Below are 115,343 nucleotides of genomic sequence, written 5' to 3' on the forward strand. Positions count from 1 at the left end.
CTTCTTTTGGGTTAGTATAACCTCTTAAGCGTGGTCCGATTTAATTATGCCACTACATTTTGTTGTGTGTTCGCATTTAACTGTTCCATGAATATCTCCTTTGTAAGTTAATGAGAATCTTTCTTCTCATACAGTTACGGAGTCCCATATTTTTTTACGGCATCCCATGTAGTCCAATGATTGGCCAGATATGCAACATAAAAAGGAGCTGAATAATCAACTCTTTTCTTATGCCGTCTATCCTTACCACTGTTTTAACTTATAGCTGTCACACTCTCCCTTAGACTTCTTTCAATATTACCGACATTGTAGGGAGCAACACTATTTTTCGACCCACCTTGAGGACTGCTATTGGCCTCATCTGTCTCTACTGGATAAAACTCTTCAGCTACATCCATCAGACCATCGCTATCAATCTCAAAGCAGGAATTGACATAACCTTGTTTAGCAGCTTCCTCTAATGCCGCTTGATCAAAGCCGTGTTCGCTAAGCTCTTTATCAATTGCCTGTGCATCTTGTACGGCTTGTTTAAGCGTCACATCATCACGCAGCGTTAAATCCACAAAGTAAATCGGCGTGCGATAGCTTTGCGTCGTGCTCTTACCTCTAAGCGTGAGTTGCAGTGGCAAACATGACAGCTTGTTGCCGGATACCGCCGCAAAGTAGCTAAGCCTTGCTGCAAGCGTTCGAATACTATTAAAGCCAGTCGTCCGAAAGATAAATGTACCGAGCTCATCGTCTTCAGACAGATTCACGTACAGTCTGCCATACGGCTTACAAGCCCCGCCTTGTGCCAATGGACAGCGATCAGGTGATGGGCAAGGAAGCTGCTCGACACCATTATTGGTTCTGCGCTGACATTGCTCACCGTCACCCACACATAATGGACGACCTGTCTGTCTATCGAACAGCGTGTACTCAGCACGAAGGTTTAGCTCAGGATCGTTAAACAACATACGTACGGGAATCTGTCTGAGCTTACCGTCGTTATTTGCACGCAGCTTTGCATCGAGTGGATGATTGATCCAGCCATCCTTGTTTTGAACTTGACTGGTAATGGTGAATTGATCGTCTTTGGCAGGCAGACGTTTGCCATCTTTTTCAATGACACGACCAATGCTGATACGACCGAGTACGGGCGGGGTTATCGTGAGACCTTTAATCATGGTGATATTCCTTATGTGTTTTGATGAGCCATAAAAAAGCCCACCTATCTCAGGTGGGCTTTATGCGCTTGCTTGATTCGCTTTAACTGGTTGATTGCTGCGTTGATGATTAAGTGACTGATGGCTTAGTCATTAAGAATGACAAAGCGTCTACTACCTTGCTTGGTTTTACTAAACTGTATGAGCAATTCAGGATGCGCTTTGATAACCGCTTTGCTATCAAGACCGACACTGTCTTTCGAGCGCTTCCATGAAATAGCCCCTTTATCAAACACAGCGACCTCATTGTCTTTGATAAGCGTTTGCAGCTGATGCTTAACCTGATCATGACGCTGTTCGATGTCTTCCATGGATGCGCGGTAGTTTAAGAGTTGCTCAAACAACCTGTTGGCCCCGTCATCGCCTCGTAGATCAACCTTGCTTGATGGTTTAGGCGTTGGATACAGCTGTTTTAATGCTCTTGCTGCTGACTCGCTATGATCAGGGGTTGGCGGAGTGTCTGTTTCTACGTATTGCCAGAACAGACGCTCATGCTCCATGATAGACTCGATTAAACGCTCATCACGCTCAACCTTATAAATCTTAGCCTCGTGTCCGCACAGCAGTACGCAGATATGAGCAGCTTGTTTGCCAGTCACCGCCAGCTGATGTTGTACTTGGCAGGTCACATACAAAGGCACGCCGTCACGCCACAGCTTGGTACCATGTTCACCAGCGGTTTTACACTCTAAAATCTGAACCTCATCATTAGTAGTGATGGCATAGTCTAAATTCGCCAGCATAAAGGCGTTATCAGGATCAGGATGCTGCAAGACAGCATTGACACGCCTAACCTTATTGCCTGTATGCTCTTGGTAGTATTTCGCTACCATGGGTTCAAGCGTATTGCCCCAGTACAGGGGCGAGTAACCCTCGATGCCGTTATTACCACTAGCATCAATGTTTGAGCTCATGCGTCCTGTCTTGATCATCCATAGCTCAAGCATGGACAAGTATGGGTGGATACCACAAGCGGCAGCAGCATCGGAGCTGCCAATTCCTTGTCTGCGTACTTGTAGCCAATCTTCACGGCTTAAGTCTTTGGTATTGACCAAACGCTTAGGCGTGGTTGATGTCTTTGGTTGAGCAGTTTTATTTTGCTTTAGCGTGATTTCTACTGGTTTGACCTTGGTTTTAGATTTAGCGGTTCGGGACGCTTTGCCTGTCATGACTGAACGTTTAGGTTTTAGCTGAGTCGTGTTTATATGATTTAATGCGATCAGGTTCATGGTGAACTCCTTTATTAAGTTTATTCTTGGTGATCTGTAAATGTGCCTTGCTTAATTGACGGCATAAAAAAACCACGCTCAAAGGCGTGGTTAATTCGTTAGACAGAGTAGCTAGGCAATCAAGCGTAGCGCTTCATCGAGGCTTTTGTCCTTGAGCTTAGCACCAGCCCCAAACCAGGCGGAATCCAATCGATGATCTTGCGACATCGCACGGCGTTCATGATCAACAAACTCTGTCATCGCATTCAATAGTCCATAAGCCGTGTCTTTAGCTGACGCCAAATCTGCACCGCGACCTTGACCGTTAAACATGTTCATCACTTGATTCATGGCTTTCGCATTAGGAACCGCATCTTTTTCTTTCTTAGCGGTATTAAACAGAATCAGGCCATCGTCTTTGACATCGTTAAACACACGGTTTAAGTAGTTGGCCGCTTCTGCTTGCGTGACGCGTCTATTGGTTAATTGCTTCATCTCATAGTTAAACGCATCCCACTGGCTGACGGAGACGCCCAATTGCTGCTTGACCTTGTCGGCATCAAAGGTCGTGCTATGCGGTACTTTCACCACGCCGCCATTACCGTTCGCAAGGCTGATCGCTAAGGTGTTATTACATACCACGCGAATATTGGTGAACTGTGCCGTGGTGGCAAGCGTACCATCACACGCGGTTGCTAGTAGCAAATAGCCATGACTAACATCACCGCCACGTAGTGTTGCGGATTGTCCCGTACGAGCGAGTGCCCAGAACTTGCGACCTCCTTTTAACACCCCTGCGGTCTCTAATTCAAAGTCAGCTTGTTCAGTCAGATCACGATAAAACTCCAAAATCTCACTTGGTTGTACTTCTTGGTAGCGCTGACTCACCACTGATAACGGCTCAAGCGTGTCTGAGCGATACAGTACCTTATTGTTGTCATAAGGCATGATCAGGTTTTGCCCTTTATCGTTGGTTGCCATGTAGCTGACATCTGAGGATTCGATACGCCAATCCATCCCAGCCTCGCGTGCCCAGACCTCAATCGGCTGTTTGGGGGATAGCTCGTTGCCAAGACCATGCCAAGGGGTTTCGCCAACGTATGCCATGCTTTCAATTAAATGTGCCATGTTGATACTCCTTTTAAGATTGATTATTTAAACGCTTTGATAATTGATTGAGTAAATAAATGAGGACGTCAGATACTAAAGGTATGCTGACAGGTACTGCATAGATAGCGCGGCATGATAGTCGCTCTTAGTAATGGCGGCTGCATCAGCCGTTGCTGTGCCAGATTAATTACGGTGGCAATAGCGCCACCTGCAACCATCCCGATCATCGGATTAATCTTGTAATACTTACAGACGCTCACCCCAAGACTGACTAAGAGCTTGGGTGAGCACAGATGCTCTGACATGCTTTGCATACTGGTATCCGTATTCTCTAAAACGTGTGCTGAATGACAATGGGGACAGATAGGTTTCATAGAATCTCCTTGATAATGGCGCATAAAAAAGGCCTGCTAAAAGCAGACCTTAATTAGGCGTTGAGGGATAGACGGATAAGATCGCGATGGCTCCTTATCTCATCTCGTGGGGATACTGTATATCTGAAATTATTTTGATATTAAGGGATATCTATGCTGTGGCTTTATTAAACACCCCTCTTACCGAGCTAGTGAGTCATGCTTTGCCCAAAGGTATTCATATTCGGTAAAGACACTTTAAGACGTTGATAGCTACCATCAGGCTTATCAGGACGGGTTAAATACAAAGCAGCATTAACCGCATTCTCGACTTCTTGTAAGTTATTACGATGAATCATTCCAATACCAAGTATGCCGCGGCGTGCAAGACCTTCTTTATGCTTTTTAGTATTTAAGATAAAGCAATAGCCAACGCCTTCAGTAATATCTCGCCATTTTTGTCCCACTTGATCAGCCAAATAGTTGTCCTTGTAATGTTTTGCGCCATCAAAGATCAGCAGCAGATGACAATGAAAGCCACCATTTTTTCCACCATGTTCTAATGACCAAGCATAGCTAAGTAAATGCGTAAAACAAGTATCGCCATTATGAATGGCGTCTCTTAATTTTTTCATATGAAAGTCAAAATCACGAATGGTAATGTGATGACTGATCTCTTGTATGTATTTTAAATCCACTCGAACAAACAACAATCTTGAATGGTCTGATATGAGGGTTCTGATATTAAGCTCTAAGTTTTTGCCATTTTGATTACTCTGATAACGCCACGCACTGTAGTCTTTTTTAATCGCCTTCTCATAACCTGACAGTAACTGAATAAACTGCACCGTCTTTTCATCGTTCCAAAATACGTTATAAGCGTAAGCGTCACCAATAATCATATTGGTGCTTTCTATAAATGCCTGGATAGGTTTTGAGTATCTGAATTCAGAATCAAGGCTAATCATGAACGAGTAATAGAACTCGTTCAATTGACTTTTGATTTGTTGGAAATTGATGGTACCAAATAATACATCTCTAACCAGTCTGTCGACGTTAGAGATAAGCTGTGAGTGATTAACAGGTGAGTAGATCATGGCTTGCTTTCCTATGAATATAAAGTTGAATGGGTGCTACATATATTCATAGGGTTGTGTATTTTTTTACTGTTCAGTGCGGATAGCATCCGCCTTAGTTAAATAGTACCTAATATAACTTATATTATCGTACCGTCTCTTCATGAGTATCCAAAGGCAGGATTTGTGTAAGCCAGCGTTGGGTTTATGAAAATCACAACACAGTAATTCGCTGTGTTTTAGGGAAGAAGGTGAAGATAGAGTTAGCTGATCGTCATTGATGTTACTTTATAATAATCTACTAGCTAAAGCATATATAATTCCTACAACGTGCTAAAGTTATACCGACGTTTTAATGACGTTTTAACGATGTTTTTCTGACGTAAATAATGGTATTTTAATAATAGAGAATTAATAAAAAATAATTTACTTTTAATTATTATATTGAGATAAATAATGAGAAATGTGCGTAGAAATAGTAGCGAGATTTTGATAAAGGAAGAAGAGTATATTGAAAAAAAGGTAAATGCTCTTAGCGTCTACAATGTGTATTGGTGCCTTTCTGAGTTGAGAAAGCGTGGTCAACTATCAACAGGAACTGTATTGAAAAATGACTCCTTTTGTAAATTACAGTTAATAAGGATTTTAAAAGAGCGACGCTACAGCGCTAGAAGTTTAAATACATTTTTAGAAGTCAGTGCTGAAAACAGTATTCCTTTGTCATACGTCAATTGGTTTTACGACGATACAAGAGCTGCACTGTGGTTAAAGATGGTGTTAAGAAATACTATCAACTCAAGTGAATCCATCATCACAGAATCTGATATATCAATTTTTATTCATGATGTTATTTTTAATAGAAAGCTGCTAATTTCGAATAAAAAAATTGTTGAGAGAAGTAGCGACTCACAAGTTGCATTGAAAAAGATAACTTTAGAATTACTAAAAGACACTTACCTTCTCAGCCAAGTAAATTCGAAAGATATTAGATGGCTTACTAATAATGGCGGTAGGGTTAAGATAAACCATATGTATCAATACATGAATAAAATGCATGATCTTAACAACTTGAAAATAAATAAAGAGAATAAAAAAAAGAACGGAGGACGAAAAATACACATGAATAAGGCTGGGTGCCAACAGGCTTTAATTTGTTCTGGCACTATTAAATTTAAAGAAACAGATACAGCTATGCGGCTTTGTCACATACTGGCATCACTTGATTATTGGATGTTCGATACCTATTGGCTTTACAAAGATGGCGACGTTGTAGACAGAGAAACGGCTGATAATAGAGGCCTCTTTATTAGTAATATGGAAGACGTTTGGAATTCGAAGCAAAGGCGTGATCGCAATAAAATCAAGAAAAATCAGGGTATAGATCTCACAAGCGACAATAAGAAAAACCTAAAGTATCTTGCTAAGGCTTGTGGTAAGACACAGCGTGAAGTGTTAAATGACTTAGTTGAATCTGCTTACAGTCAAATGAGAGGTCAGGACATTCAGCTAGACCCATCTTTTCCTAATCAATATAAGGCTTTCGATAAGATAACTCTAGAGAAGCCCTCCAGCTTGCCAAGCGAACATACTGAGAGAGAGGTCATTTCTGAAGACACTTTTCTAACTAAAGATAAGCAAGAGTTAAGTAGCGATTATGATGCAGATCCAGTTGATCAATCGAGATACGATAATGAAGAGGTGCCAGCTGAGACTATTACACCCAAACAAGAAGTTCAACCATTTTACCCTAAAGTAAGTAATAGAAAACCAGCTGAAGATAAAGCCGATACTAATACAGAAAATTATAATCAGTTATGACTTAATATAGGGATAGGTTTTTCTAGCTTGCTGAGTCTAAGCCAACAAGTGCTATAAAGTTTTATCCCTGTCCTACTGTATGGTTTTATATTAAGTTGGCCCTATACGTAGCTCAATTGATTATGATACAGAATTTATTACGTTTAAGAAAATTAGTGCTAATAGACGGCTGTAATAATTTTTCTTAACAGTTAAATACATCAGTTATTCTCAATGTAGACTTGCAGCTCATCAGCTGTGATACCTTGCTCTAATAGCGCTTTGATCAGATCTTGCTTATCAGCATTTTGTAATGAGTCAGGACGTTTGCTTTCTAATGAATGCTCAATCTGCTGACGAGCAGTTTGGAAGTCCACAACTTCGCCTTTGTCTCTTAGTAAGTCTAAAAAATCAGCCCAAACCTGCATGATTTTACGGCGTTCTTCTAAGTGTTGCGCATGGTTATACACTGCGCGAATGCTACTTTTCTTATCATGGGCCATTTGCTTTTCGATCGCATCGCCCATGTAGCCAAGCTCGTTCAGATTGGTTGAAGCGATGTGGCGAAAGCCATGTCCTGTCTGTTTACCAGCATACCCTAGTATATCTAGCGCGTTATTGATGAATTCTTCGCTGTACGGCTGATGCATGCCCGTGTGATAGAAAACATATTCATATTCCCCTGTGATGGCTTTCATTTCTTCTAGCACTGCGAGCATTTGGTCTGATAGTGGTACGACATGCTTACGCGCAATTTTGAGATTGTCGATATCAACACGCCATAAACGGTTAGCAAAATCAATGTGTGACCATTTCATCATACGCAGCTCAATGGTGCGACAAAATGAATAGGCTAAGAATTTCATACCTAATCTAGTTTGGTCGTGACCATGATAACCCTCGATAGCTTGTAGTAGGCCAGGCAGCTCACTGATATCGACATGCTTCATGTGCTGACTTTTGGCTTTAGGATAGAGTTCCTTTAGATCATCGATTGGGTTTTGCTCAATGATACGCTCGCGTTTGGCACGCTTCAAAACATTAGCAACCAAATCAATAGTGCGTCTGGTAACCTCACGTGGTGGTTCACCGTTTTTGTTCACACGCTTTTCGATCTCGTCTGCCATTGATCGGCAGTCTTCAAAGCTTACATCCTTTAAAGCAATGCCTTCAAAATGAGATAACACGTCTTTATGCATACGGTTATAGTCTTGCTGATAGGTACGTGGCTTGACGTTACGTTGTCGTTCAGCAAGCCAGTCTAGCGCATAGTCATTAAATTTTTGGGCATGAATATTGGCAAGCTTATCTTGCCGTTTTTTATTTTTTGGATCAACACCGTTAGCCAATAATGCTTTGATCTCAGTATTGGCTTGTCTGGCCTGAGATAGCGACATGAGTGGATAGGTACCAAGAGTCATACTTTTTTGCTTACCATCAAAGCGATAAACGCTTATCCATGATTTTGTACCCGTGCTACGCACAAAAAGCTGTAATCCATACTTGTCAGTATACTTGTCAGGCCGCAAAGGTATGCACTTCTCACTTGGTTTAAGCTTACGAATTTTGGTATCACTTAGCATGTTGGTCTATTCCTCATACCTACGAGCTATACATTCAAAGCGTTAAGACAATTATGTTGGTCTAAGGCGTATAAATCTAGATCGAATGTTGGTCTAATTACGGTCTATATGAATAATAGACCAACGAATAGACCAACACAAGCGACGTGATAGGTGGGTCGCGTTGGGTGGGGTTGGGAAAACAGCAGACATAAAAAAAACGCTAGACGCGTTATTTATAAAGGGTTTAATTGGTATATGAGTAGAATTGGGTCAAGGTGGGAAAACTAAGATTTTATAAGATTGGCGGTGAAGGAGGGATTCGAACCCTCGATACGCTATGAACGTATACACACTTTCCAGGCGTGCGGTTTCAGCCACTCACCCACTTCACCGTTTTTTGAACGCCTAAGTATAGCGGATACCATTTAAAATGTCACGACTTGCGCGCTATCTTTCTTTATTGGCAAGCGCCTGCTAGGATAGCAAGTATGTAACGGCAAGTATAAATGGTTGAAAGTTGAATGATAAGTTTTAGTAGGCTTAAGTACGGATGTAAGAATAGTGCGCTGATGGCAGTATTACTTGTCGCGACAGGTATTACCCAAGCACACGCTGATGATCTGACCCAGTGTAGCCAGTCTTTTTATGGGGGTGTTTATCCTGAATTTACCAATACCAAGCTAAAAAAAGACACACAAGCGCTATGCATGGATGGCTTTGCGGTCATGTACTCGGGGGTATCGCGTACACCGCTTTGGTCAGCAGAGCATCTCGATCGCACACGTCTACAACAAGCTAAGCAGATCGATCGTGAAGATAGCTTTCACGAAGAGAGTAAACTGCCAAAGTCAGCACGAGCCTCATTATCCGATTATTCAGGCTCTGGCTATGATCGAGGTCATTTGGCACCCAATGCCAATATGGCCAATCGCAGCCAGCAGTATGATAGCTTTAGTTTAGCCAATATTGCTCCGCAGTCACCACGTAACAATCGCTACATTTGGCGTAATATTGAATCTGCCACTCGGTATTTAACGCAGCAATACGGTGAGGTGTATACCATCACGGGTGTGGCATTTACTGATAAAAAAACCAAGCAGCTCGCTAACCGTGTCCTTGTGCCTAGCCACTTCTTCAAAGCGGTATATATCCCAGCAACCAATCAAGCAGGCGTGTATTACGCACCAAATGATGAGTCAGAACGCATCGATGTGATCAGTATCGATGAGCTGACCACTGAGATTGGCATCGATGTATTACCTATGCTAGATAGTCAGTCCAAATCTCAAGCGTTTGATTTACCATTGAAGGCAGGTGAGAGCTCAGATACCCCTGAGGCACCTGTGGAGGAGCCTGAGTGGATGCTATTTGTCTGGGCTATTTTAGAATGGTTAATTGCACAGTTGCAAGCTTAAGCTGAAAGTAAGACCCAAAAATATCCACATTTCGAAAAATATAAAATGTTACTGATAATAAGGATAATCAAATGATTGAGCCATTCGCCAACGACCATCAAAGCATGCAGATTGGTGATCTTGTCATTGAAAATCAAAAAGACAAGATTATTATATATGGTGATATTGATCTCACTTTTGACGAGTTAGGATACGAGCAAGCCCAACAGTTACATGAGCTGTCGGAGAAAATCGTACAAGCATTTTCAGATAAAAATCTATATAGCAAGAACGATACTAAGTCAAAGGAAAATGATGACCAATTAGATAAAGATATCGACAATCCTTTCCTATAAGTCTTTGATATGGTTTTATTTTTACAGAAATAAGAAACTGTAAAAAAATTACTAGGCAAAACCTAAAAATTGCTTATAATGAGTTAAGACATCGCTTGTATCGCTCGAATCTTTAACCAAAAGCTTATAAGTTGTAATGGTAACTATCATTTAAAAAGGTCGAAACCGTAAAGCTCGTAATGAAAGGTTCTAGCAAAGGATAAGCATAGGACAACAGAAACATAACGTTTCGAGTAATCATTGTATGAAGGGAGTCAATCTATGAAATTATTTACAAAGACCACTTTAGCAGTTGCTGGTATTGGTATTGCTAGCATGGCATTCGCCGCTGACCCATTAGCCAACACTACTTGGCAGACATATGATGAAGGCAAGCCAAAAGGTACGGTAAAGATCACTGAGTCAAATGGTGTGTTGACCGGTACTCTTATTGCTACTAACTCAGCTAAAGGCAAAAAGCACGTTGGTACGACTATTATTAAAGGTCTAAAAGCTGATGGTGGTGGTAAATATAGTGGTGGTACGATTACTGACCCTGAAAAAGGCAAAGACTATCGTATGACTGCAAGCTTAAGCGGCAACACGTTGAAGCTAAAAGGCTATATCGGGCCATTCTCTCGTAGCCAAGAGTGGAAAAAGAAATAAACTAAAAAATTAGTTTCAGCTTAATACATAAAAATCCCGCGTTACCGAAAGGTCTCGCGGGATTTTTTACGTTTTAGATTTAAGCTTATGGCTTCAACAGGGGAGAACTTTAAACACTAAAATTATAAACACCGATACTACAGTGGGTAGTATCAGCGCATTTGACAGCAATCTTTAGCTTACTGGAAAGGAGCTTATCTTATAAATTCTGGGTAAGCTTCCATACCACATTCTGCAATATCAGCACCTTCGTACTCGTCTTCTTCAGAGATACGTAGACCGATAACTAGCTTGATGATAGACCAAACCACTAGGCTGGCAATGAATACCCAAGCAAAGATGGTTGCAGCACCCACAATCTGACCGATGAAGGTAGATGCTGGGTTAGTGATAGGTACAATTAGTAAACCGAATAGACCGACCACACCGTGAACTGAGATTGCACCAACTGGATCATCAATCTTGATTTTGTCTAAGGCTAAGATTGATAACACTACAATGATACCGGCGATAACACCAAAGATAGTGGCTTGTAGTGCAGAAGGGGTTGAAGGCTCAGCAGTAATGGCTACTAGACCAGCTAGTGCACCGTTTAGGAGCATGGTTAGATCCGCTTTACCAAAGATGATGCGAGCTAAGATCAAGGCACCGACAGCACCACCAGCAGCAGCAGCATTAGTGTTCAAAAATACTATTGCAACAGAGTTAGCACTAGCGATGTCGCCTAATTTAAGCACTGAACCACCGTTGAAACCGAACCAACCCATCCACAAGATTAGTGTACCGAGTGCCGCCAATGGTAGGTTGGCACCAGGAATAGCACGTATCTCACCGTTAGGACCATATTTACCTTTACGTGAGCCTAAGAGTAGTACACCTGCTAGAGCTGCTGCAGCACCAGCCATATGTACAATACCAGAGCCTGCAAAGTCAGAGAAGCCCATGTCGCCTAGGTTGAATAAACCAAAGACATCGTTGCCGCCCCATGTCCAGCTACCTTCTAATGGGTAGATAACACCAGTCATGACTACAGCAAACAACAAGAATGACCACAGTTTCATACGCTCAGCAACAGCACCTGATACGATTGACATACAGGTCGCTACAAAGACCACTTGGAAGAAAAAGTCTGATGCGGCAGAGTAGACAGAGTCGCCACCGAAGCCGTTTTCAGCAGAGGCTGCTAGAGCGTCTTCTACTAACGTATCACCGCCTGCAATTCCGCTTAAGAATAAATCGCCACCATACATAATCGCATAGCCGCATACCATATACATGATACTAGCCGTTGCAAATAGTGCGACGTTTTTAGTTAAGATTTCGACTGTATTTTTTGATCGGACCAGTCCGGCCTCTAACATAGTGAAGCCTGCTGCCATCCACATGACCAACGCACCACATATCAAAAAGTAAAACGTATCGAGCGCATATTGGAGCTCAAAGATTTGACTTTCCATTTAAATTCCCCCTTGAATTTATAATATAGATATCGGCATTACCGATAGATAAAAATGCTGTAAGAGTCTGTACCTATAAGTTTATGCCCGTAGGTAGGTCTTCAAATTTAGATAGCGTCAGGTCCCGTTTCACCCGTACGGATGCGGATAACTTGCTCAAGTGCAGTGACGAAAATCTTGCCATCACCAATCTTACCAGTGCTAGCGATACGAGTGATTGCCTCGATAGCAGGCTCAACCATCTCGTCGATCACAGCGACTTCGACTTTTACTTTAGGTAAAAAGTCCACCACGTATTCTGCGCCGCGATAGAGCTCTGTATGACCTTTTTGACGACCGAAACCTTTGACTTCAGTGACAGTGACACCTTTAACACCGATGTCGGAAAGCGCTTCACGCACGTCGTCGAGCTTAAACGGTTTTAAGATCGCAGTGATTAGCTTCATAAAAAATTCCTTATTTGTGTGATGCCGCAGATTGATAGAGGTACTATGGTGCATCATCATATCTCTGCCTTGCTTACTGTAAGTTATTCAAGAACTGTGCCAACCTACTCAAGGGGGGAGGTAGAACTGGCGTGTTCATTAAAAAGTAATGACAGTAGTAACATAGAGTATGGGCTACGATGCAACGATTAGAGCCATCGCTACAAGCATAATAAAGGTGAATCAATCTTTAGCGTTTGGTTAACGAAAACTTTATTATAACCAACTTTTTGAGTGCTTGGGGAGGCTATCCCTTTATTTCATGTGACGATTTGCTAACTTGAGTTTGGTCGTTCGCTTGGCCTTTTCATGCAAGCGTATCAAAGATGAATGGCGGGAAGGTAGAGAGAGAATAGAGGTAAGCGGCAGAGCCTAACATAGTAGTCAGACCCCTGGGCTTAGATAGATAAAGGGTTTGGGCGTGTTTATATATACGTCGTTAGGCTTTAGGAAATAGTAGATAAGGGGTTTTTGTACTGACCAATAGCTTTTTAGTGTCGCTACCTTGTAGTAATTCGCGTAGACGAGATTGGCCAAAAGCCCCAGTCATAAGTAAACCGATATCATGCTGATTTTGATAGTAGTTCAAAGCCGCAGCTACATCACGGCAGTCAAGCAATGTCTTTTTGGATTTGATACCCGCCTGTTTGAGTTTGGCGTAGGCTTCACGCAACGCATCACAGTTATCAGAAGTTTCCTTGCCAACCATCACAATATGAACCGTTAGTGCACGCACCAGTGGCGTTTTACACAGCCAATTTAGTAGTTTATGGCACGTTGGACTGTTATCAAACGCAAATAAAGCGGTAGTAGGGGGCAAAAATGGTGCATGTGTCACCAAAATGGGGCAGTGACTGACTCGAATGAGTTGACTTAGTGTTGATTTGCAGGTGACATGATGACCTATAACGATCAATTGTGCTTGGTCATCGACGTAATCAATGCTTTGATTTAGGTTCTCATGACGATGCAGTGTATATGTCTTTAGCTTATGGCGTTGCTGCTCACAATACGAGGTCGCTTGAGATAATAGCAGTCGGCCTTGCGCTTTTAGTTCACAGTTGCTCAGATGCTCTTTGGATGTGAACTGTTCGAGCAAAGCGTTTTCGTCATCAATATTGAGGCAACCAGAATAATTGATAGCGGCTTTTTGCTGCAAGCTTGGCATCGAGTGCAATAAGCCAACAGGCGCGCGCAGGCGAATAGAAGCCCACATACTAGCTTCTAGTACCGCTTGAACATGATCAGGACAGTCCAAGCAAGCAATCACACTATCTGGTTTTAAATTACTCATAAAACGACCACATCATTTTAATAATAAAAATCGGCTATCTCAGTTTATGGTTGGCGTATGCAAAATACATCCAACCCTTTTACTAATATAACTGTCTATTAATATCCGATACATCAGCCATGGACTAATAATACAGCCATATGGCAACCGCGTAGATTCGCTTAACAGTTTCGCTTAGTCTAACAAGCCAATGTCTCGGCGGTCATGAACAGAGAAGCGATCAATCAGTGTTCGACTCGCATTGTTGAGTCCTACCACTTTGACATCAATACCTTCACGTTGCAAGCGCATCACTAGTTTGTCCAAGGTATCAACAGCGCTAACATCCCAAAAATGTGCTTGGCTTACATCAATCTGAATACTATCTACAGCCTCTTTGGTATCAAAACTATGTAAGAACTGGGTAGTAGAGGCAAAGAATACCTGTCCTTGAACATAATAGTAGCGAGTGTTGCTGCTGTCATCATATTCACTAAAGATGGTTAGGAACTGACCAATTTTATTGGCAAATGCCAAAGCAGATAGTAAGACACCTACGCCGACACCGTAAGCTAAGTTGTGAGTAAAGACGGTAGTCAATACAGTCGCTAGCATGACGATATTGAACGACATTGGGTGTGTCTTAAATTCGCGAATAGATTGCCAGTTAAACGTACCAATCGATACCATAATCATGACTGCAACCAAGGCTGCCATTGGAATTTGACTGACCCACTCGCTCAAAAACACGACCATAATCAGAAGGACTACACCGGCTATCAAAGTAGATAGACGCGTACGACCACCTGATTTGACGTTGATCATTGACTGACCAATCATTGCACAGCCTGCCATACCACCAAAGAAACCTGATACGACGTTAGCCATACCTTGACCACGACACTCTTTGTTTTTATCACTTGGTGTATCGGTCAATTCATCGACGATCGTTGCTGTCATCATAGACTCTAAAAGACCAACAATGGCAAGTGCGATAGAATAGGGTGCAATAATCAGCAAGGTATTTAGGTTTAACGGAATGTCAGGTAACAAGAATACTGGCAATGAATCTGGCAAATCACCCATGCTACCAACGTTGCGAATATCGAGATTCATATACATTGCAACAGCGGTCAAACCAACAATACAAATAAGCGGTGAAGGAACGATGCGACCGATTTTAGGAATAAGTGGAAACAGATAAATAATCGCCAAACCAGCTGCCGTCATGATATAAACAGTCATGCCAACACGCTCAGTCATTGGGTTCAGTTCTGGTAATTGCGCAGCAAAAATCAGTATTGCTAAAGCATTGACGAAACCGATAACCACTGAGCGAGAAACAAAGCGCATCAGATTACCAAGCTTTAGAATGCCCATCACGACCTGAATGGCACCACAAAGCAAAGTTGCGGCAAGCAAATATTGCAAACCGTGGTCAGCAACCAAATCGACCATGACCAGTGCCATAGCGCCAGTCGCCGCCGAAATCATACCTGGACGACCACCGACAAAACTGATCACTACCGCGATACAAAATGAGGCATATAAGCCAACCTTTGGATCAACACCAGCGATAATGGAAAAGGCAATGGCTTCTGGAATAAGGGCTAGGGCTACAACCAAACCCGATAAAACGTCACCGCGAACATTGGAAAACCACTCGTCACGCAAGTTATCAATAAAAGATGTCATAAGTAAACTACATAGGGTTAGAGGCAAAAAAAGTAATCATTACTCATTTATAAAATGATCGCGTCGCTAATAATAGCTATTCATTTTTCTTTTACTTCAACATGCACTAGGTCATGTTGCTGTGTTGGATTGTGAGAAATTAATAACCAAAATATCTAACTAATAACCAAAGTATCTAACTAATAACCAAAGTATCTAACTAATAACCAAGATATCTACTGATTTTTTTGGTATCAAAAATACGCTCATCAATAATCAATACGATGATAAGGGCAGTAAATTACCTAAAAATATTTTTTAAAAGATTGCTTAAAGTAGGCGACTAGATAGATGTACCTACAATAATATATAGAGTCAGCAATCACTTGCTGTAGTAGAAGGTGATATATCACTCGTCAAATTATCAAAATTGTCTGATACACCCTTATCACAACGAGAATCGTTAATGAAGAGGCGTGACAATAGCGCGATAAATGTGACAACATGCTAAACTAAAATGCTTGAGCAATGTGCTCAGCACAATACTGATAAATATTAATCAAGCTGACTATTATAGCATTAGCCACTTAATATAAAAACAGGCGAATAATAGCATAAACTCATAAAAAATCAGTACCGAAATCTGAACGATGGCGTTAAGATGCTGCACATCTTAGCGGCGTCGATTAGAGTCGCTATACAGCATACTTATTTGATGCAATTTTTCTCGTTTAATAGAAGGAATAGATATGACCACTAATACAGCAACAGAAGCCTTACTTCATAAGGGTAGTGGTCTACAAGTCGTGGTCGGTTTGGGGCAGTCTGGATTGTCAGTCGCGCATTATCTGGCCAAGCAAGGCTATCAAGTCGCAGTCACTGATGCTCAAGTTACCCCTAAATTGGCCGATAAGTTGCCAGCCGAGATTGAGATTCGTCAATTCGGTGAGATAGATGCCGATTTATTGCAGCAAGCGGCACGTATTATTATTAGCCCAGGTATTTCTCTTGAGACTGCCGCTGTGGCTGCTGCTCGCCAAGCCAATATTCCTGTAGTTAGTGATATTCAACTGTTCTGTGAAGCGTGTACCGCACCCATCGTAGCGATTACAGGTTCTAACGCCAAAAGTACGGTCACTACGTTAGTTGGTCAAATGGCAGCTGATGCTGGCGTTAACGTGGGTGTTGGTGGCAATATCGGTGTACCCGCTTTAACATTGCTAGATAATTCTGATATGGAGCTTGCGGTACTTGAGTTGTCTAGCTTCCAATTAGAAACCGTTACCAACTTGGGCGCAAAGGTAGCAACTGTGCTCAATATGTCGCCTGATCATTTAGATCGTCATGGAGATATGCTTGGCTACCATCAAGCCAAACATCGTATCTTCCAAGGTGCCAAGTCGGTGATGATTAACCGTGAAGATGCGCTCACTCGTCCATTGGTCGCAGACAACCTACCGAGAATTAGTACGGGTATTCATGCCCCTGATAAAGGTCAGTATGGTCTGATTACCGACACAGAGGGCCAAACTTATCTTGCTCGTGGTACAGAACGATTACTGTCGGCAGACAAACTGTTGATTAAAGGTCGTCATAATCTACTGAATGCGCAAGCGGCTCTGGCACTTGGCGAGCTTGCAGGATTGCCGCTAGAGAGTATGCTGACCACTTTGCAGCAGTTCACAGGTCTTGAACATCGCTGCCAATATGTGGCCAATGCTGCTGGTATTGATTATTTCAATGATTCTAAAGGCACCAATATTGGTTCGACCATGGCCGCTATCGAAGGCTTAGGTGCAGTCTATGCGCCAAAAGACGGTAAGCTATTATTGATCTTAGGCGGGCAAGGTAAAGGGCAACAGTTTGGTGAATTGACGCCTTTTATCAATCAATATGTGAGCCAAGTCTTGTTTATTGGTGAAGATGGTCAGCAGATTGAACAACATCTCAGAGCTGCGAAAGTGAGTGATGATGTCGCACTGCATCAGTGTCAGACATTAGAGAATGCCTTTGCGACTATTCAACAAGTCACTACCAGTAGCTTATCGCAGGTGCAGGCTGTATTGTTGTCGCCTGCCTGCGCCAGCTTTGACCAGTATAGTGGTTATGCGGCTCGCGGTGAACACTTTAGCCAACTGGTCAATCAATTAGACACCGCACAATCAGAAGCTTGATAGGTAGTCGAATATATTAAGCAGCTATATAGATTGGCATAGCAGATGTCTCTTCTCTAGCAACAGCCAGTATTTTCTGGATAAATGATTGTTTTGCTTATAGATTACTGCTACTGTCAATCATATAACTTTGACTACTGAAATAGGTGCTAACTCAGGCGTTTGTCGATGGTTAAAGGTTTTTTATCACCATCTATTTAGTACGATTTATTTTATGATTTTTTAAACGGTGGCGTTTCATAGACGCCGTGTTTTTTCGTTTGTTAGTGTATATAAAATTATGGCGCTCTCTTCTTTTTTTCGTTCCTCGCCCCAAACCAAGCAAACCTCTGGCTCAGATGGTGTTCTGTCTATGCCATCAGCGCGCGCAATTTTATTGTCTAGCGTCGGCTGTATGATGGTGCTTAGTCTGCTGATGGTTGCTTCTGCTTCTATTCCTTTTGCGCTCAGCCGCGGTATGACAGAGCTATATTTTTTCAAAAACCAGCTGTTGTATATGACGATTGGTTTAATCGTTGCGGTCATTCCTTATTATGGCGTGTCTTTACGCACCCTTTATAAAACTGAGACCCAGTTTGCTTTGTTAGGCATCACGGGGCTATTGCTTGTTGCCACGTTGTTTAGCACACCAATTAATGGCTCTAAACGCTGGCTCACAGTAGGCGGCTTTAATTTTCAGGTAGCTGAGTTAGCCAAACTGGTCATGATTGTGTTTGTATCTGACTTTGTGGTGCGGCGATCTTTTGAAGTTCGTAATGGCCTAGATGGTTTCTTACGAATTATGTTGGTAGTGGCGCTGATCACGATACTGCTATTGTCGCAGCCAGACTTTGGTTCTTTTGTCGTCATCATTGGTACGCTGTTCGCGATTTTTTATATCGCTGGGGCGCCTTATAAGCATTTCTTAGCATTGGGTGCTGCTGCTATCGGTGGGGCGGTATTGATGGTGACTACGGCAGAGTACCGACTGGTGCGTGTGATGTCGTTTATGGATCCATTTGATGATGTGCAAGATACTGATTATCAGCTGGCACGTAGTTTGATCGCCTTTGGTCGTGGCCAGTTCACGGGTGTCGGCTATGGTGAAAGTGTACAGAAACTGTCGCATTTGCCTGAGGCGCATACGGATTTCTTATTAGCCATTACGGGTGAAGAGTTAGGGTTCGTCGGTGTTAGCATGGTACTCATACTTGAAGCATTGATCATCGGTAGTGCGATGCGTATCAGTTACAACGCGCTGAAACGTCGTCAAATGCGTATGAGCTATACCGCTTTCGGAATCGGTGTGGTGTTTATTGCCCAGACGATTATTAACGCTGCGATGAATATGGGTGCCATTCCAACCAAAGGTCTCACTATGCCGTTCTTTAGTTATGGTGGATCGTCTATGTTGATTAGCTTGGTTATGGTTGCGCTATTATTAAAGATATATAAAGAAAGCCCTGAAATCGAGAAAAGCCAATGCCGTTATTACTAATAGGCTCTATATATAATAGTCTCTGCATAGCTTCAGATTTTCGGTAAATAGTGTTTAGCATTATTGCAATAAAAGCGTCACTCTTAGTGGCGCTTTTTATTGTCTATTTTACGGCTGTTGATGTATTAACTATTTGTTAATAAGATAAATTTAACTGCTGCTTGCCTTGTAGCGGGGTGTTATCCCATTGCGCAATGGCTTGTTCAAGCATATTTTCTGGGGTATCGATATCGACCTTTGCTTGCTGCAGTAGCGATAGTGCTTCAGCAATAAGTTGACTCGGGTTTGATGTGTCGATTGGTTGAGCAAGGTTTTGCTTAGAGAGTTTTTGGCCGTCAGCATTATTAATCAATGGCAGATGATACCATTGGTCAATAGTAGGTAGGCGGGCGGCTTGCATGATACCGATTTGCGCAGTCGTCATAGGTAGAATATCAAGGCCACGCATGATATGACTAACCTGCTGTAGACCATCATCGAGGCTAGCTGCCAGTATGTAATTAATCATACCATCCTGACGACGAGCGACCATATCGCCTAACGTCTGCTGCGGATTATCCCATTGTAGTCCCTGAATACCGTCATTGAAGCCAATCCGATAGTCTGGTAGCTGAATACGTAGCTTATGCTGCTGTCTATCAAGGTCAGCTGCCACACAGCGACGTGGATACCGCTGCCGATTTGGCTGTACTTGGTCAATTAACGAAATCTGTTCGTCTAATAATGTCTGATCGGTCGCCGCGGTTAAGCCGGCACGACTATGGTTTCTACTTATCTCTTCTTGCGCCCAGTACTGTTCTAAGTCCTTACGGGAGCATTGGCAGCCATAGGTCAACGGTCTCAGGTATGATGATAGATAGTCGTTGTAGATATCAATGCGCTCAGACTGATAAATAACATCACCATCCCAATGTAATCCAAGTGCCTCAAGATCCATCAAAATTTGCTCAGTGAACTGTCTATCGCAGCGTTCAGTATCGGTATCTTCCATACGCAACAGCCACTTACCACCAATTGATTTGATATGGCAAAAGCTGGCAAGCGCAGTCGTTAAAGAGCCGAGATGTAATTCACCCGTTGGTGAAGGCGCAAAGCGGCCAATAGGCTGTGATGGTAGCGTTTGAGTCGGCATGGCGGTAAGCATTGTTTTCAAAATAAATGGCTGTCTATAAGAGGTAATAAAGATAGAATAATAAATATGAGTAACAAAAGATATTCATTAAGTGAGATTGTTTTGTTAGTACTGTCATTATTCAGGCGATTGTATTTATCAGAGCAAAGTCAGTAACGCAACAAAATAGTGACAGTCTAAAATACAAAAAGCGACCTATTATAAGGTCGCTTCTGTTTACATTCATATCTGTAATATCTGATCTAAGCGCCTTGGTTTTGACGTTCTTTGATTTCAGATAAGGTTTTGCAGTCGATACATTGGGTAGCGGTTGGACGTGCCTCAAGGCGACGTAATCCAATCTCTACACCACAAGTCTCACAAAATCCATAGTCATCATTTTCGATTTCTAACATAGATTTGTCGATTTTGCGGATAAGTTTGCGCTCACGGTCACGAGTACGTAATGCCAATGCAAACTCTTCTTCTTGAGTGGCACGGTCATTGATGTCTGGCATGGCGCTTGACTCATCTTGGATGTAGTTTTTGGTACGATCCGCTTCGCCAATCAGTTGGTTTTTCCAATCCAATAAAATAGCCTTAAAGTGCTCCAACTGCGCATCAGACATATACTCTTCGTCTTTGGCCGGCACATAAGGAGTAAATTTAACTTCACTCGGATTCGTGGTCAGGGTGCTCATATGGGTATCCTACTTTTTCAAATTAATTCAATAAAACGACGTATCAAAAGACAAGACGTTATTAATGCTACAAACGCTACAATTTGTCCTTTTATCAAACGTTTCACCACTTGGTAATACAAGTAACACAGCTGATCAAATAATATCGTAGACTTTATATACTGACAGTTATATACCGATTGTTAGATAGATTGTTATATAAACTTCGGTTTTAATAATACTGTCTAAAGCATGCCGTAGGTCATTGATTGTGAAAACTGAGCTTGTGGTTAATGGGCCATCCTAGCTATCGTGCAGTGGCTTCATATTAGATATTGGGCCACCCTAGCTTTATTTCATAAGTTGTATCATTGTTTGTAATAATAATGAAGTGATTTTTTATACTGAATGCATATTTTATTTGTTTATTACTGTATTTTTTATCAAAAAATATTGGCGTAAGCTATAATTATAAAGGGCTATAGCTTTTACTAGTACCAATAATTCTGGGCATCAAGTATCCAGTCTTTCAACCCAGCTTGCAACTGTTCCATTGTTGGCTAATTGCAACCAGCGATATCCTGGTAATGCATGCTCATCATAAGAAAAATCATCTTCATAGGGTTTGAACTGATAGCAGGTAGATGGCGTGCTATACACCGTGACGCCTTGGCGCAGTCGAACTTGCTCTTGGTGAGTATGCCCACTGATCACCACTTGTAGCTGTTCAAATGGTGCCATATGCTCCCAAAAGCTCTCAGTGTTTTCTGCCATATGGGTATCAATCCAGTCAGAGTCAACTGGAACAATATGATGGTGTAGGGCGATTAATGCAGGCTTATTACAGGTACTGAGTCTCTCACATAACCAATTAATATCAGTAGGCGTAATCTCGCCTGCGACCTTACCAGAAATGGATGAGTCTAATAACAACAGCTGCCAGAAGTCAGTCTCAATGACATGACGACTTAACAAACGTGAGTCAGCAGGCTGAGCGACAAGCTCTCGCTGAAAAAATGGCAAGTCTTTACCATTCTCGTCCGTCACATCATGATTACCAGCAATACAAGCAAAAGGAATCTGAGTCGCTTGTAATACAGTAAAGATATGATCGTAAATTGAAGACTTTACTCGATTGACCAAGTCACCGGTCACAATAATCAAATCACAGCGAATATCTTCACTAAGCGCCTGCTGAAGCACGGCTTCAAAACTACGCTGACAAGTTACGTCATCACTATAGGTGTTACTTTCATCAACAAAGACAGGCGTCGATAAATGCAAATCAGTAATCTGTAAAATATTTATCGTTTGGTCAGAGGTGCTTAACTTATTGGCAGGATAGTTTGGCATTGGTTCAGTCCCTTATCGAATCACAACAATAAGTATTGTTAGCGCGAGTATGGATAAATGAGCTACTATTTTTCACTGGGTATTTATAATTATCATGAATCTACTATAAAAGAGCACAGCGTTTGCCTTGAGCTTACTTTGACTCTAATCAACGATATTTATACTATCGACTAGTAATATCAAAGTTAAAATCTAGAGCCACCTTATAGTATTATCTAGCTAAAGCATTCATTATATTAATAAAATAAAGTCGAACAAAAAGATAGCGAAAAACAGTCATATTTTATTTATTATAACGTATTTACAGCGACGCTAACTAAAGTTTTATCTTTATTAACTTCGAAAAAATGAGTGCAGTAAAAAATAAAGCAGCTAATATCAAGACGATAGAAAGACCTGTTTGAATATCTAGCCAAATACTGCCCCACACACCAAGTGTCACACCCAGTTGAGCGACTATCAACGCTATAATCACCATTTGTTTTGGCGATGCCGACCATAGACGTGCGGTCAGTGCAGGTAGCACCAATAATCCGCTGATTAATAGACTACCAACCGCCTGTAGAGCAATCGCACAAAACCCTGCCAGTACACCCATAAAAAACAGCCGTTGCCGTGTTGGGTTGATACCTTGAATACGTGCCAATGCTTCATGCGTTGCAAGCTTGATTTGCGCAGGCCAAATATAGATAAGCAGTCCCAAGCCAGCTAATACGCTACCAGCAAGCAAAGGCAAATCTGCCCAATCAAGATCTAATAAGTTGCCGAATAAAAACCCGAGCACATTGGCCTGTTGGTCAGTCAATTGGGTCAAAGCCAGCAATCCTAGGCACAAGAGCGACACTGACACGACTGCCAATACAGCATCCACTGGCAGACGCTCATCATCAATCAAGACCAATCCCAGTACGACCATGACACTGACTAATGCAATGCCGATACCCATTGGTAATTGCCACCACACCGCTAAAGCCACACCTAACAACGTGCCATGGGCTAAGGCATCGGCGAAAAACGCCATACGCCGCCATAATACTAAGCAACCTAACGGCGCTGATAATAACGCTAATATACTGCCAGCGATCCAAGCAGGCGCAATGATGGCTAACCAAGCAGTCATAATGAATGTCCGTAAAATTTTTTATAAAAGAGTAAAGCCGTATTATTTATATGTTTAATAGTTTTGGCTTTAATGAGCTGGATTTTGGCGATTTTGAGCCTTGATTACTGACGCTATAGCTTGCTTGGTGCATGGTGTTCACAGGCATGGGGCTGATGCACGTATGGCTGCTCATAATGATGACCAAATAGCTTTTGAAACTCAGTACTAATAGCTAGCTCGCTTGGTTGTCCTTCACAGCAAATATGCTTATTCAAACAAATGACGCGGCGGCTGCCTTTCATGACCCAGTGCAAATCATGAGAAACCACAAGCATGGCGCAACGTAAGAAATCAGGCAGCTCATCAATAAACTGATAGAGCCAAACTTCGGTATCGGGATCGAGACCCTGCATCGGCTCATCTAAAATAAGCAAATTGGGTTTGTCTAGTAGCGCTCTGGCCAATAGTACGCGCTGCGTCTCACCACCTGATAAATGCAACATCTGCCGTGATAGTAGATGGGTTAATGATAAGTTATCAAAGATAAACTGCCGCTGCTCAGAGGTTAGGCGTTTTTTATCTGCTTGCGCCAACAAATCGCAAACGCGCAATGGCAATATCGGTGGCACAGCAAATCGCTGCGGTACGTAGCCAAGCTGTAGCGGCTGATGTGCTGTCATAGAGCCATCAGTTGATTCAATCAAACCTAAGATAAGTTTGACTAGCGTTGACTTACCAGCGCCATTGGGACCGATAAGGCTGACCGTTTCGTTAACAGCAATGTCAATATCTATGTGAGAGAGCAGGCGTTGAGGCCCAATATGGTAACTGATATTTTTTAAGCTCAATAATTTGTCAGCATTACTCACAGTACTGTCATTTGTAACAGCAGTATTTGACTGATTAGAAGGTAGGGTAGAGGTATTCATAATATGACAACGCATAGGTAAATAGACAATCGACGAATCATGCTTAAAACTTTTACACGAACCACAGTAGTTTTAATTTTACTGGCAAGCTTGGCAACGACCGCTAAGCTCAATGACACTACGCTCAACCACAAACCCCACATCTTGCTCGGCAAAGCTCATCATTTCCTGAACGGGCAGGCTGCTGCATTCTTGAACGCGTTGACACTGATCGCAGATCAAGAAGGCGGCTGTATGCTGGGCGCGCGGGTGACAGCAAGGAACATAAGCATTGATAGAGGTCAACTGATGAATCAACCCTTCACTTAGCAAAAATTCTAAACTGCGATAAACCGTTGGCGGCGCGACATTTTTCGGCGCACGTTTTTTAGTTGTCTTAGTGTCTATTGATAGTGTGGGTGAGCTCGTTGCTTTTTGAATATCGTTGCCATCAGGTATAGATAATCGCATTTGCTGCAACTGAGTGATTAGGTCATAAGCGCCAACGGGCTGATCCGCCTCTAATACCAATTGGTATATCTGCTGACGCAAAGGCGTAAAGCGCGCGCCATTTAGACGGCAATGCTCTTTAGCTGCTGCTAAGCGTTCATGAACATCATGCGGAGTCAGATCTTGCACATCATGCAAATGTTCGCAGATCGATGAAGTAATAGACATGGTACAAGCTCCTAAAAATAGCATGGTAATCGCATGACGTTTTTTATGATAGCGTTTTTTATTGTTATAGCATAACATACTAAAATAAGAACTGAGTTAATTGTCTTATAGTAGTCTTGTATATCTACCCTTTTTACAGGAGTGGGGCAGGACACTATGACTTATACTTTCGTTATCCAACAATGCTATCTAACAATAAAAGAGCTTACTATGAACGCTGTTTTTACTTACTCCGTACGTTCGCTTATCACATTACAGCGCTTGCTAATGACAGGACTGATAGTTCTAGGGTCTTTCACACTGAATGCACAAGCTGCAACGGTCAGTGTTAGCAATTATCCGCTATTCTTGTTAAGTGAAGCGGTAACAGAAGGCGCACCATCAGCCAATCGACTATTGCAAGCGGGGGAGGTGGGACATCATGGTAGTATCAGCCCAGGTGATATCAAAGCAATCAAAGACAGTAAGTTCGTGGTATGGTTTGGTGAGCCGCTAGAAAACAATCTAGCAGCGAGCCTGAAAACAGCCCCAAATGCCATTGCTTTATTTGAGTTTGATGCATTCAATCGACATCCATTACGTGATGTAAAGGGCGACGCTATCACGGGTACACTAGATCCACATATTTGGTTAGACCCTGAAAATGCCAAAGCCATTACTCGCGCATTGGCTGTGATTCATAGCCATGCCAATCCGCAATATAAAGATCTATACCAAGCCAACGCGAAAAAATTTGCACAGCAACTAGACAAAGAAGTTACTGCATTTGAGAAAAGCTCTATTCAAAGTGCCTCAAAAACACGACCTTATTGGGCTTATCATGATGCTTATCAATATATCGAAAATAGCTTACACTTAACGCTCGTTGGCAGCCTGAGCGTAGATCATCACCTATCACCCAAAGCAAGCCAACTACGTTGGTTGAATGAGCAGCGCCCAGCCAAGCAAATGTGTTTGATTAGTCCAAGTGAGCCGGCAAAGGGCTTACTTGCGAAATTGCAACCAGTGAAGAGTACGGTACAACCTGAAGATATGAGTAGTAGCGATGACTTTATCAGCGGTTGGCAGAATATGGCCAAACAGATATATCAATGTATCTCGTAATGTAGCCAAAAACAGCACTTTGCTAGGATTATTTGAGTTGGTTGTACAGCTTCGCTTCGAGCATTTATTACAGACTAAATAATATAATAATCTTAGCAAAATGCGTTAGGTGACTGATAAAAGTCATATTTTACTTGCTTAATAGTTACGCTCTACCTATAATAAGTAGCGTTTTATTTTGGCCGAAAGGTAATGCCTGTAGAGTAAGTCATTCACGGATAAAATTATCATAAGTATGATATATTGTCCCAATGCTGTAAGGGCTATAGGAATACCGATGACCAAGCCTGCCAAACGCACGCAAAAAGACAAGATTGGCATCTATATTAAACGACAATCATGGATACTATTTATCCTTACTATCATTGCTTGGATAGTAGATACTATTTGGCTACATAGTGAGCTTACGATAGCAAAAAGCGCTGCAATTGGTGCGCTACTAAGTTTTATTACTCAAGCAGTATTTGCGTTTTTTATTTTTTGGTACACCGGATATCGCGCGCGCCAACACATCGTTAGCCAGCTATATCGGGGTCAGATGTCAAAATGGTTATTGACCGTGTTTGGTTTTGCACTAATTTTTATTACCGTACAACCCCTATCTGCGCCAGCGCTGTTTATCGGTTTTATGGTAATGCAAATTAGTCACAGTTGGATGTTGTGGCATATACGCTAGCGCTAATAAATGATCGCTAAACAGATGGTTTATTAATAGTACTGGCAAGTCACCCTGCCGTCCAGCTTCTCTATGACTAGTTCGAAAAGTCGAAGCACAACGCTGTCTTAGGATAGCACCAGTGATTATAAAGACCGCACTATGAGTCTCAATGTTAGACGTAGTATGCAGTGAGAGGGTAGGGGTTATTCAACTATCTGTATTGCTGATAATTAGAGTATTGTTATCTGATTATGGTTAGTGGCTATATTAGCAAGTAAAACTGGTGGCTAACTTATTCATACAGTGGATAAAAAAATCACAATTGACTTTACACGAATACAACGCTGCATTAATATAGGCGGCTAAATATTTTGCTTATAAGCGCTACACTAGGCGCCGATCGTAAAAAACGGTCAGTGGGCAAGCACATATATAATAATTTTGCGTATAAAAATGCAAGGGCTATTACTGAGTTATCATAAGCCCTTTTTTGATAGCTAAAATTTATCTCACGCTATCAAATATTGCATATTAGTAATAGAACTATGGGTTGGATGTTGTTGGTTACATGAGTGATTTAGTACGGTCTATTTGTCTGCTTAATAGTAAGATAGATATAAATACTACACCTCATCAGATGACAACCATATTTTTGGTAGTTGATTAAATCGTTGATTAATAAGAAGCTTACATTATGGCATCCGAGCAAACATCATCAGAATATATCTCTCACCACTTAACGAATTGGACGTATGGCTATCTGCCGGGCGAAGGTTGGAAAGTTGCTCATACTGCTGAAGAAGCAGGGCAAATGGGCTTTAACGCTATCCATCTTGATTCTATGCTATGGTCGATTGGTCTAGGTATCTTATTTTGCGCCGTCTTTTGGATGGTTGCCAAAAAAGTCACTTCAGGCGTGCCTGGAAAAACTCAGGCAGCAGTTGAGATGATCGTTGAGTTTGTTGATAACAACGTTCGCGATTCATACAGTGGTACATCAAAACTGATTGCGCCATTGGCGTTGACCATTTTTGTCTGGATCTTTTTGATGAACTTGATGGATTTGATACCTGTTGATTTCATTCCAGGTATTGCTGGGCAAATCGGTGCCGCTATGGGCCATGATCCACATCATGTTTTCTTTAAGATTGTTCCAACGACTGATCCTAACATCACGCTTGGCATGTCGTTCTCTGTCTTTGCACTGATTATCTTTTATAGCATTAAAGAAAAAGGTTTGGGCGGCTTTATCGGTGAGTTAACACTACATCCGTTTGGCGCCAAAAACCCAATCGTACAAGCGATTTTGATTCCCATCAACTTCATCCTAGAAGCAGTTACTCTAATAGCCAAACCTGTATCACTTGGTTTGCGTCTATTCGGCAACATGTATGCTGGGGAATTGATTTTCATACTGATTGCTCTAATGCCGTTTTGGATTCAATGGGCGTTATCGGTACCGTGGGCTATCTTCCACATCTTAGTTATTACACTTCAAGCGTTCGTATTCATGATGCTGACGATAGTTTACATGTCGCTTGCATCATCAACTGAACATTAATTAGACATTCAATAGGTAAATGAGGATACATCAATGGATCCAGTATTAGGTGGTTACACAGTTATCGCAGTAGCACTACTTATCGGTCTTGGCGCACTTGGCACAGGTATTGGTTTTGCTATTCTAGGTGGAAAATTCTTAGAAGGCGTTGCGCGTCAACCAGAGCTTGGCTCACAATTGCAAACTCGTATGTTCATCGTAGCAGGTCTTCTTGATGCTATTCCGATGATCGGTGTTGGTATTGCTATGCTATTGTTGTTCGCTAACCCTCTAGCAGGTTAATCCGAAAGCTCAGTTGTACATGTTTGGTATTCGGAGACTTTCTATCAAATATAGTCAAGATTTGACTACCAAACATGATCAATGAAACTGATTTTTCATTAACAAAGAGGTGATCACGTGAATATCAATTTTACCCTCGTCGGTCAAGCCATTGCTTTTGCAATATTTGTGATTTTTTGCATGAAATTCGTGTGGCCACCACTTATCGGTGCCATCAATGAGCGTCAGCGTAAAATTGCTGAAGGTCTGAATGCCGCAGAAAAAGCAAAAGCAGATTTGGCGACCGCGGAGCAAAATGTCCAGCAGGAACTTGATCTTGCAAAGACCAAGGCTGCCGCTCTAATCGAGCAAGCGAACAAGAGTGCCAATCAGCTCGTCGAAGATGCAAAATCGCAAGCCCAAGCGGAAGGCGAGCGCATTCGTCAACAAGCGCAAGCATCTATCGATCAAGAAATCAATCAAGCGCGTGAATCATTACGTGCCCAAGTTGCTGAACTGGCTGTACTTGGTGCAGAGAAGATTTTGCAAGACAAAGTCGATGTGCAAAAACATGCCAGTATGTTAGACCAACTGGCGGCGAAGCTGTAATTGTGAGGATATAATGGCTGACTTATCAACCTTAGCACGACCGTACGCTAAAGCCGCGTTTGACTATGCCAACGAAAACGGCGCAGTCAACGAGTGGGAAAACTTCTTACTTGTTGCTAGCACTGTTGTCAATGACAAGTCGTTCAGTACTTGGCTAGACAATCCAGCTGTTTCTGCTGAGCATAAGTCAGCTGCTTTGGTCGATCTTTATGATACGCAAGTAGCTAGCGCTAATGATTCTGCTTTTAAGCAGTTATTAAGCGAAGCTCAAGGGACTAGCCTTGACAGTAACGTAAGCTATCCAAAAGTATCAGTAGCACTTAGTAACTTCGTTAAACAGTTATCAGAACAAGAGCGTCTGGCGCTGCTTCCTGAAGTTTATGAGCATTATCGCCGTCACAAGGCAATAAGCTTAAAGCAGCTTGACGCATATGTGACCTCTGCCTACCCATTGACTGATGAACAGCGTCAAACGCTACAAACGCGTCTTGCTGCCTCGCTAAATGCTAGTGTAGTGATTCACGAATCAGTTGATCCAAGTCTATTGGCAGGCGCTACAATCAAAGTCGGTGACAAAGTCATTGATGATTCGATGCGCGGCAAGTTACAACAGTTAAAAACACAGCTAACTGCCTAATGCCAATCATCAATACAGTCAAATATTGGCTGTATGATTATAAGAGCAATTAAGTCAGTGGGCGGGTTATCATAAATTAAAGGAAACAAGGCAATGCAACAATTGAATCCAGCGGAAATCAGTAACCTGATTAAGCAGCGTATTCAAGACCTTGATGCGGGTGCAACTGCAAAGAATGAAGGCACGATTGTCAAAGTATCTGACGGTATCGTGCAGATTCATGGTCTTGAAGATGCCATGTACGGCGAAATGATTGAGTTTGAAGGCGAAATCTACGGAATGGCTCTAAACTTAGAGCGTGATTCTGTTGGCGCGGTAGTACTTGGTGATTACCTAAAGCTGCAAGAAGGTCAAAAAGCCTATTGTACTGGTCGTATTCTTGAAGTGCCAGTAGGTCCTGAGCTGTTAGGCCGTGTTGTTGATGCTTTGGGTAATCCTATTGATGGCAAAGGTCCTATCGATGCCAAGATGACTGATAAAGTCGAAAAGATCGCTCCAGGCGTTATCGACCGTCAATCAGTAGATCAACCAGTAATGACTGGTTATAAAGCTGTTGATACCATGATTCCAATCGGTCGTGGTCAGCGTGAGCTTATCATTGGTGACCGTCAGACTGGTAAAACAGCGATGGCTATTGATGCGATCATCGCACAGAAAGCTTCAGGCATTAAATGTGTATACGTGGCTATCGGACAGAAACGTTCGACTATCGCTAACGTAGTACGTAAGCTTGAGCAAACTGGCGCACTAGAATATACCACTGTTGTGGTTGCTTCAGCATCAGAGCCTGCAGCACTTCAGTATATCGCACCGTACTCAGGTTGTACGATGGGCGAATACTTCCGTGACCGCGGCGAAGATGCACTGATTGTATTTGATGACTTATCAAAGCAAGCAGTTGCTTATCGTCAGATTTCACTACTATTACGTCGTCCGCCAGGTCGTGAAGCTTATCCTGGTGACGTATTCTATTTACACTCACGCCTACTTGAGCGTGCATCACGTGTAAATGCTGATTATGTAGAAAAGTTCACTAACGGTGAAGTGAAAGGTAAAACTGGTTCTTTAACCGCACTACCAATCATTGAAACACAAGCTGGTGATGTATCTGCATTCGTACCAACCAACGTGATTTCGATCACTGATGGTCAGATCTTCCTAGAGTCTAGTTTATTCGCCTCAGGTATCCGTCCAGCAGTAAACGCTGGTATCTCGGTATCTCGTGTTGGTGGTGCCGCTCAGACTAAGATCATCAAAAAGCTATCTGGTGGTATTCGTACCGCTCTAGCTCAATATCGTGAACTAGCAGCATTTGCTCAGTTCGCATCAGATCTTGATGACGCAACTCGCGAACAGCTTGATCATGGTGAGCGTGTGACTGAATTGATGAAGCAGAAGCAGTATCAGCCGATGTCAATCTCTGAGCAAGCAGCCGTTATCTATGCTTCAAACGAAGGCTTCTTAGCTGACGTACCTGTCGAAAAGATTGGTTCTTTCGAAGAAGCGTACCTACGTTATATGCATGATGAGCAAAGTGAATTGATGCGTGAGATTGATGACACTGCGAACTACAATGATGATATCGCAGGTCGTTTAAAGTCATCTCTAGAGACCTTTAAACAAAATCACAGTTATTAATTTAACGGGTTAAGCCGAATTGGTTATAACTGTAGCTTAGAGCTGATAAAGTGGCGCGTTGTCTGACCAGATATTTGCGCCACTGTTTTAACCATTACCGGTATTAGATCGCGTAATGCCACAAGATATAAAATGTTATTCTGTAGGATTGATGTTGTATATCAAACGATTGTCGCATGCGCCAATGCTTTTTAACCCTCTTATATTGGAATCATTATGGCAAGCTTAAAAGAGATACGTGCCAAAGTCACCAGTATTAAAAGCACCCAGAAAATTACTCGTGCTATGCAAATGGTAGCGGCAAGTAAAATGCGCCGTGCGCAAGAGCGCATGGACGTGGGTCGCCCGTATGCTGATAGTATGCGCCGGGTTATTTCACATTTGGTGCATGCCTCATCAGACTACAAACATCCGTATATGGTATCGCGTCCAGTCAATAAGGTTGGCTATATTGTCATTACCTCTGACCGTGGCCTAGCGGGTGGTTTGAATATTAACTTATTCAAAGCCCTAACTAAAAGTATCCAAGATTATCAAGATCAGTCTGTACAAGCTGAGTTTGCAGTCATCGGTGCCAAAGGTGTGAGTTTCTTCAAAAACTTTGGTGGTAAAGTTACGTCGGCTGTGACCGATTATGGCGATAAACCAACGTTTGAACAATTGAATGCACCGGTTCAAGCGATGCTTGAAGACTATAGTAACGGCAATATTGACCGTATCTATGTGGTCTATAACCGATTCGTCAATGCAATGACTCAGAAACCAACGGTCAATCAGTTGGTTCCTCTACCAGAGCAGTCATTTGATGATGAAGACAGTGGTCTACAGACAGAACTTAGCTGGGATTATATCTACGAGCCTGACATCAAGACGTTAATTGATGAATTGCTTGGTCGCTATATTGAGTCGATTGTTTATCAAGCGGTAATGGAAAATATTGCCTCTGAGCAGTCTTCACGTATGGTTGCGATGAAAGCGGCAACAGATAATGCTGGTGACCTTATTAACGATTTACAGTTGGTTTATAACAAGCTGCGTCAAGCGGCGATTACCCGAGAAATCTCGGAAATCGTTGGCGGTGCTGCTGCTGTTTCATAATTGACTACACCTATATATAGAAGTTCAAGGAGAACGCAATGAGTAGCGGTCGTATTGTACAGATTATTGGCGCGGTTCTTGACGTTGAGTTCAACCGTAATGAAGTTCCTCAAATTTTTGATGCCTTGCAAGTAGATGGTACCGAAACTACCCTAGAAGTACAGCAACAGCTGGGTGACGGTATTGTACGTACTATTGCAATGGGTTCAACCGAAGGTTTAAAGCGTAACCTACCTGTTACTAATACTGGCGCACCTATCTCTGTGCCTGTAGGTACTGGTACGCTAGGTCGCATCATGGATGTTCTTGGTCGTCCTATCGATGAAGAAGGTCCTGTTGTTGCTGACGAAAAATGGTCTATCCACCGTGAAGCGCCAAGCTACGCGGATCAGTCGAACAGTACTGAGCTACTAGAGACTGGTATTAAAGTTATCGATCTACTTTGCCCGTTTGCTAAAGGTGGTAAAGTTGGTCTGTTCGGTGGTGCTGGTGTTGGTAAAACCGTTAACATGATGGAGCTGATTAACAACATCGCTCTAAAACATGAAGGTTTGTCAGTATTTGCTGGTGTTGGTGAGCGTACTCGTGAAGGTAACGATTTCTATCACGAAATGCAGGAAGCTGGCGTTGTAAACACTGAAGACTTCAGTAAGTCTAAAGTAGCAATGGTGTATGGCCAGATGAATGAGCCACCGGGTAACCGTTTACGTGTTGCACTGTCTGGTTTGACTATGGCTGAGTACTTCCGTGATACCAAAGATCCTGTTACTGGCAAAGGTCGTGACGTCCTATTGTTTGTTGATAACATCTACCGTTATACACTAGCGGGTACAGAAGTATCAGCACTACTTGGTCGTATGCCATCAGCGGTTGGTTATCAGCCAACACTAGCTGAAGAGATGGGTTTACTACAAGAACGTATTACGTCAACTCAGTCAGGCTCTATCACTTCAGTTCAGGCAGTATACGTACCTGCGGATGATTTGACCGATCCATCACCTGCTACAACGTTTGCTCACTTGGATGCAACCGTTGTACTAAGCCGTGATATCGCATCACAAGGTATCTATCCTGCGGTTGATCCATTGGATTCAACATCACGTCAGCTAGATCCACAAGTAATCGGCGAAGATCATTACAATGTGGCTCGTGGTGTTCAGGAAGTTCTACAGCGTTATAAAGAGCTTAAAGACATCATCGCTATCTTGGGTATGGATGAGTTATCAGAAGAAGACAAACTGGTTGTTTATCGTGCTCGTAAGATTCAGCGCTTCTTGTCTCAGCCATTCCACGTAGCTGAAGTCTTCACTGGTGCACCTGGTAAATACGTACCACTACGCGATACCATTGCTAGCTTTAAAGCAATCATCGCTGGTGAATACGATGACCTACCAGAGCAAGCGTTCTACATGGCTGGTAGCATCGATGAAGTAGTCGCTAAAGCTGAAAAAATGAAGTCTAAGTCAGCGTAAGTTGTATAAGCATAAGCTAACGAGTAGATACAATATAAACCTTATATCTACTCTTCAGTAACGCATCGCAGTTTTACTGTTTTTTGATCGCGCTTTGATGGTAAGGAATTAAGTATGGCAACGTTACAATGTCGCGTCGTAAGTGCTCGTGAAGAGTTGTATTCAGGCGAAATTAGCATGTTAATAGCTACTGGTACCGAAGGCGAGATTGGTGTATTGCCAGGTCACACACCGCTTATTACTTTGCTAAAGCCAGGTGCAATGCGAGTGCAAACACCAAACGGTGAAGAAGAAGTAATCTACGTCTCAGGTGGTGTACTAGAAGTACAGCCTAAGATGGTTACGGTATTGGCTGATACAGCTATGCGTGCACACAATCTTGACGAAAGCAAAATCGTCGAAGCACGTAAAAAGGCTGAGCAAATGCTAGTTAACCAGTCTGATACGCTACAAACCAATGCGGCTTTGGCCTCACTTGCAGAGTCAGTAGGACAATTACAGACTATTCGTAAGTACAAAAACCGCGCGTAATTTATTACTGATAGCTCTAGCTAATCATTTAGAGTTATCCCTAAAAGTAATAATAAAAAGACAGTCCATTATATGGGCTGTTTTTTTATGTCTATTCATTATGAAATTAACTGTTCTGGGGTAAATACACACGGTTATTACTTGGATAGTGTTTGTGGTAGCTCAATCTATTCTCAGGAAAAATCTTTTATTATCAATGAATCATCGCCTATTGGAATTTTCTTAAAAAGACACTGGCGACAACGTTAATATATGGTTATATTAGACATAACGTATTATAAGCAACGAGCAGTAACTGTACGCGATAATATTGGCTCGATGGTTTGGATAATTAGCAAACGATAGATAATACAAATTGCGATGTACTAACGAAGTAATTGACGTAATTTCTGGACGCAAACTAAAGTTTTGATAGGGGTAGTTTATAGGTTTTGTTACCGACTATAAGCTATAGTATAGGAAGCTGATAATTTAATAGTATACTGTGCTACCAAGTTTGTAACAGCTATACGAACATCAATTGTGCCACTATATGGTGCTATTAATTTTACCGCTCTTACTTTTACTGCTTTTAAATTAGATGTATTAGAGGATATAACAATGACAACGAATGAAGAAGACAACACCCCCCGAATCTTGATTGTTGAAGATGATGAGCGTCTGGCCATGTTGACTCAAGATTACTTGGTCAAAAATGGTTTAGAAGTGGCAATTGAAACTGATGGTAATCGTGCTATTCGCCGTATCGTCAATGAGCAGCCAGATATGGTTGTACTGGATGTTATGCTACCTGGTAGCGATGGTTTGACCGTATGCCGTGAAGTACGCCCGCATTATCAAAATCCAATTTTGATGTTGACTGCCCGTACTGAAGACATGGATCAGGTATTGGGTCTTGAGATGGGTGCTGACGACTATGTTGCCAAGCCTGCTCAGCCACGTGTATTGCTTGCTCGTATTCGTGCGCTACTGCGCCGCTCAGAAAATGCACCATCAGAAGATGTGCCACAACGTTTAGAGTTTGGCGAGTTAGTCATTGATAACGGTGGTCGCTCAGTTAATCTAGGTGATGAGCTCGTCGATTTCACCAGTGCTGAATATGATTTACTATGGTTGCTTGCTTCTAATGCAGGTCGTATTCTATCTCGCGAAGATATCTTTGAGCGTCTACGCGGTATTGAGTATGATGGTCAAGATCGTTCAATTGACGTACGTATCTCACGTATTCGTCCAAAAATCGGTGATGATCCAGAAAATCCAAAGCGTATTAAGACCGTACGTAGTAAAGGCTATCTATTCGTAAAAGAAGGCAACTAATATTGTTGCTTCTATAGGTTGATTAATTATTAATCACTATTCGAAAAAACCAGCAACGATGCTGGTTTTTTTGTGGCTAAATTCTAATTTTTAAACTTAAATGCAGTGTTATGTGGTTTAATTAACTCATTATTATAGACGCTGACTAAATATATGTCATACATATAAGTCTTTGGATGATTGCTGCATATGAACTAAAATGCGGTAATTAAAAGTCTATCTCTATTCGATCATGCTCGATATCATCAAACACATAGCACTATCTATATGTTTGATGATATTAGCAATCTCTATTTATTAAGTTGGTCACGGCACGTATGTCATTAGTCTCTTCTTTAAAACACAGTATTTTTGTTCGTATCTATGCTGGGCTACTTATAGTCTGCTTATGTGTGGCACTGTTTGCGCAGTTATTGATGGATACCATTAATAAGGAGCGTGTGCAGTCTTATCGTGAAAATATGGCAATGGGCGCGTTTCATTTGGTGAGTGAAGGAATCTCTCACCAAAATAGCGAAGAAGAGCGTGAATATTGGTTATCAGATGCGAGTAGTTTGTTTGGTACTACTTTTAAAGTCTTGCCTATTGACGAAGTAGATTTTAGCGCCAGTGAGTTACGCCGTTTTAAAAATGATAATACCGTTGTACGTTATTTCAACCAGCCTGTATATGCAGATGTTTATTATCGTTTGCCGGACAACAAGAGTGTTTTAACAGCGAGAATCTCACAGGTTACTGAGCAGCAAGTACGGGCAATCGCGGTCTTTTTGTTAGACGATTTGTCTTATCACATGACACTGTCGGACAAACGCGCACGTTTGGCTGAATTGGAGAAAAAGTTTTCTTTTCCTTTAGCGTTTAAAGCAGTTAATACGCTTGAGTTAGATTCAGATCAGCTGTCTCGTTTGCGTCGTGACGAAGTCGTCATATCGCTGCAAGATACTAACAGTAGTACGAGTAACTCTGCGATTAGGGTAGTGGTACCCTCTGAAATCAATGATATGGCAATTTTGATTGGGCCTATACCGTTATTTAACTGGTTCCCGCTTAACTTAATTATTAGTATGATTCTTATCAGTATGTTCCTAATTAGCTTAGGTGTATATGCGCTCATCTTCCCGCTTGAACGTAAGCTACAATTGATTCAGGTAGGTGTGAATGAGGTCAGTCAAGGTAACCTTGATATTCAAGTACAGGTTATTGGTCAAGATGAAATAGCGCGTTTGTCAGCGACTTTTAATGCCATGACCTCGCATATTAAGCGTTTGATTGAATCACAGCGAGAGCTTACCCGAGCGGTCTCACATGAGCTGCGTACGCCAGTGGCTCGTATTCGATTTGCAGTAGATATGCTCGCTGATACTGATGACGAAGACTCACGTTTTATGCAGCGTGATTATATTGATGAAGATATTGAATCGCTTAATGGTTTGATTGATGAGATTTTGACCTATGCTAAGCTTGAGGAAGGGTCACCAAAGTTAGATTTAGAACCAGTAAACTTAAGAGAGCTGTTAGAGCAGATCGAGCGCGAAACCAATGCGCTAGGTAAACCTATCAAAATAGTAACCAGTTTACCAAATGCAAAAGTAACAGCAGTGGCAGATAGACGCTACTTACACCGTGTGATTCAAAATCTTGCAGGTAATGCATTACGCTATGCAGAAACAACCATTATCATTAGTGCTGGTGTCAAAAAAGGTAATGCCTTCGTTAGTGTCGAAGATGATGGACATGGTATTCCTGAAGCAGATCGCGAAAAAGTATTCATTCCATTCTCACGCTTAGATGACAGCCGTACACGCGCGTCAGGTGGCTATGGCCTAGGCTTGTCTATTGTATCGCGTATTGCCTTTTGGTTTAATGGTAGTATGAAGGTAGATGAGAGTCGTGAGTTAGGCGGCGCAAGGTTCGTGATGACGTGGCCTATTAAACCATTGACGCAAATTCTTGCTGCTGATGAATTGACGCAGGAGAAAAGCGAGCGCGACTTCGATACTAAGTTGTCAGATTAGACCAAGTTATAGGGCTAAGCTATAAGAGCAAGCTATCAGACTAAATCATCAGACTACGCCATAATTATTAGTCATGATACTAAAGATAATCAGCGTCATCTTAACGGTATAACACGATAGCGCTTTATAGCCAGGTGACGCACTTGTCGCTATTTTTAAGACAGTTGGACAATGTCATAGGAGAGCATAGGATGCCGTATTTATTTGGTGGCTTGGTAGTGTTGAATGCGATTACGCTAGGCTATTATTTATTTTTAAAACAGCCATCAACGACCCAAACACTACGAACAGCTCAGGCTGAAATTACCCAGCCATTAGCTTTTACTAACAGTGCTGAGTATATTCCGCCGGCTATTGGTAGCAAAGACTAGCTTTGATATCTTTGCTTATTCAGATTGAAGTCTTATCACTATTTTAAATTTGGCGCTGTACTGTCTACCTCAGATACTTCGTCTACGTCAGCCGCTAATGTCGTATCTCCAGCGACTTTAGAGAGTAGGGGAATGCGTACGCATACTTGTAGCCCACCTTCAGGGTGGTTAATGGCTTCAACAGTACCGTGATGTAATCGTGCAATACGATCAACAATTGCAAGACCTAGTCCGCTACCTTGAGTAGTCCGTGCCGTCTCTCCACGTTCAAACGGTTGCATAATCCGCTCTAATTGATCATCAGCGACGCCATCACCGCAATCTCGTACACAAATCACTAACTGTTCTTGAGCTTCTTTGTTCACTACATTTTCACTGACCACATCCGTATCTTCGTCTTCGACAGTTTCTATAAATGTCGGTACAACCGTTGCCGATAAATAAATAGGTGGCTTTCCATAACGATTGGCATTATTAACCAAGTTGATAATCAGGCGCTTGATGGACAATGGACGTACGGGAACGACCTTGTCGCATTCTGACTCATATACAAACTTCATTGGCGCAAACTGCACCATGATTTCGTTAAATATGGTATCTAGATTGGTCAAGCTGACTGGCTCATCAGAACCGTCTTTCATAAAAGAGATGAACTGCTCCAAAATGGCATCCATATCCTCAATATCGTAAATCAGCCCTTCACGGAAAAAATCATCTGGTAGCATCTCTGCAGTTAAGCGCATACGTGTCAACGGCGTCCGCAAATCATGTGAGATGCCGGCAAGCATGATTGTTCGCTCTTTTTGCGCTTGGTTTAAAGTCGTAAACAGTCGGTTAAAGGCCATATTAACTTGACGTATTTCTGTGGGGCCTTTCTGAGTTGGCAGTGTGGTTGCATGACCAAGACGAATATAGTTAGTAGCCGCCCGTTGTAAGTAGCGTAGCGGGCGATTCAACTGACGCGCTAATAGAATAATTGTGAGTAGCGATAGAATAGGCAGTCCAATCAAAAATAGCACCAATAACGTTGGGCTATATTGTGAATAGTAAACCACAGGCTCGCGCACCCAAAAACTGTCATCACGGCTATCTTGTACCCATAGCTGCGGCGTTGGCTTAAATTTAAAATAGACCTCTACAGGACGACCAAGCTGCGCACCGATTTCACGCTGTAGTACGTCAGTGAAAAAGCTCACGAATGGCTTGTCAGCGACTTCTGGAAAGTCGCTCGGATTATTTACCACGACGACATGAGAGTGCTGGTAAATCCATTGGCGTACTTCGGGACGACCTTGCCAGTCTTTATTAACACTATTGATCAGCTGCAACTCACTCGTCAAATAACGCGCATGGTTTTTTAACTCTGGCAGATACAGACTACGCCAAAAGAACAAAATTGATAAGCTCACACTAATAAGCACGATAAAGGCAACCATCAAGGTCGTTAGCCAAGTGTTGGAATAAGAGCGTGGCAGCCAACCTTTACGACGCGGCTTTGGGTTTGGAGAGATCATATGTGTCCAACAGAGTAAAAGAAAAGTTATTGTGATATAGCGTGTAGCTCTTTAAATACGATTGCCTTAAGGCTAGTCCATACATCGATCTATAACGGTATATCATAGAATAGCATAACCAATAAATAGTACTGATACAGTATGCAATCGACGAGCAAGCCAAATATTTATTGGAACAGATATAAAGTTAAGCTTAAGGATAAATGTATTTAGTAATCATCTATTTTTCAGAGAGAGCAATAGTAATCTATAGAATCTAAAGAAAAACTTTAAAAATAAGTCATTATCATCAGTTATATTTTACTTAGGTCGACATTTAAGCTATTGTTAATAAATAATTAAATATGCACAGTTTATGTTTTCAACAAATAAAGACTGTGATATAATTATGCCCTTTTTGGTATACCTGCGAAAGAGAGAATTCACATGGTTGTTATTCGTTTAGCACGGGGCGGTGCCAAGAAACGCCCATTTTATCAAGTAGTTGTTGCTGATCAACGCCGCGCGCGTGACGGTCGCTATATTGAAAACATCGGCTTTTTTAACCCACTCGCTAAAGAGTCTGAAGAAGCAGTACGCCTAAACATGGAAGCGTACAATGCGTGGATCGCAAAAGGTGCACAACCTTCAGATCGCGTTGCTTCATTAGCAAAAGCTTACAACAAGTCTGCAGCTCAAACTGAAGCAACTGCTTAAGTTTTGGTTGTTGCTGAGACGTTCGTAGAAAACTATGACATGACTCAGTAGACTTTAGAATACATAGCGTAACTGGTCTGACCAGGGTGCGCCATTAACTGTTTATCGCTTTTGACGCAATTGTTTTTGCAATTGCTGTTTTAATCATTGTTAGGTTAGCTGCTATGTCATCTGTTCCAAACGCTAGTGCCCTTATGAAAATTGGTCAGCTTAAGAAGCCTTACGGCATTAAAGGCTGGCTTTGGGTATTCAGTGATACGGATGACCGTACAGCAATATTCGACATGAAGCCGTGGTGGATGAAAACTGCCACTGGCATGAAACCTTTGACTGTGAAAGCTTGGCGTGAGCAAGGAACAGGAATTGTGGCTCAATTTGAGCAGATTCCTGATCGTAATGTTGCTGAGACTATGAACGGTGTTACCGTTTGGGTCGAACAAAACGTCCTGCCTGAAACAGCTGAAGACGAATATTATTGGTCGGATTTGGTCAGTCTGCGCGTGATGAACGAGCAGGATGAGTATCTAGGTAATATCACTGAAATGTTTGAAACCGGTGCCCATGACATCATGCGTGTAACGGCAAATTCAGACAGTTTGGACAATGAAGAACGCCTGATTCCATGGCATAAGCAGACTGTGATAGAAGTCAATATGACTGAAAAAACAGTGCTTGTGGCATGGCCGAGTGATTACTGATAGCGTTTCTGGCTTTTTAGTCAGACGTTGTTATTACTTACACCGATTGTTTTAGCCTTAACGCAAGTAGACATCAGATGTATTTTTCCGTAATTAGTATTTTTCCTGAGATGTTTGCCACGATTCGTGAATTTGGAATCACGGGCCGAGCAGTGACTCAAGAGCAAGTTACGATTGAATGCATTAATCCACGTGATTATACCACCGATAACTATCGCCGTATTGATGAGCGCCCTTATGGGGGTGGTCCTGGGATGGTGATGATGGCTGAGCCATTATCGAAAGCCATTGAGGATGCACGATTGCGTGCCAGTCAGCACGGTTGCCGTGTCGATAGTGAGCACTGTCCGGTGATTTATATGTCACCGCAAGGACAGACGCTTAGTGAGAGTAGCGTAGTCAATATGACTGATTACGATGGCATGATTTTATTATGCGGTCGTTATGAAGGTATTGACGAGCGTTTACTATCACAATATGTCGATATGGAAGTATCGTTAGGTGATTACGTGTTGACTGGTGGCGAGTTGCCAGCAATGGTGCTGATGGATAGTGTGATACGTCGTCTGCCCGATATCATGGGTGATGACAAGTCAGCGGAGCAAGACTCTTTTGTCGATGGCTTGCTTGACTGTCCACACTATACTAAGCCGCATGAGTTTGCGGGTATGGCGGTTCCTGAGGTATTACTTTCAGGTCACCATGCCAATATCGCTAAGTGGCGTTTTAGTCAGCAAGTCAGTCGTACGCAAACGCGTCGTCCAGACTTATGGCAAGCGTTTACTCCAACGGTAGAGCAAGCGAAGTGGTTGAAAGCATTGGCCAAAGCAGATAAAAAGTAGATTTTTAAAATCTGACTTTATTGTTACTAGGTTTGATAAACAGTTAAGAAACAGAATTTTGAGCAATAATAAAACGAGTCATCACATAGTGGCCGTTGGTTATAACCCATTTACGTTGTGTCTCACTATAAAGAGATGCGATTAATTATTACAAACAGGTGATATGCGTTAAGCCTCTATTATCTAATGTGAGGAGATAACTCTCATGAGCAACAAGCATCCATTGGTTCAGGTCATCGAAAACGCTCAATTGCTTGAGCGCCCAAACTTTGCACCCGGCGATACCGTTGTGGTACAAGTAAAAGTACGTGAAGGTGAGCGTGAGCGTTTACAGGCTTTTGAAGGCGTTGTAATTGCTAAGCGTAACCGCGGTCTAAACTCAGCGTTTACCGTACGTAAAATCTCAAGCGGCGTTGGTGTTGAGCGTGCATTCCAATTGCATTCACCAATCATCGATAGCATTGAAGTGAAACGCCGCGGTGCTGTTCGCCGTGCGAAACTGTACTACTTACGTGAGCGTTCTGGTAAATCAGCACGTATCCGCGAAAAACTTGCGCCACGTCCAGCTCAGAAAAAAACTGACGCTGGTGTACCTGATGCAGTTGATACTGCACCTGGTATCTAAGCACAAGTTTGCCGTTTTGAATTAGTCCTATAATTTTAGGATTGGCTCAAGACAAGGTAATAGTAGATACAAGCCCTTATTCATAGGTTTATTTATAAATAAGCGGGCCATACCAAAAAAGACGAAACCCCAATCTATGCGAAAGCTAGATTGGGGTTTTTGTATGTATAGCATTAATAATTTGAGTTTTATCAGCTCTGATAGTGCCAGTTATAAGCTAAAACTTATTGAGCATCAAATGTATCGATGCGGTTGACTTGCTCTTTGGACTTACTGTATTTGCGCAGTCTAATGTATAAAGTCTTGGTAACGGTTGCAATGAGCTTTTGCTGCTCATCAACGATATCGACTTTATATTCACGGAATACCGCTTCGCCTTCTTTTGCTAGATCTTGAATAGTAATAATTTCAGAGCTAGGTATTTTCATGCGTGCAGTGACTTTGCTATTGCCAGGCGCAATGAAATCAATATGTGAGCTTTTGTCCCACACCACGTAATTACTACCCAGTTGATGCATCAGCATAAGCATATAAAAAGGGTCAACCATTGAATATAAGCTACCACCGAACTGAGTACCAACGATATTTTTGTTCAGAGTGTTTAGTCCCATGCTGACTACGCACAAACCCTGATCGAGACTAATATGATCGATTTTGATACCTGCACCAATGTATGGTGCATAAGTATTAAGGCGTAGCTTTAATAAATGCGGTGTCAGCAATGGCATGATGCTTTGCTTGGCCCGACGTTTCAAAGTCTCAAGGTTGGTAGGTAATACGCTCATAAACTTGTCCTGTTGCCTTTTCTCAATTTTTTGATTGTATCAATAATGCGGTTTTACACAGTATCACTGGTAAATAAATCGATAAAAAGTATTTATCATAATTAAAAAGTACTCAGCCCGCTAGCTCTAAAGCGTAACCGAAATGACATATTTATACCCACTTATAAGTAAAGATCGTTATTTATTATAACTATCTTTGCTATTCATCTATGTGATAAAAAATCATCTAGATGCAAATCATTATCAATAAAATGGTCATTTATCCTAATTCAAAGTCCATAACAGAGAGATTTTTTCCTCATAGTTTTCTATTAAGGTTAATTTTGTCTCAAATAGAAACTTTAGTTTATATATTATAATGAGATACATAGTATCTTTAAATGGTTTTAGGTTCGCATTTCATCAAGTCTTGGCATACAATAGTTCGCAGTTTGTAATAGGCGCTTTGGTCTATGACATTAGAGCAGAGCGTGTGCAGTCAATCAAAGACGTAATCGACACAAGGAAATGTGATGAGTAACCCTCAGACCCCCTCTTCAGGGTCTAATCCGCCGACCTCGAACGTAAACCACGACAGTCAAGTACAAGGCAGTTATGTAGATTTGCATAAGCCCAGTTCTAGTTTTGACAGTCGTGATGCTTATTTAAACCATGAATTACAAATCATGCAGCCGAAACGCTGGCGTCCTAATTTACCATTCCGTGATTACCGTTTTGAATACGAAGATACTATTCCAGCAATGGCCGCGACCATCGGTAAAGTTGTTATGGTGGGCGCCATTGCAGCAACCTTTGCAGGTCCACTCGGCTTAGGTGATGCGTTTGTCTTAGAAAACGTGCGCTATGAGCTATTGATTGTCTCCTTCTTTATTATCTTATTTTCGGGCTTTCTATTGCCGACGGCCAACCTTGCAGGTACTCACGGCCCACTTATTCCTCTGATTCCTATTGTGGTAGCAGCTGGTGGACACCCGATGGCTTTTGGTTTGCTTATCGGTGCTTTTGGTCTGCTCCTCGCGATTAGTAAAGGAGGAAGTTTGCTGGCTAACTTAACCAGTAAAGGTGTGTGCGGTGGCCTATTGATTTATTTGGGCTTTATCGGAACCACATCACAGGTCAAAAATCTCTTTGCTTGGGCAGAAGGGATTGGCATGTCGCATATCGCTTTCTTTATTATTCTGGCGACTATCCTGTTGTATGCATTGCTTGAGCATTGGCAAAAACGCTGGCTCGCAGTTCCGCTAAGCTGTGTATTGGGCGGTGGTCTTGCCTTTGCATTGGGTGCACCTTTTGCGTTCAAAACAGCGCCAGGTCTACCAAACATGAATCCAATGTATTGGTGGGGCGAAAACACAGGTTGGATGTTAGGTCTGCCGACGATTGAAAGCTTCATTGTAGTACTGCCGTTTGCTATTTTGGCCGTGGCAATGTGGTCGCCAGATTTCTTGGGCCATCAGGTGTTCCAAAAAATCAGCTATCCTAAGCGTACTGAAAAAGTGCTTATGGATATTGATGACACCATGACCAGTGCTTCATTTCGTCAGGTAGTCGGCTCTGTATTGGGCGGTGCCAACTTTGCGTCATCTTGGGGAACGTATATTGTTCCTGCGGCGATTGCTAAACGTCCAATTCCTGCCGGTGCTTTATTGACGGCTCTATTTTGTATTATCGCAGGGGTTTGGGGCTATCCAATGGATTTAGCCATCTGGCAACCAGTGATGTGTGTGGCCTTGATCGTTGGGGTGTTTATTCCATTACTAGAAGCTGGTATGGAGATGACGCGTGAAGGTAAAACCACGCAGTCTGCTGCGATTGTGGTGTTTGCCTCTGCATTGGTGAATCCTGCCTTTGGTTGGTCGCTCACGTTGTTGCTTGATAACTTGGGCTTGATTGGCTCTAAAGAACGTAGTGCGAATTTGACTAAGATGAGCCGCTGGATCATACCGGGTATTATGTTCCTGGTACTGACAGGTGTCATGGCTATCGTCGGTATGCTGCCGGGTATCCCAGCACTGATGGCAAACTTCCGTCATTAGCAGTAGGTTATTGCATAAACGATAATAGAACAAACTAAGCCGGCGAAAGCTGGCTTTTTTATGGGTAGCGCTGCGATAATAATTGGCTTGTAAAACAATGACTCCCGCCCCATAACTAGCAGTATTACTAAGATTTTTAAGAGCAATAAATTCTATGGTTAATGTCTCAGAATCGAGTCCTGTCGATGATAAAAAAGCCCGTCTTAAGCATCTGATTAAACGCCTGCCTAACTTGCCAGGGGTGTATAAGATGCTGGGTAAGAACGGCGATATATTATACGTTGGTAAAGCTAAGTCGCTAAAAAGCCGAGTAAATAGCTATTTTGCCAAGACGATTGATCATCCAAAGACGCGGGCGCTAGTGGCGCGGATTCATAATATTGAGACTATCATTACGCGTAGTGAGACCGAAGCGCTGTTGCTTGAACAGAATCTAATCAAAGAGCATCGTCCACCTTATAATGTGCTGCTGCGTGATGATAAATCCTATCTGTATGTATTTATCTCAGCCGATAAGCCTTATCCACGTTTGGCTTACGGTCGCGGCAAAGGCAATCATCAAAAAGGTCGATTCTTTGGCCCGTTTCCCTCTGCACATGCGGCAAAAGAAACGTTGGTCTTGATGCAAAAGATGTTTCAAATGCGTCAATGTACCAATACCTTTTTTAAGCAGCGTCAACGTCCTTGCCTTGAGTATCAGATCAAACGTTGCCGTGCGCCCTGTGTCGGTTTGGTATCGCCAGAAGAGTACGCAGAAGATGTGAACAATACCATCCGTTTTTTAAAAGGCGACTCTAGTGACATCCATAGTACGCTGATTGAAAAGATGGAAGCGTCAGCTGAAGCGTTAGATTTTGAAAAGGCGGTATTTTATCGCGATCAGCTGTCCATGCTACGTGAAGTACAAGCAAGGCAAGCGGTCTATACCGTACAAGGTGAGGCAGATGTGATTGCCATTGCCAGTCAGGCTGGCATGACTTGTGTGAACGTACTGACGGTACGTGGCGGCCGTGTATTGGGCGGGAAAAATTATTTCCCAGATGTGGATAGTAGTGAGTCGCTAGCAGACAATTTATCAGCTTTTATTACGTCATTTTATTTCCAAGTGACCGATGATTTGCCCGCCGAAATCATATTGAGCCATCAGATACCAGATCAGGTGGCAGTAAGCGAAGCATTGGCAACGCATTTTGGCAATAAAGTAGTCATCAAGACCAACGTGCGCGAGCACCGTTCAGAGTGGCTGGACTTAGCCACATTGAATACCAGTAATGCATTAAAAACCAAGCTTGGCGATTATTTAGAGCTGCACGCACGATTTGGTGCGCTAAAAGACGTGTTGGCGACTGTCACCGATCGGACGATTGATCGCATTGAATGTTTTGATATTTCACATACGATGGGTGAGGCGACCATCGGTAGCTGCGTGGTATTTGACCAAGGTGGCTCGCGCCGTCGCGATTACCGTCAGTATGCTATCCATGATATCCAAGGTGGCGATGACTACGCTGCGATGAAACAAGTACTGACTCGACGTTACAAGAAACAGCCGTTACCAGATTTGCTATTGGTTGATGGTGGTAAAGGTCAGCTTGGTATTGCCAAAGAAGTATTAACTGAATTGGGTATTCTTGGTGACACCTTGCTCATTAGTGTGGCAAAAGGAGAAGGGCGAAAGGCTGGGCTTGAGGTATTGCACTTTATCGATCACGAACCGTTGGATCTACCGATGGATAGCAAAGCATTGCACTTGCTGATGCATATTCGTGATGAGGCGCATCGTTTTGCGATTACCGCTCACCGTAAAAAACGCGATAAGCGTCGCTCATCATCAGTGCTAGAGGTAATACCGGGACTGGGTGAGAAACGTCGTCGTGACTTGCTCAATCATTTTGGTGGTATGCAGCAGCTATTAGGCGCTTCACAGCAGGAGTTGGCAGGCGTACAAGGTATCGGACCAGTACTCGCAAAAACGGTTTATAAAGTATTGCATGAGTAAAGAGTTAGATATTATCAAGCATCAGTTTTTATCTTATTAATTGACTATAAATAAGACTGTGTGAAGATTAAAAAAAAGGGGCAGTCTTGGATAATTTTACTTATCCAAGATTGCCCCTTTTTTAATAGGCTTTTACTACTTATCAGTTTCTACTTTATAAGTGGTAAATTTAAAGCTTAAATCGCTTTTTTCATCGTGCATCTGCTCAGACTCGTCTGCTACTTTAAAGCGTTCTGGCAGCTCAGGGTAAAATGCATCGCCGTCTGCAATATCAGTATTTACATGAGTCAGCTCAATACGGTCGGTGTACATCAGAGCATCACTAAATACTCGCTCTCCGCCAATTACCCAAATCGTATCGAGATGCGCGCCATGTGCTAGGCTAGCTGCCTGTGTCAGAGCGTCGTCTAGGTTGTGTACCACATAAGCATTGCTGCTATCTGTAAGACCTTTCGTCTCAGCATAATCCATCTGTGTGGTGACAATGAAGCTCACACGCTTGGGTAATGGTTTACTACCCATTGACTCAAATGTCTTACGACCCATGATCACAATACCTTGAATCTTACTATCGTTTTCTTTGGTCGTCATGCTTTTGAAATGTTGCAAATCTGCTGAGATATGCCACGGTAGCTCATTGTTTTTGCCGATACAACGATTGCTACTAATAGCAGCGATTTGGGCAACTTCGGTATGGGCATAGCTCATAATATATCCTTTTTATTATATTCTTAAGTTTTGCTTTTATTTAGCGTAGTTAATCAAACTAACTTTATACGGCGACTTTTGCTTTGATAGCAGGGTGCGACTCATAGTCATTGACGCTAATGTCTTCGTAATCAAACGCAAATATGTCTTTTACTTCAGGATTCAAAGACAACGTCGGCAATTCATATAGCGAGCGAGTCAACTGTAGCTCAGCCTGCTCACGGTGGTTTTGATAAATATGACAATCACCACCTGTCCAAACAAACTCTCCAACTTCTAGACCACACACCTGCGCGATCATATGAGTCAATAGCGCATAGCTCGCAATGTTGAAAGGCACGCCTAGGAATAAGTCAGCCGAACGTTGATACAACTGGCACGACAGCTTATTGTCTGCGACAAAGAACTGAAATAACGTATGACATGGTGGTAGGGCTACTTGCTCTGCCTCACCTGGATTCCAGCCAGAAACAATCAAACGGCGTGAATTCGGATTAGTCTTTATCTGTTCAACGACTTGTGCGATTTGATCGACGCCATCAGCGTTATAACTGGCATCTTCATTTTTGGTCGCGCCATAGTTACGCCATTGATGACCATAGATAGGACCCAAATCGCCAGCAGGTCTGTTAAAGCGCGCGGTCTGTTCTGCTGTCGCCCACTCATTCCAGATACGAACGTTATTCTGTTGCAGATAGTCAACATGAGTGCTGCCACTTAAAAACCATAATAGCTCATAAGCGATAGATTTAAAGTGAACCTTTTTAGTCGTTAGCAGTGGAAAGCCTTCTGCTAAGTCAAAGCGTAGCTGCGCGCCAAAATGGCTAAGCGTACCAGTACCAGTACGATCACCTTTTTCAGTGCCATTGTCGAGAACGTGGCGTAGTAAATCTAAATAGCCTTGCTCGTTATTACTTTGGGTGTCATTGATCATAAAATGCTCTTTAGTTACTGCTGACAGTACATACAGGCTAGATGGATAGTCGATATATACACTGTCATTATTGAAAGTATTGCTAGGATAAGCGTTTTGACAGCTTACCCTATTTTAAGTCATCAACCTTTATCACAAAAGGGTAGGCTTAATAAGCAGCTTGCTTACCCCAGTCGTAGATGCCACGTTTGTAAGCGTAACCGATCAAGAACAGACCGATAATTATCATTGGGGCGCTTAGTATCTGACCTTTGGTCATCCAACCCAGCAAGATGAATCCTTGGTCGATGTCTGGCTGGCGAAAGAACTCAATGATAAAGCGGCTAAAGCCATAACCAAGCATAAAGACACCGGTCACTGCCATCCGAGGACGGGGCTTCGATGAGTACCACCACAAGAATAGAAACAACAGTAGACCTTCTGCAAGGGCTTCATACAATTGCGACGGGTGACGAGGCAACAGGTACTGACCATTGACTTCAGTCATCAGATCTTGTAGCGCAGGATTAGCTTGTAGCTGCTGCATATCAACACTAGCGGCCTGCGGGAAGTAGGTCAACCAGTTATAGCCACCGTCAGATACGCGGCCCCATAGTTCGGCATTGATGTAGTTACCAATACGTCCGAACAATAAACCAGTTGGTACGCAGGGAACGACAAAATCGAGCACTTGGAAAGGTGTCTTTTTATATTTGCGGGCAAAATACAGCATACCCAACATGACACCAATCAGGCCGCCATGGAATGACATACCGCCTTCCCAGACCTTGAACAGATAGGCAGGGTTTTGGAGCAGTTCACCGAACTGATAAAATAATACATAGCCGACACGGCCACCTAATATCACACCAAGTGCGCCAAAAAACACTAGGTCAGAGACCATATCTGTCGTCCAGCCTTCACGCTTGGTACTGCGGTACCATGCCAGTCCGTAAGCGGCGGCAAATGCCAACAAATACATCAGCCCATACCAATGGACTTCGACAGGTCCAACTGCTAATGCTACAGGATCGTACTGAGGATGAATCATCATAAGGGCATCATAATATTGATAATAAAATACTGACTATAATAGCAAATTTCGTTCAATGGGCATACACAATTGCTATGACGCCAATCAGAGGATATTGGTAATGTGAGTTTTTGAAATGGCACAGAATATATAGGCTAAGAGTCAAAAAATAAGAAGTGAGGTAAAAAGTGACTTTAATTAAGGAGTGTTTTCGTGATGATATGTAATCTTGGTAGCTAGCAGCTCAGAATAAAAGCGTGATTTCTGTTGTTTTAAGCGGTCACTACCAAGTGTTCGTAAATAAACGCAGTTAAGCCAATATAGCTAAGTAAATGCAGCTAGATGGCGACTAAGTCTTGTACTTTGTTTTCGACCATCGTGTCGCCTGCGCCTTGTGAGACTACCTTGCCGCGTGATAATACCGTGTAATTGTCAGCAAGCTCTTCGGCGAACTCATAGAACTGCTCAACCAGTACAATGGCCATGTCACCTTTGTCAGCCAAGTCACGTAGTACTCGGCCAATATCTTTGATGATAGAAGGCTGTATACCCTCAGTTGGCTCATCTAAAATTAACACAGTCGGCTCGGAGGCTAAGGCACGGGCGATAGCAAGTTGCTGCTGCTGACCACCAGACAAATCACCACCGCGGCGATGTTTCATCTCATCGAGTACCGGAAAAATATCGTATAAATGCTTGGGTACGTGTTTTGCCTTGCTGCGTGAAAACTTGGCCATACCGATTAAAATATTTTCTTCTACGGTCAGTGTTGAAAAAATATCGCGTCCTTGTGGTACATAAGCCAGTCCAGCTCGGACACGTTGCTCGGGAGACATCTTGCTGATGTCTTTATCATTAAGCAAAATCTCTCCTGATTTAATCGGCAATATCCCCATCAGGCATTTAAGTAGCGTAGTTTTGCCCACGCCATTGCGTCCAAGTATCACGCTGCACGCGCCTACAGGTGCTGTAAACGAGACATCTCGTAAGATATGACTGCCGCCGTAATACTGGTTGATATCGTTCACTTGTAACATAGCTGTCTCCTAAACTCTAAAACTTTTCTAATATTTTAAAGGGAATATTCGTTTGGCTCGTCTAGATGATTCGTTCGGCTATCGCCCTAAGTAGGACTCAATCACTGCTTCATTGGCTTGCACTTCAGCTAACGTACCTTCGGCCAAAATAGCCCCTTGTGCCAATACCGTGACTTTTTCACTGATAGCATCGATAAAGGTCATATCGTGCTCGACCACTACTAATGTATGATTCTTTTTAAGCCGTAGACACAGCTCAGCGGTATGTTCTGTTTCGGCATCGGTCATACCTGCCACAGGCTCATCAAGCAAAATAAGCTTGGGGCTTTGCATCAGTAACATACCAATCTCTAACCACTGTTTCTGCCCATGTGAAAGCAAACCAGCAGGTTTGTTGATTTTATCGGTCAGGCGAATTTGTTGTAGGGTCGCGTCGAGGGTATCGCGAGTATCGGCATTGAGTTTGTTGAACAAGCTTTTAACCACACGTTTGTCTTTTGGCGCAGCAAGTAACAGATTATCCATTACCGTAAAATTTTCAAAGACAGTAGGTTTTTGAAACTTGCGTCCGATGCCAGCTTCAGCGATTTGTTCGGTGGATAAGTTAGCAAGGTTGTGGGTTTGACCAAAAAATACGCTGCCCTCAGTGGGGCGGGTTTTACCTGTGATGACATCCATTAGTGTGGTTTTACCAGCGCCATTGGGGCCAATAATGCAGCGTAGCTCACCTTCTTCAATATATAGTGACAGATTGTTGAGTGCTCGAAATGAATCAAACCAAACACTTAAGTCTTCTAAATATAATGCAATGCCATGGCTAAAATCGACGCCTGATGGCTTTGGGTGACTGCGGCCAGTACCGCCGTGAGTACTTCCATACTCATTAATAATTTGCTCAGTCGTTGACGGTTTATCATTTAGCATTACTGTTTCTCCTTTTTGAAGCGATCGAACAAGCCCATAATGCCATTGGGTAAAAACAACGTTACGACGACGAACAGTCCACCTAATATCAATAGCCAAAATTCAGGGTAGGCAACCGTAAAGTAGGTTTTTACTGCATTTACCACACCAGTTCCTAAAATCGCGCCAATTAAGCTTCCTCGACCACCAGTTGCTACCCAGACGGCTATCTCAATCGAGTTCACTGGGTTCATCTCACTCGGATTGATAATGCCGACTTGCGGCACGTATAGCGCACCTGCGACACCAGCAATGACAGCGGATAATACCCAAGCGGATAGCTTGTACCATAATGTACGGTAGCCTAAATACTGCAAGCGGTTTTCGCTGTCACGAATGGCACCAAGTACTCGACCATAAGGTTGGTTCATTAAATGACGCAAACCCATATAAGAGACTAACAATGCTAAGGCCGTGACGAAGCACAGCATTGAGCGCGTAGAGGCAGCGGTAATGTCATAGCCGAGTAAGGTGGTAAAACCAGTAAAGCCATTGTTACCACCGAAGCCTGTCTCATTACGGAAGAACAGCAAGGCTGCTGCATAGACCATGGCTTGGGTGATGATAGAAAAATAAACGCCTTTGATTTTGGAGCGAAAAGCAAAGAAACCAAATATAAACGCAACCAAGCCAGGTACTAATACGACCAGTACGACTGCCCACCAAAAGTGCTGCGTGCCAGCCCAATACCATGGCATCTCAGTCCAGCTCAAAAATCGCATAAAGTCAGGAAGCGCGTCGCCTGCTGTCTCACGTGTTAGGTACATGCCAAACGCATAACCACCCAAAGCAAAATACAAGCCATGTCCCAAGCTCAAAATACCAGCATAGCCCCAGACGAGATCTAGTGCCAAAGCCACCATGGCCAGTGCCATGATTTTGCCAATCAAGGTAATCCAGTAGGCTGAAAGGTGAAAGGCTGAGGTCTCCGGCATAAGATGTAGCCAAGGCAGTATCAGTAGTACGGCAAAACATAATCCAATTAAAACAGCACTACGCGGTGTATCAGACAGTAATTTGATCAGTATCATAGGAGTCTCCTTATTCGACAAAGCGGCCTTTGAGTGCAAATAAACCTTGTGGCCGTTTCTGAATAAACAGAATCACAAGAACCAACAACACAATCTTTGCCAATACCGCACCGATACCAATCTCAAGTACCGTACCGCTAATACCAAGTCCCAAGGCGGCCAATACTGCGCCCCATACTTGTCCGACACCGCCAACGACGACGACCAAAAAGGTATCAATGATATAGGTTTGGCCCAAATCAGGACCGACGTTGCCTACTTGGGCAAGGGCACAGCCAGCCATACCAGCCAGCCCAGAACCCAAACCAAATGCCATCATATCGATACGTGCAGAGGGGATGCCAACAGCACGTGCCATTTGACGGTTTTGAGTGACGGCTCGTATAAACAAACCAAAGCGGGTTTTGTTGAGTAAGTACACCAAGAGTGCCACGACGATGACGGTAAAACCAATAATGGCGATACGGTTATAAGGCAGCACCAAACTTGATGACACTTGGTACGCGCCGCTGAGCCACGCCACGTTACTGACTTCAACGTTTTGTGCACCAAAAATCATTCGTACTAATTGCATCAAAATCAGACTGACGCCAAAGGTCGCCAGCAAGGTCTCTAGCTCACGACCATATAATGGGCGAATCACGATACGTTCAATAATCATGCCGATGATGGCACTAACTAAAAATGCAGCTGGAATAGCAACAAGCAGATACCAGCCAGCCATATCTGGCATATAAGCTTGAAAGAAGTTTTGCACCATATAAGTGGTATAAGCCCCGATCATGATTAGCTCACCATGTGCCATATTAATCACGCCAAGCAGACCAAAGGTAATCGCGAGACCAAGCGCCGCAAGCAGTAAAATACTAGCGGTACTCATACCAGTGAAAATATGACCCGTCCATGTGCTGATTTCGATACGACGTGACACGCTAGATTCAGCATCGATAAGTGCAGCTTTGAGCGAGGCATCTAAGCCATCAGCCGCGAGGGCAGACTCGATATCGACCAATACTTGTGGGTTATCACTATCAGCGAGTAGATTGACCGCTGCAATCTGAGTGGGCAGGTCACCGTTTTTGAAATCAATACGAGCTTGTAGTGCGGTTAGTGCTTTTTGAACTTTAGCGCTGTCTTCATTTGCCGCTGCTGTCGTAATAATGGCTGGATCTACTTGGTCAATATTGTCAGCCAAAATCTCTACAGCTTGCAGGCGCTGTGCGGGCTTGTCAGAAGCCAGCTTTACCTTAGCCTGTCCAAAGATAAGCGCTGAGCGAAGGGCATTAGTCAGGGTGATTTGTGATAAATCACTTGGCCAATCGTCAGTCTCTTTTTTATCAGGATAAGTAAACAGCTGATCTTCTTTATTCAATAAATACGTTTGCCCACCGTTGCCTTGATATAGCTCATCATTGGCAATAAATTCAACCAAACTATCTAAACTCTCAACGGATCCTGGCCAATCACTTAGCATGGCTTGGCGCTTACTAAAATCGCCGGCCACGAATTGTTGAATGGCATCACCTGAGCTTGTAGTTGCTGTTGAAATATTTGAGGTGCTGGCTTGAGTAGAAGTAGATACGTTCGCAGTCGTGACCAGTGATTGCTCACTATGAACGGTATTCGTATCGTGGTCATGTACCTGACCATCATGATCCGCATACGCTGTGGTGGTGAAAGTTGTTATGCATAATGCCATCAATGCAAGTAACCGCAGAGGCACATAAATTGAAAAACGAGCCGCCTGCTGCATGACTTCACTGACTGATGCTTGTGGGTTATTACCATTTTTAGACGATGTTTGCCCTACAAACGGGCGTAAAGTATGGTGCTGCATGTGCGGCTCCCTATTTTTCACAGACAACAAACCCTTAGCCACTACTACTTAACGGATTAAGCGATAGAAGAGTTGATAAGGTTTGGTGTTATTTAAAAGTTGAGAATAAGTGTTGAAAATAAATGTGAAAAGTAGGCGTTAGGATTGTTATTAGTGTCATTTATCCATCCGCCTACTATTCAATTACTATCCACGTGCTTTTCAGTACTGACTTATTTAGGGAATAGCCTATTTAGGAATGTATTCGCTCCAAGGCTGCGCTTGAATGACTTCTGGTGTTTTAAAAATCGTATCAAACTGACCATCGGCACGGATTTGACCAATCATGACTGGCTTCCATAGATGATGATTTTTATCATCCATTTTCAACGTGTAGCCAGAAGGCGCATCAAATGTCTGACCAGCCATGCTGATACGTACCTTATCGACATCGGTGGTGCCTGCTTTTTCAACGGCTTGTTTCCACATGTTGATACCCACATAGGTAGCTTCCATTGGATCATTGGTCACGACTTTTTCAGCATTCGGTAATTTTTGGTCTAATGCATATTGCTTGTAGCGTTTGGTAAATGCACTGTTGGTTGGGTTTTTGATCGACATAAAGTAGTTCCATGCCGCCAAATGACCTTGTAGCAGGCTGGTATCGATACCGCGTAGCTCTTCTTCACCGACTGAGAACGCCATGACTGGAATGTCTGACGCTTTGATGCCTTGGTTCGCCAGTTCACGATAGAACGGAACGTTTGAATCACCGTTGATGGTAGAAATTACTGCGGTCTTTTTACCCGTTGAGAATTTTTTGACATTAGATACGATGGTTTGATAATTGCTGAAGCCAAATGGTGTGTACTCTTCCATGATGTCTGCATCAGCCACGCCTTTCGATTTCAAAAATGCCTTTAAAATCTGGTTGGTGGTACGTGGATAAACATAGTCAGTACCTAACAATACAAAACGCTCTGCACCGCCACCTTCTTCACTCATTAAGTACTCTACCGCTGGAATGGCTTGCTGATTTGGTGCCGCACCCGTGTAAAAAATATTTTCTGATTGCTCTTGTCCTTCGTACTGCACTGGATAAAACATCAACCCGTTTAACTCTTCAACCACTGGCAGTACGGATTTGCGTGATACCGATGTCCAACCGCCAAAGATGACATCTACTTTGTCTTGAGTGAGCAGCTGACGGGCTTTTTCGGCAAACAACGGCCAATCAGAAGCAGGGTCGACGACTACTGGTTCTAGTTGCTTACCGAGTACACCGCCATTGGCATTGATCTCATCAATGGTCATCAGCGCGGTATCTTTTAGAGAGGTTTCAGAGATGGCCATGGTGCCAGATAGCGAATGTAAGATGCCCACTTTGATCGTGTCGCCATCAGCGGCAGGGGTAGTCGTTGTCTCTGTATTTGTTTCGGCTGTTGTCTCTGTGGCTGTCGCGGTTTCGGCAGGCTTTTGACAGCCAGCGAGACTCAAGCTACCAACGACGGCAATCGCTAATAATGAGAAGCGTGATTTGATTTTGCCTTGCAGATGAGTCTCAACAAACTGAGGATTGGCTAAAGTTGGTAACGAAAACATGGACATCTCCTAAATAAACACAAAAGATAAAATATGGCTCCTGAACACTTATTAAGAGTTCAAGTTCCGTGCCAAGTAGAAAAAGCCAATAATCGTGTAATAATTGAGCAATAATTAAGTATTGTTTAATATATTCATTAATTTAGTGCAGGAAGGTTAATAAACTGCACCATAAAGGGGAGATGAACAAAAAAATGGTGCAATACAGAAAACCAAATTTTTAAAATTGAAGAGCTACCATATGAAGAGATTTATCGCTAAAGGCGCTGTTTACTAAAAATTCTGTCTGCCAAAAGCATTTATTGCCAAAGACCTGCAAAACGGCTACGGTAATATCTCTAAGATAGTTACTATTTTGCGCGTTGAGCCAATGCGTGGCTGCCATGATGGATTTTACTGCTAAGGAATGATGTATGAACGCACAATTAACGGATTCGCCTGTCTCAACAGGCCATGGCAGCGTATTACCGCCGCTTAATCAGATAACTAGATTTGCTATCCTGCCATTTGTACTTGGTAGTAGTGCCGTCTTGGGATTGTCTTCGGCGCAAGCGGCCACCAGTAGTGTCGAGCAGGTGACTATTTATCAGGGGCTGGCGAGCGTGACGCGCGCATTGCCAATCACAGGTAGCGGTGAGCAAACGGTGGTGTTTTCGTGCTTGTCACCTTATATGGATAAAGAAAGTCTAAGTGTACAAGCGACGAATAATGTTAGCGTTGGGGAAGTCAGTATCGAAGAGCTGACAGGTGAGCAGGCAGCCCAGTGTCAGTATCAAGATGATGCCAAGGTACAGACGCAGCAAAATACTCTAGCTAGTATTAATGCGGAATTAGAAGCAGCACGGTTAGCAAAGGCCTACTTGCAGAATTTGACCAAAGCCACGCAAGTTAATACAGACAGTACGATTGCCAATAATGCCCGCGATATAGAAACTCAAGCGACCAGTATTAACCAAAGAATTCTAGAGATTCAACAGCGACAAGCGCGTGCCCAAGACGCACTGAATCAACTGATGGCAGGCAGCGCGACATCGACCTTTAACAAGGTGACACAGGTGAGTGTACGTACGGCAAGTCGCTCGCCAAGTAGCGTTAAGTTGCATTATCAAGTGCAAGGTGCAGGTTGGGAGCCTGCGTATCAAGCTCGCCTAAATACAAACAGTGAGCAGTTAAGTATCACAGCTTCTGCGATTATTGCTCAGCAAACTGGTGAGAACTGGACAAACGTACCACTGACACTTAGTACCGTTAATCCTAATCAAAGTACGACGGGGCAATTGCCGTATGTGCAGCGTCTGTCATTGTATGAAGAGAGCGAAGATGCTCGAGTAAGACGTGAGCTACCTATGATGGATGCGTCCCCTGTTATGATGGAAGAGCCTGCTTATAATAAAGGAGCAGGGGCAGCTATGGCACCCCTACCTAATTTTACAGTCAGTAGCCAAAACAAAAATGGCATCATCGAGTATCGTTTACCGCAGTTGGTCAGTATTCCGAGTGACGGGAGACGTGTACGAACCGTGATTAGCGAGCAGGCAGGTAATAGTAAGCTCTGGATTCGCAGTACGCCAAGTGTTGAGACTGCTGCCTACTGGTATGCGTCAGCGCCGTTTTTGACGCCGGACTGGGTCGATGGTTCGCTACAGTTGTACCGTGATGACAACTATGTAGGTCAGTCACGTTATAATTATCAAGTGCTAAAAGAGCAGGGGATTGGATTTGGTCGTGATTCAAATATGCTCGTAAAAGAGCTGACCAATGAAGATAAGCAAGGTGAGAAAGGCGTGCTAAACCGTACGCAAACACTGACGACCACCAAAGCCTATCAGTTTACCAATCAGCACAATCGTAGCGTACGCTTACAAGTACTGGGCAGTGAACCTATCAGTCGTGACGATAGTTTAAAGGTTGCGGTGACGCATACGCCGCCTGTGACCGAGCGAGATTGGAATGACAATCAAGGTATGGTGGCGTGGGAATTTAACTTACCAAGTAAGCAATCACAAGTAATACGTTCAACCTCCCAAATTAGTTATCCTGCCAATAAATTGCTAACTGGCAATTAATAAGTACTATCTATAAAGGCTAATTTATTAATAGGTAAAGTTTGAAATAGTATCTTTGCCTCTATTAAGAATTATCCGCATATCAAAAATGATTATAAAAGGAAAGCTATGTGTATTGTCGCTATTGCTTGGCAATTATTTGATGAGTTACCACTGGTACTACTGTCTAATCGTGATGAGTTTTTGCAGCGCCCAACTGAGCCGCTCCACCAGTGGTCTGACCAACCTATTTATGCTGGACGTGATAAACAAAGCGGTGGCACGTGGTTAGGCATTCATCAGTACGCGTCACCAGCGCAGAGTGCAGAGTATTATGAACAAAATGGTCGTTGGGCTGCGGTATTGAATTTTCGTGATGGGGTGCAGGCAAGCAGTGATGAGCGCTCACGTGGTGCGTTGGTCACCGAGTTTTTAACAGGGACTCTAAGTCCAATGGATTTTGCACGGCAGATTGATTTGCAGGATTATGCAGGCTTTAACCTGATCATTGGCGACGCTGCGCAAGCTGTGATCGTCAATAATCGTGGTCATGCACCCACGCCACTATATTCAGGTCTACATGTTATCTCTAATGGTCAACCAGAGGACATTTGGTTTAAGACAGAGCGGTTGCGCGGACGACTACGCCAAGAGGTGCTGCCATTGATTGCAGAGGATAGCTCACCTACGTACTGGCAAGAGGCGGCTTTTAATGTTTTGTCAGATAGTACCAAAGCACCAGAAGACAAACTGCCTATTACTGGCGTGGCATTTGAAGTAGAGCAGATGTTATCGTCTGTTTATATTGAACCCGTCGCTTTTGGCGATACTGAAACTAGCAAACCTACTTATGGTACCCGCACTCAAAGCATCTTAACGTTGCGTAAAGAGAGAGATACGGGAGCAAACTACACGGCGAATATTATTAGCCGAGAGTTTGACAATCATAATCATAGTCACTAACAATGACTGTTAGTAGATAATAAAAAAACACCCACGGTAATTGCTAATATTCTAGCTACTATCGTGGGTGTTTTGCATTGTACTAATGAGTGACTCATTACATCAGCAGATGATTATTTTGCTCAGGAATGATCAGCTCTTGCTTTAGGGGAAGTTCGCGTACCAATTCTTGCAAGGCACGACGATAAACGCCTCGTTTAAAGTGAATCACTTGTCCGAGTGGATACCAGTAGCTGACCCATTGCCAATGGTCAAATTCAGGTTTCCCTTCATCAAAGCGGATATGTTGAGTATTTGGCTCATCTAAGCGTAGCAAAAACCATTTTTGTTTTTGCCCAATACATAAGGGATGCTGACCATGACGTACATAACGTTTTGGCAAACGATAGCGCAACCAGTCTTGCGTGACTGCCAATAAGTCTACGTGACGCGGATGTAAGCCGACCTCTTCCCAGAGCTCGCGATACATTGCATCCATCGGCGTCTCCCCGCGGTCGATACCACCCTGCGGAAATTGCCAAGCGTTGTGACCAATACGTTTTGCCCACAGAACCTGCCCTTGTGTATTTGCCAAGATGATGCCGACGTTGGCGCGAAAGCCGTCTGCATCTATCATGACTAAACCTTTTAATTTGTTTAAAAATAGCTTGTTTTGACTTGAAACCGTGACAGCAATCGTAATTATTATAAGGTGATTGTTATCGATATCCGCTCAAAACAAGATTTATTACCGTTATTAAACCAAGAAACAAGCAAAATGTGTAACAGTATTTTGCTATAAAATGTTTCACGAGTTTTACCTTTTAAAATCAACTATTTACAAGCAAACTTTTGTAGGTTTTTATACGGCATTTTTAGGCAAGTGTTGATGAGTAGTAATAGGCGGATGAACATACGATTATTTAGTAAACTGTCGAAGTCCACTATTGCGATATTTATAAAGTGATAAAAGCACAGATTTCACTGGCGAGCTAGCAGCAAAACAATGAGCCTATAAAATCTTGCTTTGGCTTATGCTACACTAGCTGGGCAATATATCATTCACACAATAATAATAGGCAATACGCCATTTAAAATAAGGAACATCTGCAATGTCAGAATCAAAAGCAAGCGTCATATGGCAAGAGAACAAAGCCTTTATGGGTGTGTCACCATCAGGACATAATGTACAAATCGATGCTGATAAAGAAAAAGGCTCAAGCCCAATGGAGCTGATTTTGTTAGGACTAGGTGGTTGCGCCAGTTATGATGTCGTAGAGATTTTACAGAAATCACGCCAAGCAGTGACGGATGTACGTTGTGAGCTAACCGCCCAGCGCGCTGAAACCGTACCAGCGGTCTATACCGATATTCATATGCATTTCGTTGTCACTGGTCAAGATGTCAAAGAAAAACAAGTCGAAAAAGCCATCCAGTTATCAGCAGAAAAATACTGTTCTGCCAGCCGTATGTTAGTAGCAGGTGGGGTCAATATCACCCATGATTTCGAAGTGGTTGCAGGCTAGGGACTTATATAATGATAAGTGCATTCTTTGAGTTGGTAACTGACAAAGTGGCGTCTGCCATTTTGGCCATGGTGGTAGCAAGTCTATTGCCATGGGCGGTGTCAATCGTTGCAAAAGTATCTGGTGGCTTTAGAATCAGAAATAATGCACATCCACGCGAATTTTTTCAAAATGCGACAGGCATGGCAGCACGTGCTAATGCAGCACAACAAAACAGCTATGAAACCTTGCCAGTATTTTTGGCGGCAGTGTTGGTAGCGATGCTGTTCTTTGTACCGCAGTCGATTATCAACGTATTGGCTTGGCTGTATGTGATGATACGAATTGGTTTTTGTGTGGCATATATTACTAATTTGGCAATGTTCCGCTCTATCCTTTGGGTATTATCAATGACCTGCTGTCTAATGCTATTTTATTTAGCGATACGAGTCAGCGTCTAGGGCATGTCCTCAATTCAAAAGACAGTTATCTAAACGGATTAAAAATGGCTAAGTTTTGCCAAACAGCGTCAAATCGCTTGCTAGTATCTCGATATTATCTACGCTATTTTTCTCGTTTGACGGCAATTTATCTCATTTTTATCTCCATTTTTGAAATGAGGACACACCCTAGTAAAAATACCCGTAACCGCCAAAACGCTCAAATACAAGCAAGTGATTAATCTCGTACGCTTGCTTGTAGGGCGCTAATAATCACCGCTTTATTTTTTTCTCGTTTGATACTTTCCCACACTGTTTGTGCCTCAACATAGCCTTTGGTAAGCATGCCTAGCCATTGTTTATAACGACCGACCAATACCACATCGTTCTTTGCTTCACCTTCCAAAAACTTGATCTGATGCGCGATTAAATCTTGCCATAACAATGTAGCCGTATTCTCTACGCTGTTAGTACTTTTTTCAGTATCATTATCAACCTGTGCCACTAAATCAGGACGCGTTACTACGCCGCGACCTAACATTAAATGCTGTGTACCTGCTTGCGTCATACAGTTTTGCGCATGCTCAAAGTTCCAAATTTCTCCATTGGCAATGACTGGAATATCGAGCGCATTAAAACTCTGAATTTTGTCCCAATAGGCGGGCGGCTTATAGCCTTGGGTTTTAGTGCGTGCATGGATGGTGAGCCAATCAGTGCCGCTAGAAGCAATTGCGCCGCGAATATCATCCATGCGACTGGTATCGGTGTAGCCCAAGCGAATCTTAGCTGATACTGGTATGTGAGCGGGAACGGCTTGGCGTACGGCACTGATAATCTGATACATGGTTTCAGGTTCATCTAACAATACAGAACCACCGCGATGGCTATTTACTGTTTTTGCAGGACAGCCAAAGTTGATGTCGATAGCAGGCGCGCCAAGCTCACAAGCGTACGCGGCGTTTTCTGCCATCAGCTGTGCTTCACTACCGAGTAGTTGAACATGAATGGGTGTACCAGAAGCCGTTTTGGCATCATGATGTAGTTCAGGTACATACTTATAAAACACATGCGCAGGCAAGACGTGCTGTGTGATGCGGATAAATTCACTGACTGACCAATCATAAGGACGACCCAAGTCAGACGCAATTTGAGTTAAAATTTGGCGCATTAATGGATCGGTCAAGCCCTCCATAGGCGCGAGCAAACGCACGGGAGTCGCAAATAACTGATTAATAGTATTTTGACGCGTTTGAAGTTGCTGGCTATTATTCATGCTGGTGATTCACTGCTAAAGGGTCGTTATAAGAGAGATTGAATAAAACTTGAGGCTGACAGAGGTGTAGGGTAATTAAGTATTACCAAAAATCACTTTTTTCCCCGTCTGTAATCCTGATATCAAATCTTTAATATTGTGGATATCTAGATTATTCTGCGCCCGCGTACAAGCGACATAGAGCAAGCGCAGCTCTTCTGGGCTTATCTTGACCGCGTTGGTGGTCACATCGTAGTAAAAATCATCATCTAGTTGTACTTTGCCCCATTCAAGCCCTTTGGCTTTATGCGCGGTAGAGATGACATAGTCCGCATTTTCGATACTGGTAAGACTATTGACCGCTTGGCTTAATACATTAGTCCCATGATCGTCGACCAGTTTGACCAATGTCTTGAGATCACTGCCTTCATTGGTTTCAGCGTACTCTTGTACATCACCCCAGTTATAAAAATACGCTAGCTCTGGTACACCATAAGCCGATTTACCATTTTTTAAGTTTTCCGCTGCTTGGCAGAATTTGAGCATACGGTCGGTATCGGCTTGTAGCGCCACGCGATGCCCGTGCTTTAATCCTGTCAATAATTGCGACATCGCCGCAGCATTAGTACGGCATAAAATGGCGTCCTTTTTACTGTGTACCATACCTTTATCAGTAGAGGACTGCTTATTTGGATTGCCTTTTAGCGGCACGTCTTCTTGCAGTGCTTTTAATAAGGTGTTGGCCACTTCTGCAATCGGCTCACCAAAGCGAAAAGACTGCGTCAATAACGTCTGAGGCAATGGCAGCTTTTTCATCGCATTGACCGCACCGCGCCATTCATAAATCTGCTGATGAGCATCGCCCACATAGATGACTTGTCTCGACTGCTGGGTCAAGATACCCATCATCAATGGGTCAGCATCCTGTGCTTCGTCAAATAAAATAAAGTCCGCTGGAATACTAGGTTTAGATAAGGCCCACAGCTTAAGATAAATATCATGACCAATACCAGCTGGATGACGCGCATCAATCGACTGTAACCAGCGCTGCTCAACAGCAGGGTAGAGCATCTCACGTAGCTGCTCTGCATCTGAGTCATCGAGCCAGCTTGGGAAAAGTATGTGCCTTGGCGCAGGGTAGCTAGCATGCGTGCTACAGAAATTACTTACTGCATCGCTGACGAACCGAGACAATCGCGCTGGTGTCAGTGTGATGTATTTATTAACCCCATCCATCTGCCGACGCACTTGCACAGGCTGTAGTCCCAAATCATCACCGAGACGCTTGGGTGAAAATCGTGGCAAAGATAGCTTGGCGGTAATATCACGAGCAACATGACGATAAGCTAGTGAGTGAAAAGTACGGCACTCTACATGCGGCGGAAACTTTGAACGAGCATCATTGGCAATCGCTTTGTTAAAAGCCAGATACAGTCCGCGGCCACGTAAGCGCTCACCGATTAGCTTGAGCGTCGTTGTCTTACCGGCGCCCGCATAAGCAACCACTTTAAACGACTTGTGATCCATCGCCATATTCAGCGCGCTCAGCTGCTCGTCAGTGGGATCGCTCATATAAGCTGGCATAGATGCGGACATAATAAAGCTACCTAAATACAAAAATTGATTAAAAATGAAAGGGGCAAAAAAAGCCACTGGGTAAACAATGGCTTATAGATGATGGTGATGCTAAAACGTGATAATAAGCAATCAGCTTACTAATGAGGCAAGAATAAAACGGTGTAATGGTAGTTTAACGCATAGCTATATGTAATCAATAACTTTATTTCAGTCTGGATTAGACTGATAAGTGTTTTATTCTTTGTCTGTCGATACGAGAGTAGGACTGGGCTCTTCTTTGATTAAAATCTTCGCCAAAAACAAACCAAGCTCAAACAACAACCACATCGGAATCGCTAGCATGAGCATCGATACGCCATCTGGCGGCGTGACAACAGCAGCCACAGCAAAACAGCCCACAATGATATAACGACGTTTTTCTTCTAAGCTCTGAATGGAGACAATACCTGCCAATATCAATAGCAAAGTCACGACTGGAATCTCAAACGTTAGGCCGAATACCATAAATAATTTTAAGGCAAAACTAAGATAGCTGTCGATATCCGTCATGGGTAGTACGTTTTGCGGGGCAAACATGATAAAGAACTTTAAGACCCCTTTGAGCACAATAAAGTAAGAAAAAGCCACACCAGCATAAAACAAAAATATAGAGGATAGCAGCACTGGAATAGCAATTTTCTTTTCTTTTTTATACAGACCGGGCGCTACAAATGACCAAATTTGATAAAGGATATAGGGCATCGCCAAAAACGCGGCTACAAATACGGTCAAACGTATCGGTGCCATAAAGTTTGACGTGATATCGGTGGCAATCATGGTCGAGTTGGCGGGTAACTGTGCAACTAATGGGTCAGACAACAAGTTATATAGCTCGCGCGAATAGCCGACCAAGCCTAAAAATATTATCAGTACCGCCACACATATTTTGATCAAATGCCGACGCAGCTCAATCAAATGCTCGGTAATAGGCATATCAGCCAAAGGGCTTAAGACGTCATCTGATGATTCGTTTTGAGTGCTATCAGTTGTTGCTTCATCACCTTGATCAATGCTATCTAAAGCAGGAGTATCTGAAATCGCGAGTTTTTCTTGGCGGCTTTTTTTGCGTTTGAGTAGTTGCATCAGTCAGTCTCCTGCTTATGGTCAGAAGTCTGCATGTTGGCAGGACTGTTGAGTAGGGCGTCCGCTTTATAATTTGGCACATATGGCGGCATTGGGAGCCGACGTGCTTTATCATAAGCGCCCAGTCGAAACCACATATTTTCCCACGGTCGGGTAGTGATGGTCTGAACAACTGGCGCTGCTTTGGCGTTGTCACCTATAGTTGCATCACCCACAGTTGTATCATCTACAACGTCACCGCTGTTACCGCGCTTCGATAATTGACCATTTTCTAATGTATCTGGCTGCTCGTCAGTGGCATAAGCATAGTCGAAGGCTTTTGGCGTGGATGATTGCTGCTTTTGTGTGCGGTTATTTTTATGAGCTTCGTCACCTTTACTGTTTTCAGCATTTGTAGATGCTTCAGAAGCAGGACTATGTGAGCTTTCAAAAGCTTTCATATTGCCGCGCATCTCAGCCATCTCACGCCTCATTTCAGCTTCAGTCTGGCGAATTTTGGCCAGTTCTTTTTGCATTTGCTGACGTGTCTCAGCCAAGTCAAGCTCAGCCTCTATTTCAGACTGCAATGTTGAGACTGTGCGGCGAATTTTGGCATACCATTGCCCAGCCGTGCGCGCTGCCTGTGGCAGTTTTTCTGGGCCCAGTACGATTAGGGCGATAACGCCAAAGAGAAGTAGTTCAGAAAACCCGATATCAAACATAATGGTCCGATGTCACTGTTTAGATGCTATACGTTATGCTTATCATCAACCTTGGTGGTTGAGCGCTCTTCAGTGTGTGCCGTTGCATCGTGGTCAAGAACCGCGTGTTTTTTGGCATGCTCTGTATTTTCATCTTTAACAGCTTCTTTAAAGCCTTTGACAGCACCGCCCAAATCTTTACCAGCATTTCTGAGTTTTGAGGTGCCAAACACGACAACGACAACGACCAATAGTATCAGCCAATGTGTAATAGAAAAACTACCCATAATGGTATCCTTGTGACCTGGTTTTGTGACTTGGTTTGCAGTCTTTATATGCCTGCTTTTAATTTGCAAAAAGGTCTATCTAGCAAACAAAAAGCATCGACATATAATGCGAGATAAAACAGAGCTATATTATAACCTGCACTTATTACAAATAGGTGAAAGCAACAATAATCCAATAAAATAGACGTTTATTTTTTATTTAGGCTTATCTAGCGGCTTTTTCATCGATACCGGATAGCCCAAAACGTCTGCCTAGCTCGTTTAATACGGCATCAGACTCTATATCAAACCATGCCAGTCCAACCAAGGTATGGAACCAGACATCGGCGACTTCATAGATCAGCTCATGACGAGCTTCATCATAGCTTGCTTTGTCTGCAGTCTCATCACAGTTAGCAAAATCTTTGGCAGCGATGATACTTTCTGTGCTCTCTTCACCGACTTTTTCTAATATCTTATTTAATCCTTTAGCGTACAGGCTGGCCACATAAGAGCTGTCGGCATCGGCTTGTTTGCGCTCTGCTAATACGCTATCGAGCTGCTGCAATACAGAGGCTTTATCGACTTGTGCTTGAGCAGTAACAGATTGGGATTGAGACACATCAGTAGAATCAGTATTCGCACCAGTGTTTTCCGTTTCATAAGTGTCGCTAGTAGATTCATGAGAATGATAAATATCCGCAGGGTCTTTTAATACTTTATCGACAGTTTGCCATTCAGGCGTTTGGCCTGATAAATCCAAACGCTGATAAAAGCACGACTCACGTCCCGTATGGCAAGCAATGCCGCCAGCCTGAGTCACACTAAGCACAATCACATCTGCGTCACAGTCTAGACGAATATCATGCACAGTTTGCGTATGACCTGATGACTCACCTTTATGCCACAGCTTGGCACGCGAGCGTGAAAAATAAACCGCTGTTTGTGTTTGTGCAGTGAGCTGTAATGCCTCTGCATTCATCCATGCCATCATCAAAATACGACCTGTCTGATGATCTTGAGCAATTGCAGGAATCAAACCATCATCATTAAAAGTTACGGCAGTCAGCCAAGCAGGTAAAGTCATAATGTATTTGTCGTCTTATAGGTAGAAAGTGAAAAAGAGTGGTAAGTAATTATACTACTTATGATTAAAGCGGGGAGATTATCTGAAATGCTCTGCAATATGCTGACAACTATCAATATGATGTCAGCTAAATGCGCTATAGAGTGCAACTATGCTAAATGACAGCATACTATTTATAACAAGCGATTCTACAGTCTAAATAAATGCGGATACAGCGCTTCTTTGATCGTATTATCAAGCTTGGTCACTTTATTGAGGTTAAAGTCGTAACCTCTAAAATGCTGGCGCGCCTTTGCTACTATCTCGCCCGTGTGCATCCGCGTGACCTTTAGTATTATATTACCGCCATTATCATATATAGGCTCGACACCCACTTCAAATAATAGCTCTTCTCGTACGCGGATACGGCTCACAATATCTAGCTGCAATTTATCAATAATCAAACCTTGATGGTCTGCATTAATTTCTTTGACACCTTTAGCGTATAGAAACCTTAGCCGCGCTTCGGACAATAGTGCTGTCAGAGATTCGACTGTCATGTGCTGTCCTGCGTCGGCTTCCGTATGACGCACACGCATCACTGTCTCAAAAACAAACAAGTCGTCGTCGAATACTAACTCTTGTTTTGACACACTATCTCCTAGAGTGATGGCCAAAGATTGTTCTACTTATCGTGCTGTAGGTAGCAGCACTGTTATTGTTATCGTCGTTATGACTGTGCATTCTAGCTTAAATATTCATGGTAAATAAGGTGGTTTTAATAGTGTTGATATGAAGATATAGCTCAGTCTCTACTTAAGCACAGCTTAGGCTGACATTCAATCTATTTGGATAAAAATCAGCCGTTTTATTAGCGTTTTTAGGAGAGCCGCTATCGCTTATTTGATGCTGATTACTTGTCTATATTGTCTACTAAAACCTCGCCAAAACTTTACTTGGCAAAACAAGGCACTATCTGCTAAAATAGCGCCTCCCACCTCGAGGCAAATAGAGGTTTAGTGGTTATTTATATAACGATTATTCAGCATGACTATTTGACGACCAGGTTCTAAAACAGAAAAAGAGGCAAATCATCATGAAAGTTAAGATGAAAACCAGAAGCGGCGCAGCTAAACGCTTCAAAAAAACAGCGAATGGCTTCAAGCGCAAACAAGCATTCAAAAGCCATATTTTGACCAAGAAATCAGCTAAGCGTATTCGCCAATTGCGTGGTCTTAAGTTGGTGCACAAGTCTGACGAAGCAGCAGTTCGTCGTATGTGCCCATACATTTAATAGCCTACCGTCATCTATCTTTGATTGAAAATATTTGACTTTGCAATCTGACAATGATGTTTGTTATTTAACGGCATCATCACTCGCTTAACAGTGATTAAAAAATCTTGGAGTAAATTATGGCCCGTGTAAAACGTGGTGTACAGGCAAATCGCCGTCACAAAAAAATCTTAAAGCGCGCAAAAGGCTACTACGGTGCCCGTTCACGTGTTTACCGCGTAGCGGTACAGGCAGTGACCAAAGCTGGTCAATATGCTTATCGTGACCGTCGCAACAAGAAACGTACTTTCCGTCGTCTTTGGATCGCACGTATCAATGCTGGTGCACGCTTAAACGGCTTAAGCTATAGCCGCTTCATCAATGGCATGAAAAAAGCAAACATCGCAATCGATCGTCGCGTCCTAGCAGACATCGCTATGCATGATGCAGCGACTTTCACAGCATTGGTCGAAAAAGCAAAAGCGGAATTGGCCTAAATATTAACCGTCCTTTAGGTATGATGCTTTTAAATAATTATTTATAAGCAATTGTCTAAATGGATAGGACTAATATTGATTAATAGTATGATATTAATAAAAGCTACCGCTGGTCGGTGGCTTTTTTTATATTAAATTATTTTAAGCGTGCTCTATATTGAAACTTTTTTGAGTAAAAATACGCTTATCATCGTCTAAATATTCAAGCCATTCTTCTAACCAGCCTTTATATTAATCTTTTATATAAACATAACTGGATAAATGGTTTGCAATATTTGGTCAAATCCCTACAATTAATAGTCCGTTCAAATCAGGAATAATGCGTCTTATGACTAACCCTGCTGCCACCAACGACTTGTCGGCGCTACCGACCTTGTCTTCAGAGCTTAATGAGCTTAACGAAGCTCAGCTTACCGAATTTGCAAATGCTGCTGAAGCTCTAATCCTACAAGTAACTGATGCGCGTACACTGCAAGATTTTCGTGTGCAATTGACTGGTAAAAAGAGTCCGTTAACGGGCTGGTCAAAGCAGATGGGCAAGCTCGATGCTGATGATAAAAAAACTTATGGCGGCTGGTTGCATCAAGTACGTAGCCGCATTCAGCAAGCACTGACAGACCAACAGCAGCAACTAGAAGTTGCAGCGCTCAATGCCAAGCTAGAAAGCGAAAGCATTGATATCACTTTGCCTGCTCGTGGTGGCCAAAAGGGTCATCTGCATCCAGTAACTATGATTACTCAGCGTATGCAGCAGTATTTTATTCAAGCAGGTTTCAATGTCGCAACTGGCCCCGAAGTCGAGAGCGACTACTATAATTTTGAAGCGTTAAATATCCCGTCGCACCATCCTGCGCGCGCGATGCATGACACCTTTTATTTCGATGCGCATTATCTACTGCGTACGCACACTAGTCCTGTTCAGATTCGTACCATGGAAAAAAATGAGCCGCCGATTCGCATCATTTGCCCAGGCCGTGTTTATCGTAATGACTCAGACCAAACCCACTCGCCAATGTTCCATCAGCTAGAAGGCCTTATGGTCACCGAGTCGAGCACTTTTGCTGAGCTAAAAGGTTTGATTAGTGAGTTTCTAGAAGCATTTTTTGCCAAAGAGCTGACCGTACGTTTCCGTCCGTCGTTTTTCCCATTCACTGAGCCTTCAGCAGAAGTGGATATCTTAGATGATAATGGCAAATGGCTTGAAGTGATGGGCTGCGGCATGGTACATCCACAAGTATTGACCAATTGCGGTATCGATAGCGACAAATACACAGGCTTTGCTTTTGGTATGGGTATCGAGCGCTTTGCAATGTTGTATTACGGTATTGATGACTTGCGCTTATTTTTCCAAAATGACGTGCGCTTCTTAAAGCAATTTGGCTAGAGTTTTCCTTATACCTATATAGTTAGTTCAAGATAATTTAGATCCAAGGAAGGCGAGTGAAAGTGCTACAAATCGTAGACTGAGCGAGCCTGACGCTGTATCTAACTTATATAAGATTGACTATAGCAAGTGAATTCGCCAAGCTTTACTCCAACATCTTTATTATAAAATTCTGATCCGAGATATTTATGAAAATTAGCGAACAGTGGCTACGTCAGTGGGTAAACCCTACAAATACTAGCGAACAGTTAGCCGAACAGTTGACTATGGCAGGTCTTGAGATTGATGATCGCTATGCGGTTGCCCGTGCTTTTAGCGGTGTGGTTGTCGGTGAAGTCATCAGCATTGAGCAGCATCCTGATGCAGATAAATTGCGTGTTACTCAAGTAAATATCGGTGACGCTGAGCCATTACAAATTGTCTGCGGTGCTCCTAACGTGACCGTCGGTATGAAAGCGCCTGTCGCTACCGTTGGTGCGGTATTGCCAAGCGATGATAAGAAAGGGTTTAAAATCAAAAAGAGTAAGCTACGCGGTGTGGCCTCAAACGGCATGCTATGCGGTGCTTCTGAAATTGATTTAGTCGATGATATAGATGGTTTGCTTGAGTTGCCTGAAGATGCACCAGTTGGTACGGATATCCGTGAATATCTAGGTCTAGATAATCAAGTATTGGATATCTCAATCACCCCAAACCGTGGTGATTGCTTTAGCGTACGTGGTATCGCTCGCGAGATTTCAGTCATCAATGACTTGCCTGTACAGTTGCCAGAGATTCCTGACAATGTAGTCGCTTCTGATAATGGTGCAACGCCCGCTGTGACAGTCGATGCAAAGGAAGCGTGCCCTCGCTATCTGTTGCAATCGATTCGTAATATTGATCGTAGCATCGATACTCCGAAATGGATGCAAGATGCACTGGTACAGTCAGGACTACGTTCACACAACTTCTTGGTCGATGTGACCAACTATGTATTGATGGAATTAGGTCAACCGTTACATGCGTTTGACGCAGACACGATCGAAGGTGATATCGTTGTACGTTTGGCAAAGCCTGATGAAACCATTACTTTGCTGAATGAGCAAACCGTTACCTTGACCGGTGATGAACTTGTGATTGCTGATGATAAAGGTGCCTTGGCACTGGCTGGTATCATGGGTGGTCAGCGTAGCAGTGTCACCGATAGTACGACCAATATCGTGGTAGAAAGCGCTTTCTTTAATCAACTGGCTATCGCTGCACGCGCACGCCGTTTTGGATTGCACACCGATGCCTCGCAGCGTTTTGAGCGTGGGGTCGATTTTGAATTGCCAGCATTGGCGTTGGCACGAGCTTGTGATTTAATCACCAGTATCACTGGCGGTGAAGCTGGACAAATAGTCACGGCTGAAAACCTTGAGCATTTGCCAGCGCGCGCGCCAATTACATTGCCAATCGCGAAAGTTCGTGATGTCATTGGGATTGATATTGAGCCATCTGAGATGGTACGTATCTTGACCCAATTGGGTTTTGATGTAGAGCAGCAGAGCGATTCACTAGTTTGCAAGCCGCCATCTTATCGTTTTGATATGAGTATCCGCGAGGATTTAATCGAAGAGATTGCTCGTATCTATGGCTATGACAATATTCCAAGTGTCCTGCCACATTTGCAAGTCAGTATGGATTATGATGATACTGCAGATTTGACCCATGAGATGAAGCTATCATTAGTCGACAACGGCTATATGGAAGCGATCAGCTTTAGCTTTAGTGATGCAAAACTAGAAGCATTGCTTGACGACGAAGCGCTAGGAGAGGTGTTGGCACTAGCAAACCCTATCTCTAGTGATTTAGCCGTTATGCGTCGTACTTTGCTATCGAGCCTACTGCCTTGCGTGCAATATAACTTGAATCGTCAGCAGCCACGTGTACGTTTTTTTGAAACGGGTCTTAGCTTTGTTGGACAAAGTATTAGTGACTTAGTACAAACGCCAAGTATTGCTTTAGTCGCAGTTGGTGATATATGGAGCGAGCAAGCTTATCAAAACCGCGCCTTAGATTTTTATGACCTAAAGCATGATATTGAGCAGCTATTACCAGCACAAATCGATAGCGCACGTATCCGCTATGAGCGTAGTACGCTGAGCTTCCTGCATCCAGGACAAAGCGCTGAGTTATATATCGATGATGTATATATTGGTTGGTTGGGCCAGTTGCACCCAAATACTGCTAAGCAATTAGATCTGCCTACTACATGGGTCGCTCAATTGTCACTGGCACCGCTATTGACGATTGCACGTGAGCAGCATGCTATCACGACACCAAACAAGTTCCCACAAGTACGCCGCGATATTGCTATCTTGGTAGACAGTGACATCAGTTTGCAGGCACTAGAGACAACGGTGCGAACTGCAGCAGGTAATTTGTTGACTGATCTTTGGTTATTTGATGTTTATCAAGGTGACAAAGTACCAGCAGGCCAGCGCTCACTAGCGTTTGCATTGATATGGCAAGACAGTACGCAAACGTTGTCTGACGAAGCCGTCAAGACTGCCACAGATAAAGTGGTACAAGCGCTAACTGACCAGCATTCTGTACAGCTGCGCGACAGCTAACATCTACTATTTATTATACCCAATGCTCTGTAGTCTTTTTACCATGAGGCTACGGAGCATTGCTATTCATAGAATAAGTTAAGTGGTTATTAATAAAGGATTTTAATGAAGACTTTGTTAAAAAATGCTCAAAAAACCTTTATAATAGCTAGCCTTAACCCTCATACCGCTAAACCATGATATTCGACATCACGACATAGCATAGGAGTCGTACTGTGAGCACCTTAACCAAATCTGACATGATTGAGCATTTGATGAGTCACATGCACCTAACACGCCAAGAAGGCCGTTGTTTGGTAGAGAACTTTTTTGATGAGCTGTCGGAGAGTTTGATTGACGGCAAAGAGGTCAAGCTTTCAGGCTTTGGCAACTTTGAGCTTAAAGATAAAAACAGCCGTCCAGGCCGTAACCCTAAAACAGGGGAACCTGTTGCAGTATCCGCGCGCCGTGTGGTTACCTTTAAAACAGGACAGAAATTTCGTCAAAAGGTTGACGAGCGTTTGTTTGATAGCTAATACCTAATTTGGCATTATCCTAAATAATAGCGTGCCTGCTTTATCGTGAGTTTCCAAGAATGCTAGTGCGTATTTGCACTTAGTTATTTTTTTGCATACATTTACGTATTTAGAGATTGCAGCATGACTCGTACACTATGGTTATTTATAACGTAGCATCTTACTAAGATCATAAATGATAGACGTAAAAAAAGAGAGCATAGGCTCTCTTTTTTTTTACTGCAGTTTATCTATTGTATGAACAATAAATTACTGAGCTTCTTCAACTACAACTTCATCAGCTGCATCAACAGCAGCAGTATCAGTTTCGCTAGCTACGTCTACGCTAGTAGTAGTACCGTCTACAGGAACTTCAGCGTCCATTTCGTCAGTAGCAGTTGCTTCTTGAGCATCAGCGATGTCAGCTTCAGCGCCAGCAACAGCAGCGTCAGCATCAGCAGTCATTTCGCCTTCAGCAGCAGCTTCGTTTAGCTCTTCAGAAGCGTCTTGCACTTCTTCTTGCGCGTCAGATAAATCTTCTGCAGCGTTTTCTTTGTTGCTATCACAGGCAGTAAGGCCCATAGTTGCAGTCATGATACCAGCTAGAGCAAGTAATTTAAGTTTCATATGGTTTTCTCCGGAAAAATGAAATGAGCAGTAGCAGCAACAAAGGTCAAAATCTGAGATTTCTCAAATTTCAACTAGTCTTAGTTACAGCTACTCAGCTTCCACGCATTCTATATGTTTTCTATGTAAATGAAAATAGCCTGTACAATTAAGTAACAATAAAAGTTAAAATAATATTTTACTTTGTTTGTTCGATATACTTTTTAATACAAGAAACCAGATTAATCGACGTATAATCAATGACATCAGAGGGATTGTGAGCTTTTTTGGTTCTCATTTTTTGTCTTGAATTGTTGATATTAACCCCGTTTTCATGGATAAAAATGAATTTAAATGGTGAGATGGTCATCCTGTATTACATAAATCATAGTTAAGTTAGCAATTTTATGGGTTTCTACTTGCTTTTAGGATAGTAGACTAAGTCATAGCGTGAATTAACTGGCCAAATAATATATAACATCAGTAATGATTAATAGAAGTAGTGGCTAATAGAGATAGTGATTAATAGAAATAATGAATCAATCTATATTTGAGGAATAGAACTATGAAATGGCAAGGTAGACGAGGTAGTTCGAATGTGCGCTCTAGCACAGGTGGCGGTAAGATGATCGGCGGTGGTATTGGCGGCATTATTATCGCAGGTATTTTATGGTTGGTATTTGGAGTAAACCCAATGACCGCTTTACAGACAGGTCAAGCGGTTACAGGTGGTGGCAGTGAGTCATCTACCGAGCTGGCAACCAGCACAGACCGAGACACGCAGTTTGTGAAAGTTGTACTAGCAGATACAGAAGAAGTCTGGCATCAAATCTTTAACGAAGCTGGTAGCACTTATCAAGAGCCGTCATTGATTTTGTTTAATGGTCAGGTTAGCTCGGCATGTGGTAGTGCTAGCTCTGCAACAGGTCCATTTTATTGTCCAGGGGATCAGACTGTTTATTTGGATACGTCATTCTTTGTAGAGATGCGTCAGAATCTTGGTATTTCAGGCGATCAGCAAGGCTCTGGTGGTGAAGAGAACCAAGGCAAGGCTGGCGATTTCGCACAGGCCTACGTGATAGCACATGAAGTAGGTCATCATGTACAGACGCTACTGGGCATTAGCCAACAGGTTAATGAAGCTCGTCAGCAAGTGACCCAAGCACAGTCCAATAAGCTATCAGTATTGCAAGAGTTACAAGCGGATTGTTTCGCTGGTGTATGGGCCCAGCGCAATCAAGAACGTGTACAGTTTTTAGAGGCTGGTGATCTTGATGAAGCGGTGAATGCAGCTAGTCAAATTGGTGATGATCGTCTAGCGAAAGCGAGTGGTGGTGCAGTAGTGCCCGATAACTTTACTCATGGTACCAGTCAACAACGTGTCGAATGGTTCACCCGTGGTCTAGAAAGCGGTAATGTACAATCTTGCGATACGTTCAGCGGTGCACTTTAATGGCCATATGTATTAATAACTGTGTATTTGACTAATGATGTATTTCTAATACTAATGTTTTTGATTATAAGTCTAGCGCATGGACTTATAATCGAAATTAAGACATAAAAAAGTCTGCAACGAATTGCAGGCTTTTTTATCATCTTTTATCTGATATTACTCAATCAATTGTCAAATAATATCAGCGTAGAAAGATTTAGTTGTTGTCAAGAACATAACCACCAGCACCGCCAATCGCTGCACCAGCCAATGCGCCACGAGCGATATCTTTGCTGTCGCCTTTGCTTCTAATAAGAGCACCAGCGGCTGCGCCAGCGGTAGCACCTTTAGCTGTATTGCTCATACCGCTATAAGAGTTACAACCAGTCATGATTAGGGCTGAGCTAGTAATTGCAGTCATTGCGATCGTTTTAGCAAATTTCATATTATCACCTATTAAGTCATCAAGTTTAAAATACAATACCTTCAAAATACTGTGTCCATGATATTTTCAAGTACATTCCTACTGTCTGTCATAATAATCCGTTACTAATAATATAGTCGTAGTAAAAACGCTAAACTTTGCAAATAAGATGTAAGCGATGTTGCCGTACTGTATCATCAGTAGTGCTTGTGAATGACAGAGCAGCATAGTTTAATTGGCTTAACTATTAATATTTGGATGCTGTCATAAAAAAGACTACCTATAGGTAGTCTTAATATCAAATCGAAGCTGAATATGTCTAGCAAACTAACTAAGAATTAGTTTTGTGATTTACGCTTCATTTGCTCAAAGAATTCATCATTGGTTTTCGCTTCTTTTAGGCGGTCCAACAAGAACTCAGTGGCTTGTACGCCATCCATCGGTTGAAGCAGTTTGCGTAAAATCCATACTTTACGCAGCTTGTCTTCGTCCAATAGACGCTCTTCGCGGCGTGTACCAGATTTTTTGATATTAATCGCAGGGAATACACGTTTTTCAGCCAAGTCACGCTCAAGCGTAATCTCTTGGTTACCAGTTCCCTTAAATTCTTCAAAAATAACGCTATCCATCTTACTACCAGTATCAATCAATGCACTGGCAATAATGGTCAAACTACCACCTTCTTCCACGTTACGCGCAGCACCAAAGAAACGTTTTGGACGTTCTAGAGCATTGGCATCTAGACCACCCGTCAATACTTTGCCTGATGATGGGATAACCGTATTATAAGCACGTGCTAGACGCGTAATTGAATCAAGTAAAATCACCACGTCTTGCTTATGCTCAACCAAACGTTTGGCCTTTTCGATGACCATTTCAGCCACTTGTACGTGACGCTGTGGCGGCTCATCAAAAGTAGAAGCAACCACTTCACCGCGTACTGTACGCACCATCTCGGTGACTTCTTCTGGACGTTCATCAATCAATAATACGATTAAATAGCATTCAGGATTATTACGAGTGATTGATTGTGCGATGGTCTGTAGCAACATCGTTTTACCCGCTTTCGGCGGTGCAACGATGATAGAACGCTGACCTTTACCAATCGGAGCGATTAGATCGATGATACGACCAGTCAAATCTTCAGTAGTTCCGTTACCAAGCTCAAGTTTTAAATGCTCAGTTGGGAATAGGGGTGTCAGGTTCTCAAAGATAAGCTTATGACGTGAGCGATCTGGCGTATCAAAGTTAATCTCGCCGACTTTCAATAATGCAAAATAACGCTCAGAATCTTTTGGTGGACGAATCGTACCAGCGATACTGTCACCAGTTTTTAGACTGAAACGGCGAATTTGGCTAGGGCTGACATAAATATCATCAGGACCGGCTAAATATGAGCCTTCTGATGAGCGCAAAAATCCAAAACCATCAGGAAGAACCTCAAGTACGCCGTCACCATAAATGGCTTCACCGTTACGCGCATGGGTTTTTAGAATAGCAAAGATAATGTCCTGTTTACGGCTACGAGCCATATTATCAAGACCCATTTCTTTGGCGATAGCCAATAGCTCAGCGATTGATTTTTTCTTTAATTCAGTAAGATTCATAGATAGGTCATTAGCAATTGATCAGATGAGAGATGCCATTAGCAGCACAAGTCACGACAGTGATTAAAATAACGGTAATATGATGATATGGGTGTGTGCACAGCGCTGTAGTTTATGTAGTTTTGGTTTTATATGTCTGCTTATGTACGCATTGCCATCATTGGAGGCAAGGTAATAAGAAATAAGGATAAAAAAGGCTACATAAGAGTCTGCGTCAAAAACTCAATATCAGTAATTGCGTTTAGTCATTTTGTTCAGCAATGGTGTTTATAATGACGATTGTGTTTTTGTTGATAAACACGAGGAGAATAGCGACAAGATACTTAGGAAAACAGTTGGTTTTCTCTTGTCAGCAGACTATACGGTCTTCACAATAGCGTTGTCAATAAATTTTGCCAAAAAAGTCACATTATCGAGTTTTTTGCACAAAAAACAAGCAAAAAAGCCACTATCTTAGTCAGATAATGGCTTTCTCGGTTATTCTATTTTACCCGCTCAAGGTAACCTAGAGCGAGCAAATGTAACTTATAAATGCTTGTCTAGTACTTTAGCCAATTCAGCTTTTGGCTGTAGGCCCATTACTGAATCAACTTTTTCGCCATCTTTGAATACAAATAGCGTTGGGATGTTACGAATACCGAAACGGCTAGCCGCTTGTGGGTTGTTGTCTACGTCTACTTTAACGATTTTAACTTTACCTTGGTACTCAGTCGCTAGATCTTCTAAAATAGGAGCAATGGCTTTACAAGGACCACACCATGGCGCCCAGAAGTCTACTAGTACAGGTACGTCTGATTGTAGAACGTCTTGATCAAAGTCTGTGTCGGTAGTATGTACAATAAGGTCTGACATAATTTTATCTCTCTTGTTTTATTACTTCTATCACCACTCATCAACATATATATTGGTTTAGTAATAAATCAGTTGGTGGTCAAAGAATTGTTTAGAAGGGGTGAAAATGTGCCATTATATTAACATGTTTGCCCTAATTTGACAGATACAGGCTGGTTAAATTGTTTAACAACTAGTATTAGCACAATAAATCGAAACGGTGCAGCACAAGAGTGTCTAATCTGTTATTTAATACGATTATCCTTATCAAAGTATGTATCTCAGCAAGGTAGAAGTCTTATGTTTACCTCGTTTACATAGTAGCTAGTGATTAGTAGCTAGCGATATTAATAACGTTAAAAATCAGTCAAAGTTTTGCCCTTTTGTCCATATAACCGTTGCTCATAAAGTGGCTATCGTGCCAAATATAGCTATCATGTCCAAAAGATTAACCACCAAAAATCCTTATCTTAAAACCAATTTACATAAGTAGTTAAATTTATGCCTTTTACCGATGAAGAAGTTAATGCCCTCAATGCCCAAGAAGGCGCTTATCCGCTTGAGTTTTTCAAAAAATTTGCGCAAGAAATTACGGTTTACGAAGACGATGACATTTGGGTGGTTGATAAACCTGCAGGCCTATTAAGCGTCGATGGTAAAACACTCAAAGTCAGTCTGCTTGCTCGTCTTGAGCGTGCCAATCCAGCTGTCAAATTGATTCACCGCTTAGATATGGACACCTCGGGACTGCTTATTTTTGCAAAAAATGCAGCAGCGCAAACCAATATCAGTAAGCAATTTATCGAGCGTCTACCGCAAAAGAAATACCAAGCGCGTGTCTTTGGTAAGTGGGAGCATGTCGGCGCAACTGGTGAGATATCAGTACCAGTGCGCTATGAGCCAAGTACCAAACCGCGCCATATCGTCGATCACGACTGGTCAAAGCATGCGCTGACGCTATACGAAGTTGTGGCTCATGAAACCTGTAATGGCGAGGCAGTCACTCGGGTCATGCTAAAGCCAGTCACAGGCCGCAGTCATCAGCTACGCGTACATATGGTGTATGTCGATCATGTGATGATTGGCGATCCGATTTATGCTGAAGGTGCGGCATTAGAGATAGCTCCAAGATTGAACTTACATGCACAGCAATTGCGTTTAAAGCATCCAGTACTGGGTGCTTGGATGGACTGGGAGAGTCCCTGCCCATTTTAAGAGTTAGATTTTACCACTTGCTGTTAATAGATGCGATAAACAGCGGCTCTAAAGCCAGCTATAAAATGCCAGTCATGTAAATACAAGGATGAAAGTATGCTTGATATCACCACGACCAAACAGGCTATCAAAAACCGCTTTAAAGGTAACAAGTCAAAGACAGATAAAGTAGCCGACTATGAAGTATTGATCATCGGTGCGGGTATTGCAGGTATTGGTATGGCTTGCCGTTTACAGCAACAGCAGCATAAAGGCCTATTCGGTCATAAAGCTCCCAAAAAGCAAAAGCAGGTAAATTCGACTAATAAGCATAAACCTCCACAGCGCTTTGCTATCTTAGAAAAGCGTGCTGATTTGGGTGGTACATGGGATTTATTTACCTATCCGGGGATTCGCTCTGACTCTGACGCACTTACCTTTGGCTATAATTTTAGGCCGTGGCTTGATTATAGAATGCTTGCAGCAGGCGATGATATCAAGCGCTATATCTCCGATACGGCACGCGAGTTTGGGGTGTCCGAACATATCCACTATCAGCATGAAGTTCAGCAGATATCCTGGTCTAGTGAGGATCAACAGTGGTCAGCAACCATCAAAGACCATGCAAGCGGTGAGATGTTTGTTAAGACTGCCAGGTTTATCGTAGGTGCCACGGGTTATTATGATTATGAGCAAGGCTATCGCCCTCATTTTGATGGAGAGGAGGGTTTTTACGGTCAAATCGTTCATCCACAGCACTGGAATAATCTAGACTATGATGATAAAAAAGTCGTCGTTATTGGTAGTGGTGCCACAGCGATGACGTTGCTACCTGCGCTAGTAGATAAAGACAGTGATCAGTGTGCGCGTCATGTCACGATGCTGCAGCGTACGCCGACCTATGTGGCAAGCGTGCCGGGTGATGACCATGCTATTGACTGGCTATCTGGCAACTTTTCTCCTTTATCAAAAGAGCAGGCCTATACGGTATTACGCGCGCGCAACGTGTTACGGCAACAAGGCCTTTACAAAGTTGCGACTCATGCACCCAAGGTGATGAAGGCAGTCTTAAAACATGGGGTGAAAAAAGAGTTAAAGGGTAGCGGCGTTGATAGCAAGCATTTTGTGCCTGACTATAATCCATGGGATCAACGAGTATGTGCGGTGCCTGATGGTGATTTATTCAAAGCCCTGCAGGACAAACGCGCAACAGTAGTGACCGATCAAATCAGCCACTTTACTGAAACAGGAGTTATGCTGCAATCTGGCCAGCATCTCGACGCTGATATCATCGTTACTGCGACTGGCTTAAAGCTACAGATGTTGGGCGGGGCTGCGGTATATATCGATGGTCAAGCTGTCGATATTGGCACGCGTATGACCTACAAAGCAGTCATGATAGAAGACATACCTAATCTGGCAGCACTGTTTGGCTATACCAATGCTTCGTGGACACTAAAAATCGATTTGGCTTGTCAATATGTAGTGAGGGTGCTGGGATATATGCATAAAAACCGCTACCAAGTCGCATTACCACAAGCACAGACTGCAGATATGACAGCCTGTGCCCAAGCAGATACCGTAATGGGTTCGCTATCGTCTGGTTATGTCAGACGCGGCAAAAACGAGCTACCTAAGCAAGGCGATCGCTATCCTTGGTTTGTGACCAACAACTATCTAAGCGATCGAATCATGCTTAAGTATCGCAAGATAAAAGACGACTGGTTACGATTTAGTCGTTAGCATCTTGGTAATTATTAATGATGGTTGTCGATGAAATCGGCCACTTGCTTGCTTAACATCTGCCATAAGGTCTCTTGGGCGCTTTTGCTGCCCCATGCATTATGCGGACTAAAGATAACACGCGGATGGTCGCTGATACTGAGCAAAGGGTCATTATCGGCGATCGGTTCTTGTTCAAACACATCGCTAGCATAGCCGATGATTTGCTCACTATTAATCGCGTCAGTTAATGATTGACTATCAACAATGCCGCCACGTGCGACGTTGACGATGAGCGGTTGTTTAACCATTTTCGCCAGAGTGTCTTTATTAATAAGATGCTCAGTTTGTTCATTCAATGGACAGTGCAGACTGATCACATCCGCACGCGCTAATACTTCATCAAACGCGGTATAGTCGTCGCTGCGTGGTTCGCGTCCTTGGTGCTCTGCCCACAGTACGGTCATACCAAAGGCACGAGCGATTTCGGTTACGCGATTGCCGATGGTGCCAATACCAATGATACCTAGCGTCTTATCCTCCAAATCTATCAGCGGAATATCCAGCAGGCAAAAATTGCCGTTTGCCAGCCACGTGCCATCAGCGACTTTCTGATGATAATGAATACCAGCACGCATCGCTGTCAGCATGAGCATAAATGTGTGTTCGGGCACGCTTTTGACCGCATAACCAGCGACATTGAACAGCGCAACACCGTGCTTATCGCAAGCCTCTTGATCGACGTTATTCATGCCAGTGGCAGTCAGTTGAATAAGCTTGAGTTTCGGTAGTTGCTCTATTACTTCTGCACCGATTTGCACTTTATTAGTGATAATAATATCGGCGTCTTTGCAGCGTTCAATGATGACAGCCGTGTCTTTTGGCGTGTCGTTATAAGTGATGTAATCGCTCACACCCATTGGCGCGGGCAGGTCAATACCTTCAGAAAAAGTACCTTTATCTAAAAAAACGGCTTGCATGGCTAGTCCTTACTTATTGTTGTCTTATAGATAATTAGCGAATAAACGGCTATCGCATGAATCCTTATCGGCTTAATGTAGCACGTTGGTATTTTTAGTCAAAAACGAATCGGCCAAATATCGATTGAATATACATAAGCTGCTGATAAGATAGGACAATCTGTATTATTTAACAATCGTGTATTTGTCTGACATAGTATCGATTAAATAGCTGATAAAATCATAGCTATCGCAAGCTGCCTCTTGAAAAGTCAACTTAACGCACTCATCTACCCGCTAACGTTATATAATGGTTGGGCTTAACGATTGGCTTGATTGGTGTTGTGGCACTTCTTCTATGTCTTTTTGACATTTTATGGTGTGAACAACCTTATTTAGCTATTGTTAGCCGCCATTGCTGTTTTCTAAGCTATCTATCTAAATTTCATTATCTGAGTACAAAAGACATCGCCTTATGACTATCTCTATTGCTTCATTGCACAGTACTGAATTCGCCGTTGGTCAACGTTATTTATCTGATACGGAGTCTGAGCTCGGCTTAGGTGTGGTCATCGATGTTGACGACCGATGTGTGCATATTTTATTTCCGCAAAGTGAAGAGACACGCGTCTACGCAAAAAACTCTGCGCCATTATCGCGCGTGGTGTTTAAGGTTGGCGATACTATTTATGACCAAGATGGCAAAAGCTATACGGTCAATGCTGTCGATGAAGTCATGGGTGTGCTCAAATATGGCGTCGATGAGCACGAGGGCGGCACTGCTTCTAAAGGAATAATGGAAACCCGCCTTGCGGCTAATATCACGTTGGCCAAGCCACTTGAGCGTTTGCTTGCTGGCCGTATTGAACGTGGTGATTGGTATGAGCTGCGTCAAGATATCCTGCGCATGCAGTCAGCGCTAGCAGGTCATCCACTAAAAGGTCTAATGGGTGCACGTGTCGATATCATCGAGCATCAGCTATATATCGCACATGAAGTCGGCAAACGTATCGCGCCGCGTGTACTACTGGCTGATGAAGTTGGCCTTGGTAAAACCATCGAAGCGGGCATGATTATTCATCAGCAGTTGCTAACGGGCAAAGCTGAGCGTGTATTGATTTTGGTGCCAGATAGTTTGCAGTACCAATGGATGATTGAGCTACGTCGTCGCTTTAATCTAAACTTTGCTTTGTTTGATTTGGTGCGTACTGCGGCTATTAAAGAACACGATCCTGAACAAAACGTCTTTGCCACTGAGCAATGTATCATTGGTGGTATGGATCTGTTGCTCGACCACCCAGACTTATACGACCAAGCGATGGATGCAGGGTTTGATTTATTAGTCGTTGATGAAGCGCATCATCTGCATTGGGATGAAGCACAGGGCGGCAATGATAAGTATGACTTGATTGCAGATTTCGCCGAAGAAACGCCGGGCGTGATGCTATTGACAGCAACGCCAGAGCAGCTTGGTGCGCAAAGTCACTTTGCCCGTTTGCGTCTGCTTGATCCAGATCGTTTTGATGATTTGGATGAGTTTATCGATGGTCAAGAAGCTTTTGCAGAGACAGCAGCAGTTGCTGGTGTCTTAATAGAAGAAAAGCCATTGAATGAAGGACAAATCGCTGCTTTGAGTAGTTTATTAGACATTAGTATTGAAGAGCTATCTTCAATCAATGAAGATGAAAAACTACGAACGCATGCACTAAATGAGCTGTTAGATCGTCATGGTACAGGTCGTATTTTGTTCCGTAATACTCGTGAGAGTGTCAAAGGATTCTATGGCCGTAGTAGTCAGCCATATCCATTGCCACTTCCTGAAGCATGGAAAGATAGCTATCAAACCAATGGCAAGTTGCGTGAGCAGCTATGGGGCGAAGAAAACCAACCAGACGGTGGCTGGCTAGAAGATGATCCACGTGTTTCTTGGTTGATTGATATTTTGCGCGGTGAGCTTAAGCATCAAAAAGTCCTATTAATCGCTCGTAGTGGTGCGACGGTAGAGAGTTTAGAGGCGGTATTGCGTCTGCATGCAGGCATTAAGACAGCTATCTTTACTGAGCAGATGACTTTGCTTGAGCGTGACCAAGCAGCTGCATTCTTTGCAGATAGTGAAGGCGCACAGATACTACTGTGTTCGGAGATTGGTTCAGAAGGTCGTAACTTCCAGTTTGCAAGCCAGTTGATACTATGGGATCTACCTGCTAATCCAGATACGTTAGAGCAGCGTATTGGCCGTCTAGATCGTATCGGTCAGACGCAGCAAATCATGCTACATGTGCCTTATGTGCAAGGTACAGCGCAAGAGCGTCTGTATCAGTGGTATAACGATGCGCTGAACATGTTCAATCAGATATCGCCTACGGCACAAAGCGTACAAGAGCAATATATCCAAGAGCTCAAGCCAATGCTTGAGGGTGCTGATACCGCTGAAAACAATGTCATCTTGCAAGACATTATTGACGAGGCGCTACAGACACGTTTGGGACTAGAAGCACAGCTACAAGCTGGTCGTGATCGCCTGTTAGAGTACAACTCATGCCGTCCGCGTGTCGCAGGTCGTATCGCCGATGCTATGCGTGACTTTGATGGTAATAATCTATTACCGCACTTCATTGAGCGTTTCTTTGCCTCTGCCAATATCGATCATAACATCCAGCGTGATGGCTCGTGGGTCATCGCGCCTATCGACAGCACTGAGATTAGTGACTATATCGACGGGTTGCCGCTTGGCGATGAAGATGGCATGACCTTGACCTTCGAGCGTGAGCAAGCGCTGCAGCGTGAAGATATCGACTTTATCACGCATGAGCATCCATTGATGCGCGCCATCTACGAGCTGGCGAGCACCAGCACCTTTGGTAATACCACTGTGGCTATGCTCAAAAGTGCCGCTGTACCGCAAGGCATGGTACTGCTAGAGGTGAACTTCCGTGTTGAAGCCATCGCACCAAAGCTGCTTAACTTGCCCGCTACATTGACCACACAAAACATCCGCGTATTCATCAGTGAGCAGGGCAGTGACTTATCTGCTCGTATCAGTGCTGATATGATCATGCCGCACGTTGAGCGATTGGATAAAAATCGTGCCCGCCAAGTTATCAAGGTACGCAGCGATGTTATTGAGCAGCGTTACTATGAAGCTGAAGATATCGCACGCGCGCAAATCGCTGAGATTGGTGAGCAAGCAAGTAGCCGCTTTAGTCAGCAATGGTCGCGCGAGATCAAACGTCTCAAGCATCTGCAAACTATCAATCCAAACGTACGTCCTGAAGAGATTGAGCGTTTAGAGCAGCTTAAAGCTCAAGGTGAGCAAGCACTTGGTAACTTGTCATTAGTGCCGGACTCTATTCGTGTACTCGTAGCAGTTAAGCCATAAACATCGACGTATTTGTCAAAAACGAGGTGTTGTTATACATCTCGTTTTTTTATGGTTGAGATTACTTGCTTTGCTCTTTAGTTGCGATTTGTCTGACAAAAACTGATAAGCAATACTTATGAGTAAGCCGACAGTCACTAGTCAAAGCCACCAATATTGGGTAAGATGTTTACCTTTTCTATAGAAAATAAATATTCGGTGATAACATCGCTAACGATGTCTGTATGTTTATTTTAAGGTCTCCTTCGACAGATCTTAACCAGTGATCTCGCATTATTTTACATTCAAATATGATGGCTATATGGCATCAATATCATCAGATGCTGAGCGTTTTTGATAAAAATAAGGAAACATATCGTCATGTCCGATAATCTACAACTGATTGATGAGCTGCTGGCTACTATCGCGCTTATTGAAGTTACCCCTGATGTATTTGAGGGTAAAAGCCATGACTATGTGGGCAGTCGTATATTTGGTGGGCAAGTGCTCGCTCAAGCGATTATGGCAGCGGCTCATACATTAGATAAAGACAAACCTTGTCACTCACTGCATGGATATTTTTTGCGTGGTGGTGATATTAACCAACCGGTGATATACCAAGTCCGTCGATTGCGTGATGGTCGTAGCTTGTCTGCACGTGAAGTCACCGCTATTCAGTACAAAGAAGTACGTGGTAAGCCGCCTGTTGAGCAAGTAATATTTTCAATGATTGCCTCGTTCTCTCCGATGGAAGATGGGCTTGAGTATCAAGAAGACATGCCTGTCTATCCACCGCCAGAAGACTTGCTAACAGAACAAGATTTAAAAGAAGAGAATGTCGGAAAAGTGCCAGAAGCGCTAAAAGCAAGATTTATGCGCCGCCGTCATGTCGAGATTAAGCCAGTAAAGCCGCGTAATCCGATTAGCCCAGAACCAATGAAGCCTAAACAAGCAAACTGGCTACGCATTCGTGAATTGGGCAATCAGCCAGTGGCTATTCAGCAGGCACTATTGGCATTTTCGTCAGACTTTTATTTGGTTGGCACAGGGCTAATGTCACATGGTGTTAGCTTTATGACCAGTGGCCTGCAAGCTGCCAGTATCGATCACTCAATGCATTTCCATCGTGATTTTGATTTGAATAAATGGATGCTGTACGACATGTGGAGTGATACCACGTCTAATGCAAAAGGATTGAATCATGGCCAGTTTTGGCAAGATGGCAAACTGGTCGCTACCGTTCAACAGGAAGGCCTCATGCGTTTACGTGTGCCAAAGTCTTAGAGTACTGTAGGCTCAGCTGCCTTTATATTGTCATCATAAAAAAGCGACTCGTTATTAATAATGAGTTGCTTTTTTTATTCCAATTTCTTACTCTAAGATCTTAACCATCGCGCGAGGTAGCCCTAGGCTGTCTTGCGCTTTTTGTTCGGTTAACCACTTAAAGTCGATTTCAGCCGCTGCTAATTTCTGATTTAGCTCAGTTACCAGAGTCGCGTCAATCGTCAATTTACGCGGGGTCAAATACCAGTGAAAATGCGTCAGCGAATGCTTAATAGGGGAGTCATCAAGCAAAGTATTGCTAACTGATTTTGTGACCAGTTCATTTTTTATGAGCCATTCATTAATGATTTGCTCAGCAGTGGTAAACTCTGCTTCGTATACTTTTTCATGACTACGGACATCGTTTACTGTGTTTGATGGCTTATCATCGCTAGCTAGCGTCTTTTTAACAGTAGCCTTAGTGTTCGCTTTACCGTCAATTTTTTCCACAAACTGTAATGGCAAACTCCATAATCCACCCCAGATACCGTTGTCAGGGCGTTGTAGCCACAATATCTCACTGTCTGCACTTTCGATTAGCAATGCATCACTGAATTTACTAGGTTTGGGCTGCTTTTTTGCTTTGACGGGATAATCAGTCTCGCGCCCTTGCGCATGGGCTAGGCAGTCTTCTTTCAATGGACATAACAGACAGGCAGGCTTGCTACGGGTACATAATGTTGCGCCCATATCCATCATGGCTTGCGCAAACAATCCTGAGTTCTCTGTCGGTGTTAGGCGTTCTGCCAATGCCCATAAATCTTTGGTGGTAGCAGATTTGGTGATATCGCCGTCAATTGCCGCCCAACGTGTCAGCACTCGTTTGACGTTACCATCACAGATGACGCCATAGTGGTGCAATCCCATCGCCATAATCGCGCCAGCAGTCGATGGCCCAACGCCCGAAATCGCTTCCCATCCTGCTAGTGTCTGCGGAAACTCGCCCGTTTTATCGATGACCTCAACCAACTGCTTAGCACCTTTATGCAAATTACGTGCGCGTGCATAATAGCCAAGTCCTGCCCAATGCTCGGCAACCAAATCCCATTCTGCTGTGGCCAAATCCTGCACGGTCGGAAACGACGCCATAAAGCGTGCAAAGTAGGGCAGTACTGTGGTCACTTGTGTTTGCTGAAGCATGACTTCGGATAGCCAAACGATATAAGGGTTGGGCATATCGGTCTGGTGTTGTTGCCAAGGTAAGTCGTGGCGACCATTTTCGGCAAACCAATCAAGTAGGCGCGGGGCAAAGGAGTTTAGGGAAGTAGGTGACTGAGAAAATTGAGTAGGCAAGAGTATTCCTTGTAAGTTGAACAGGGATATATAGGATTTGGAGTTGGCAGGAAAAAAGGTAAATAGATAAAACTATTTACCAATATATGAGGCTTAATTGTTTATAAATAAAGGGGATAGATAGTATCACTATAGAGAAGTAAGAGTTTATCGATAAACACTGTCTAAAGTCTCACCCGATTTATTTTTCCACTCAATCCATCCGTTGGTCGAACGTCCTGATACTAGAGCACTGGCTCCACTGGGTGTTTTAAATAAATGGTTTTCAGTGAGTTTATAGCTTTTATCGTTTACGGCTACGAGTTTGCCGCTACTGAGCAGACTCTCTTTTAATTTAGTCACGAATGGCGGAGCTGATGAAGTTTGTGTTTGCCGTATTAGAGAACCTGCTAATATTACAAAGCCATCGTCGTCATAGTATCCTTTAGCATCACCATCTTTTATCTTGTAGTAAAACAGAGCTGGAATAGGTTTCGTTGGAGCTTCATCGATTATTTGAGCAACTTTAGCAATGGTGGAATTAGTCGTTTTGTTTTCGTAAGTCTTGTTGGTATGAAGGCTATCATGAATAGCCAAGGATTCGAAAATAGGCTGTCCCAAGGTGGATAGTAAAACGTCAAGGGTGTGGAATAATTCCTCGCAATCAGCCTTTAATGGGTCAGGTGTATGCGGTTTATTACCATTATTTCCATTTTTTAGTTCGTAACGACCCACCTCAATGGCAGTTGCGATAGCTTTATGTTCCATATATAGCGCATGGGTTTGTGTCATAGAGTTATTGGTTGAGAGCATGACAAAAGCCCGTGTCCAGAAATCTTTGTCATCATGTTGATTAAGACGTCTTTTAAGATCGCCAGTTTGTCCAACATAGAGTAACGGCTTCTCTATACTATCGGTATCACCAATCAAAAAATACAAACCAACTTGATTGGCATCGGGCATCGCAAAAAAGTCGTCAATGTGGATACGTGGGATTTCAATCAATCTTACTGTGCGCGTAGTCATCTCTGCCAAACGCAACCCACGAGGGTTACCTTTTGGCAGATAAATTTGAATGGTTTTAGCTGATGGTATTAAAGGATTCATAGTAGCTTATATTATTGGATGTCTACTTCCGATTCTTCCGCGTTTTCAAACGACGTAAGCGCTTTTCTTCCTCTTTCGCCTTTTTCTTCTCTTCAGCAGCGAGTCGTTGTTCAGCGACGACGATTTCTTCCGCTTCAGTCATCGCTGGTGTTTCTAGCGTGATGCGACCAATCTTTGCGCTACGCAGCTCGTTAATCAGAATCTCAGACATACGGTACGTATCGACTTGATTGCCAGCGCGTACACAGCCGCGATTACGTCCAGCGACTTCAAAGAACTCCCAATCAGTCTTTGGCAGCTCTTCAATTTTATAGCGAGTTTTTAGCAGCTCAGGATAGGCTTGCATCAAGTACTCAGCGGTATAGCTGGCTACATCAGCGAAGTCAAAAGCAGTATCACGAATACCGCCTGTCGCTGCTAAACGATAACCAGAGTTTTCGTTTTCAACTTTTGGCCAGAGCATACCGGGCGTGTCATAGAGCATGATGTCATCGTCGAGCTTAATTAGCTGCTGCGATTTGGTCACGGCTGGCTCATCGCCTGTCTTCGCCACAGCGCGTCCTGCTAGCGTATTGATCAGCGTTGATTTACCAACGTTTGGAATACCCATAATCATCGCTTTGATTTGGCGACCAGTCCTGACTTTATTGGGTACGAGATGCTTACAGATAGCGATAATACGTTTTACATCATTGGCTTTTTCAGTATCGCACGCAATGGCTTTGACCCCATCTTGCTGCTCGAGATAATCCATCCATGCTTGAGTCAACTCAGGATCGGCAAGGTCAGCTTTGTTCAGGATTTTGATAACAGGTTTTTCACCGCGTAGTGCTGCGACCATTGGGTTTTCACTACTATAAGGAATACGCGCATCGATGACCTCGATGACCAAATCCATCTGCGGCATGACTTCTTTGATTTCGTTACGGGCTTTGTTCATATGCCCAGGGAACCACTGAATACTTGCTCTCTTATCCATCTGCTTTCATAACCTTTTATAAAAAATGCTAAAAGTAAAACAATCAACGTTTACTTTCTAATGGTGTCCAGTTTACTACAGAACCACCTTGCTCACGGCACAATTTCACCCAACCAGCTTTGTCATTACGCCTGATTTTGGTTTTCTGTTTCCTTGTGTGCTGGTGGTAATGGGGCAAGGTAACCAATCAATAGTATTAAGCTGCCTGCACCAAGGAAGGATATCACTCGCCAAATTGCCTCAGTCTGTGACAAATCTACCAAGACCAGCTTGAGAACGACAATACCTAATAATCCAATACCCATAAACCAAAGCGCGCGCTGCCAATAGCGGCTGGCAAGGATAGTGGCGACCAAGGCTAAGAGCGTCCATAAAATTGTCAGTCCAGTTTGTACTTGCTCGCTTTGCCATGCGCCGCCTTGATAGTCATTCCAAAGTGGCGTACCAATAAAGGCGTGTAGCGTTCTGACCAACATGCTGGAAATTAACCAAAAACTGATTAGTCCCAATATAATTAGCAAATTCTCAGTGGTGAATACGCGCTTAGATTTGGCAGTAGCACTCGAATCGATAACGGTGTCATTGCGACGGCGTTGGCTGATGTAATACAGACTAAAGCCAACCGATAGCGTCAGCCAAGATGTGATGTCATATAGGTTGAACAATGGAAAATAAGACATTCCCCAAATCACACCATCATAAGACCAATTGGTAAGAACAACCCACAGTAAAGCAATGGGAGCAAAAATGGCAGCGCATCCTAATAGTGCCTGTTGCCAATTAAACCAATATAGCAGACCTTGTTTTGACGTTTTATTAGTTGATGTACTTTTTTTATTTTGACTAATATAACGATGATTGAACCATGACCCAGATAATATGAGAGCTGCTGAAAACAAGAAGGCCATCACGCCATCAGAGTCTGGCAGTCCATAATGTGCAGCGGCAGCAATCAGTAAGATACCTGTCCCTAGCCAGCTTGCAGCAGTATAGCGTGAGGCGTTTTTATTATCAGACCATGTTTTTAACCATAGTTGCCCCATGACTAACCAGCCAATTATTAACCCTATGAACACCAACCATTCCGCTGTTACCCAAGTCAAATTTCGCTCAAACTTTTGTGGCAGTTGCAGTATCAGCATAAAGTAAAATAGAGCTAACAATCCATGATTAAGCTGCCTAATTTCTGCCCATGGACGATAGCGATTGATAACCAAATAAGCGATCAAGCTCATAAGTACTGCTAGTGCAATTACCGTCGTGCTTGATTGCCAGATATCAAACCAATGATGCAAATCAAGCATCAGTACTTGTAGCATCCAAGCCATCGCGGTCAGTGTCAAAAATTTGATGAATCTAGGGCTGTGCCAAACGAATTTGAATACGCGGCTCTGACTATTGACAGAAGCTAGCCATTGCTGCGCCGCTTGCGTACTGACACCCAGCGCACGGGCATAGCTGGTCAATGTATCTGATGTACCGTCCAATGTTTGTGATTGTATTACTGAGGATCGAGATTGTATTACTGAGGATGTTGTAGCGCTTTTATTGTCAAGGTTATTACTACCGTCTAACGTATTAATCAGCGCGGCAGGGGAGTTGCTAGCGCGTAATATAAAGACGGTCGCTAGATAACTGAGCGCTGAAATACTAAAGGCTAAAACGGGATAGTCTTGGATAGAGAATATCGCTGTTGTCACTAGCATACCAATACTGACGAGCTGTAATAGCAAGCCGAATAACACCGACCATGATCGCAGCGAACGCCTGCCAAACCATACTAGCGCCAATCCTTGTACAGACCAACCAAAAGCAATCCATTCAGCATCTAGCGCCAACGGAATAACGAGCGCAAAAAATCCTAATCCTAACGCCAGCATACCTTCAGTGATTAAAGCATAGCGTCTACTGCGCTGGATGAACAACCAGCCCATCCCAAGATAAACCGTAGCCAAAATGGCACTGGTAATCGTGAGGGCGTTAGAGATGTCGTTTAGTAAGGCAGAAAATAAACCAAAAGCCAGTAGCGGTACTGAAAACAGTAAGCCCGTATCAATAGGGAATACATAGGCGCTGCCTACATGGGCTTTGTCCAAGTGTTTTGTATTATCTACATTATCAGCATGACTGAGGTCTTTTTCGTTTAGTGCATTATAGGTGATGATTTGCTGCGCATAACGAATGACGACAAATAAGTAAAGCAGCCAGTGTAAGGTTACTAATGCTACCAATGACCAGCGCTGCGTCTCAATGACGGCGCTTAGGTTTTCGCTGATACCCCAATAGTATGCCAAGCCAAATGTCACAGTCACACCGAATAGATTTAATATTTTCCACGGTCGATAGTGAGCAATGACAGCAATGGTGACGTTTAGCAGTAGATAATAGCTGAATAAGATGACCAAGCTGCCAGTATCTTCACTGGTCAAAATCGGTGCAAAAAATCCACCCGATAATGCCAACAATGCTAATGGGAAGGCGTTTTGACGTACGGCGAGAGCAATGGTAATGGCAGACAATAACCCAAGCCCGATAAAGCTTGGGATACTAGGAATGATTTCATAAACACTGTAAGCGAAAAAGGTGCTTAGATAGGCAATCGCTAAGCCTGCGCCCTGTAGCGTAATCCCATATGAAAAGCGTTTTGCAGTCAGCTTTAACCCAAGCGCTGCCAATGCTAACCCTGTAACGCCAACTGCTATCAACTTTGTGGCAATCGAAATCTCGATATATTCGCTTAATAAGCGAAGCAGGAGCACCACACCTACTAGCAGAACCAATACGCCGACTCGCACGACTAAATTGCCACCGAAAAACCAGTTTTTGATTGAATGAATCAGTGAGGTAACGATAGGTAGTGAGCGTTCATCTGGCTCAATCGGTGCGGTAGACGCCGTGTTTTTCGTATTTATCGAGGCGTTATCGTCTATAGATTTATCGTCATAGATACTTGATGCTGCATGTATGGTTGAGTTTGAAGCAACGGTAGGAAGCGGTGGTGGTGATACAGGCAGCTGATTATCTGGAGAAGAGTGTTGTGAGTCAAAAGCTATTTCTTCAGCATCATGGTCTTTAGCGTCACTGTCTTTAGGAGCATTGTCTTTAAGATCATGATCGTCAGTAGCAGTGTTGCGCGCATAATTGCTTCCATCGACGAAAGGTGCAGACGGAGGCGTCATACTACGATGTCTTTGCTGCTCAAGCTCAGCTTGCAGCGTCGTTACATCGCGGCGTAGATGCTCGATTTTTCGAGCTATCCTAGTATATAACGCGACCACTACGATCAATAAAATCGTAAAAGCCAGCCAGCCCAACTGGGTCACCATTAGATACAACATCTTCGTCACTCAATCCAGTTTATAGTAAAGTGATAATGACGTGATTTGATAAGAAGCACAAGACTACTCTGATTACTGGGCTAAAAGACAAATGCTAGAATGACACTCAAAATAAAAGGGTAGCTTAATAATTAAGCCACCCTTTTTAATAGTCTTTATACCAAATCGTTTTTTATGCTAAATTGGCTTTCATAAACTCAAGCATGTTTTCCCAGCTTTGCTTAGCAGCAGCTTCATTGTAGCCAAGATCTACTTCGTTTTTGGCTGCGCGCTCATCGGCATGCGGATTGGTAAAGCCATGTTTGGCATTGTCATAGACGTCGATAGTGTAATCAACATCGGCTGCATCTAGCTCTGATTTTAGACCTTCGATAGCATCCATTGATACCATTGAGTCATCACGGCCATGAGCGACCAACACTTTTGCTGCAAAGTTTTTGTCTGCTGGCTGCTTTGGCGTTGGGTTACCATGGAACGTAGCAACCGCTTTTAGCGGCATGCCTTCGCGAGCCATATCTAGTACAACTTTACCACCGAAGCAGTAACCGATTGCGCCTAGGTTATCACCATCGACTGATAACTGATCGCTGAAATCATTCAAAATTAAGCGGCAGCGTGCCATTAGCATGTCTTGATCGGCCAGTACTTGCTCCATCCACATGTTTGCCTGCGCTGCATCAGTAGTTAATTTGCCTTCACCGTAAACGTCCATAGCGACTGCTGCATAGCCCGCTTCTGCCAAACGCTCAACCACTGATTTTGGATGATCGACCACGCCCCACCATTCTGGTGCAACCAAGATACCTGCTGCTGGATTTTCATCTGAAGCGTTTTCTGGTAGTGCTACATAACTGATAAGTTCTACACCATTCTCGGTAGTACTGATTAATTCAAACGTCTTAATTGACATATTATTGTCCTTTTTTATGTTGTGAGTTTTAATTATTCGTCATTGTGATGGTTCGTTTTTCTAACTCGTACTACCTTAACGCCCATGTCTAGCAAAAACAGCTATAATACTGTAACGCTCTTTATCAAAATGCTACTGCGACTTTATGACTATAAATTTGTTAAACAAAAATAATGACCAATCAGACTTAAACTTAGGTCTCGATGTAGCGCCCACGCCTGCGCAATCGGTGAGTTTGTGCCCTGATAGTGCCGATGTCGATTCTAATGCTGATGCTGACTCTAAGTATGAGTCCGAGCCACTACGTCCGCAGTTTTGGTCGCGATTTGCGTTAACAGAACTAAACCATAGCGAGTGGGAAGCACTGTGCGATGGTTGCGGCAGTTGCTGCTTGATTAAGTACATCGATGAAGATGAAAGCGGCAATGTGGATGAGGAGCTGGTCGAATATACCGATGTCACCTGCCAGTTGATGGACTGCGCGACGGGGTATTGCAGTCACTATGCAACGCGTCAGGAGCACGTACCAGACTGTATTCAGCTGACTATGGACAACTTACCCAAGATGATGTGGCTACCATCGCACTGCGCTTATAAGCGTTTGTATAAAGGGCAGGGCTTACCAAGTTGGCATTTATTATTGACTGGGGATGCTGTGGTAACACAACAACAAATGCGAGCGGCCAACGTGGGCGTCGCCGGTCGCTGTGTCACGGAAATCGGTATGTCTGATGAAGAGATGGAAACGCGGGTGGTTAACTGGGTTAACCCTTAGTCTACAGTTAGTTAGATGCCTGAGCAGTAGATTTGGCTTTTGCTTCCGCACTGGCTTGCGAGTTAGCCAATGCTGGTATCGGAATATCTTGACGAATCTGCTGTGAGAATTTATGGCTGTTTTTATCTCTATCGATATCAGACTGTGAGTTAACTTGATTATCAAAGCCTTTTGCTTTCGGGTTAATATGGGTACGCTCATACCACGTATTCATTGACCAAGGCTGGTTGTTCTTTTCTGGCGCCGCATCCAACATGCCTACATCATATAGATAGTTCGGTAACCAACCAGACACCCAAATCCGATAATCCCATGGCAAACGATCGCCACTAACGATACGCGCCATATAAAAGATAATATTGGTACAGTTGCTAATCAATGTATTGTACCAAGCAGGTTTAGCGTTCAAATCATCAGCCGCAGTCAGATAAGATTCAAATAGCGACCTCACTTCATGCTGTTGCAAATTGCTAATAGGAAACAGATAAACCTGCTCGCCGCGCGCATTGCTACGGGTATAGATAATGTCGCGTTCTTCTGCGGCAATCAGGCTCAGCTCATAACGTCGAAAAAAACCAGCAAGCGCTGAAAAAGACTCGCCATCTTCTTTACGAATCTCAAATGAAAAGGCAAGTGGTCTATCATCTTCGAATCGAAAGCTAACTAAGGTATGAGCGATTAGCGGTCCCATCCAATAAGAGTTGGTTACATCAACGCCCGAGAGTTTAGACAAATCAATCGTACGGGTATCCCAGTGTTCAATGGCATCCTCTTCAGTTTGCCAATCAAAGTTACGAACATTGGTTAAGGTAATCAAGTCAGGGTTAGTCGCATCGCGCTCATAGGAGACTCGCTGGTCGACCTCAGCCATCCATTCTCGATCTTGTTTCGGTTCGATAGAAAAAAACCAACCTAGACCCACGAGCCAAACAGCGCCATATATACCGATAAGTAGTTTGGTTGCTGTGCCTTGATTAATTGATTTTCTACTAGATAGTGAGTCACTGTGCAATACTCTTGTGACGACATTCCAATAACGTGTACTTAGCAGCGCAGCTAATATGCCTACAATTGCTATTGTCGCAAGCCAAGTTAATACTGAGCTGACGCCGTATTGATACCAAATCGCGAGTAATAACCATAGCGCTGATAACAATAACGTAACGGCAATTAAAAAAGTCACAAGACGCTGGCGCCATGTAGGCTTTGGCTGATTGCTATCTGATGGGCTGTTTTTTGATGTTTCGCGTTTTAAGTCCAGACTCTCTAAACCACGGCTCTCTAAGCCACGACTGTCTGACAGTCGACTACGCGTATGCGACGAGAGTAAGCGAGAAAAGAAGGAACGTAGCGACATAGGGTTTGCTTTGATAAATAAAGGCTTTGACCATAGCAAAGTTTATAACACGCTGACAATACAATTTGAGTGAATTTGTCGTTGAATGTCGGTGAGCCTTGCGATAAAGTGAAGCTAATTTGTACTAGCTAGTTTGTTATTCATGCAGTAATTAATAACAAACCAGCTGTTTTATTTGCTACTTTTATCCCCATCTAGGCTCTACTTATTTTTTTATTGAATACTATTCTAATTTTTATTAACTAAAGAGGTTAAATCACACCATCATGTCTGACGACACTCCCAGCCCGAGTAGTTGGTCGATGCGCGGCTTAAAACGCTGGCTATCGACCGCCCCCGAAACCCGTGATGAATTGATTCGTCTGGTACAAGACTCGCGCCAGTTTTTAGAGCCTGATACGGTCGATATGCTAGAAGGCGTGCTAGATTTGCCTGCGACCCAAGTCCGCGAAATCATGACGCCGCGTCCGCAAGTGATTGGCTTGCACGAGAGCACCAGTCTTGCCGAAGTGATGGACATCATTCTTGAGACCACTCACTCGCGCTATCCTGTTTTTGACAGTCAAGATGATGATGCCGTCATCGGTATCTTGTTGGCAAAAGACTTGATTCCGATTCTGGTACATATGGTTCGCAACCAAGAAGACAAAATTGACAGTAAGCGTCTCAGAGACTTGGTGCGCCAGCCGTTATATATCAGTGAAACGGCTCGTTCTGATACCTTGCTACGCTCATTGCAGCGCACCCAAGTACATATGGCGATTGTCGTTGATGAGTTTGGTAACTTCGGTGGTGTGGTCACCATGGAAGATTTGTTGGAAGAAATCGTTGGCGACATCGTCGATGAGCATGATGACTTTGATGAAGACAGCGACATCAATAACATTGTCCCTGATCCAGAAAAACCAAATACATGGCGTGTTCAAGCGTCTACAGTAATCGAAGACTGTAATGATGAGCTGGGTAGTCGTTTTGACGATACCGATGTCGATACGATGGGCGGTCTGGTCATGCAAGCACTTGGCTTCGTTGGTGATTTAGAGGGCGAGAGCGTCGTGATAGATGATTGGAAGATTACTATTACCGATGTCGAAGGGCGATTTATCCAAAATTTAGAGTTGACCAAAACCAATGCCGAGCAACAGATATTAATAGGCAGCCACTAGCTTGCTTATAGTGTCACGATAATTGGTCAATGAATAAAACTTGTCAGCAAATTCCATAAAAAACACGATGAAAAATCGTGTTTTTTGCTTTCTGCCTTTTGAACTTTAGAATGAGGTTTTAGCTACGCAAATTTACCCACTTGTAGGTTTTGACTGGTATCATGGGTGGGTTTTATTTGTGGCCCTGCATAAAGCATTGTGCAGTCAGGTTTTGCGTGAGTGTTATCTCATCGCTTAGCTGAGAAATTTTAGAAAATATGGTTTTGGATAACTGCTATGCGTCTGTCTACTGTTGATTTACAAAAACGTCTGAATCCCGATAAGCCAAAAGGTTTACACATGGGCTTGACGGTACTAATAGCTTGGCTGGCAGGGGCAGCTTTCATACTCGCGCTCGCGCCTTATGGTATTTGGCCAGTTGCCTTGGTATCACCTGCCATCTTATATGCGTTATTGGTACCAGCGATGACAGGTCGCCGCGCCTTTCTAATTGGTCAAGCCTACGGTACGGGACTGTGGTGTGTTGGCGCGTTTTGGCTATATACCTCGATACACGTTTATGGCGATACGCCTGCATGGCTTGCGCTGATTATGATTGCGCTCATGGGTCTAGGCATGGGACTGTTCCATGGCTTTTTGGCGCTAATTTTTAATCGTGTGGTCGGCAAGCAGCCTTTATCTTTTGCCGCCCTGTGGATACTCCAAGAGTGGATGAAAACTTGGTTGTTTACTGGTTTTCCTTGGCTATTCGTCGGTTATGCGTTTACTGAGCAGTATTGGCTGTCGTCGCTCGCGCCTGTGGCTGGTGTCTTTGCGGTTTCTTTCGTAGCGGTATTATTAGCTGCCAGTATCATTGAGTTATTGCGTCGCCGCGGTGGCTATATGATTCCATCGATAGCATTGCTTATCATTAGTAGCACGCTATGGTTGATCAATCCGCAGTGGACCAAACCAAAAGGAACCCCTGATCTATCGGTATCTTTGATTCAGGGTAATATCCCGCAAGATCTAAAATGGCTCACCGAATATCAGATTGAAACGTTAAAAATCTATGCAACGTTGACCCGAGATGAATGGGGACGTGACATCGTGCTGTGGCCTGAATCGTCGATTCCTATGTTTCAGACAGAAGCTGTTGGTTTTATCAGTGAAATGGTCGCGATGGCCAAAGAGACTGACACGACATGGGTGACTGGTATTCCTTATAAGGATGAAGCAGCGTTTGATGCCAGTACAGATAAATATCCGCCGTTCTATAATAGCGTGGTAGCGCTAGGGGCACAGGCAGAGGGGCTGTATAAAAAGCAACGTCTGGTGCCATTTGGGGAATATATTCCATTCCAAGGCGTGCTTGATATTCTGCCAAATCTAGCAGGTAGCCAAGACATTATGAGCTATAGTCGCGGCAGTGATCAGCAGTCACCGCTACGTGTGCGAGGGCACAATCTAGGTGCAGCCATCTGTTATGAAGTGGCGTATCCAGATACCACGCGCAAAAACGCCATTGGCACGGACTTCTTATTGACCATCTCAAACGATGCTTGGTTCGGTACGTCGGCAGGCCCATTACAGCATTTACAGATGGTACAGATGCGAGCATTAGAGAACGGCCGCTGGTTTATGCGTGCGACCAATACAGGTGTGACAGCTATCATTGACCACAAAGGTCGTATCGTAGAGCGTGCACCGCAGTTTGAGCGTACTGTATTGCGCGGTGATATTCAGGCACGAGTTGGCAACACGCCATTTATGCGCTTTGGTCAATATCCTATTTTGTTTATCATGGCACTGTTGCTGATACTCAGCTATTTGGGTAAACGTCCGAAGAATCCAGTACGTTCGGTTAAGTAGTATTGTTAAGTAAGATGTGACGATAGCGAATAATAGATAACTGATTAAGTAGTTAGCTGTCACAAGTGCCAAAAATGAATAGTTAAATTGTGGATAATAAACCCTTTAAATACTTAAGGGTTTTCACAAATCAGTATAAATTGCGATATAATAGGTCAATATTTCAAATATTTTGTGCAAGGTGGATAAGGTATGTCAGAAGGTATCGTTAATAACAATCCAAAAAAAGAGCTGTTATTCGCTTTAGGTGGCATTGCCATGTTCCTAGGTATTGTCTTACTTATTGGTGTTTCTGCATTTTTGCGTCCAGCAGGTGAGCATATTACTGCTGAGACAACTGAAGCATCAGCTGCGGCAGATGAAGCAGAAGCTACTGCTACTGAAGAAGAAGCGGCTCCAGCCGATGCAGAAGCTGCAACAACAGAAGAAGCGTCAGATGCTACAGCACCTGATACTGCAGCAGATGCAACCGTAACACCAGCAGCAGATGCAGATAGTGCAGTTGTCACCGCAGAAGCTGGTACAGCAACGGCATCTGGTACTGTAAGCCAAGCCGCTGTTGCCGATGCTGATTTGACAGCTGAGCAAGCGGATGGTGATGTAGATGCTGGGAATGCTGGCGACGCTACTGATGAGACCGCAGCACAGTAAGCTGTAGTATGACTATGTAACTGATCTAAAATAGTGTAAATGATTTAAAATAGTGCTACTCGATTGTTAAATGAGCTGCATTATAAAATCTGTATCAACAGTGCTATAAGCATAATATTACTGTCCTAGATACCCATAAAAAGAGTCCGTTCTCAACCATTGAGAGCGGCTTTTTTTATGAGTATTTGTGTAATTTTTGACCAATTCTTTCTTTACTTGATTATAGCCAAGTGAAACAATGTTCCGCCTATATGACCGTCCATCTGGATAATCAGGGGTTTGGTCATTACAAATATGATCTTTAAAGGAATAAAGTTATGGGCACAGAAACAAAATCGGGGGCTAGTGCAGCAGAGCTAGAAGCACTAGACAATGGCTTTATGGGACATCCTGCGCCCTTACGCTCATTGTTTTTTACCGAAATGTGGGAGCGATTCTCCTATTATAGTATCCGTCCACTATTAGTTCTATTTATGGTGGCAACAGTGAGCAGTGGCGGTTTTGGCTTCGATGAAGTCACCGCTTCTGCTATTTATGGTATTTTTGCGGGTTCGTTATACTTAGCAGCAGTACCAGGTGGTTGGCTAGCAGATAACTGGCTAGGTCAAGAGCGTGCGTTATGGTGGGGCAGTATTATTATTGCCCTTGGTCACTTGTGTATCGCGCTTTCAGCGATGTTTGGTATGACGCTGTTCTTTGTTGGTTTAATCTGTATTGTCTTGGGCTCAGGGTTATTTAAGACCTGTATCTCAGTGATGGTTGGCGCCTTGTACCCCAAAGGCGACTCTCGCCGTGATGGTGGTTTTACCTTATTTTATATGGGTATTAACATCGGTGCGTTACTAGCGGCACTTATCGTCGGCGTATTCAAAGAAAAAGGCATGTGGCATGTCGGCTTTGGCGTTGGTGGTTTGGGTATGCTGGTCTCATTACTGATTTATCGTTTTGTCGCGCAAAAGAACTTAACACGTTATGCACGCGCCAAAGGTATCTCAGCCGAGTGGGAAAAATCTAACGACCATTACAAAAACATCGGTCGCTGGGTTGGTGGTTTTGTCGCCTTGCTAGTAGCCGCAGTGCTATTAGTGTCTACCGGTATGATATCGTTCAATCCTGAGATGGTTGCAGAGTATATGACGTATATCATTGCTGCGGTCGTCATCTTGTATTTCGCTATTATGTTTATTTCACCGCGATTGGATAAGACTGATAAGTTACGCTTGTTAATTTGCTTTGTTTTAATCATTGGCTCGACGCTATTTTGGTCAAGTTTTGAGCAGCAGCCAACATCTTTTAACTTATTTGCCGATCGTTATACCGATCTGAATGTTTTAGGATTTGAGATACCGAGTATCTGGTTCCAGTCATTGAACCCACTATTTATTTTAATATTGGCACCTATCGTTAGTATTATCTGGGTCAAGCTTGGTAACCGAGGTCTTGAGCCTAGCAGTATGGCTAAGTTTGCACTCGGTATGCTACTGGCAGCCGCAGGTTTCGCCTTGATGATTTTTGCTTCAAAAAGCATTTTAGCGCCTGGTGCTGGCTTGGCATCGCCGCTATGGTTGGTAGGTAGTTTATTATTATTGACGCTAGGTGAGTTAGCATTAAGCCCAGTTGGTTTGTCTGCCATGACTAAATTGGCGCCAGAGGGTATGCAAGGGCAAATGATGGGGCTGTTCTTCGCTTCTATCGCTATGGGTAACTTGGTTGCCGCCTTCTTTGGTGGGCATGTATCTGCTGATAAAATCGAAGGCTTACCAGGTCTATTTACCACCATGACCATCTTCTTGGTAGTTACCGCTGTACTATTATTGATACTAGCAAAACCTATCAATAAAATGCTTAAAGAAAGCGAGCATGAAAAACAACTGGCCAAGCAATAAGATAGTCTGATGTACATTTGTGAATAACAACAGCACAAGTGACATATGATGAGACGTGTTACCATTACTGGTAGCACGTTTTATTGTTTTAGTTGGTGAGATATTTGGCACAAGCTATTGAAAGCTTACTATCTGCCCAAACATCTAATGATAGCTCACGATAAACAGCAGTACAGTGTTTTATAAGCCTATATTAATTCAATTTTACATTCTCAATAAGTAGAAGTAATTACCCAAACAAACATAATTAGATAGCTAAATAAGTAGACTGTTTGCTTGAATAATTGCTATCGATAATAAATGTCTTATTACAACTAAAGCAGTATCAACAACTCAAACAAGATGACTATTAGAACAAGACGATTGTAAATAATCGCTCCATCATCATATTTTTATAATTTCTATAAGGACACATTCAATGAATAAACAAGCCATTCACGAACGTATTGCTAACTTACGCAGCACCTTAGCCGCGCAAGATCTCACCGCAATCATCGTACCCTCTGCTGATCCCCATTTATCTGAATATTTACCAGAGTACTGGCAAGCACGCTTATGGCTGTCAGGGTTTACCGGTTCTGTCGGTACGCTGGTCGTGACTGCTGATTTTGCAGGTCTATGGACGGATAGCCGTTATTGGGTACATGCTGCTGACCAGCTAGAAGGCACAGGTATTACTTTAGAAAAGCTTGCGCCAGGTCAGCCAAATCATATCGATTGGCTAGCTGAGCATTTGCAAGAAGGAGATAGCGTAGCAGTAGACGGCAATGTGTTATCTATCGCTGAGCAAGATCGCCTGTTAAATGCTTTTGATGCCAATGACATTACTTTGATTACTGAGCGTGATGTGCTGACAGAGATTTGGACAGATCGCCCAGCACTACCAGCGGCCAAATTATATACTCATGATGAGCAGTTCCTTGCTCAGTCTGCCACCTCAAAGCTGGCTGCAGTACGCGAAGGCATGGCAGAAGCAGGTGCGACCCATCATTTACTTTCAAGCTTAGACGATATCGCTTGGTTGACGAACTTGCGCGGCGCTGATGTTGATTATAATCCGGTATTCTTGTCGCACATGTTGATTGATGCCGACAAAGCAACGTTGTTTGTTGATACTGATAAAGTAAGCGAAGATATTGCACAGAGTCTAAAAGACAGCGGTATCACATTGGCTAACTATTCTGCTGTGCAAGATGCATTGAGTGCATTAACGCCAGACGATTTACTACTGTTAGATCCGAGCAAAGTTGCAGTAGGCACGCTCTCAAAAATGGCAGATGATGTTGGTTTTATTGAGCAAATGGCGCCTAGTACATTACTCAAATCTGTAAAGTCAGATGCAGATATCGATCATGTGCGTGAAGCGATGCGTCAAGATGGCGCTGCTTTGGCTGAATTTTTTGCTATATTTGAGCAGCGTCTAGCAAACGGCGAGCGTTTAAGTGAGTTGGATGTTGATAGCATGCTGATAGATGTGCGCAGTCGTCAGCCGCATTATGTCTCGCCAAGCTTCCCAACCATCGCAGGCTTTAATGAAAATGGCGCATTACCACATTACCGCGCAACACCAGAAAAATTCAGCTACCTTGATGTGGTCGAGGGTGAAGGCGGCTTGCTACTGATTGACTCAGGCGCACAATATCAGAATGGTACGACTGATATCACCCGCGTAGTCGGTATTGGACAAGTCACTGCTGAGCATAAACGCGACTTTACGATTGTGTTAAAAGCCCACATTGCGCTAGCTCGTGCTCATTTCCCTGATGGTATCGCCTCACCATTGATCGATGCTATTTGCCGTGCGCCATTGTGGCAAGCACAGATGGACTATGGTCACGGTACGGGTCACGGCGTTGGTTATTTCTTAAACGTACACGAAGGCCCACAAGTCATCGCCTATAGCGCCAGTACGCCAAAAGAGCGCGCGATGAAAGTCGGTATGATTTCTAGTAACGAGCCAGGTCTATACCGCGAAGGCAAATGGGGCATTCGTATCGAGAACTTGGTAGTAAATACGCCAGTTGCTAAGCCTACTGAGACAGAGTTTGGTGATTTCTTGAACTTTGAGACCATCACTTACTGTCCAATCGATACGCGTCTGATTGAGCCATCGTTGTTGGATCAAACCGAGATAGATTGGCTAAATAACTATCATAGCCAAGTCTTCGCAGAGCTAAAAGATCGTGTTGAAGGTGCAGCGCTTAAATGGTTGATTGAACGTACCAAAGGTATTTAATACCAAGCTCAAAACATTAACTAAAAGTACTAAAAAGCCCCGTAAATAATTTACGGGGCTTTTTAGTGTATGTTATCTAATATTTACTACTGAGCGACTGTTTCTAACTGTAGGTTCAATACTGAAAAAGGTCCACTGTCAGTGGATACTTTTCTTAGCAGCTTCATTATTAGTAGTTGAGTCATTCTGTTCGCTAAAGTGTTGAGTGACCTCAGCACGTAGCCAAGATTTTAGGTTTTCAGACATCAGCATCATTTGCTCACTTAGATAGTCATCAACCTGTGTTTCTAGCTCACGGATTAGCTGTTGGTGTGTTGCATCTAGTTTAGCGTCTTTTAAGGCTAAATTAATCGCTGCACTGGCTTTATTATTAATATCTTTAATGTGGTTATCGCTAAGCGTATGTGCCTGTTCGCCAATGGTTTTGTTATCAGCACTTTTATTATCGCTAGCATTGCCTTCAGTATTTACGACTTCTGATGCATCTTTTTCTGTCTTTGCACTAGAGTTATCAGTAACAAAATCGTCAGTAACAGCGCTATCTGCCACGACTTTATCTGTGTTTACTTTAGCTACGTCGGTAGCAGCCAGTTCTTTGTCATTGTCTTTCTCTAACGCTGACTGCGTATTCTTTTCTTGTTCTTTTCGAGTCGCTTCTGCTTTGAGTGTGGCTTCTTCTGTTTCTTTTTTCTTCTGCTCGTCTTCTAGCTTTTGTTTTGCAGCGGCCGCGTCTTCTTGCTCTTGTTTGTCTGTGATCGCTTTCGCAATGGCTTGCTCTGCATTGTAGTTGTCGTATAGCTCGTCTACATGCGCATCTAAGTCATGGGTATTAAAAGTGAAGTCTTCAAATGAGGTGTCAGATTGCAGCAGAGTAGTGATGTCTTTTAGTTCTTGGGTGATCGCTGCGCGTACTGGCTCAGGTGCACACGTCCAGCGTTGATAAAACTGATGGGAAAATGAGTAGCTTGACATGGTATCTTCCATAAATGTTCCAAAAATTACCCCTTATCATACGCAAGTACGATAAGGGGCTGCAAGTGGACAAACGTAGCAAACCTGACAACAACGTTACAATATATCGTGCTGTAAGCGCTCAAGTGTTATTGATTGACAGGCCAGCGAGCAAATATCAAGGAGCCATTGGTACCGCCAAAGCCAAAGCTGTTGGATGCAGCATATTGTAGATTATTGACTTTACGCGATTTATTAGCCACATAATCAAGGTTACAGTTGTCCTCGACATCATCTAGATTGATCGTAGGTGGTACATGCTGATGCTGTAGGGCTAATACTGTAAAGATAGCTTCAACTCCGCCAGCGGCACCAAGTAAGTGACCGGTCATCGATTTGGTTGAGCTAACTAAGATGCTGTCTTTTACAGGAGAAAAAACAGTTTCAATAGCAATAGACTCAGCAACATCACCAGCAGGGGTACTAGTGCCATGAGCGTTGACATAACCGACGCTTGATGACTCGATACCAGCATCGTTTAGCGCATTTTGCATCGCTCTTGCCGCACCGCTACCGTCTTCTGGTGGCGCAGTAATATGACTGGCGTCATCACTCATACCAAACCCGACTAACTCTGCTAATATCGTTGCACCGCGCGCTTTGGCATGAGCAAGGCTTTCTAATATCACCACGCCAGCACCATCACCAAGTACAAAACCGTCACGACCTTTATCAAACGGACGTGAAGCTTTAGTTGGCTCATCGTTGCGCGTAGAGAGTGCATGCATAGCACTAAAGCCAGCAATACCAAGTGGGCTAGAACCTTTTTCACTACCGCCTGCCAACATAACGTCAGCATCACCATAAGCAATCAAACGAGCAGCAAGACCCATAGCATGAGTCGCCGTGGTACAAGCCGTCGATGTCGCAAGGTTCGGGCCTTTTAACTTATGCTTAATCGCTACCAGTCCAGCGGCCATATTAACGATAGAGCCTGGGATAATAAAAGGTGAGACTTTACCCGCGCCTTTTTCGTGTAGGGTATCACGACTGTTTTCAATCGTTTGGATACCGCCAATACCTGAACCTAAAATAATACCAAAGCGATCTTGGTCAACGCCTTGCACAGGCGCATCAGCAGCACTGACTTCATCGATAAAACCAGCGTGCTTTAGGGCCATGGCAGAAGCGGCAACCCCATAATGCATGAACTCATCATAACGACGCGCATCTTTGGCATTCATATATTGTTTGGCATCAAAATCTTTGATCACGCCTGCGATTTGCGCACGGTAGCCTGTGGCATCGAAATGCGTAATCGGTGAGATACCACTCTCGCCATTGAGCAATTTGGTCCATGAGCTATCGACGTCTAGACCGAGCGGCGTAATAGCGCCCATACCTGTGACTACCACACGCGTATCATCAGAACGCTCGTAGTGAGGTGGTTTTTGACGCGATTTATGTACAGGTGCTGCAGTCATATTATTTGTGTCATCAGTGGTGGCTTGGTCGATAGGTGAACTACTATTCTGGCTCATGCGATATATCCTATACTTACAGGTCCTAAGAGGATGGCGTTTCAAAAGTCATTATAAAACACATAAGTGCACGTATGTAAACTAAAATTTAACTGGTCAGGCAAAACATACTTGACCCAATACCACGCCTTTATTTGCACCGGTTACCGCTGGTAAATTACCAGTTTCACCCATCAATGTTTGTCTAGCCAACCATGCAAAAGCAACGGCCTCGACCCACGTTGGCGCAAGTCCTAAATGTTCAGTGGTTTTTACTGTGCAATGGGGTAGGTGTGCTTGCAGGCGTGCCATTAAATAGTCATTCAATGCGCCGCCACCGCAAACATAAACCGAGCTGTTTTTTGAATGACTGATAAACGTATTAATTTGCGTACTGGCACTGATAGCCGTTAACTCAGTCAAGGTTGCTTGCACATCGGCTACTGAATAACTGATGTTAGCATTGGCTTGCTCAAAATCCTGTAGCTTATCTTGCAGCCAAGTTAAATTAAAGTCCTCACGACCGGTGCTTTTTGGATGAGATTGAGCAAAAAATGGATGTGCCAAAAGTTGCTGTAATAATAACTCAATGATGGTGCCAGACTGCGCCCAATCGCCACCTGCGTCATAGCTATTATCAGTATGCAAAGATATCCATGCATCCAATAATAAGTTGGCAGGTCCAGTATCGTAACCAACAACTTGATCTTTTTCATTGGCTGGCAAGACCGTTATGTTCGCAATACCACCTAAGTTTAATAGCACACGGGTACTATCAGGCGTAGCAAATAATGCCTGATGAAACGCAGGTACTAAAGGCGCGCCTTGACCACCAACCGCCATGTCACGACGTCGGAAATCATTGACCACGCTGATGCCTGTGCGCTCAGCGATGATATTGGCATCGACCAGTTGCAACGTGAATCCCATCTGCGGGCGATGGCGTACGGTTTGTCCATGACAGCCAATCGCTAACACTGACTCAGGATCGGTATTTGATTGCTGCAATAGCGTATTGACCACTTCACTCGCGAACTCAGCATACGCGCGACTTGCCCAGCCGAACCAATCCAACTCACTGCTTGGTTCATCAGTCTCTGGTACGAGTTGATTCACACCATTCGGCTGACACAATGCTAATAATACTTCACGCAGACGTGGCGGAAAATCTTGGCTATAGGTCGCAAGCAGTCGCATTGGCGGTTGGGTACTATCTTCGGTGCTCATCTCAGGATTAAATTGACAAAGAACAGCATCCATACCGTCCAAACTGGTGCCAGACATCATGCCGATATATAAGCCATCATCGAAGCTTTCGAACACGGTTTGCTCAAGGGCATCCGTTAGGGTGGCATAGTTCGAATTATCAGAGGTCAAATCATCAATATCGTCTGAAGGGTTATCTAAACCATTATTCATAAGCAAGTCTGCGAGGGCATTATGGTCAGTATCAGCAATCGATGCGGGGTTGGTCATGGCAATTTACCTTAAAAAACGCTAGTATATCCGTCAAATTCTAGCATTTTTTCTGACCTTTTGAGGTTCTAAACTTCCTAAGGTGTTGAGCCAGTAACCATCATTCATAAAAATCCCAATTAAAGTGATATATAGAGAGCATCATGACCAATCAAACTTACACCCTAGAAGAACAACTGGCCCTTATTCAGCGCGGTACGCAAGAGATATTATCTGAAGATGACTTAGTCGCTAAGCTAAAGCTCAATCGTCCGCTACGTATCAAGGCTGGCTTTGATCCTACTGCACCAGATCTGCATTTGGGTCACACAGTATTGATCAATAAGCTTAAGCATTTTCAAGATTTGGGTCATGAAATTTATTTTCTAATCGGCGATTATACCGCCAAGATTGGTGACCCTTCTGGCAAAAACAGCACACGTCCACCATTGACCGATGAGCAAATCAAAGCCAACGCCACGACTTATGCTGAACAAGTATTCAAAATCTTGGACAAAGAAAAGACTCGCGTGGTCTTTAACTCTGAATGGTTCAATGACATGAGCGCTGCTGACATGATTCAGCTTGCCAGTCAGCAAACCGTCTCGCGTATGCTTGAGCGTGATGACTTCTCTAAACGCTATGCATCACAAACGCCCATTTCAATCCATGAGTTTCTTTATCCGTTAGTACAAGGCTACGATTCTATTGCACTTAAAGCCGATGTTGAGCTTGGCGGTACCGATCAGACCTTTAACTTGCTAATGGGTCGCACATTGCAAGGACGCTATGGCCAAGAGCCGCAAGTTTGTATCACTGTGCCAATCTTAGAAGGGCTAGATGGTGTCAATAAAATGTCCAAATCACTGGGCAACTATGTCGCTATCTATGATGCACCAGGCACCATGTATCAAAAAATTCTGTCGATGCCGGACACACTGATCCATCGCTACTTTGAGTTCTTAAGCTTTAAGCCAATGGAAGAAGTGGCAAGCTTGATGCGTGAAATGGAAGATGGCCGTAACCCACAAGAAATCAAACGTATCTTAGCCGAAGAATTAATCGAGCGTTTCCATGATACTGATGCCGCTGCTAATGCGCACAAATCTGCCGGTAACGTCTTGGCAGATGGCGAACTACCAGTCGACTTGCCAGAAATTATGTTAGATCTAGAAGGGCAAGATGCGTTATTTATCACTCAAATCCTGAACCAAGCGAAGCTCGCTAAAAACAATTCAGCTGCCAAAGACATGGTAAAACGTGGCGCGGTCAAAGTAGATGGCGAAGTCGTTGATGGTGGCTTTAGTCTAACATCAGGTCAGACGGTTGTTATTCAAGCAGGCAAAAAGGCTTATGCGAAAGTGACGGTTGGTTAAGTTAAACACGATATACTATGTAACTCAATTGATGCCAAGGTGAAAGGGAATAATATGGATTTATCAATGCTTCAGACTCAACTAGATGACAATCGTAGGTCAGTAGCTTTCGATAGTTATGATATTACAATTATGCAATTATTAAGTATGATTGAAGAAGGAATGATAGACATAGCACCTGAGTATCAAAGACATTTTGTTTGGGATGAGGTTCGGCAGTCACAGTTGATAGAATCTTTTTTCTTGGGAATTCCTGTTCCTAATGTTTTTATGGCAACTAATAAAGATGCTAGTTGGGAGGTGGTGGATGGCTTGCAAAGACTAACCACTATCGTTAATTTCATAGGTAGTAATGAATTAATCAAGAAAACTAACACGAAAGGTTCTAAATTAAGAATAAAGGGTCTAGAAAAATTAGTTTATCTAAATGGATGTTGTTTTGAAGATCTTCCAAAGTCTATCCAATTGATGTTCAAAACACGCCCTTTTAGAGTTACAGTACTTAACGATAGAAGCGATTTTGAAGTTAGGTATGACTTATTTGAAAGACTTAATACAGGAGGGGTTACTTTACATGCACAAGAGATTAGAAACTGTGTATATCTTGGCCCATTCAAAGAGTTTATACAACGATGTTCAGAAAATAAAAACTTTTTATCAGTTGTTAAAATGACTAAGAATTCTGAGTTAACAGGTAATAGAGAAGAGTTAGTTTTAAAGTTTTTTGCATACTATGAAGATAGAGCTTACTTTGCTCATAGTGTCAAGGGTTTTCTGAATGACTTTATGGAAAAAAAGACTAAAAAATTTGAAGAGATAGAAGAGTACGAAGCTTTGTTTTCTGACACTTTTAGGGCTTTAAATGAATTATTACCTGAAGGAATAGTGAGAGGGAATAGGAAAAAAGTCACACCTTTAGTACTTTTCGAAGCTATTTCTATAGGAGTAGCAGATCTGATAAAATCTGGCGAAACTGAAATACTCGTGTCTAATACATTGAAAGGGCTATTAGATGATCCTAAATTGACGAGTTTAACGACAGGAGCTACTAATTCAAATAAGAAGCTTCTAGAAAGAATAGACTACGTTAAAAGAGTACTTAGGAAATGACGTTTGATAGCATTAGAAGAAAAAACAACTCTAGGTTCAATGAGGTACAAGTCTATTTGAATTTTATTACTAGCTTGGAGCCTCAAAGCCCACAAGGAACTACCTCTAACGAGGTAAAGATAATGAGAGGGCTGTTTTATGTCCACTTATATGCTGTGATCGAAAAATCAGTAAATGAAATGGTTGAAACAACTATTAGTATAATAAACTCTAGTAGAGTTCAAAGTAATCACTTTACATTAGAGTTTAATACTATAGCTAAGATAAATAAAATTCAGGCAATAAAGGATTGTAGTAACAAGAAAATGCTTATTAAATCCGCTGATCTTTTTGAAGAGATTAATAGTACAAGAGTTGTAGAAATTAATGAAACTTCTTTTTCTATGAAGTTACAAAACATTTGGGCAGATACTATAGAGGAAATTTTAACTTCTTTCGGTATTAAAAACTTTCGGCTTGAAACCGAGGAAAAAGTAGCTGTTAATGAAATAGTTGATAATAGGAATAAAGTAGCACATGGAAGAGAGACGGCTGTCAAGATAGGTGAGAGACATAGAGCTGATGCTCTTAGAAGAAGATTGAATACAGCACAACTTTTGATATCAAAGGTATTAGATTCTCTAGAAGATTTTTATACCAGGAAAGCTTATATAAAACCTGTAGCTAGGAGGAGGTACTAAATAGTGGATCGAATAAATGATTCGAATAAAGAAACCATCCCCCAAGGCATCTACCGCCACTATAAAGGCAGCCTTTATCAAGTGATGCATACCGCACAGCATTCAGAGACCGAAGAGTCACTAGTAGTCTATCGCTGTCTTTACGGTGAGTATGGCGTGTGGGTACGTCCGCTTGAGATGTTCGCTGAAACGGTCACGGTTGATGGTAAAGAAATACCACGATTCGAATTGATTAAACCATTAAATGATTAATACTTAGCCAATAATTTAGATTGAATTTAGCGCATAAAAAACGACCCGTTGAGGTCGTTCTTTTTGTGCATTGTTAAAAACCCATAATTAAGCGTTCAGAAACTCTTTCAATACTTTATAAAAACTAACTGGTGCATCCATCGGCACGGCATGGCCCGATGTTGGCAAAATAATACTGTGCGCATTGGGCAGCAGAGTGGTCAAACGCTGTTGCCATTCTGCATTATATAACTGCGAGCGCGCACCAATCAGTAAGGTAGTCGGAATATTGACAGTGGGCAAAACGTCTCGATAATCGTAGGGCAGCGCAACATAAGCAGATAGGCAACGCAGTTTGTGTTGCCAAGTCGCGTGCTCCATTAATGAGATTTTGTGCGGTGCCCGATAACTGAGGGCTTTTACTAATAATTGCGAAGGTTTACTACTCACAGAGAGCAGAGAAAAAGAGCGCTCCATGTCTAATAAGTTTACTTTTAATCGATAGGGCAAGTGACGGAAGTCAACCACTTGTTCGGCTTGTAGATAAGGAGCAGTGTCGGTAATCAACCGTGTAAATTGCGCAAACAATTCGGTTTGTCGTGTACCAAACACACCGCCACCTTGCCAGTCTGGCTGATTATGAATAATCGGTGCTTGATCAATGTTCAGATAATGGCTCACACGCTGAGTGCCAAAACGCTGAAAATACGCCCACATGACCAATGCTCCCATCGATATCGCGGCAACAGGAAAAGCCTCAAAGCCAGTTTCTTTGCTCACGTACTCAAATACATCTTGGGTATCCTGTGCATATTGCTCAATAAAATCAAACGTTGGCAGAGTTAGGTTACTGGCCAAACCAAACCCTCTAAAATGAGGCAAGTAAAAGCAGTAATCCTGAATGAGCGGTAAAATAAATGGCAAAAATTGCCTCGCATCCATACCAAAAGCATGCATTAATAGAACAGGTTTACCTTTGCCAATGACAGAGACGGGCAGCAGTGTTCCATCAGCTGTTTGGACAGTAATAGTCTTTAGCTGGTAGGGAGTAGGAAACGGTATGAGGTCTTTTTTCATAGAGTGATATCTCTTTGATTCTTCAAGCTGTCTCGGTCAATTTAGTTAAGAAAGTATAGCGGTAGAATATACCACTACAAAATAGTTATACCGCGAATAAAAGACTGCTATATTAAAGCTGTCGCCTGACCATAGCATAGAATTTGGCTAAGGGTAAAAGTCAACAGTGATACTATACCAGTGCTATATAGGGGCTGAAAATGATTGTTGAGGATACAAGTGCATGAGTAGATCAACCTTGCCATTACTCGATAGTAGCCTATATCCACAAGTATGGCAGCAGCAGACATTTACCAGTCCGCAAGCGCTTTTACTGTCAATGTTGTTTGCTACTTTGAGTAGGGATATCACAATTGATGCCAGTGCTTTTACCAAGCAATTATTGGCAGATGATGTTTATCAAGAATGGATTAATACCACAGTATTTGGGCGTTATCTTCATCGTAACTTCACCGCATTTTATCAGCAGACAGAAGACAGTTTTAACACAGATATGCCCGCATTGTTCCGTCAAGAATTGGTGCGCCATGCGCAATATTTACCATTAGATCAGGTATTGTTTTTTGCAGGAGATATGCCCAAAAGTGTACGACAGACGAAGACGTTAACCACGACGGTAAATCCAGCGACTGCGATAATAAATGCTCAAACGCTGACCGTGAATACTTCAAAGTTAATTATTAATCAGATAACTATCACTGATAAGCAAGTTTTAGGGTTTGCGATACGTCATAATAAACGCACTAGCGAACGTCTGCGTAACGAAGTACTGATTTTGGACTTTCAGGATTTGCGTTTGGTCAATGAGCAAGCTATTGAAGACATAAAAAAAAGCAATATAGATGACTCTATATTGCTTCGATCGTATGAGATACGCTAACAGGTTCGGTGTTGATAAGTGTTATATTGATAATCAACATTGGTACTAAAACTAGCCGAGCAGTTAATATTAATCTTGCTTGGCAATCGTTAGCCCATTATAGGTCTGGGCGACTGGCATTACTTCTAGACGGTTGACGTTAATATGAGCAGGTGATTCGATTAGCCATAACAAAATATCGCCAATATCTTCACCTGTCATGGTTTTAAAACCGTCATACACCTTTGCCGCTTTGTCATCGTCGCCGTGATAGCGCACGTTTGAAAACTCAGTACCAGCCACATTACCAGGCTCAAGATTGGTCACACGCACTTGGGTGCCAATCAGATCTGCTCGCAAGTTTAAGCTGAACTGTTTTACAAACGCTTTAGTTGCGCCGTACACATTGCCACCAAAGTACGGCCAGTTGCCCGCAATGGAACCAACATTGATGATATAGCCGCTGTCACGCTCAACCATCGCTGGCAAGACGGCATGAGTCAATGCCATTAGACCTTTAACATTGGTATCCGTCATGCGCATCCAATCATCGAGACTGGCTTTGTGGGCAGGCTCTGTACCGAGTGCCAATCCTGCATTATTGACCAAGACATCAATCTGTTTAAAGTCATCAGGCAAGTCAGCAATGATTTGCGGGATAGAATCCGTATCGCTCACATCCATCACCACAGGTAAAAAGTTCTCACCCAAAGTATCTGCCAAAGCATTCAGTTTGTCGATACGTCTAGCGCACCCAACCACGCGATGACCATTAGCCACCAAACGCTCTGCCAGTGCTTTACCAAAACCTGCGCTTGCTCCTGTAATCAATACATTCATTGTCTGTCCTTATTATTGATGTGCTAGATTTTTACCGTAATCTTGATGACTGCTTTTTATGCTAAGACGGTTTATCTATTAGATAACTGCTTACCAAAAATCTTATCGCCAGCATCGCCTAGACCTGGGATGATGTAACCATGCTCATCTAAATGGCTGTCTAATGCAGCGGTATAGATAGTCACGTCAGGATGCGCTTCATTGACCAAACGTACGCCTTCAGGTGCAGCCACGAGTACCAAGGCTTTAATATTAGTACAGCCGTTTTTCTTTAGCATCTCGATGGTTGCTACCATTGATCCGCCCGTGGCTAGCATTGGATCAATGATTAGCGCAGGACGCTTGTCCATATGGCTCACGAATTTTTCAAAGAAAGGGACTGGCTGCAATGTTTCTTCATCACGTTGTAGACCGACCACAGAAATCTTAGCAGTAGGGATCAAGTCGAGCACCCCATCAAGCATGCCAATA

101 protein-coding genes and 1 tRNA gene (1 of these 102 running past the window's edge) are annotated in these 115,343 nt (G+C 43.1%); 50 read left to right on the forward strand and 52 right to left on the reverse strand.

Annotated features, from left to right (window positions below; all coding sequences use genetic code 11):
- Positions 1-254: 254 nt before the first annotated feature.
- From FQV37_RS07415 to FQV37_RS07435, 5 genes are all read right to left on the reverse strand, one after another.
- Positions 255-1,166 carry a recombination directionality factor gene (locus FQV37_RS07415; protein ID WP_102093149.1) on the reverse strand — a complete coding sequence of 304 codons (912 nt, stop codon included), beginning with the start codon at positions 1,164-1,166 and terminating at the stop codon, positions 255-257.
- 125 nt (positions 1,167-1,291) lie between these two features.
- Positions 1,292-2,374 carry a YqaJ viral recombinase family nuclease gene (locus FQV37_RS07420; RefSeq protein ID WP_167514308.1) on the reverse strand — a complete coding sequence of 361 codons (1,083 nt, stop codon included), beginning with the start codon at positions 2,372-2,374 and terminating at the stop codon, positions 1,292-1,294.
- 171 nt (positions 2,375-2,545) lie between these two features.
- The gene (locus tag FQV37_RS07425) at positions 2,546-3,541 is read right to left on the reverse strand and encodes a DUF932 domain-containing protein (RefSeq protein WP_160022056.1); all 996 of its coding nucleotides are present in this window, start codon (positions 3,539-3,541) and stop codon (positions 2,546-2,548) included.
- A gap of 68 nt (positions 3,542-3,609) precedes the next feature.
- Entirely contained in the window at positions 3,610-3,897 is a 288-nt protein-coding gene (locus FQV37_RS07430) for a hypothetical protein (RefSeq protein WP_160022058.1), read from the reverse strand.
- Between the two features lie 188 nt (positions 3,898-4,085).
- Positions 4,086-4,973, reverse strand: a complete 888-nt coding sequence (locus FQV37_RS07435; protein WP_160022060.1) for a YagK/YfjJ domain-containing protein — start codon at positions 4,971-4,973, stop codon at positions 4,086-4,088.
- A gap of 435 nt (positions 4,974-5,408) precedes the next feature.
- Here FQV37_RS07435 and FQV37_RS07440 point away from each other — a divergent pair, with 435 nt between their 5' ends.
- Positions 5,409-6,770 (forward strand): hypothetical protein, encoded by a 1,362-nt coding sequence (locus tag FQV37_RS07440; RefSeq protein ID WP_160022062.1) that lies wholly within the window; start codon positions 5,409-5,411, stop codon positions 6,768-6,770.
- A gap of 200 nt (positions 6,771-6,970) precedes the next feature.
- On the opposite strand, the gene FQV37_RS07445 is transcribed toward FQV37_RS07440, so the two are convergent.
- Positions 6,971-8,332 carry a tyrosine-type recombinase/integrase gene (locus tag FQV37_RS07445; protein WP_160022064.1) on the reverse strand — a complete coding sequence of 454 codons (1,362 nt, stop codon included), beginning with the start codon at positions 8,330-8,332 and terminating at the stop codon, positions 6,971-6,973.
- A gap of 283 nt (positions 8,333-8,615) precedes the next feature.
- A tRNA-Ser gene (locus tag FQV37_RS07450) sits at positions 8,616-8,706 on the reverse strand.
- A gap of 177 nt (positions 8,707-8,883) precedes the next feature.
- Between FQV37_RS07450 and FQV37_RS07455 the strand changes: the two genes are divergently transcribed.
- The 3 genes from FQV37_RS07455 to FQV37_RS07465 all read left to right on the forward strand — a co-directional run bounded on the left by FQV37_RS07455 (position 8,884) and on the right by FQV37_RS07465 (position 10,709).
- Positions 8,884-9,729, forward strand: coding sequence for a DNA/RNA non-specific endonuclease (locus tag FQV37_RS07455; RefSeq protein ID WP_201548412.1), 846 nt, complete (start codon positions 8,884-8,886; stop codon positions 9,727-9,729).
- Positions 9,730-9,800: 71 nt separating this feature from the next.
- A complete protein-coding gene (locus FQV37_RS07460) occupies positions 9,801-10,064 on the forward strand; it encodes a hypothetical protein (RefSeq protein WP_160022066.1) in 264 nt (87 codons plus the stop codon).
- A gap of 261 nt (positions 10,065-10,325) precedes the next feature.
- Positions 10,326-10,709 (forward strand): DUF2147 domain-containing protein, encoded by a 384-nt coding sequence (locus FQV37_RS07465; protein WP_101205965.1) that lies wholly within the window; start codon positions 10,326-10,328, stop codon positions 10,707-10,709.
- A 194-nt stretch (positions 10,710-10,903) separates the two neighbouring features.
- Here FQV37_RS07465 and FQV37_RS07470 read toward each other — a convergent pair whose 3' ends face one another.
- The 4 genes from FQV37_RS07470 to FQV37_RS07485 form a co-directional block, all read right to left on the reverse strand.
- On the reverse strand, positions 10,904-12,166 hold the full coding sequence (locus FQV37_RS07470; RefSeq protein ID WP_160022069.1) for an ammonium transporter: 1,263 nt from the start codon (positions 12,164-12,166) through the stop codon (positions 10,904-10,906).
- Between the two features lie 107 nt (positions 12,167-12,273).
- Positions 12,274-12,612 carry a P-II family nitrogen regulator gene (locus tag FQV37_RS07475; protein WP_010197981.1) on the reverse strand — a complete coding sequence of 113 codons (339 nt, stop codon included), beginning with the start codon at positions 12,610-12,612 and terminating at the stop codon, positions 12,274-12,276.
- A gap of 478 nt (positions 12,613-13,090) precedes the next feature.
- Complete coding sequence (locus FQV37_RS07480) at positions 13,091-13,945, reverse strand: universal stress protein (RefSeq protein WP_102092102.1); 855 nt, start codon at positions 13,943-13,945, stop codon at positions 13,091-13,093.
- Between the two features lie 174 nt (positions 13,946-14,119).
- The gene (locus FQV37_RS07485) at positions 14,120-15,619 is read right to left on the reverse strand and encodes a SulP family inorganic anion transporter (RefSeq protein ID WP_160022071.1); all 1,500 of its coding nucleotides are present in this window, start codon (positions 15,617-15,619) and stop codon (positions 14,120-14,122) included.
- A 728-nt stretch (positions 15,620-16,347) separates the two neighbouring features.
- Between FQV37_RS07485 and murD the strand changes: the two genes are divergently transcribed.
- Both murD and FQV37_RS07495 read left to right on the forward strand, forming a co-directional pair.
- Positions 16,348-17,772, forward strand: coding sequence for a UDP-N-acetylmuramoyl-L-alanine--D-glutamate ligase (gene murD / locus FQV37_RS07490; protein WP_160022073.1), 1,425 nt, complete (start codon positions 16,348-16,350; stop codon positions 17,770-17,772).
- Between the two features lie 280 nt (positions 17,773-18,052).
- Complete coding sequence (locus FQV37_RS07495) at positions 18,053-19,249, forward strand: FtsW/RodA/SpoVE family cell cycle protein (protein WP_179799106.1); 1,197 nt, start codon at positions 18,053-18,055, stop codon at positions 19,247-19,249.
- A gap of 136 nt (positions 19,250-19,385) precedes the next feature.
- On the opposite strand, the gene gluQRS is transcribed toward FQV37_RS07495, so the two are convergent.
- From gluQRS to FQV37_RS07525, 6 genes are all read right to left on the reverse strand, one after another.
- Complete coding sequence (gluQRS, locus tag FQV37_RS07500; protein WP_160022075.1) at positions 19,386-20,381, reverse strand: tRNA glutamyl-Q(34) synthetase GluQRS; 996 nt, start codon at positions 20,379-20,381, stop codon at positions 19,386-19,388.
- Between the two features lie 242 nt (positions 20,382-20,623).
- The gene (dksA, locus tag FQV37_RS07505; protein WP_057762021.1) at positions 20,624-21,061 is read right to left on the reverse strand and encodes an RNA polymerase-binding protein DksA; all 438 of its coding nucleotides are present in this window, start codon (positions 21,059-21,061) and stop codon (positions 20,624-20,626) included.
- 492 nt (positions 21,062-21,553) lie between these two features.
- Positions 21,554-22,393: a metallophosphoesterase gene (locus tag FQV37_RS07510; RefSeq protein WP_160022077.1), complete on the reverse strand. Its 840-nt coding sequence runs from the start codon at positions 22,391-22,393 to the stop codon at positions 21,554-21,556.
- Between the two features lie 316 nt (positions 22,394-22,709).
- Positions 22,710-23,513 carry a metal ABC transporter permease gene (locus tag FQV37_RS07515; protein WP_160022079.1) on the reverse strand — a complete coding sequence of 268 codons (804 nt, stop codon included), beginning with the start codon at positions 23,511-23,513 and terminating at the stop codon, positions 22,710-22,712.
- A 113-nt stretch (positions 23,514-23,626) separates the two neighbouring features.
- The gene (locus tag FQV37_RS07520; RefSeq protein ID WP_160022081.1) at positions 23,627-24,424 is read right to left on the reverse strand and encodes a metal ABC transporter ATP-binding protein; all 798 of its coding nucleotides are present in this window, start codon (positions 24,422-24,424) and stop codon (positions 23,627-23,629) included.
- A 78-nt stretch (positions 24,425-24,502) separates the two neighbouring features.
- Entirely contained in the window at positions 24,503-25,081 is a 579-nt protein-coding gene (locus tag FQV37_RS07525) for a Fur family transcriptional regulator (RefSeq protein ID WP_160022083.1), read from the reverse strand.
- 210 nt (positions 25,082-25,291) lie between these two features.
- Between FQV37_RS07525 and FQV37_RS07530 the strand changes: the two genes are divergently transcribed.
- The 13 genes from FQV37_RS07530 to FQV37_RS07590 all read left to right on the forward strand — a co-directional run bounded on the left by FQV37_RS07530 (position 25,292) and on the right by FQV37_RS07590 (position 38,353).
- On the forward strand, positions 25,292-26,185 hold the full coding sequence (locus tag FQV37_RS07530) for a metal ABC transporter solute-binding protein, Zn/Mn family (protein WP_240990980.1): 894 nt from the start codon (positions 25,292-25,294) through the stop codon (positions 26,183-26,185).
- A gap of 277 nt (positions 26,186-26,462) precedes the next feature.
- Positions 26,463-26,861: an ATP synthase subunit I gene (locus FQV37_RS07535; protein ID WP_160022087.1), complete on the forward strand. Its 399-nt coding sequence runs from the start codon at positions 26,463-26,465 to the stop codon at positions 26,859-26,861.
- Between the two features lie 676 nt (positions 26,862-27,537).
- Positions 27,538-28,404, forward strand: a complete 867-nt coding sequence (atpB, locus tag FQV37_RS07540) for a F0F1 ATP synthase subunit A (RefSeq protein ID WP_160022089.1) — start codon at positions 27,538-27,540, stop codon at positions 28,402-28,404.
- 33 nt (positions 28,405-28,437) lie between these two features.
- Positions 28,438-28,686 (forward strand): F0F1 ATP synthase subunit C, encoded by a 249-nt coding sequence (atpE, locus tag FQV37_RS07545; RefSeq protein WP_010197960.1) that lies wholly within the window; start codon positions 28,438-28,440, stop codon positions 28,684-28,686.
- A 117-nt stretch (positions 28,687-28,803) separates the two neighbouring features.
- Positions 28,804-29,274 (forward strand): F0F1 ATP synthase subunit B, encoded by a 471-nt coding sequence (locus FQV37_RS07550; protein ID WP_101205956.1) that lies wholly within the window; start codon positions 28,804-28,806, stop codon positions 29,272-29,274.
- Positions 29,275-29,287: 13 nt separating this feature from the next.
- Positions 29,288-29,911, forward strand: coding sequence for a F0F1 ATP synthase subunit delta (locus FQV37_RS07555; RefSeq protein WP_057762004.1), 624 nt, complete (start codon positions 29,288-29,290; stop codon positions 29,909-29,911).
- Between the two features lie 93 nt (positions 29,912-30,004).
- A complete protein-coding gene (atpA, locus tag FQV37_RS07560; RefSeq protein WP_057762002.1) occupies positions 30,005-31,549 on the forward strand; it encodes a F0F1 ATP synthase subunit alpha in 1,545 nt (514 codons plus the stop codon).
- A 216-nt stretch (positions 31,550-31,765) separates the two neighbouring features.
- The gene (gene atpG, locus FQV37_RS07565; protein WP_160022091.1) at positions 31,766-32,647 is read left to right on the forward strand and encodes a F0F1 ATP synthase subunit gamma; all 882 of its coding nucleotides are present in this window, start codon (positions 31,766-31,768) and stop codon (positions 32,645-32,647) included.
- Positions 32,648-32,685: 38 nt separating this feature from the next.
- Entirely contained in the window at positions 32,686-34,119 is a 1,434-nt protein-coding gene (gene atpD, locus FQV37_RS07570) for a F0F1 ATP synthase subunit beta (protein ID WP_057761998.1), read from the forward strand.
- A gap of 114 nt (positions 34,120-34,233) precedes the next feature.
- Positions 34,234-34,650, forward strand: coding sequence for a F0F1 ATP synthase subunit epsilon (locus FQV37_RS07575; RefSeq protein ID WP_057761996.1), 417 nt, complete (start codon positions 34,234-34,236; stop codon positions 34,648-34,650).
- 600 nt (positions 34,651-35,250) lie between these two features.
- On the forward strand, positions 35,251-35,967 hold the full coding sequence (locus FQV37_RS07580) for a response regulator (RefSeq protein ID WP_057761994.1): 717 nt from the start codon (positions 35,251-35,253) through the stop codon (positions 35,965-35,967).
- Between the two features lie 317 nt (positions 35,968-36,284).
- On the forward strand, positions 36,285-37,982 hold the full coding sequence (locus FQV37_RS07585) for an ATP-binding protein (protein WP_160022093.1): 1,698 nt from the start codon (positions 36,285-36,287) through the stop codon (positions 37,980-37,982).
- 191 nt (positions 37,983-38,173) lie between these two features.
- Positions 38,174-38,353: a hypothetical protein gene (locus FQV37_RS07590; protein WP_160022095.1), complete on the forward strand. Its 180-nt coding sequence runs from the start codon at positions 38,174-38,176 to the stop codon at positions 38,351-38,353.
- Positions 38,354-38,391: 38 nt separating this feature from the next.
- Here FQV37_RS07590 and FQV37_RS07595 read toward each other — a convergent pair whose 3' ends face one another.
- On the reverse strand, positions 38,392-39,867 hold the full coding sequence (locus FQV37_RS07595; RefSeq protein WP_160022097.1) for an ATP-binding protein: 1,476 nt from the start codon (positions 39,865-39,867) through the stop codon (positions 38,392-38,394).
- A 426-nt stretch (positions 39,868-40,293) separates the two neighbouring features.
- On the opposite strand from FQV37_RS07595, the gene rpsP reads away from it, so the two are divergent.
- The 4 genes from rpsP (at position 40,294) to rplS (ending at position 42,728) form a co-directional block, all read left to right on the forward strand.
- Positions 40,294-40,563 (forward strand): 30S ribosomal protein S16, encoded by a 270-nt coding sequence (gene rpsP / locus FQV37_RS07600; protein ID WP_021812802.1) that lies wholly within the window; start codon positions 40,294-40,296, stop codon positions 40,561-40,563.
- A 164-nt stretch (positions 40,564-40,727) separates the two neighbouring features.
- Positions 40,728-41,261, forward strand: a complete 534-nt coding sequence (gene rimM / locus FQV37_RS07605) for a ribosome maturation factor RimM (RefSeq protein ID WP_101205950.1) — start codon at positions 40,728-40,730, stop codon at positions 41,259-41,261.
- Positions 41,262-41,338: 77 nt separating this feature from the next.
- The gene (gene trmD, locus FQV37_RS07610; RefSeq protein ID WP_160022099.1) at positions 41,339-42,103 is read left to right on the forward strand and encodes a tRNA (guanosine(37)-N1)-methyltransferase TrmD; all 765 of its coding nucleotides are present in this window, start codon (positions 41,339-41,341) and stop codon (positions 42,101-42,103) included.
- A gap of 205 nt (positions 42,104-42,308) precedes the next feature.
- Positions 42,309-42,728, forward strand: coding sequence for a 50S ribosomal protein L19 (gene rplS, locus FQV37_RS07615; RefSeq protein WP_101205948.1), 420 nt, complete (start codon positions 42,309-42,311; stop codon positions 42,726-42,728).
- Positions 42,729-42,952: 224 nt separating this feature from the next.
- Here rplS and FQV37_RS07620 read toward each other — a convergent pair whose 3' ends face one another.
- On the reverse strand, positions 42,953-43,513 hold the full coding sequence (locus FQV37_RS07620) for a DUF4442 domain-containing protein (protein WP_102092092.1): 561 nt from the start codon (positions 43,511-43,513) through the stop codon (positions 42,953-42,955).
- Positions 43,514-44,025: 512 nt separating this feature from the next.
- Between FQV37_RS07620 and FQV37_RS07625 the strand changes: the two genes are divergently transcribed.
- The gene (locus tag FQV37_RS07625; protein ID WP_160022101.1) at positions 44,026-45,549 is read left to right on the forward strand and encodes a DUF3360 family protein; all 1,524 of its coding nucleotides are present in this window, start codon (positions 44,026-44,028) and stop codon (positions 45,547-45,549) included.
- 154 nt (positions 45,550-45,703) lie between these two features.
- On the forward strand, positions 45,704-47,548 hold the full coding sequence (gene uvrC, locus FQV37_RS07630; RefSeq protein WP_160022103.1) for an excinuclease ABC subunit UvrC: 1,845 nt from the start codon (positions 45,704-45,706) through the stop codon (positions 47,546-47,548).
- Positions 47,549-47,683: 135 nt separating this feature from the next.
- On the opposite strand, the gene FQV37_RS07635 is transcribed toward uvrC, so the two are convergent.
- The 8 genes from FQV37_RS07635 to urtA all read right to left on the reverse strand — a co-directional run bounded on the left by FQV37_RS07635 (position 47,684) and on the right by urtA (position 56,651).
- Positions 47,684-48,256 carry a dihydrofolate reductase gene (locus tag FQV37_RS07635; protein ID WP_160022105.1) on the reverse strand — a complete coding sequence of 191 codons (573 nt, stop codon included), beginning with the start codon at positions 48,254-48,256 and terminating at the stop codon, positions 47,684-47,686.
- Between the two features lie 64 nt (positions 48,257-48,320).
- Positions 48,321-49,190 (reverse strand): thymidylate synthase, encoded by an 870-nt coding sequence (locus tag FQV37_RS07640; RefSeq protein WP_160022107.1) that lies wholly within the window; start codon positions 49,188-49,190, stop codon positions 48,321-48,323.
- Between the two features lie 148 nt (positions 49,191-49,338).
- Positions 49,339-50,223 carry a prolipoprotein diacylglyceryl transferase gene (gene lgt / locus FQV37_RS07645; RefSeq protein ID WP_057761969.1) on the reverse strand — a complete coding sequence of 295 codons (885 nt, stop codon included), beginning with the start codon at positions 50,221-50,223 and terminating at the stop codon, positions 49,339-49,341.
- A 317-nt stretch (positions 50,224-50,540) separates the two neighbouring features.
- The gene (urtE, locus tag FQV37_RS07650; RefSeq protein WP_114701785.1) at positions 50,541-51,239 is read right to left on the reverse strand and encodes an urea ABC transporter ATP-binding subunit UrtE; all 699 of its coding nucleotides are present in this window, start codon (positions 51,237-51,239) and stop codon (positions 50,541-50,543) included.
- 78 nt (positions 51,240-51,317) lie between these two features.
- A complete protein-coding gene (gene urtD / locus FQV37_RS07655; protein WP_420876996.1) occupies positions 51,318-52,130 on the reverse strand; it encodes an urea ABC transporter ATP-binding protein UrtD in 813 nt (270 codons plus the stop codon).
- A gap of 32 nt (positions 52,131-52,162) precedes the next feature.
- The gene (gene urtC / locus FQV37_RS07660; RefSeq protein ID WP_160022111.1) at positions 52,163-53,233 is read right to left on the reverse strand and encodes an urea ABC transporter permease subunit UrtC; all 1,071 of its coding nucleotides are present in this window, start codon (positions 53,231-53,233) and stop codon (positions 52,163-52,165) included.
- A gap of 10 nt (positions 53,234-53,243) precedes the next feature.
- Complete coding sequence (gene urtB / locus FQV37_RS07665; protein WP_338103992.1) at positions 53,244-55,070, reverse strand: urea ABC transporter permease subunit UrtB; 1,827 nt, start codon at positions 55,068-55,070, stop codon at positions 53,244-53,246.
- A gap of 228 nt (positions 55,071-55,298) precedes the next feature.
- Positions 55,299-56,651 (reverse strand): urea ABC transporter substrate-binding protein, encoded by a 1,353-nt coding sequence (gene urtA / locus FQV37_RS07670; RefSeq protein WP_420876993.1) that lies wholly within the window; start codon positions 56,649-56,651, stop codon positions 55,299-55,301.
- Positions 56,652-57,064: 413 nt separating this feature from the next.
- On the opposite strand from urtA, the gene FQV37_RS07675 reads away from it, so the two are divergent.
- Both FQV37_RS07675 and FQV37_RS07680 read left to right on the forward strand, forming a co-directional pair.
- On the forward strand, positions 57,065-58,717 hold the full coding sequence (locus FQV37_RS07675; RefSeq protein ID WP_160022113.1) for a DUF4139 domain-containing protein: 1,653 nt from the start codon (positions 57,065-57,067) through the stop codon (positions 58,715-58,717).
- Between the two features lie 108 nt (positions 58,718-58,825).
- Complete coding sequence (locus FQV37_RS07680) at positions 58,826-59,659, forward strand: NRDE family protein (RefSeq protein WP_160022115.1); 834 nt, start codon at positions 58,826-58,828, stop codon at positions 59,657-59,659.
- A gap of 97 nt (positions 59,660-59,756) precedes the next feature.
- Here FQV37_RS07680 and FQV37_RS07685 read toward each other — a convergent pair whose 3' ends face one another.
- Positions 59,757-60,275 carry an RNA pyrophosphohydrolase gene (locus FQV37_RS07685; protein WP_057761956.1) on the reverse strand — a complete coding sequence of 173 codons (519 nt, stop codon included), beginning with the start codon at positions 60,273-60,275 and terminating at the stop codon, positions 59,757-59,759.
- 475 nt (positions 60,276-60,750) lie between these two features.
- Between FQV37_RS07685 and FQV37_RS07690 the strand changes: the two genes are divergently transcribed.
- Positions 60,751-61,164, forward strand: coding sequence for an OsmC family protein (locus FQV37_RS07690; RefSeq protein ID WP_102093887.1), 414 nt, complete (start codon positions 60,751-60,753; stop codon positions 61,162-61,164).
- An 11-nt stretch (positions 61,165-61,175) separates the two neighbouring features.
- The gene (locus FQV37_RS07695; protein WP_420876994.1) at positions 61,176-61,604 is read left to right on the forward strand and encodes an MAPEG family protein; all 429 of its coding nucleotides are present in this window, start codon (positions 61,176-61,178) and stop codon (positions 61,602-61,604) included.
- A gap of 217 nt (positions 61,605-61,821) precedes the next feature.
- Here the strand turns inward: FQV37_RS07695 and FQV37_RS07700 are convergent, their stop codons facing one another.
- The 7 genes from FQV37_RS07700 to FQV37_RS07730 all read right to left on the reverse strand — a co-directional run bounded on the left by FQV37_RS07700 (position 61,822) and on the right by FQV37_RS07730 (position 68,200).
- On the reverse strand, positions 61,822-62,856 hold the full coding sequence (locus tag FQV37_RS07700; RefSeq protein WP_160022117.1) for a tRNA dihydrouridine synthase: 1,035 nt from the start codon (positions 62,854-62,856) through the stop codon (positions 61,822-61,824).
- A gap of 75 nt (positions 62,857-62,931) precedes the next feature.
- Complete coding sequence (locus tag FQV37_RS07705; protein ID WP_160022119.1) at positions 62,932-64,431, reverse strand: UvrD-helicase domain-containing protein; 1,500 nt, start codon at positions 64,429-64,431, stop codon at positions 62,932-62,934.
- Positions 64,432-64,647: 216 nt separating this feature from the next.
- A complete protein-coding gene (gene tatC, locus FQV37_RS07710) occupies positions 64,648-65,385 on the reverse strand; it encodes a twin-arginine translocase subunit TatC (protein ID WP_379544901.1) in 738 nt (245 codons plus the stop codon).
- Positions 65,386-65,534: 149 nt separating this feature from the next.
- Positions 65,535-66,236, reverse strand: coding sequence for a Sec-independent protein translocase protein TatB (tatB, locus tag FQV37_RS07715; protein ID WP_160022123.1), 702 nt, complete (start codon positions 66,234-66,236; stop codon positions 65,535-65,537).
- Positions 66,237-66,262: 26 nt separating this feature from the next.
- Positions 66,263-66,502: a Sec-independent protein translocase subunit TatA gene (gene tatA / locus FQV37_RS07720; protein ID WP_057761945.1), complete on the reverse strand. Its 240-nt coding sequence runs from the start codon at positions 66,500-66,502 to the stop codon at positions 66,263-66,265.
- Between the two features lie 205 nt (positions 66,503-66,707).
- The gene (gene hisI, locus FQV37_RS07725; protein ID WP_160022125.1) at positions 66,708-67,568 is read right to left on the reverse strand and encodes a phosphoribosyl-AMP cyclohydrolase; all 861 of its coding nucleotides are present in this window, start codon (positions 67,566-67,568) and stop codon (positions 66,708-66,710) included.
- 188 nt (positions 67,569-67,756) lie between these two features.
- Entirely contained in the window at positions 67,757-68,200 is a 444-nt protein-coding gene (locus tag FQV37_RS07730; RefSeq protein ID WP_102093896.1) for an acyl-CoA thioesterase, read from the reverse strand.
- 443 nt (positions 68,201-68,643) lie between these two features.
- Here FQV37_RS07730 and rpmI point away from each other — a divergent pair, with 443 nt between their 5' ends.
- The 5 genes from rpmI (at position 68,644) to FQV37_RS07755 (ending at position 73,810) form a co-directional block, all read left to right on the forward strand.
- Positions 68,644-68,841, forward strand: a complete 198-nt coding sequence (gene rpmI / locus FQV37_RS07735; protein ID WP_057761939.1) for a 50S ribosomal protein L35 — start codon at positions 68,644-68,646, stop codon at positions 68,839-68,841.
- Positions 68,842-68,960: 119 nt separating this feature from the next.
- Positions 68,961-69,317: a 50S ribosomal protein L20 gene (gene rplT, locus FQV37_RS07740; protein ID WP_011281252.1), complete on the forward strand. Its 357-nt coding sequence runs from the start codon at positions 68,961-68,963 to the stop codon at positions 69,315-69,317.
- A 328-nt stretch (positions 69,318-69,645) separates the two neighbouring features.
- Positions 69,646-70,701: a phenylalanine--tRNA ligase subunit alpha gene (gene pheS / locus FQV37_RS07745; RefSeq protein ID WP_160022127.1), complete on the forward strand. Its 1,056-nt coding sequence runs from the start codon at positions 69,646-69,648 to the stop codon at positions 70,699-70,701.
- Between the two features lie 188 nt (positions 70,702-70,889).
- Entirely contained in the window at positions 70,890-73,295 is a 2,406-nt protein-coding gene (gene pheT, locus FQV37_RS07750; RefSeq protein WP_160022129.1) for a phenylalanine--tRNA ligase subunit beta, read from the forward strand.
- 215 nt (positions 73,296-73,510) lie between these two features.
- Complete coding sequence (locus FQV37_RS07755; protein WP_160022131.1) at positions 73,511-73,810, forward strand: integration host factor subunit alpha; 300 nt, start codon at positions 73,511-73,513, stop codon at positions 73,808-73,810.
- Positions 73,811-74,059: 249 nt separating this feature from the next.
- On the opposite strand, the gene FQV37_RS07760 is transcribed toward FQV37_RS07755, so the two are convergent.
- On the reverse strand, positions 74,060-74,416 hold the full coding sequence (locus tag FQV37_RS07760) for a hypothetical protein (protein WP_114701770.1): 357 nt from the start codon (positions 74,414-74,416) through the stop codon (positions 74,060-74,062).
- Positions 74,417-74,960: 544 nt separating this feature from the next.
- Between FQV37_RS07760 and ypfJ the strand changes: the two genes are divergently transcribed.
- Positions 74,961-75,848, forward strand: coding sequence for a KPN_02809 family neutral zinc metallopeptidase (gene ypfJ / locus FQV37_RS07765; protein WP_102092076.1), 888 nt, complete (start codon positions 74,961-74,963; stop codon positions 75,846-75,848).
- A gap of 196 nt (positions 75,849-76,044) precedes the next feature.
- On the opposite strand, the gene FQV37_RS07770 is transcribed toward ypfJ, so the two are convergent.
- The 3 genes from FQV37_RS07770 to trxA form a co-directional block, all read right to left on the reverse strand.
- On the reverse strand, positions 76,045-76,272 hold the full coding sequence (locus tag FQV37_RS07770; RefSeq protein WP_101204904.1) for a hypothetical protein: 228 nt from the start codon (positions 76,270-76,272) through the stop codon (positions 76,045-76,047).
- A 317-nt stretch (positions 76,273-76,589) separates the two neighbouring features.
- Entirely contained in the window at positions 76,590-77,858 is a 1,269-nt protein-coding gene (gene rho / locus FQV37_RS07775) for a transcription termination factor Rho (protein WP_055125334.1), read from the reverse strand.
- 525 nt (positions 77,859-78,383) lie between these two features.
- On the reverse strand, positions 78,384-78,710 hold the full coding sequence (trxA, locus tag FQV37_RS07780) for a thioredoxin (RefSeq protein ID WP_057761928.1): 327 nt from the start codon (positions 78,708-78,710) through the stop codon (positions 78,384-78,386).
- 480 nt (positions 78,711-79,190) lie between these two features.
- Between trxA and FQV37_RS07785 the strand changes: the two genes are divergently transcribed.
- Entirely contained in the window at positions 79,191-79,904 is a 714-nt protein-coding gene (locus tag FQV37_RS07785) for an RluA family pseudouridine synthase (protein ID WP_160022133.1), read from the forward strand.
- Positions 79,905-80,000: 96 nt separating this feature from the next.
- The gene (locus FQV37_RS07790; protein ID WP_160022135.1) at positions 80,001-81,626 is read left to right on the forward strand and encodes a flavin-containing monooxygenase; all 1,626 of its coding nucleotides are present in this window, start codon (positions 80,001-80,003) and stop codon (positions 81,624-81,626) included.
- A gap of 14 nt (positions 81,627-81,640) precedes the next feature.
- Here the strand turns inward: FQV37_RS07790 and FQV37_RS07795 are convergent, their stop codons facing one another.
- Positions 81,641-82,585, reverse strand: a complete 945-nt coding sequence (locus FQV37_RS07795; protein ID WP_160022137.1) for an NAD(P)-dependent oxidoreductase — start codon at positions 82,583-82,585, stop codon at positions 81,641-81,643.
- A gap of 454 nt (positions 82,586-83,039) precedes the next feature.
- Here FQV37_RS07795 and rapA point away from each other — a divergent pair, with 454 nt between their 5' ends.
- Complete coding sequence (gene rapA / locus FQV37_RS07800; protein ID WP_205962070.1) at positions 83,040-85,943, forward strand: RNA polymerase-associated protein RapA; 2,904 nt, start codon at positions 83,040-83,042, stop codon at positions 85,941-85,943.
- Positions 85,944-86,303: 360 nt separating this feature from the next.
- Positions 86,304-87,206: an acyl-CoA thioesterase gene (locus tag FQV37_RS07805; protein ID WP_057761915.1), complete on the forward strand. Its 903-nt coding sequence runs from the start codon at positions 86,304-86,306 to the stop codon at positions 87,204-87,206.
- Positions 87,207-87,293: 87 nt separating this feature from the next.
- On the opposite strand, the gene mutY is transcribed toward FQV37_RS07805, so the two are convergent.
- The 5 genes from mutY to FQV37_RS07830 form a co-directional block, all read right to left on the reverse strand.
- Complete coding sequence (gene mutY, locus FQV37_RS07810; protein WP_160022139.1) at positions 87,294-88,538, reverse strand: A/G-specific adenine glycosylase; 1,245 nt, start codon at positions 88,536-88,538, stop codon at positions 87,294-87,296.
- A gap of 147 nt (positions 88,539-88,685) precedes the next feature.
- Entirely contained in the window at positions 88,686-89,624 is a 939-nt protein-coding gene (locus tag FQV37_RS07815) for a GIY-YIG nuclease family protein (RefSeq protein ID WP_160022141.1), read from the reverse strand.
- Positions 89,625-89,646: 22 nt separating this feature from the next.
- Positions 89,647-90,603 carry a ribosome biogenesis GTPase YlqF gene (gene ylqF / locus FQV37_RS07820; RefSeq protein ID WP_160022143.1) on the reverse strand — a complete coding sequence of 319 codons (957 nt, stop codon included), beginning with the start codon at positions 90,601-90,603 and terminating at the stop codon, positions 89,647-89,649.
- Positions 90,604-90,728: 125 nt separating this feature from the next.
- Positions 90,729-93,941, reverse strand: coding sequence for a DUF2339 domain-containing protein (locus tag FQV37_RS07825; RefSeq protein ID WP_160022145.1), 3,213 nt, complete (start codon positions 93,939-93,941; stop codon positions 90,729-90,731).
- A gap of 172 nt (positions 93,942-94,113) precedes the next feature.
- On the reverse strand, positions 94,114-94,851 hold the full coding sequence (locus tag FQV37_RS07830; RefSeq protein WP_102078159.1) for a dienelactone hydrolase family protein: 738 nt from the start codon (positions 94,849-94,851) through the stop codon (positions 94,114-94,116).
- 235 nt (positions 94,852-95,086) lie between these two features.
- On the opposite strand from FQV37_RS07830, the gene FQV37_RS07835 reads away from it, so the two are divergent.
- Positions 95,087-95,626: a YcgN family cysteine cluster protein gene (locus tag FQV37_RS07835; RefSeq protein ID WP_224738023.1), complete on the forward strand. Its 540-nt coding sequence runs from the start codon at positions 95,087-95,089 to the stop codon at positions 95,624-95,626.
- 7 nt (positions 95,627-95,633) lie between these two features.
- On the opposite strand, the gene FQV37_RS07840 is transcribed toward FQV37_RS07835, so the two are convergent.
- The gene (locus FQV37_RS07840) at positions 95,634-96,983 is read right to left on the reverse strand and encodes an Lnb N-terminal periplasmic domain-containing protein (protein WP_160022149.1); all 1,350 of its coding nucleotides are present in this window, start codon (positions 96,981-96,983) and stop codon (positions 95,634-95,636) included.
- Positions 96,984-97,249: 266 nt separating this feature from the next.
- Here FQV37_RS07840 and FQV37_RS07845 point away from each other — a divergent pair, with 266 nt between their 5' ends.
- The 5 genes from FQV37_RS07845 (at position 97,250) to FQV37_RS07865 (ending at position 104,773) form a co-directional block, all read left to right on the forward strand.
- Positions 97,250-98,149, forward strand: coding sequence for a CBS domain-containing protein (locus FQV37_RS07845; protein WP_057761902.1), 900 nt, complete (start codon positions 97,250-97,252; stop codon positions 98,147-98,149).
- Between the two features lie 276 nt (positions 98,150-98,425).
- The gene (gene lnt / locus FQV37_RS07850) at positions 98,426-100,000 is read left to right on the forward strand and encodes an apolipoprotein N-acyltransferase (protein WP_160022151.1); all 1,575 of its coding nucleotides are present in this window, start codon (positions 98,426-98,428) and stop codon (positions 99,998-100,000) included.
- A 192-nt stretch (positions 100,001-100,192) separates the two neighbouring features.
- The gene (locus tag FQV37_RS07855; RefSeq protein ID WP_160022153.1) at positions 100,193-100,651 is read left to right on the forward strand and encodes a hypothetical protein; all 459 of its coding nucleotides are present in this window, start codon (positions 100,193-100,195) and stop codon (positions 100,649-100,651) included.
- A 317-nt stretch (positions 100,652-100,968) separates the two neighbouring features.
- Entirely contained in the window at positions 100,969-102,537 is a 1,569-nt protein-coding gene (locus FQV37_RS07860; RefSeq protein WP_160022155.1) for a peptide MFS transporter, read from the forward strand.
- Positions 102,538-102,955: 418 nt separating this feature from the next.
- Positions 102,956-104,773, forward strand: a complete 1,818-nt coding sequence (locus FQV37_RS07865) for an aminopeptidase P family protein (protein ID WP_160022157.1) — start codon at positions 102,956-102,958, stop codon at positions 104,771-104,773.
- A 138-nt stretch (positions 104,774-104,911) separates the two neighbouring features.
- Here FQV37_RS07865 and FQV37_RS07870 read toward each other — a convergent pair whose 3' ends face one another.
- The 3 genes from FQV37_RS07870 to FQV37_RS07880 form a co-directional block, all read right to left on the reverse strand.
- Positions 104,912-105,757 carry a hypothetical protein gene (locus FQV37_RS07870; protein ID WP_160022159.1) on the reverse strand — a complete coding sequence of 282 codons (846 nt, stop codon included), beginning with the start codon at positions 105,755-105,757 and terminating at the stop codon, positions 104,912-104,914.
- Positions 105,758-105,873: 116 nt separating this feature from the next.
- Positions 105,874-107,208: a beta-ketoacyl-ACP synthase II gene (gene fabF, locus FQV37_RS07875; protein WP_167514309.1), complete on the reverse strand. Its 1,335-nt coding sequence runs from the start codon at positions 107,206-107,208 to the stop codon at positions 105,874-105,876.
- 153 nt (positions 107,209-107,361) lie between these two features.
- Complete coding sequence (locus tag FQV37_RS07880; RefSeq protein WP_160022163.1) at positions 107,362-108,720, reverse strand: anhydro-N-acetylmuramic acid kinase; 1,359 nt, start codon at positions 108,718-108,720, stop codon at positions 107,362-107,364.
- Between the two features lie 143 nt (positions 108,721-108,863).
- Here FQV37_RS07880 and tyrS point away from each other — a divergent pair, with 143 nt between their 5' ends.
- From tyrS to FQV37_RS07900, 4 genes are read left to right on the forward strand one after another with little or no spacing between them, the layout of a single operon-like run.
- Positions 108,864-110,075 (forward strand): tyrosine--tRNA ligase, encoded by a 1,212-nt coding sequence (gene tyrS, locus FQV37_RS07885; RefSeq protein WP_160022165.1) that lies wholly within the window; start codon positions 108,864-108,866, stop codon positions 110,073-110,075.
- A gap of 54 nt (positions 110,076-110,129) precedes the next feature.
- The gene (locus FQV37_RS07890) at positions 110,130-111,185 is read left to right on the forward strand and encodes a DUF262 domain-containing protein (RefSeq protein WP_160022167.1); all 1,056 of its coding nucleotides are present in this window, start codon (positions 110,130-110,132) and stop codon (positions 111,183-111,185) included.
- Complete coding sequence (locus tag FQV37_RS07895; protein ID WP_160022169.1) at positions 111,182-111,865, forward strand: MAE_28990/MAE_18760 family HEPN-like nuclease; 684 nt, start codon at positions 111,182-111,184, stop codon at positions 111,863-111,865. The genes FQV37_RS07890 and FQV37_RS07895 overlap by 4 nt, the downstream gene beginning before the upstream one ends.
- Before the next feature lie 3 nt (positions 111,866-111,868).
- The gene (locus FQV37_RS07900) at positions 111,869-112,117 is read left to right on the forward strand and encodes a DUF1653 domain-containing protein (RefSeq protein WP_420876995.1); all 249 of its coding nucleotides are present in this window, start codon (positions 111,869-111,871) and stop codon (positions 112,115-112,117) included.
- A gap of 87 nt (positions 112,118-112,204) precedes the next feature.
- Here FQV37_RS07900 and FQV37_RS07905 read toward each other — a convergent pair whose 3' ends face one another.
- Complete coding sequence (locus tag FQV37_RS07905) at positions 112,205-113,173, reverse strand: alpha/beta fold hydrolase (protein ID WP_160022171.1); 969 nt, start codon at positions 113,171-113,173, stop codon at positions 112,205-112,207.
- 223 nt (positions 113,174-113,396) lie between these two features.
- On the opposite strand from FQV37_RS07905, the gene FQV37_RS07910 reads away from it, so the two are divergent.
- Positions 113,397-114,053, forward strand: a complete 657-nt coding sequence (locus tag FQV37_RS07910) for a hypothetical protein (RefSeq protein ID WP_160022173.1) — start codon at positions 113,397-113,399, stop codon at positions 114,051-114,053.
- Positions 114,054-114,122: 69 nt separating this feature from the next.
- Here FQV37_RS07910 and FQV37_RS07915 read toward each other — a convergent pair whose 3' ends face one another.
- Positions 114,123-114,872 (reverse strand): SDR family NAD(P)-dependent oxidoreductase, encoded by a 750-nt coding sequence (locus FQV37_RS07915; RefSeq protein WP_160022175.1) that lies wholly within the window; start codon positions 114,870-114,872, stop codon positions 114,123-114,125.
- Between the two features lie 71 nt (positions 114,873-114,943).
- On the reverse strand, positions 114,944-115,343 hold the 3' portion of the coding sequence (upp, locus tag FQV37_RS07920; protein ID WP_057761878.1) for a uracil phosphoribosyltransferase. The gene runs 260 nt beyond the window's last position; only the last 400 of its 660 coding nucleotides appear in the window; its start codon lies off the right edge, out of view; it ends in the stop codon at positions 114,944-114,946.

The organism is Psychrobacter nivimaris, assembly GCF_009812035.1.
GTDB lineage: Bacteria > Pseudomonadota > Gammaproteobacteria > Pseudomonadales > Moraxellaceae > Psychrobacter > Psychrobacter nivimaris.

What these genes read in the sequence shown, in the direction of transcription:
- FQV37_RS07805 (WP_057761915.1), top strand. Translation starts at nt 86,304, where the DNA reads ATGTCCGATAATCTACAACTGATTGATGAGCTGCTGGCTACTATCGCG.
- lnt (WP_160022151.1), top strand. Translation starts at nt 98,426, where the DNA reads ATGCGTCTGTCTACTGTTGATTTACAAAAACGTCTGAATCCCGATAAG.
- FQV37_RS07530 (WP_240990980.1), top strand. Translation starts at nt 25,292, where the DNA reads ATGAACGCTGTTTTTACTTACTCCGTACGTTCGCTTATCACATTACAG.
- FQV37_RS07680 (WP_160022115.1), top strand. Translation starts at nt 58,826, where the DNA reads ATGTGTATTGTCGCTATTGCTTGGCAATTATTTGATGAGTTACCACTG.
- FQV37_RS07855 (WP_160022153.1), top strand. Translation starts at nt 100,193, where the DNA reads ATGTCAGAAGGTATCGTTAATAACAATCCAAAAAAAGAGCTGTTATTC.
- FQV37_RS07585 (WP_160022093.1), top strand. Translation starts at nt 36,285, where the DNA reads ATGTCATTAGTCTCTTCTTTAAAACACAGTATTTTTGTTCGTATCTAT.
- FQV37_RS07685 (WP_057761956.1), bottom strand. Translation starts at nt 60,275, where the DNA reads ATGATAGATGCAGACGGCTTTCGCGCCAACGTCGGCATCATCTTGGCA.
- FQV37_RS07865 (WP_160022157.1), top strand. Translation starts at nt 102,956, where the DNA reads ATGAATAAACAAGCCATTCACGAACGTATTGCTAACTTACGCAGCACC.
- FQV37_RS07535 (WP_160022087.1), top strand. Translation starts at nt 26,463, where the DNA reads ATGACCAAGCCTGCCAAACGCACGCAAAAAGACAAGATTGGCATCTAT.
- uvrC (WP_160022103.1), top strand. Translation starts at nt 45,704, where the DNA reads ATGGTTAATGTCTCAGAATCGAGTCCTGTCGATGATAAAAAAGCCCGT.
- FQV37_RS07435 (WP_160022060.1), bottom strand. Translation starts at nt 4,973, where the DNA reads ATGATCTACTCACCTGTTAATCACTCACAGCTTATCTCTAACGTCGAC.
- FQV37_RS07525 (WP_160022083.1), bottom strand. Translation starts at nt 25,081, where the DNA reads ATGTCTATTACTTCATCGATCTGCGAACATTTGCATGATGTGCAAGAT.
- FQV37_RS07580 (WP_057761994.1), top strand. Translation starts at nt 35,251, where the DNA reads ATGACAACGAATGAAGAAGACAACACCCCCCGAATCTTGATTGTTGAA.
- FQV37_RS07575 (WP_057761996.1), top strand. Translation starts at nt 34,234, where the DNA reads ATGGCAACGTTACAATGTCGCGTCGTAAGTGCTCGTGAAGAGTTGTAT.
- dksA (WP_057762021.1), bottom strand. Translation starts at nt 21,061, where the DNA reads ATGAGCACCCTGACCACGAATCCGAGTGAAGTTAAATTTACTCCTTAT.
- FQV37_RS07425 (WP_160022056.1), bottom strand. Translation starts at nt 3,541, where the DNA reads ATGGCACATTTAATTGAAAGCATGGCATACGTTGGCGAAACCCCTTGG.
- FQV37_RS07705 (WP_160022119.1), bottom strand. Translation starts at nt 64,431, where the DNA reads ATGTCCGCATCTATGCCAGCTTATATGAGCGATCCCACTGACGAGCAG.
- FQV37_RS07700 (WP_160022117.1), bottom strand. Translation starts at nt 62,856, where the DNA reads ATGAATAATAGCCAGCAACTTCAAACGCGTCAAAATACTATTAATCAG.
- tatB (WP_160022123.1), bottom strand. Translation starts at nt 66,236, where the DNA reads ATGTTTGATATCGGGTTTTCTGAACTACTTCTCTTTGGCGTTATCGCC.
- FQV37_RS07595 (WP_160022097.1), bottom strand. Translation starts at nt 39,867, where the DNA reads ATGATCTCTCCAAACCCAAAGCCGCGTCGTAAAGGTTGGCTGCCACGC.
- trmD (WP_160022099.1), top strand. Translation starts at nt 41,339, where the DNA reads ATGTATTTTTCCGTAATTAGTATTTTTCCTGAGATGTTTGCCACGATT.
- pheT (WP_160022129.1), top strand. Translation starts at nt 70,890, where the DNA reads ATGAAAATTAGCGAACAGTGGCTACGTCAGTGGGTAAACCCTACAAAT.
- tyrS (WP_160022165.1), top strand. Translation starts at nt 108,864, where the DNA reads ATGACCAATCAAACTTACACCCTAGAAGAACAACTGGCCCTTATTCAG.
- tatA (WP_057761945.1), bottom strand. Translation starts at nt 66,502, where the DNA reads ATGGGTAGTTTTTCTATTACACATTGGCTGATACTATTGGTCGTTGTC.
- FQV37_RS07465 (WP_101205965.1), top strand. Translation starts at nt 10,326, where the DNA reads ATGAAATTATTTACAAAGACCACTTTAGCAGTTGCTGGTATTGGTATT.
- FQV37_RS07440 (WP_160022062.1), top strand. Translation starts at nt 5,409, where the DNA reads ATGAGAAATGTGCGTAGAAATAGTAGCGAGATTTTGATAAAGGAAGAA.
- FQV37_RS07895 (WP_160022169.1), top strand. Translation starts at nt 111,182, where the DNA reads ATGACGTTTGATAGCATTAGAAGAAAAAACAACTCTAGGTTCAATGAG.
- FQV37_RS07815 (WP_160022141.1), bottom strand. Translation starts at nt 89,624, where the DNA reads ATGAATCCTTTAATACCATCAGCTAAAACCATTCAAATTTATCTGCCA.
- FQV37_RS07495 (WP_179799106.1), top strand. Translation starts at nt 18,053, where the DNA reads ATGGCGCTCTCTTCTTTTTTTCGTTCCTCGCCCCAAACCAAGCAAACC.
- FQV37_RS07415 (WP_102093149.1), bottom strand. Translation starts at nt 1,166, where the DNA reads ATGATTAAAGGTCTCACGATAACCCCGCCCGTACTCGGTCGTATCAGC.
- atpD (WP_057761998.1), top strand. Translation starts at nt 32,686, where the DNA reads ATGAGTAGCGGTCGTATTGTACAGATTATTGGCGCGGTTCTTGACGTT.
- FQV37_RS07485 (WP_160022071.1), bottom strand. Translation starts at nt 15,619, where the DNA reads ATGACATCTTTTATTGATAACTTGCGTGACGAGTGGTTTTCCAATGTT.
- FQV37_RS07460 (WP_160022066.1), top strand. Translation starts at nt 9,801, where the DNA reads ATGATTGAGCCATTCGCCAACGACCATCAAAGCATGCAGATTGGTGAT.
- FQV37_RS07625 (WP_160022101.1), top strand. Translation starts at nt 44,026, where the DNA reads ATGAGTAACCCTCAGACCCCCTCTTCAGGGTCTAATCCGCCGACCTCG.
- FQV37_RS07830 (WP_102078159.1), bottom strand. Translation starts at nt 94,851, where the DNA reads ATGTCAATTAAGACGTTTGAATTAATCAGTACTACCGAGAATGGTGTA.
- FQV37_RS07790 (WP_160022135.1), top strand. Translation starts at nt 80,001, where the DNA reads ATGCTTGATATCACCACGACCAAACAGGCTATCAAAAACCGCTTTAAA.
- FQV37_RS07520 (WP_160022081.1), bottom strand. Translation starts at nt 24,424, where the DNA reads ATGAATACCTCTACCCTACCTTCTAATCAGTCAAATACTGCTGTTACA.
- FQV37_RS07910 (WP_160022173.1), top strand. Translation starts at nt 113,397, where the DNA reads ATGAGTAGATCAACCTTGCCATTACTCGATAGTAGCCTATATCCACAA.
- FQV37_RS07555 (WP_057762004.1), top strand. Translation starts at nt 29,288, where the DNA reads ATGGCTGACTTATCAACCTTAGCACGACCGTACGCTAAAGCCGCGTTT.
- urtE (WP_114701785.1), bottom strand. Translation starts at nt 51,239, where the DNA reads ATGTTACAAGTGAACGATATCAACCAGTATTACGGCGGCAGTCATATC.
- FQV37_RS07695 (WP_420876994.1), top strand. Translation starts at nt 61,176, where the DNA reads ATGATAAGTGCATTCTTTGAGTTGGTAACTGACAAAGTGGCGTCTGCC.
- rplS (WP_101205948.1), top strand. Translation starts at nt 42,309, where the DNA reads ATGAGCAACAAGCATCCATTGGTTCAGGTCATCGAAAACGCTCAATTG.
- FQV37_RS07795 (WP_160022137.1), bottom strand. Translation starts at nt 82,585, where the DNA reads ATGCAAGCCGTTTTTTTAGATAAAGGTACTTTTTCTGAAGGTATTGAC.
- FQV37_RS07515 (WP_160022079.1), bottom strand. Translation starts at nt 23,513, where the DNA reads ATGACTGCTTGGTTAGCCATCATTGCGCCTGCTTGGATCGCTGGCAGT.
- trxA (WP_057761928.1), bottom strand. Translation starts at nt 78,710, where the DNA reads ATGTCAGACCTTATTGTACATACTACCGACACAGACTTTGATCAAGAC.
- tatC (WP_379544901.1), bottom strand. Translation starts at nt 65,385, where the DNA reads ATGCCTATTACCGAGCATTTGATTGAGCTGCGTCGGCATTTGATCAAA.
- FQV37_RS07870 (WP_160022159.1), bottom strand. Translation starts at nt 105,757, where the DNA reads ATGGAAGATACCATGTCAAGCTACTCATTTTCCCATCAGTTTTATCAA.
- FQV37_RS07905 (WP_160022171.1), bottom strand. Translation starts at nt 113,173, where the DNA reads ATGAAAAAAGACCTCATACCGTTTCCTACTCCCTACCAGCTAAAGACT.
- lgt (WP_057761969.1), bottom strand. Translation starts at nt 50,223, where the DNA reads ATGATGATTCATCCTCAGTACGATCCTGTAGCATTAGCAGTTGGACCT.
- urtB (WP_338103992.1), bottom strand. Translation starts at nt 55,070, where the DNA reads ATGCAGCACCATACTTTACGCCCGTTTGTAGGGCAAACATCGTCTAAA.
- FQV37_RS07470 (WP_160022069.1), bottom strand. Translation starts at nt 12,166, where the DNA reads ATGGAAAGTCAAATCTTTGAGCTCCAATATGCGCTCGATACGTTTTAC.
- gluQRS (WP_160022075.1), bottom strand. Translation starts at nt 20,381, where the DNA reads ATGCCGACTCAAACGCTACCATCACAGCCTATTGGCCGCTTTGCGCCT.
- atpE (WP_010197960.1), top strand. Translation starts at nt 28,438, where the DNA reads ATGGATCCAGTATTAGGTGGTTACACAGTTATCGCAGTAGCACTACTT.
- FQV37_RS07845 (WP_057761902.1), top strand. Translation starts at nt 97,250, where the DNA reads ATGTCTGACGACACTCCCAGCCCGAGTAGTTGGTCGATGCGCGGCTTA.
- murD (WP_160022073.1), top strand. Translation starts at nt 16,348, where the DNA reads ATGACCACTAATACAGCAACAGAAGCCTTACTTCATAAGGGTAGTGGT.
- urtA (WP_420876993.1), bottom strand. Translation starts at nt 56,651, where the DNA reads ATGTTTTCGTTACCAACTTTAGCCAATCCTCAGTTTGTTGAGACTCAT.
- FQV37_RS07675 (WP_160022113.1), top strand. Translation starts at nt 57,065, where the DNA reads ATGAACGCACAATTAACGGATTCGCCTGTCTCAACAGGCCATGGCAGC.
- rplT (WP_011281252.1), top strand. Translation starts at nt 68,961, where the DNA reads ATGGCCCGTGTAAAACGTGGTGTACAGGCAAATCGCCGTCACAAAAAA.
- FQV37_RS07760 (WP_114701770.1), bottom strand. Translation starts at nt 74,416, where the DNA reads ATGAAACTTAAATTACTTGCTCTAGCTGGTATCATGACTGCAACTATG.
- FQV37_RS07475 (WP_010197981.1), bottom strand. Translation starts at nt 12,612, where the DNA reads ATGAAGCTAATCACTGCGATCTTAAAACCGTTTAAGCTCGACGACGTG.
- FQV37_RS07480 (WP_102092102.1), bottom strand. Translation starts at nt 13,945, where the DNA reads ATGAGTAATTTAAAACCAGATAGTGTGATTGCTTGCTTGGACTGTCCT.
- FQV37_RS07690 (WP_102093887.1), top strand. Translation starts at nt 60,751, where the DNA reads ATGTCAGAATCAAAAGCAAGCGTCATATGGCAAGAGAACAAAGCCTTT.
- ylqF (WP_160022143.1), bottom strand. Translation starts at nt 90,603, where the DNA reads ATGGATAAGAGAGCAAGTATTCAGTGGTTCCCTGGGCATATGAACAAA.
- FQV37_RS07590 (WP_160022095.1), top strand. Translation starts at nt 38,174, where the DNA reads ATGCCGTATTTATTTGGTGGCTTGGTAGTGTTGAATGCGATTACGCTA.
- pheS (WP_160022127.1), top strand. Translation starts at nt 69,646, where the DNA reads ATGACTAACCCTGCTGCCACCAACGACTTGTCGGCGCTACCGACCTTG.
- rho (WP_055125334.1), bottom strand. Translation starts at nt 77,858, where the DNA reads ATGAATCTTACTGAATTAAAGAAAAAATCAATCGCTGAGCTATTGGCT.
- FQV37_RS07445 (WP_160022064.1), bottom strand. Translation starts at nt 8,332, where the DNA reads ATGCTAAGTGATACCAAAATTCGTAAGCTTAAACCAAGTGAGAAGTGC.
- FQV37_RS07770 (WP_101204904.1), bottom strand. Translation starts at nt 76,272, where the DNA reads ATGAAATTTGCTAAAACGATCGCAATGACTGCAATTACTAGCTCAGCC.
- atpB (WP_160022089.1), top strand. Translation starts at nt 27,538, where the DNA reads ATGGCATCCGAGCAAACATCATCAGAATATATCTCTCACCACTTAACG.
- atpG (WP_160022091.1), top strand. Translation starts at nt 31,766, where the DNA reads ATGGCAAGCTTAAAAGAGATACGTGCCAAAGTCACCAGTATTAAAAGC.
- FQV37_RS07890 (WP_160022167.1), top strand. Translation starts at nt 110,130, where the DNA reads ATGGATTTATCAATGCTTCAGACTCAACTAGATGACAATCGTAGGTCA.
- atpA (WP_057762002.1), top strand. Translation starts at nt 30,005, where the DNA reads ATGCAACAATTGAATCCAGCGGAAATCAGTAACCTGATTAAGCAGCGT.
- FQV37_RS07635 (WP_160022105.1), bottom strand. Translation starts at nt 48,256, where the DNA reads ATGAGCTATGCCCATACCGAAGTTGCCCAAATCGCTGCTATTAGTAGC.
- FQV37_RS07420 (WP_167514308.1), bottom strand. Translation starts at nt 2,374, where the DNA reads ATGACAGGCAAAGCGTCCCGAACCGCTAAATCTAAAACCAAGGTCAAA.
- FQV37_RS07825 (WP_160022145.1), bottom strand. Translation starts at nt 93,941, where the DNA reads ATGTTGTATCTAATGGTGACCCAGTTGGGCTGGCTGGCTTTTACGATT.
- FQV37_RS07880 (WP_160022163.1), bottom strand. Translation starts at nt 108,720, where the DNA reads ATGACCAACCCCGCATCGATTGCTGATACTGACCATAATGCCCTCGCA.
- FQV37_RS07510 (WP_160022077.1), bottom strand. Translation starts at nt 22,393, where the DNA reads ATGCCAAACTATCCTGCCAATAAGTTAAGCACCTCTGACCAAACGATA.
- fabF (WP_167514309.1), bottom strand. Translation starts at nt 107,208, where the DNA reads ATGACTGCAGCACCTGTACATAAATCGCGTCAAAAACCACCTCACTAC.
- FQV37_RS07430 (WP_160022058.1), bottom strand. Translation starts at nt 3,897, where the DNA reads ATGAAACCTATCTGTCCCCATTGTCATTCAGCACACGTTTTAGAGAAT.
- FQV37_RS07620 (WP_102092092.1), bottom strand. Translation starts at nt 43,513, where the DNA reads ATGAGCGTATTACCTACCAACCTTGAGACTTTGAAACGTCGGGCCAAG.
- FQV37_RS07455 (WP_201548412.1), top strand. Translation starts at nt 8,884, where the DNA reads ATGGCAGTATTACTTGTCGCGACAGGTATTACCCAAGCACACGCTGAT.
- urtC (WP_160022111.1), bottom strand. Translation starts at nt 53,233, where the DNA reads ATGATACTGATCAAATTACTGTCTGATACACCGCGTAGTGCTGTTTTA.
- FQV37_RS07860 (WP_160022155.1), top strand. Translation starts at nt 100,969, where the DNA reads ATGGGCACAGAAACAAAATCGGGGGCTAGTGCAGCAGAGCTAGAAGCA.
- rpmI (WP_057761939.1), top strand. Translation starts at nt 68,644, where the DNA reads ATGAAAGTTAAGATGAAAACCAGAAGCGGCGCAGCTAAACGCTTCAAA.
- rimM (WP_101205950.1), top strand. Translation starts at nt 40,728, where the DNA reads ATGTCATCTGTTCCAAACGCTAGTGCCCTTATGAAAATTGGTCAGCTT.
- rpsP (WP_021812802.1), top strand. Translation starts at nt 40,294, where the DNA reads ATGGTTGTTATTCGTTTAGCACGGGGCGGTGCCAAGAAACGCCCATTT.
- ypfJ (WP_102092076.1), top strand. Translation starts at nt 74,961, where the DNA reads ATGAAATGGCAAGGTAGACGAGGTAGTTCGAATGTGCGCTCTAGCACA.
- hisI (WP_160022125.1), bottom strand. Translation starts at nt 67,568, where the DNA reads ATGACTTTACCTGCTTGGCTGACTGCCGTAACTTTTAATGATGATGGT.
- FQV37_RS07915 (WP_160022175.1), bottom strand. Translation starts at nt 114,872, where the DNA reads ATGAATGTATTGATTACAGGAGCAAGCGCAGGTTTTGGTAAAGCACTG.
- FQV37_RS07640 (WP_160022107.1), bottom strand. Translation starts at nt 49,190, where the DNA reads ATGATCAATGACACCCAAAGTAATAACGAGCAAGGCTATTTAGATTTA.
- FQV37_RS07785 (WP_160022133.1), top strand. Translation starts at nt 79,191, where the DNA reads ATGCCTTTTACCGATGAAGAAGTTAATGCCCTCAATGCCCAAGAAGGC.
- rapA (WP_205962070.1), top strand. Translation starts at nt 83,040, where the DNA reads ATGACTATCTCTATTGCTTCATTGCACAGTACTGAATTCGCCGTTGGT.
- FQV37_RS07840 (WP_160022149.1), bottom strand. Translation starts at nt 96,983, where the DNA reads ATGTCGCTACGTTCCTTCTTTTCTCGCTTACTCTCGTCGCATACGCGT.